The sequence below is a fragment of the Antiquaquibacter soli genome, assembly GCF_030580675.1.
GTDB lineage: Bacteria > Actinomycetota > Actinomycetes > Actinomycetales > Microbacteriaceae > Rhodoglobus > Rhodoglobus soli.
Genome location: NZ_JAUQUB010000004.1, coordinates 1 through 115,343, shown reverse-complemented (window position 1 = coordinate 115,343; position 115,343 = coordinate 1). Strand labels below are relative to the sequence as shown.

98 protein-coding genes, 2 tRNA genes and 1 pseudogene (1 of these 101 running past the window's edge) are annotated in these 115,343 nt (G+C 70.5%); 24 read left to right on the top strand and 77 right to left on the bottom strand.

All coding sequences use genetic code 11. The features are described 5' to 3' along the window. The 3 genes in view from Q5716_RS13810 to Q5716_RS13800 are tightly spaced (at most 41 nt apart) and all read right to left on the bottom strand, a layout consistent with a single transcriptional unit that may run on beyond the window. On the bottom strand, positions 1–224 hold the 5' portion of the coding sequence (locus tag Q5716_RS13810) for a hypothetical protein (protein WP_305003736.1). The gene continues 172 nt to the left of window position 1, outside the view; only the first 224 of its 396 coding nucleotides appear in the window; its start codon is at positions 222–224; its stop codon lies off the left edge, out of view. Further along, complete coding sequence (locus Q5716_RS13805; RefSeq protein WP_305003735.1) at positions 221–1,345, bottom strand: mannitol-1-phosphate 5-dehydrogenase; 1,125 nt, start codon at positions 1,343–1,345, stop codon at positions 221–223. Before Q5716_RS13805 ends, Q5716_RS13810 begins: the two co-directional genes overlap by 4 nt. A 41-nt stretch (positions 1,346–1,386) precedes the next feature. Further along, on the bottom strand, positions 1,387–2,493 hold the full coding sequence (locus tag Q5716_RS13800) for a hypothetical protein (RefSeq protein WP_305003734.1): 1,107 nt from the start codon (positions 2,491–2,493) through the stop codon (positions 1,387–1,389). Between the two features lie 59 nt (positions 2,494–2,552). Between Q5716_RS13800 and Q5716_RS13795 the strand changes: the two genes are divergently transcribed. Next, on the top strand, positions 2,553–3,185 hold the full coding sequence (locus Q5716_RS13795; protein WP_305003733.1) for a hypothetical protein: 633 nt from the start codon (positions 2,553–2,555) through the stop codon (positions 3,183–3,185). A 10-nt stretch (positions 3,186–3,195) separates the two neighbouring features. On the opposite strand, the gene Q5716_RS13790 is transcribed toward Q5716_RS13795, so the two are convergent. The 5 genes from Q5716_RS13790 to Q5716_RS13770 are packed head-to-tail and all read right to left on the bottom strand — an operon-like array spanning position 3,196 to position 9,542. Then, positions 3,196–4,545 (bottom strand): flavin monoamine oxidase family protein, encoded by a 1,350-nt coding sequence (locus Q5716_RS13790; protein ID WP_305003732.1) that lies wholly within the window; start codon positions 4,543–4,545, stop codon positions 3,196–3,198. Continuing rightward, positions 4,535–5,341 (bottom strand): glycerophosphodiester phosphodiesterase, encoded by an 807-nt coding sequence (locus Q5716_RS13785; RefSeq protein ID WP_305003731.1) that lies wholly within the window; start codon positions 5,339–5,341, stop codon positions 4,535–4,537. The genes Q5716_RS13790 and Q5716_RS13785 overlap by 11 nt, the downstream gene beginning before the upstream one ends. Further along, positions 5,338–7,179 (bottom strand): glucosidase family protein, encoded by a 1,842-nt coding sequence (locus Q5716_RS13780; RefSeq protein WP_305003730.1) that lies wholly within the window; start codon positions 7,177–7,179, stop codon positions 5,338–5,340. The genes Q5716_RS13785 and Q5716_RS13780 overlap by 4 nt, the downstream gene beginning before the upstream one ends. A gap of 4 nt (positions 7,180–7,183) precedes the next feature. After that, on the bottom strand, positions 7,184–8,155 hold the full coding sequence (locus Q5716_RS13775; RefSeq protein ID WP_305003729.1) for an amidohydrolase family protein: 972 nt from the start codon (positions 8,153–8,155) through the stop codon (positions 7,184–7,186). Next, positions 8,148–9,542, bottom strand: coding sequence for a hypothetical protein (locus Q5716_RS13770; protein ID WP_305003728.1), 1,395 nt, complete (start codon positions 9,540–9,542; stop codon positions 8,148–8,150). The genes Q5716_RS13775 and Q5716_RS13770 overlap by 8 nt, the downstream gene beginning before the upstream one ends. A gap of 94 nt (positions 9,543–9,636) precedes the next feature. Here Q5716_RS13770 and Q5716_RS13765 point away from each other — a divergent pair, with 94 nt between their 5' ends. Beyond that, positions 9,637–10,974 (top strand): MFS transporter, encoded by a 1,338-nt coding sequence (locus Q5716_RS13765; protein WP_305003727.1) that lies wholly within the window; start codon positions 9,637–9,639, stop codon positions 10,972–10,974. Then, positions 10,971–12,143, top strand: coding sequence for an ROK family transcriptional regulator (locus Q5716_RS13760; protein WP_305003726.1), 1,173 nt, complete (start codon positions 10,971–10,973; stop codon positions 12,141–12,143). Before Q5716_RS13765 ends, Q5716_RS13760 begins: the two co-directional genes overlap by 4 nt. 14 nt (positions 12,144–12,157) lie before the next feature. Here Q5716_RS13760 and Q5716_RS13755 read toward each other — a convergent pair whose 3' ends face one another. The 15 genes from Q5716_RS13755 to mazG all read right to left on the bottom strand — a co-directional run bounded on the left by Q5716_RS13755 (position 12,158) and on the right by mazG (position 29,410). Next, positions 12,158–15,361, bottom strand: coding sequence for a lamin tail domain-containing metallophosphoesterase family protein (locus tag Q5716_RS13755; RefSeq protein ID WP_305003725.1), 3,204 nt, complete (start codon positions 15,359–15,361; stop codon positions 12,158–12,160). A 62-nt stretch (positions 15,362–15,423) separates the two neighbouring features. Further along, positions 15,424–16,824, bottom strand: a complete 1,401-nt coding sequence (locus Q5716_RS13750; protein ID WP_305003724.1) for a GH1 family beta-glucosidase — start codon at positions 16,822–16,824, stop codon at positions 15,424–15,426. Next, the gene (locus Q5716_RS13745) at positions 16,821–18,164 is read right to left on the bottom strand and encodes a D-arabinono-1,4-lactone oxidase (RefSeq protein WP_305003723.1); all 1,344 of its coding nucleotides are present in this window, start codon (positions 18,162–18,164) and stop codon (positions 16,821–16,823) included. Before Q5716_RS13745 ends, Q5716_RS13750 begins: the two co-directional genes overlap by 4 nt. Then, a complete protein-coding gene (locus Q5716_RS13740) occupies positions 18,161–19,387 on the bottom strand; it encodes an amino acid deaminase/aldolase (RefSeq protein ID WP_305003722.1) in 1,227 nt (408 codons plus the stop codon). The genes Q5716_RS13745 and Q5716_RS13740 overlap by 4 nt, the downstream gene beginning before the upstream one ends. Then, positions 19,387–20,667: an MFS transporter gene (locus tag Q5716_RS13735; RefSeq protein WP_305003721.1), complete on the bottom strand. Its 1,281-nt coding sequence runs from the start codon at positions 20,665–20,667 to the stop codon at positions 19,387–19,389. The genes Q5716_RS13740 and Q5716_RS13735 overlap by 1 nt, the downstream gene beginning before the upstream one ends. Further along, the gene (locus tag Q5716_RS13730; RefSeq protein ID WP_305003720.1) at positions 20,664–21,290 is read right to left on the bottom strand and encodes a TetR/AcrR family transcriptional regulator; all 627 of its coding nucleotides are present in this window, start codon (positions 21,288–21,290) and stop codon (positions 20,664–20,666) included. The genes Q5716_RS13735 and Q5716_RS13730 overlap by 4 nt, the downstream gene beginning before the upstream one ends. A gap of 162 nt (positions 21,291–21,452) precedes the next feature. After that, positions 21,453–21,526: transfer RNA gene (locus Q5716_RS13725), tRNA-Leu, on the bottom strand. Positions 21,527–21,574: 48 nt separating this feature from the next. Beyond that, complete coding sequence (locus tag Q5716_RS13720) at positions 21,575–22,897, bottom strand: NAD(P)/FAD-dependent oxidoreductase (RefSeq protein WP_305003719.1); 1,323 nt, start codon at positions 22,895–22,897, stop codon at positions 21,575–21,577. A 38-nt stretch (positions 22,898–22,935) separates the two neighbouring features. Continuing rightward, positions 22,936–24,174: a S8 family peptidase gene (locus Q5716_RS13715; protein WP_305003718.1), complete on the bottom strand. Its 1,239-nt coding sequence runs from the start codon at positions 24,172–24,174 to the stop codon at positions 22,936–22,938. Continuing rightward, entirely contained in the window at positions 24,171–24,686 is a 516-nt protein-coding gene (locus tag Q5716_RS13710; RefSeq protein WP_305003717.1) for a DUF501 domain-containing protein, read from the bottom strand. Before Q5716_RS13710 ends, Q5716_RS13715 begins: the two co-directional genes overlap by 4 nt. Then, the gene (locus tag Q5716_RS13705; RefSeq protein ID WP_305003716.1) at positions 24,683–25,189 is read right to left on the bottom strand and encodes an FtsB family cell division protein; all 507 of its coding nucleotides are present in this window, start codon (positions 25,187–25,189) and stop codon (positions 24,683–24,685) included. Before Q5716_RS13705 ends, Q5716_RS13710 begins: the two co-directional genes overlap by 4 nt. A gap of 116 nt (positions 25,190–25,305) precedes the next feature. Next, a complete protein-coding gene (gene eno, locus Q5716_RS13700; protein WP_305003715.1) occupies positions 25,306–26,586 on the bottom strand; it encodes a phosphopyruvate hydratase in 1,281 nt (426 codons plus the stop codon). A 51-nt stretch (positions 26,587–26,637) separates the two neighbouring features. Then, a complete protein-coding gene (gene hisS / locus Q5716_RS13695; RefSeq protein WP_305003714.1) occupies positions 26,638–27,915 on the bottom strand; it encodes a histidine--tRNA ligase in 1,278 nt (425 codons plus the stop codon). A gap of 29 nt (positions 27,916–27,944) precedes the next feature. Further along, a complete protein-coding gene (locus Q5716_RS13690; RefSeq protein WP_305003713.1) occupies positions 27,945–28,541 on the bottom strand; it encodes a TetR family transcriptional regulator in 597 nt (198 codons plus the stop codon). A 221-nt stretch (positions 28,542–28,762) separates the two neighbouring features. Then, positions 28,763–29,410: a nucleoside triphosphate pyrophosphohydrolase gene (mazG, locus tag Q5716_RS13685; protein ID WP_305003712.1), complete on the bottom strand. Its 648-nt coding sequence runs from the start codon at positions 29,408–29,410 to the stop codon at positions 28,763–28,765. Positions 29,411–29,458: 48 nt separating this feature from the next. Between mazG and Q5716_RS13680 the strand changes: the two genes are divergently transcribed. Beyond that, positions 29,459–30,016, top strand: a complete 558-nt coding sequence (locus tag Q5716_RS13680) for a thermonuclease family protein (protein ID WP_305003711.1) — start codon at positions 29,459–29,461, stop codon at positions 30,014–30,016. Between the two features lie 5 nt (positions 30,017–30,021). Here Q5716_RS13680 and Q5716_RS13675 read toward each other — a convergent pair whose 3' ends face one another. The 7 genes from Q5716_RS13675 to Q5716_RS13645 form a co-directional block, all read right to left on the bottom strand. Then, positions 30,022–30,603, bottom strand: coding sequence for a helix-turn-helix domain-containing protein (locus Q5716_RS13675; RefSeq protein WP_305003710.1), 582 nt, complete (start codon positions 30,601–30,603; stop codon positions 30,022–30,024). Positions 30,604–30,612: 9 nt separating this feature from the next. After that, complete coding sequence (locus Q5716_RS13670) at positions 30,613–31,695, bottom strand: FAD-dependent oxidoreductase (protein WP_305003709.1); 1,083 nt, start codon at positions 31,693–31,695, stop codon at positions 30,613–30,615. After that, on the bottom strand, positions 31,692–33,005 hold the full coding sequence (locus Q5716_RS13665; protein ID WP_305003708.1) for an FMN-binding glutamate synthase family protein: 1,314 nt from the start codon (positions 33,003–33,005) through the stop codon (positions 31,692–31,694). The genes Q5716_RS13670 and Q5716_RS13665 overlap by 4 nt, the downstream gene beginning before the upstream one ends. A 13-nt stretch (positions 33,006–33,018) precedes the next feature. Beyond that, a complete protein-coding gene (locus Q5716_RS13660; RefSeq protein WP_305003707.1) occupies positions 33,019–33,702 on the bottom strand; it encodes a GltB/FmdC/FwdC-like GXGXG domain-containing protein in 684 nt (227 codons plus the stop codon). Continuing rightward, complete coding sequence (locus Q5716_RS13655) at positions 33,690–34,586, bottom strand: class II glutamine amidotransferase domain-containing protein (RefSeq protein WP_305003706.1); 897 nt, start codon at positions 34,584–34,586, stop codon at positions 33,690–33,692. The genes Q5716_RS13660 and Q5716_RS13655 overlap by 13 nt, the downstream gene beginning before the upstream one ends. A 26-nt stretch (positions 34,587–34,612) precedes the next feature. Beyond that, entirely contained in the window at positions 34,613–35,950 is a 1,338-nt protein-coding gene (gene glnT / locus Q5716_RS13650; protein WP_305003705.1) for a type III glutamate--ammonia ligase, read from the bottom strand. A gap of 106 nt (positions 35,951–36,056) precedes the next feature. Continuing rightward, positions 36,057–37,478 (bottom strand): MFS transporter, encoded by a 1,422-nt coding sequence (locus tag Q5716_RS13645; protein ID WP_305003704.1) that lies wholly within the window; start codon positions 37,476–37,478, stop codon positions 36,057–36,059. 56 nt (positions 37,479–37,534) lie between these two features. Here Q5716_RS13645 and Q5716_RS13640 point away from each other — a divergent pair, with 56 nt between their 5' ends. Further along, on the top strand, positions 37,535–38,329 hold the full coding sequence (locus tag Q5716_RS13640; protein WP_305003703.1) for a CPBP family intramembrane glutamic endopeptidase: 795 nt from the start codon (positions 37,535–37,537) through the stop codon (positions 38,327–38,329). Here Q5716_RS13640 and Q5716_RS13635 read toward each other — a convergent pair. Together Q5716_RS13635 and Q5716_RS13630 are read right to left on the bottom strand one after the other, a co-directional pair. Continuing rightward, positions 38,304–40,121: an ABC transporter ATP-binding protein gene (locus tag Q5716_RS13635; protein ID WP_305003702.1), complete on the bottom strand. Its 1,818-nt coding sequence runs from the start codon at positions 40,119–40,121 to the stop codon at positions 38,304–38,306. The genes Q5716_RS13640 and Q5716_RS13635 overlap by 26 nt on opposite strands. Positions 40,122–40,131: 10 nt before the next feature. Beyond that, positions 40,132–40,722: a TetR/AcrR family transcriptional regulator gene (locus Q5716_RS13630; RefSeq protein WP_305003701.1), complete on the bottom strand. Its 591-nt coding sequence runs from the start codon at positions 40,720–40,722 to the stop codon at positions 40,132–40,134. A gap of 78 nt (positions 40,723–40,800) precedes the next feature. On the opposite strand from Q5716_RS13630, the gene Q5716_RS13625 reads away from it, so the two are divergent. Further along, on the top strand, positions 40,801–41,556 hold the full coding sequence (locus Q5716_RS13625; protein WP_305003700.1) for an SDR family NAD(P)-dependent oxidoreductase: 756 nt from the start codon (positions 40,801–40,803) through the stop codon (positions 41,554–41,556). A gap of 16 nt (positions 41,557–41,572) precedes the next feature. On the opposite strand, the pseudogene Q5716_RS13620 reads toward Q5716_RS13625, so the two are convergent. From Q5716_RS13620 to Q5716_RS13600, 5 genes and pseudogenes are all read right to left on the bottom strand, one after another. Then, positions 41,573–44,011 (bottom strand): annotated as a pseudogene (locus Q5716_RS13620) (phosphoketolase family protein); the annotation flags it as partial. A gap of 18 nt (positions 44,012–44,029) precedes the next feature. Continuing rightward, positions 44,030–47,584 (bottom strand): transcription-repair coupling factor, encoded by a 3,555-nt coding sequence (mfd, locus tag Q5716_RS13615; protein ID WP_305003699.1) that lies wholly within the window; start codon positions 47,582–47,584, stop codon positions 44,030–44,032. A 32-nt stretch (positions 47,585–47,616) separates the two neighbouring features. Beyond that, complete coding sequence (pth, locus tag Q5716_RS13610) at positions 47,617–48,198, bottom strand: aminoacyl-tRNA hydrolase (protein ID WP_305003698.1); 582 nt, start codon at positions 48,196–48,198, stop codon at positions 47,617–47,619. Positions 48,199–48,210: 12 nt separating this feature from the next. After that, entirely contained in the window at positions 48,211–48,867 is a 657-nt protein-coding gene (locus Q5716_RS13605) for a 50S ribosomal protein L25/general stress protein Ctc (protein ID WP_305003697.1), read from the bottom strand. 137 nt (positions 48,868–49,004) lie between these two features. After that, a complete protein-coding gene (locus tag Q5716_RS13600; protein ID WP_305003696.1) occupies positions 49,005–49,505 on the bottom strand; it encodes a gluconokinase in 501 nt (166 codons plus the stop codon). A gap of 110 nt (positions 49,506–49,615) precedes the next feature. Between Q5716_RS13600 and gnd the strand changes: the two genes are divergently transcribed. Beyond that, complete coding sequence (gene gnd, locus Q5716_RS13595) at positions 49,616–51,025, top strand: NADP-dependent phosphogluconate dehydrogenase (RefSeq protein ID WP_434056621.1); 1,410 nt, start codon at positions 49,616–49,618, stop codon at positions 51,023–51,025. Here the strand turns inward: gnd and Q5716_RS13590 are convergent. Genes Q5716_RS13590 through Q5716_RS13565 form a run of 6 tightly spaced genes read right to left on the bottom strand, consistent with a single transcriptional unit; the run spans position 51,022 to position 61,774 of the window. Next, entirely contained in the window at positions 51,022–52,260 is a 1,239-nt protein-coding gene (locus Q5716_RS13590) for a low temperature requirement protein A (RefSeq protein ID WP_305003694.1), read from the bottom strand. The genes gnd and Q5716_RS13590 overlap by 4 nt on opposite strands. 40 nt (positions 52,261–52,300) lie before the next feature. Beyond that, positions 52,301–53,245, bottom strand: a complete 945-nt coding sequence (locus Q5716_RS13585; protein WP_305003693.1) for a sugar kinase — start codon at positions 53,243–53,245, stop codon at positions 52,301–52,303. Further along, positions 53,242–53,871 carry a bifunctional 4-hydroxy-2-oxoglutarate aldolase/2-dehydro-3-deoxy-phosphogluconate aldolase gene (gene eda / locus Q5716_RS13580; protein ID WP_305003692.1) on the bottom strand — a complete coding sequence of 210 codons (630 nt, stop codon included), beginning with the start codon at positions 53,869–53,871 and terminating at the stop codon, positions 53,242–53,244. Before eda ends, Q5716_RS13585 begins: the two co-directional genes overlap by 4 nt. 17 nt (positions 53,872–53,888) lie before the next feature. After that, entirely contained in the window at positions 53,889–56,741 is a 2,853-nt protein-coding gene (locus Q5716_RS13575; protein WP_305003691.1) for a glycoside hydrolase family 2 TIM barrel-domain containing protein, read from the bottom strand. Continuing rightward, positions 56,738–59,764, bottom strand: a complete 3,027-nt coding sequence (locus Q5716_RS13570) for an alpha-mannosidase (protein ID WP_305003690.1) — start codon at positions 59,762–59,764, stop codon at positions 56,738–56,740. The genes Q5716_RS13575 and Q5716_RS13570 overlap by 4 nt, the downstream gene beginning before the upstream one ends. 3 nt (positions 59,765–59,767) lie before the next feature. Further along, positions 59,768–61,774 (bottom strand): alpha-galactosidase, encoded by a 2,007-nt coding sequence (locus Q5716_RS13565; protein WP_305003689.1) that lies wholly within the window; start codon positions 61,772–61,774, stop codon positions 59,768–59,770. 129 nt (positions 61,775–61,903) lie between these two features. On the opposite strand from Q5716_RS13565, the gene Q5716_RS13560 reads away from it, so the two are divergent. Together Q5716_RS13560 and Q5716_RS13555 are read left to right on the top strand one after the other, a co-directional pair. Further along, positions 61,904–62,986, top strand: a complete 1,083-nt coding sequence (locus Q5716_RS13560) for a Gfo/Idh/MocA family protein (RefSeq protein ID WP_305003688.1) — start codon at positions 61,904–61,906, stop codon at positions 62,984–62,986. Continuing rightward, positions 62,986–63,714, top strand: coding sequence for a ThuA domain-containing protein (locus tag Q5716_RS13555; RefSeq protein WP_305003687.1), 729 nt, complete (start codon positions 62,986–62,988; stop codon positions 63,712–63,714). Before Q5716_RS13560 ends, Q5716_RS13555 begins: the two co-directional genes overlap by 1 nt. Here Q5716_RS13555 and Q5716_RS13550 read toward each other — a convergent pair. The 6 genes from Q5716_RS13550 to Q5716_RS13525 all read right to left on the bottom strand — a co-directional run bounded on the left by Q5716_RS13550 (position 63,711) and on the right by Q5716_RS13525 (position 69,521). After that, on the bottom strand, positions 63,711–64,259 hold the full coding sequence (locus Q5716_RS13550; protein ID WP_305003686.1) for a hypothetical protein: 549 nt from the start codon (positions 64,257–64,259) through the stop codon (positions 63,711–63,713). The two genes, Q5716_RS13555 and Q5716_RS13550, sit on opposite strands and share 4 nt — an antisense overlap. Before the next feature lie 23 nt (positions 64,260–64,282). Next, entirely contained in the window at positions 64,283–65,503 is a 1,221-nt protein-coding gene (locus tag Q5716_RS13545; protein WP_305003685.1) for a hypothetical protein, read from the bottom strand. Beyond that, positions 65,503–66,342 (bottom strand): carbohydrate ABC transporter permease, encoded by an 840-nt coding sequence (locus Q5716_RS13540; protein WP_305003684.1) that lies wholly within the window; start codon positions 66,340–66,342, stop codon positions 65,503–65,505. The genes Q5716_RS13545 and Q5716_RS13540 overlap by 1 nt, the downstream gene beginning before the upstream one ends. Position 66,343: 1 nt before the next feature. Next, complete coding sequence (locus tag Q5716_RS13535; RefSeq protein ID WP_305003683.1) at positions 66,344–67,288, bottom strand: carbohydrate ABC transporter permease; 945 nt, start codon at positions 67,286–67,288, stop codon at positions 66,344–66,346. Continuing rightward, positions 67,289–68,599 (bottom strand): ABC transporter substrate-binding protein, encoded by a 1,311-nt coding sequence (locus tag Q5716_RS13530; protein WP_305003682.1) that lies wholly within the window; start codon positions 68,597–68,599, stop codon positions 67,289–67,291. A gap of 154 nt (positions 68,600–68,753) precedes the next feature. Then, entirely contained in the window at positions 68,754–69,521 is a 768-nt protein-coding gene (locus Q5716_RS13525) for an SDR family NAD(P)-dependent oxidoreductase (protein ID WP_305003681.1), read from the bottom strand. 214 nt (positions 69,522–69,735) lie between these two features. Here Q5716_RS13525 and Q5716_RS13520 point away from each other — a divergent pair, with 214 nt between their 5' ends. The 5 genes from Q5716_RS13520 to Q5716_RS13500 all read left to right on the top strand — a co-directional run bounded on the left by Q5716_RS13520 (position 69,736) and on the right by Q5716_RS13500 (position 75,294). Continuing rightward, positions 69,736–70,737 (top strand): aldose epimerase family protein, encoded by a 1,002-nt coding sequence (locus tag Q5716_RS13520; RefSeq protein WP_305003680.1) that lies wholly within the window; start codon positions 69,736–69,738, stop codon positions 70,735–70,737. Positions 70,738–70,848: 111 nt separating this feature from the next. Continuing rightward, positions 70,849–72,051, top strand: a complete 1,203-nt coding sequence (locus Q5716_RS13515; RefSeq protein WP_305003679.1) for a mandelate racemase/muconate lactonizing enzyme family protein — start codon at positions 70,849–70,851, stop codon at positions 72,049–72,051. Between the two features lie 19 nt (positions 72,052–72,070). Next, entirely contained in the window at positions 72,071–72,841 is a 771-nt protein-coding gene (locus Q5716_RS13510) for a FadR/GntR family transcriptional regulator (protein ID WP_305003678.1), read from the top strand. A gap of 28 nt (positions 72,842–72,869) precedes the next feature. Further along, entirely contained in the window at positions 72,870–74,897 is a 2,028-nt protein-coding gene (locus Q5716_RS13505; RefSeq protein ID WP_305003677.1) for a glycogen debranching N-terminal domain-containing protein, read from the top strand. A gap of 31 nt (positions 74,898–74,928) precedes the next feature. Beyond that, positions 74,929–75,294: a hypothetical protein gene (locus tag Q5716_RS13500; RefSeq protein WP_434056619.1), complete on the top strand. Its 366-nt coding sequence runs from the start codon at positions 74,929–74,931 to the stop codon at positions 75,292–75,294. Here the strand turns inward: Q5716_RS13500 and Q5716_RS13495 are convergent. Genes Q5716_RS13495 through Q5716_RS13470 form a run of 6 tightly spaced genes read right to left on the bottom strand, consistent with a single transcriptional unit; the run spans position 75,291 to position 80,560 of the window. Continuing rightward, positions 75,291–76,994 (bottom strand): long-chain-fatty-acid--CoA ligase, encoded by a 1,704-nt coding sequence (locus Q5716_RS13495; protein ID WP_305003675.1) that lies wholly within the window; start codon positions 76,992–76,994, stop codon positions 75,291–75,293. The genes Q5716_RS13500 and Q5716_RS13495 overlap by 4 nt on opposite strands. After that, entirely contained in the window at positions 76,995–77,972 is a 978-nt protein-coding gene (locus Q5716_RS13490) for a ribose-phosphate diphosphokinase (RefSeq protein ID WP_305003674.1), read from the bottom strand. It abuts the gene before it with no gap. 53 nt (positions 77,973–78,025) lie between these two features. Further along, positions 78,026–78,421, bottom strand: a complete 396-nt coding sequence (locus Q5716_RS13485; RefSeq protein ID WP_305003673.1) for a PIN domain-containing protein — start codon at positions 78,419–78,421, stop codon at positions 78,026–78,028. Beyond that, positions 78,403–78,672, bottom strand: coding sequence for a type II toxin-antitoxin system Phd/YefM family antitoxin (locus Q5716_RS13480; RefSeq protein ID WP_305003672.1), 270 nt, complete (start codon positions 78,670–78,672; stop codon positions 78,403–78,405). Before Q5716_RS13480 ends, Q5716_RS13485 begins: the two co-directional genes overlap by 19 nt. 36 nt (positions 78,673–78,708) lie before the next feature. Next, the gene (gene glmU, locus Q5716_RS13475) at positions 78,709–80,133 is read right to left on the bottom strand and encodes a bifunctional UDP-N-acetylglucosamine diphosphorylase/glucosamine-1-phosphate N-acetyltransferase GlmU (RefSeq protein WP_305003671.1); all 1,425 of its coding nucleotides are present in this window, start codon (positions 80,131–80,133) and stop codon (positions 78,709–78,711) included. 4 nt (positions 80,134–80,137) lie between these two features. Beyond that, positions 80,138–80,560 (bottom strand): DUF1622 domain-containing protein, encoded by a 423-nt coding sequence (locus Q5716_RS13470; RefSeq protein ID WP_305003670.1) that lies wholly within the window; start codon positions 80,558–80,560, stop codon positions 80,138–80,140. Positions 80,561–80,633: 73 nt separating this feature from the next. Between Q5716_RS13470 and Q5716_RS13465 the strand changes: the two genes are divergently transcribed. Further along, positions 80,634–80,705: transfer RNA gene (locus tag Q5716_RS13465), tRNA-Gln, on the top strand. A 45-nt stretch (positions 80,706–80,750) separates the two neighbouring features. Continuing rightward, complete coding sequence (locus Q5716_RS13460; RefSeq protein WP_305003669.1) at positions 80,751–81,263, top strand: MarR family winged helix-turn-helix transcriptional regulator; 513 nt, start codon at positions 80,751–80,753, stop codon at positions 81,261–81,263. On the opposite strand, the gene Q5716_RS13455 is transcribed toward Q5716_RS13460, so the two are convergent. After that, positions 81,260–81,889 carry a TMEM175 family protein gene (locus tag Q5716_RS13455; RefSeq protein WP_305003668.1) on the bottom strand — a complete coding sequence of 210 codons (630 nt, stop codon included), beginning with the start codon at positions 81,887–81,889 and terminating at the stop codon, positions 81,260–81,262. The genes Q5716_RS13460 and Q5716_RS13455 overlap by 4 nt on opposite strands. Before the next feature lie 17 nt (positions 81,890–81,906). Between Q5716_RS13455 and Q5716_RS13450 the strand changes: the two genes are divergently transcribed. Continuing rightward, entirely contained in the window at positions 81,907–83,154 is a 1,248-nt protein-coding gene (locus tag Q5716_RS13450; RefSeq protein ID WP_305003667.1) for a cytochrome P450, read from the top strand. On the opposite strand, the gene Q5716_RS13445 is transcribed toward Q5716_RS13450, so the two are convergent. The 20 genes from Q5716_RS13445 to rsmI form a co-directional block, all read right to left on the bottom strand. Continuing rightward, positions 83,132–84,211: a 3-deoxy-7-phosphoheptulonate synthase gene (locus Q5716_RS13445; RefSeq protein ID WP_305003666.1), complete on the bottom strand. Its 1,080-nt coding sequence runs from the start codon at positions 84,209–84,211 to the stop codon at positions 83,132–83,134. The two genes, Q5716_RS13450 and Q5716_RS13445, sit on opposite strands and share 23 nt — an antisense overlap. Positions 84,212–84,420: 209 nt before the next feature. Continuing rightward, a complete protein-coding gene (locus tag Q5716_RS13440) occupies positions 84,421–85,335 on the bottom strand; it encodes a cation diffusion facilitator family transporter (protein ID WP_305003665.1) in 915 nt (304 codons plus the stop codon). Next, positions 85,332–86,012, bottom strand: a complete 681-nt coding sequence (locus Q5716_RS13435; RefSeq protein WP_305003664.1) for a cation efflux transmembrane domain-containing protein — start codon at positions 86,010–86,012, stop codon at positions 85,332–85,334. Before Q5716_RS13435 ends, Q5716_RS13440 begins: the two co-directional genes overlap by 4 nt. After that, positions 86,012–86,350, bottom strand: a complete 339-nt coding sequence (cmtR, locus tag Q5716_RS13430) for a Cd(II)/Pb(II)-sensing metalloregulatory transcriptional regulator CmtR (RefSeq protein ID WP_305003663.1) — start codon at positions 86,348–86,350, stop codon at positions 86,012–86,014. Before cmtR ends, Q5716_RS13435 begins: the two co-directional genes overlap by 1 nt. Before the next feature lie 29 nt (positions 86,351–86,379). Continuing rightward, complete coding sequence (locus Q5716_RS13425) at positions 86,380–87,276, bottom strand: NAD-dependent epimerase/dehydratase family protein (protein WP_305003662.1); 897 nt, start codon at positions 87,274–87,276, stop codon at positions 86,380–86,382. Beyond that, positions 87,273–88,793, bottom strand: a complete 1,521-nt coding sequence (locus Q5716_RS13420; protein ID WP_305003661.1) for a class I adenylate-forming enzyme family protein — start codon at positions 88,791–88,793, stop codon at positions 87,273–87,275. Before Q5716_RS13420 ends, Q5716_RS13425 begins: the two co-directional genes overlap by 4 nt. After that, entirely contained in the window at positions 88,790–89,935 is a 1,146-nt protein-coding gene (locus tag Q5716_RS13415; RefSeq protein ID WP_305003660.1) for a cytochrome P450, read from the bottom strand. Before Q5716_RS13415 ends, Q5716_RS13420 begins: the two co-directional genes overlap by 4 nt. A gap of 13 nt (positions 89,936–89,948) precedes the next feature. After that, positions 89,949–90,704 carry a glycosyltransferase family 2 protein gene (locus Q5716_RS13410; RefSeq protein WP_305003659.1) on the bottom strand — a complete coding sequence of 252 codons (756 nt, stop codon included), beginning with the start codon at positions 90,702–90,704 and terminating at the stop codon, positions 89,949–89,951. A 43-nt stretch (positions 90,705–90,747) separates the two neighbouring features. Then, positions 90,748–91,707 carry a hypothetical protein gene (locus Q5716_RS13405; protein ID WP_305003658.1) on the bottom strand — a complete coding sequence of 320 codons (960 nt, stop codon included), beginning with the start codon at positions 91,705–91,707 and terminating at the stop codon, positions 90,748–90,750. A gap of 70 nt (positions 91,708–91,777) precedes the next feature. Next, positions 91,778–92,785 (bottom strand): 3-oxoacyl-ACP synthase III family protein, encoded by a 1,008-nt coding sequence (locus tag Q5716_RS13400; protein WP_305003657.1) that lies wholly within the window; start codon positions 92,783–92,785, stop codon positions 91,778–91,780. Positions 92,786–92,817: 32 nt separating this feature from the next. Beyond that, positions 92,818–94,611, bottom strand: a complete 1,794-nt coding sequence (locus Q5716_RS13395; RefSeq protein ID WP_305003656.1) for an ABC-F family ATP-binding cassette domain-containing protein — start codon at positions 94,609–94,611, stop codon at positions 92,818–92,820. An 11-nt stretch (positions 94,612–94,622) separates the two neighbouring features. Further along, complete coding sequence (locus tag Q5716_RS13390; protein WP_305003655.1) at positions 94,623–95,525, bottom strand: hypothetical protein; 903 nt, start codon at positions 95,523–95,525, stop codon at positions 94,623–94,625. Positions 95,526–95,664: 139 nt separating this feature from the next. Further along, a complete protein-coding gene (locus Q5716_RS13385; protein ID WP_305003654.1) occupies positions 95,665–96,345 on the bottom strand; it encodes a sugar transferase in 681 nt (226 codons plus the stop codon). Between the two features lie 5 nt (positions 96,346–96,350). Beyond that, entirely contained in the window at positions 96,351–97,556 is a 1,206-nt protein-coding gene (locus Q5716_RS13380) for a polysaccharide biosynthesis protein (protein WP_305003653.1), read from the bottom strand. Beyond that, positions 97,553–98,773: a DegT/DnrJ/EryC1/StrS family aminotransferase gene (locus tag Q5716_RS13375; RefSeq protein WP_305003652.1), complete on the bottom strand. Its 1,221-nt coding sequence runs from the start codon at positions 98,771–98,773 to the stop codon at positions 97,553–97,555. Before Q5716_RS13375 ends, Q5716_RS13380 begins: the two co-directional genes overlap by 4 nt. 13 nt (positions 98,774–98,786) lie before the next feature. Beyond that, positions 98,787–99,722 carry a 4-(cytidine 5'-diphospho)-2-C-methyl-D-erythritol kinase gene (locus tag Q5716_RS13370; protein ID WP_305003651.1) on the bottom strand — a complete coding sequence of 312 codons (936 nt, stop codon included), beginning with the start codon at positions 99,720–99,722 and terminating at the stop codon, positions 98,787–98,789. 43 nt (positions 99,723–99,765) lie between these two features. Then, positions 99,766–100,596, bottom strand: a complete 831-nt coding sequence (gene rsmA / locus Q5716_RS13365; protein ID WP_305003650.1) for a 16S rRNA (adenine(1518)-N(6)/adenine(1519)-N(6))-dimethyltransferase RsmA — start codon at positions 100,594–100,596, stop codon at positions 99,766–99,768. Then, a complete protein-coding gene (locus Q5716_RS13360; RefSeq protein ID WP_305003649.1) occupies positions 100,593–101,537 on the bottom strand; it encodes a TatD family hydrolase in 945 nt (314 codons plus the stop codon). Before Q5716_RS13360 ends, rsmA begins: the two co-directional genes overlap by 4 nt. Further along, the gene (gene metG / locus Q5716_RS13355) at positions 101,534–103,093 is read right to left on the bottom strand and encodes a methionine--tRNA ligase (protein ID WP_305003648.1); all 1,560 of its coding nucleotides are present in this window, start codon (positions 103,091–103,093) and stop codon (positions 101,534–101,536) included. The genes Q5716_RS13360 and metG overlap by 4 nt, the downstream gene beginning before the upstream one ends. 277 nt (positions 103,094–103,370) lie before the next feature. Beyond that, entirely contained in the window at positions 103,371–104,186 is an 816-nt protein-coding gene (rsmI, locus tag Q5716_RS13350; RefSeq protein ID WP_305003647.1) for a 16S rRNA (cytidine(1402)-2'-O)-methyltransferase, read from the bottom strand. Positions 104,187–104,249: 63 nt separating this feature from the next. Here rsmI and Q5716_RS13345 point away from each other — a divergent pair, with 63 nt between their 5' ends. The 6 genes from Q5716_RS13345 to Q5716_RS13320 all read left to right on the top strand — a co-directional run bounded on the left by Q5716_RS13345 (position 104,250) and on the right by Q5716_RS13320 (position 113,219). Further along, on the top strand, positions 104,250–105,887 hold the full coding sequence (locus Q5716_RS13345) for a dolichyl-phosphate-mannose--protein mannosyltransferase (protein WP_305003646.1): 1,638 nt from the start codon (positions 104,250–104,252) through the stop codon (positions 105,885–105,887). Between the two features lie 61 nt (positions 105,888–105,948). Continuing rightward, positions 105,949–109,905: an Ig-like domain-containing protein gene (locus tag Q5716_RS13340; RefSeq protein WP_305003645.1), complete on the top strand. Its 3,957-nt coding sequence runs from the start codon at positions 105,949–105,951 to the stop codon at positions 109,903–109,905. Further along, positions 109,902–110,327, top strand: coding sequence for an ester cyclase (locus tag Q5716_RS13335; RefSeq protein ID WP_305003644.1), 426 nt, complete (start codon positions 109,902–109,904; stop codon positions 110,325–110,327). The genes Q5716_RS13340 and Q5716_RS13335 overlap by 4 nt, the downstream gene beginning before the upstream one ends. A 51-nt stretch (positions 110,328–110,378) precedes the next feature. Then, positions 110,379–111,668: an O-acetylhomoserine aminocarboxypropyltransferase/cysteine synthase family protein gene (locus Q5716_RS13330; RefSeq protein ID WP_305003643.1), complete on the top strand. Its 1,290-nt coding sequence runs from the start codon at positions 110,379–110,381 to the stop codon at positions 111,666–111,668. 1 nt (position 111,669) lies between these two features. After that, positions 111,670–112,260, top strand: coding sequence for a CoA-binding protein (locus Q5716_RS13325; RefSeq protein WP_305003642.1), 591 nt, complete (start codon positions 111,670–111,672; stop codon positions 112,258–112,260). Positions 112,261–112,340: 80 nt separating this feature from the next. Further along, entirely contained in the window at positions 112,341–113,219 is an 879-nt protein-coding gene (locus Q5716_RS13320; RefSeq protein ID WP_305003641.1) for a sulfurtransferase, read from the top strand. Here Q5716_RS13320 and Q5716_RS13315 read toward each other — a convergent pair. Continuing rightward, positions 113,200–115,008 carry a thioredoxin domain-containing protein gene (locus Q5716_RS13315; protein WP_305003640.1) on the bottom strand — a complete coding sequence of 603 codons (1,809 nt, stop codon included), beginning with the start codon at positions 115,006–115,008 and terminating at the stop codon, positions 113,200–113,202. The two genes, Q5716_RS13320 and Q5716_RS13315, sit on opposite strands and share 20 nt — an antisense overlap. 69 nt (positions 115,009–115,077) lie before the next feature. Between Q5716_RS13315 and Q5716_RS13310 the strand changes: the two genes are divergently transcribed. Continuing rightward, on the top strand, positions 115,078–115,343 hold a 266-nt coding region (locus Q5716_RS13310), incomplete at its 3' end, for a hypothetical protein (protein WP_305003001.1).

Here is a 115,343-nt window from a genome sequence, read left to right as displayed (position 1 = left end):
AGGCTCGGCAGGCTCGTCGACGACCGAGTGACGGTGATGATCCACCCCACGGTGTAGATCAGGTAGAGCCCCGCGAGGATGCCATAGGTGATCAGGAGCGGACCGGGGATCGAGTCGCCCTCTCGGGGCTCGCGCGCTCTCGGCGGCGGGACAGCGGCGGCATCGCGCTCGTCGCCCGCCCAGCCGAGTGCCTCCTCGTCCGGGTCGGCGGCGTCCGCCGTCACTGCGCGAGCCTCAACTCGATGACCTCGACGACGTGCGGGAAGAGCGGATGCGACGGCTCGAGCCCGGTGATGGTCTCAGCGAGAGCATCCGCGGGCGCCCCTCCCGACAGCAGCGCCTGGAGCTCCACGCTCTCCGCGTCCTCCTCCACGTCGAAGCGCAAGGCGGCGCCGACGGCGTTGAGGAGGTTCCATACCTCGAGCCCGCGCTCGGCGAGTTCGGCGGCAGGGCCGATGAACCTCTCGTGCCGGGAGAGCTTGCGAAGAGGACTCCGACCCACCCGTTCGCACGTGTCGGGGAGGTGGGGGTTCGAGATGCGCTTGAGCGTCTTCTCGATGTACGCCTGCTGTTCGTCGGGGTCGAAGCCGTGCTTGACGACGAGCAGCTCCTTGGTCTCGGCCAGCACGGCGCGGATCTCCGCCTGGAGCTCCGGGGTCGCGAGGGCCTCGCGGATCGAGACCCAGCCGCGGTCGATGCCGTGGTACGCCGCCGCGGCGTGGGCGGTGTTGACGGTGAAGAGCTTGCGCTCGATGAACGGTCCGAGATCGTCGACCCACGTGACACCGTGGATCTCGGGCGTGGCGCCGGCGAACGGGGTGCGGTCGACGACCCACTCGAAGAAGGACTCGATCGTGACATCCAGGCCGCCCGACTGCTCGGGCACAATGCGGTCGATCGCGCAGTTCGCGAAGACTGCGTTGTCGGCGGGGTCGTGCTTGCGCACCTCCGCAGCGAGGATGTCGGTGCCGCCGATGGCGTTCTCGCACGCGATGACGACGAGCGGCTCGGGGCGCGTGCGCGCGGCGAGGCCCTTCGCGATGACCGGCGCGACGAACTGCAGGATGCGCGCTCCGACGGCCGTCGTGACGATCTCGGCGTTCGCGATCTCTGCGATCACGTCGGCCTCGTGGGTCTTCGAGTTGATGGCCCGGTAGCCGTCGACGACGCGGTCCTGAGCACCTTCGCCGACTTCGAGAACCCGGTAGCTCGGCTGCTTCTGCAGGGCTCCGATGAGCTCCTCGCTCACGTCGGCGAAGACGACCTCGTACCCGCTCTCGTGCAGGAACTGCGCGACGAACCCGCGCCCGATGTTGCCAGCTCCGAAGTGCACCGCGGTTCTCATGGGGAAATCCTACGGCGCTCGCCCCGGAGCGGGCCGCGTCGCTAGACGGCCGGGTCGGTCGGAGGAGCCGAGGACTCCGCCGGGGCGACGGTCTCGGTAGCGGGGTTCGTGCGACGACGGCGGATGACGCTGACCGCGATGAGCGCTCCACCGAGCACCACGACGCCGCCGACGATGATCGCCGGGAGGATCAGCGCGTTGCCGTCCGACCCCGTCGCCGCGAGCGCCGGACCGGGTGCCGGGACTCCCAGCCGCTCGAAGACGCCGAGCGTGTAGAGGCCGCTGTCGCCGATCGCCGCGGGCTCGATCGTCCCGTCGAGGAGCTCGCGGATCTCCGACGCGCTCGCGTCGGCCGACTGCTCGAACGAGGTCGGCCCGGAGAACGTCTCGGGGATGAACGGCAGCACGACTCCGAGGTAGATGTACCCACCACTCGACAGGGGGCCCCACGCGGCGTTCTCCCCGTCGGTGATGCAGAGGAACGGGACCTCGTCCACGGTCGTGATGAGGAAGTAGCTGTCCGGCGACTGACCGGTGATCGTATACGTCCACTCGGCACCGTCGACGGTCTGCGTGAAGGTGGTGTCGATGGGGTCGTACGAGGCGACGTATCCGCCGAAGTCGAGCTCGTCGTACTCGCACAGCGACACGACGTCGGCGGGGACCGTCTCCGGGTCCGCCGCCGTGAGGGAAGAGATCTTGGCGATCACCGTGGCGCCGTAGGTCTGCGAGTTCGACTCCTCGTCGAGGATGGTCTGCGGGAGGATCGGCGCGATCGAGTAGGGAGCGTCCTCCGCACCGAAGTAGGCCTGGAGCGCGGCGGCGTCGGTCGTGGTCGTCACGGTGATCGGAGAGTCCTCATAGGCCGCATCGTCAAGAGTGACGAAGTCCTCGGGGAAGTCGACAGCCGGGTTGTCCTCGTCGGGGACGATCGTGAACTCGACCTTGCCCAGGCCGTACTGGGGGATGCAGTTCTCGAACCACATCTCGGCGGGGTCGTTCGACGAGCCGAGCGAGCCGATCTGCTCCTCGATGTTCGCGCAATCGGTCACCGGGGCCGGCTCCGCGTTCGCGGGGGCGGCACCGACGGCGACGGCCGATCCGAGGCCGAGAACGGACGCGCCGAGAGCGGCGATGGTCTTCTTCACGATGGGGTCCCCCAGGGTGGTCGGAGCGCGCGGAGAGCGCTGGGCTCGACAATAGCAGTATGAAGACTGCTCGGAACGCACGGTACGTGCGACGCGGCCGCCTGTCCTCCGGGCTGTGGGACGTCGCCGCCTACGGGGACGACTCGGTGGCCGACGGCACGATCGACGACGGTGGCGCGGAGCCCGACATCGAGGCGGCGTGGAGCGTCACCGAGGCGGATGCCGGACTCGCCCACGTCGCGATCGGCCGGTACCTCCTGCCCGAGCAGCCGGCCCTCTGGTTCGTCTGGGTCGACGAACCATCGGCCTCGCCCGCGGCGACGAACCTCGTCGCGTTCGGTGGCGACCGCTTCCCCGCGGGCACGATCATCTCCCGGTACGCGTTCGCCACCGCTCGCGTCCCCAATGGCGAGCAGGCGGGGGCGGTTCGGTGGTACCCGCGCGACGGTCTCGTGCACCAGATCTTCGTCGCACCCGAGTGGAGGCGACGGTTCGTCGCATCCACCCTCCTGTACACGGCGGACGCCTTCCATCAGGCCAACGGCTGGGCGGGAAAGCTCCACGGCGACGGGCGCCGGACCGCGTTGGGGCAGGTCTTCACCGCGGCGCTGCGCCACCCCAACCGGGCGCGCCAGCTCACCGAGGAGATGCCGCCGATGGACGAGGGCGCGCTGGGCCGGGCGCGCGAGTAGGCGGATCGCGCTACGCCAGTACCGCCTCGGCCGCGGACTCCCCCGAGCGCACGGCGCCCTCCATGTAGCCGTTGAAGACCGGCGAGCACTCCGTGCCCGCCCAGTGGATGCCTCCGACGGGCTCGCGCAGGGCTGGTCCGTAGGAGGTCCAGGTGCCGGGTGTGAAGTGGGCGCCGTAGCATCCCCGACTGAACTCCTCGGCCATCCAGTCGCGCTCGTGGTACTCGACGGCGTCCCTCGCCCGCCCGCCGAAGTAGGGCACCACCGAGTCGATGAACGCCTGCCGCCGCTCCTCCGGCGAGCGCCGGGCGTATTCACGGCCATCCGCGCCCTCCATGAAGCCGAGCAGGATGCCTCGCTCGTAGCCGGGAGGCGAGTTGTCGAAGGTGACCTTCACCGGGCCGCGGTCGGAGCCCGCTTGACCGTTGAGGCCGTCCTCGCGCCAGAAGGGCGACTCGTACACGAGGTACTGCTTGATGACGGACCCCGCCGGCACGCGCTGGGTGAGCTGATCGCGCCAGCTCGGCAGCGCCGGCTCGTACTCGAGTCGACCGGCGAGCGTCGGCGGGAGCGTCACGATGACGCGGTCGGCGTCGAAATCGCGACCGTCGCGCGTGGTGACGGTGACACCCGACCCCGACTGGGCGATGCGGCGCACCGGCGCACCGAGGACGACGCGGTCGCCGAGCGACTCCGCCATCCGCTCGCTCACCAGCACCGATCCCCCGAGCACGCGGTCTTGCTGCGCCCCCTGGTCGACCGCCATGAGGGTCTCGAGGTCGGTGCCGCTCTTGCTGTAGAACGCGGCGTGCAGGAGCGACAGGTCGCCGGGCTCGGCCGACATGACCGCCTCGCACGCGACACGGAAGTACTCGCGTCCGTTCTTCGTCTTGAGAGTGCGGCGGATCCAGGACTCGAAGGTCTGCCCGTCGAGCACCGTCGCGTCGGGGGTGTCCCACGGCCGCTCGAGGGGCACTCGCCGGGAGAGGGCGGCGAAGCGAGCGAGTCCCTGGCCGAGATCGACGAGGGAGAAGGGGTCGAGCCTCGGGACGGCGCCCTTGAGCTCGCCCATGAGCGTGCGGCGCCCGCCGAGGTGGATGACCGTCTTGCCCGTGTTGTAAGTGGGGACCGTCTCGAGGCCGAGCTCCGCGACGAGCCCGTACATCCGGTCGTGCCCCGGGCCGAGCCACTGCCCGCCGAGCTCGATCCACTGCCCGTCGGAGAGCACCCCGCCCTCGGTGCGCCCGCCGACCCGGTCACGCGCCTCCAGGACGGTCACGGATGCCCCTGCCGCCACGAGCGCGCGAGCCGCGGCGAGACCCGCCAGCCCCGCCCCCACGACGATGACGTCACTGCGCATGAGCCCTCCCGAGCTGCTCGAGAACCGCGGCAGGGCGGTTCGTGGTGATCTCGGGAACGCCCAGCTCCACGAGGAAGTCGACGTCGGCGGGGTCGTCCGCGGTCCAGACCCGGACGGTGAGCCCCGCGGCGATCCACGATCGGACGCGGTCGGGCTGCTGCCGGCAGAACTCCAGCTCGGGACCCGCCCCGCCGACGACCGCCCCGTCGAGAAGCTGAAGTCCCGCGGCGAGCGCCCGCTCGAGCTCCGCGGCCGCAGCCTCCCCCGCGGCGCCCGGGGGTAGCTCGGCGGCGACGTCGTCGATCGTGATGACGCCCGTGAGGATCATCACGAGCCGCGGATCGATGCCGAGGGCGGCGACGCTGAGCGGGTTGAAGCTCATGAGGCTCACCGTCACGTCGTCGACGCGCGCCCTGGCACGGTCCCAGCCCGCGGCGTCCAGGACGCCGACGACGGCCGCCTCGAGGGCGGTGCCGACGGGGTTCGGATGCTTCAGCTCGACCGCGAGGACGAGCGGGCGCCGGGCATCCCGGAGCAACTGCAGCAGCTCTCCGAGGGTCACGAGCCCCGGGTCGAGCGCCCGCAGCTGCTCGAGGGTGAGGTCGACCACCGAGCCCGGGACCCCGAGCGTGCGATCGAGGGTGGCGTCGTGGAAGCAGACGACCTCGCCGTCCGCTGTGACCCGCACGTCGCACTCGACCCCGTCCGCGCCCTGCTCGAGTGCCAGCTCGTAGGCCGCGCGGGACTGCTCCGGGGCGTCGGCGCTCGCCCCGCGATGGGCGATCACGAGCGTCACCGGGGACCGCCTTGCGCGCCGCTGCCGAACGGGTCGTTCCAGCGCCGGTGGCCGGTGCGGTTCGCCCACGCCGTCCAGGCGAGGAAGCCCGCGACACTCGCCATCGCCGCCCCCGTCACGACCTGCCCGGTGAGCGGATCCCAGGACTCGCAGCCGAGGCCGTTGTCGAGGGGAGCCGCCACGAACTGCTCGACCGGGTCTCCGAGGTCCGCATTGGCCGTGAGCATCCGGTTGCCGAGGTCGAACGACGAGGGGCTCGCGAAGTGGGGGGCCCCCGCTCCGGGATACGCGCCGCCGAAGTGGTACTCGTAGTCGGTCACGAGCCATCGCTCGGTCGCGGCCCGCGCCGGGGCGTCCACGACTCCGAAGTAGTCGAGGAGCCGCAGGCCGAGGGGCGGCTCCTCGCGCAGCTCGTGCGCGCCGCTCGAGTCGATCGCCCAGGCCCAGCGGCCGTCGGCCGTGATCGCGCGGTCGACGAGGGCGAGCTCGACCGAGAGGGCGCGGTCGAGGAGCCGCGCTGCGGCGGTCGGGCTCTCGTCGAAGGCCGCGAGGATGCGGAAGCCGACCGCGACGGTCGCGTTGTCCGTCGTCACGAACGGGAAGTCGGTGGGATCGTCGGTCGGGAGCAGGAAGGTGCCGTACAGGCCGAGGTCGGCGTCGAACCACTCCGCGAGCTCCGCGCGGTAGTGGTCGAGGAAGGCGGCGATCGCCGGCTCGCGGAGCACCGAGCGGTCACCCGTGGAGTCGGTGTAGCGCCAGATCGCGAGGAGCGGCGCCGTGAGCTCGTCGAGCTCGAAGCCCGGGTAGAGCCGCTGACCCGTGATGTACAGGGCGTGGTGGGCTATGTCGGACCCCGCGGAGGCGATCGACTCGACGAGCACGCGACGCGCCCGGGCGGGGTCGGCGAGCAGGATCGCGGGGAAGGTCCACCAGTACGCGTCACGACTCCAGAAGGCGCCCGAGACGTAGTAGCGCGGGCTGCGCGAGGTGAGCATCACCGCGCGACCGGAGTCGAGGCAGTCCGCCTGGGCGAAGAAGTAGCTGAAGAAGAGGTTCTCGTTGAGGCGCGCGTCGAGCGCGTCGTCGCCCGTGCCGAGGGACCGGGCATCCAGCCAGTCGAGCGTTCCGGCGAGGAGCGCGTCGGCGCCTCGCCGCCGCAAGTGCAGCGCGGTGGCGCCCGAGCCGTCGGGTTCCGTGGCGACACCGATGAAGACCTCCAGCGACAGGGAGTCGCCGGGCTCGAGGGTCCCGGAGCGCTCGGTGAGCCAGCCGTGCGCGGGATGCCCGCCGTGCGCCGCGCCCTCCCCCGCCCGCCACGAGATCGACAGCAGGAGGCGGTCCGCGCCGGCGTACACGGTGCGCGCGCCGGTCCACTCGTCATCGCGCTCGCGCAGCCCCACGGACAGCCGCTTGGCCTTGAAGTGGTGCACCTGCACGGCGCTCCACTCCCCCGTGAACGCGAGCGCCACCTCCTGAGGGGAGCCGGTGGTGTTCGTCCACTCCACCCGCGCGACGACGCCCTGCTCGGCGACCGGCGCGAGGTAGGCGAGGCCGAGTTCGCCGCGCTCGTCCGAGCCGCGCGCCGAGGGGACCCAGTGGCCGAGCCTCCTCCACTCGAGACCGGGCGAGGCCTCGACGCCGTCGACGGTGACGACCGGGCGGATCAGCGCGGAATCGGAGTGCGCCGCGACGAGACCGCGCTGGCCCTCGTGCGCGATGTTGATCGAGCGGCACCAGCCGCGGTCATCGATCTCGGGGAGGGCGACGAGCAGGCTCCCGGTCGGGTGCAGCGACTCCGGCGTCTCGATCGGCGCGAACGTCGTCAGCGATTCGGACATCGCCTCAGCCCTCCCCGTCGCCGTCGAGCGTGCCGTCGAGCCCGAGGAGCCGAGCCGCGTTGCCCGCGAAGACGAGATCGCGATCCGCGTCCGGGATGCCCGCCTCCGCGACCGCCTCGAGCTGGAGCTCGTAGTACTTCCGTGCGAGTCCGCGCGGGAACGACGCCGAGTCCGAGCCGAACAGGATCCGCTCCGGCCCGACGGTGTCGTGGAAGCGGTGGAAGAGGTCGGCGAGGGACAGCGGGTAGGGCATCCAGCGAATCCACTCGTTGTTACCGGACGTGTCGACGTGCACATTGCGGCACGCCCACATGAGCTGCAGGAGCTCGCCGGGGTACGAGCAGCCGAAGTGCGGCACGATGAACGGCACGGTCGGGAACGCCTTCGCCACATCGTGCAGTCGCAGGGGGCTGATGTTCTCGTGCCAGGCGGTACCGCCTCCGCCGTCGTTCGTACCGAAGTGGACGAGCACCGGGATGCCCAGCTCCTCCGCGACCGCCCACACCGGGTACAGCTCCCGGGAGTCGATGGGCCCGGGCAGCGCGGGGGCGATCACCTTGTACCCGCGCAGGCCGCGCTCCGCGACGGCGCGGCGCAGCTCGGCAGCGGCGGCGGGCGAGAACGGGTCGTGGTGGGCGAAGCCGAGCATCCGCGGATGGCCCTCGAGGGCCGTCGCGAGAGTGTCGTTGCTTCCGCCGGTCATGAAGACGACCGCCTCGAGCGACGCCGCATCCACCTCCTCCTGCCAGCGCCGCGCCTGCACGTCGGCGGCGGGCTCGACGTCCTCGGGGAACGGGAACCCGAAGCGCGACCACCACTCCTCCTGGTACCAGCGCCAGTCCGAGCGCACCTTCTGCCACTTCTCGACGCCGTGCTCCGCGACGTAGGTCTGCTCGAGCCAGTTCGGGTACTCGTCGGGCACCGGGAAGTGGCAGTGCACGTCGATGATCGGGAACCCCCACGCCGAGTCACGCACGAGCACCACCGTCCCCGTCGGGCAGGACGAGGTCGGCGTAGATCGCCGTCTCGATCTGCTGCCCCTCGAGCGGATGACCGGACCCCGGCGACAGCGCCCCGGTGAGCTGCACGAGCTCCTCCCGCGGGCCGTCGTCGACCACCCAGTCGGAGATCGCCAGGAACTCGGTCTTGTCACCGGCGTAGACGTCGTACTCGGCGGTGCCGCTCTCGCCGTTGCCCACGAAGCGAGCGGGATCGCCCGAGGCGACCCGGGACGTGATCGACGACTGGCCGTCGAAGAAGAGGTCGACGAGGTTGCCCGTCATCATCGGGGTGACGTTGTAGCGGAACCGCACCGTCGGGTCGGCGACCGCCCGCCACGTCGACCCCATCCACTCGAGCGGCTGCCACGCGCCGCTCTCCACGGGGAAAGCCCAGGGCCCGGGGTTGGCGTCGGCCTGGATCATCACGTCCACGTCGAGGGCGTCCTGAGCGGCCGCGTAGCTCTCCCGCAGGTCGGCGAACGGGTCGAAGCCGTCGGGCCGCTGGCCGAAGGGGTAGCCGTAGGCGAACGCGGGCAGGCTCGTGGCGAAGCCGACGCGGAAGCCGGCGACATCGACCCAGCCGGCGTTGCGCCGGGCATCCTCGCCCTCCGCGGGTCCCTCGGCGAGGCCGAGGAAGTCGAGCTCCATGTCGGTCAAGGGGATCTTCTCGTTGCGCACGACGAGGTTCGACTCGCCTGCCGGGGCGTCGGCGCGCACGGTATCGGGAGACCAGAGGAACGTCGCGTTCGTGACGTGCGGGGTCGTGGCGACGTAGGCGACGCCGTCCGCGACCTCGGGGTCGCCGAAGAGAGCGACCTCCTCGGGGTCGCGCGTCTCTCGGTAGGGCGGCTGATAGTTGCCGGCGACGACCCACACGCCGTAGTCGCGCGCGATGTCGCTGAACGTCTGGGAGAACGCGCGCGCCGCGGTGTCCGTGGCTGCCAGGAGCAGGGCCGATCGAGGGTCGAGCTCTCCGAACAGGCCGATGTACCCCACCAGCTGGCGCTCGTAGGCGGCGGCGAGCATCCCCATCCCGGCGGCGAGCGCGGCGGGCGCCTCGACCGCGGGGGCCGAGGGCAGGGCTCGGAACGCCTCGCCCCGGGCCCCGATCGCGACGGTCGGCAGCCCGACCGCCTCGGGGAACACCACGAGAGCCGGTCGGCCGGGCACGAGGTGCGGCACGACGAGCGAGTCCATGAGCTCGCGCATTGCGGAGCGGTAGGACTCGTAACTGTCGGCGTGGGCGACGTCGAGCCGGTACTGGACGGCGAAGACGCGCAAGTCGCCGGCCGGGTCGTCGTGCCCGCGGACGGGCTGGCGGCCGGTGCGGATGCCCGGGATCGGGCTCGTCGGATCGGTCATTGCTCCGCGCGTCTCCCTCGTGCTACAAAGTTGCTCACAGAGTAGGTCATAAAGTTGCCTACCGGCTAGCGGCCCACCCGACGAAAGGCGCGCCATGGCGACGAAGGCGATCAACTCCCCGCTCACCTACGGCCTGGGCAACCTCGCCATCATGCTGCCGAGCACCGCGTTCTCGCTCTTCTACAGCTTCTACTACATCGACACCCTCGGGCTCGCGGTCGGCCTGTACGCGATCGCCCGCTCCATCTACGTCGTGTGGGATGCGGCCGTCCAGCCGGTGAGCGGGTTCCTCAGCGACAAGACGCGCACGCGATGGGGTCGCCGTACGCCGTGGATCGTGACGGGCATCCCCCTCTACGCCCTCTTCTTCGTCCTGCTCTACAGCGTGCCGGACGCGGTCGAGGGCCTGGGGCTGTTCTTCTGGTTCCTCGCCTTCATGCTGCTCTTCGAGACGGCGATGGCGATCATCTCGGTCAACTACCTCTCGCTCTTCCCCGAGATCTTCACCGACGCCAACCGGCGCACGCGCGTCTCCGTCATCCAGCAGGCGTTCTACATCGTCGCGCTCCTCGTCGGCACCGCCGTGACGCCGCTGCTGTACGACTCGGTCGGCTTCTCCGGGATGGCGATCGCCTACGCGATCGCCTTCGTCGTGCTCATGGTGATCTCCATCGCGTTCACCCGGGAGAACCCGCAGGCCTCCGTCGAGGAGCCGCTGCCCTTGCGGGAGGCGTTCGCGATCACCCTCAAGAACGGCCCGTTCTGGATCTACAACGTGTCGTACACGTTCGCCGCCGCCGTCGTCGGACTCATCTCCTCGACGATCGCCTTCTACGCGAAGTACGTGCTCCTCATCGAGGGCGGCCTGGTGTCCATCACGCTGCTGACCACCTTCGCGCTCGTCATCCCGATGGCGGTCGCCTGGTACTTCGTCGTGCGACGGGTGGGCATCCTGCGCAGCTACAAGGTGTCGATCGCCGTCTTCGCCCTCACCGTGCTGCCGTTGTTCTTCGCTCGCGACTTCATCTCGGGGCTCGTCGCCGGCGCCATCCTCTCGATCGGCATCGCCGGTCACTTCGTGATCCCGCAGCTCGTGCAGTCGCAGATCATCGATGTGGATGCCGCCAAGACCGGCCGCCGTCGCGAGGGGATCTACACCGCCGTCGCCAATTTCATGGCAAGGACGTCGGCGCTGCTCACCGCCCTCGCCTTCGCGATCGTGGGCGGTCTCTTCGGCTACGTGAGCGGCGAGCAGGCGGGGCCCGACCCCGCCGGGACGTTCATCTTCCTCACCTCCGCCGTGCCGCTCGGGTTCCTCGTGATCTCCTTCGTCATCGCGCTCTTCCTGAAGCAGCGGGATGTCACGGTGCCGGGCGCCGACCGCGAGGACGAGCCCGACGCCGAGCTGCCCGTCCAGCCGCTCGTGCCATGACCCTGGAGCCCGCCTCACCGGCCCACGGGGTTCCGCCCGCGGGATCGCCGAGCCTGCTCTGGTCGATCAACGCCCGCGCCGTTCTCGACATCGTCGCGCGGCTGGCCCCCGTCGCTCGCCCGGAGATCCGGCGGGCGTCCGGGCTGTCGAAGACGGCGGTCGCCCAGACCCTCGCGGAGCTCGAGCGCCGCGGCATCGTCGTCGTCGCGGGGCACGACTCCGACCGTCGAGGTCCCGTCGCGACGCTCTACGCCCTCGACGAGCGATACCGGGTGGCCGCAGCCGTGGACGTCGGGCACCACCGTGTGAGGGCGGTGCTCGTGGGGACGACGGGAGAGGTGCTCGCACGGGCGGATGCTCCCGCCGAGCACTCCTCGGCGGCGGCGACCGCGGCCGAGGTCGCGGCGGTGATCGAGCGGTGCTGCGCGACGGCGGGACTCGCCCTCGCCGACCTGGCCGGCGCGGTGGTCGGAGTCGCCGCGACCGTCACCGCGTCGGGCGCCCTGCTGCTCGCCGACGGCCTCGCCGACGAGGGCCGGGGACTGCCCGAGGCGCTCGCCGCCGCGCTCCCGTTCGCCGTGACCCTGGAGAACGACACCAACCTCGCGGCGATCGCCGAGCAGCGCGTCGGCGCGGCGCGGGAGCTCTCCGACTTCGTGCTCCTGAGCGTCGGGGCGAGCGTCGGAGCCGGCATCGTGATCGGCGGCCGGGTCCACCGCGGTACTCGAGGAGCGGCGGGCGAGGTGAACTACCTCCCGGGCCGCGACGACGTCGTCGACGGCACACTGGGCAGCGCGAGCGTCGCCGCGGACGCCGCCGAGGAGGGCCTGCCCTCGACTCTCTCGGCGCGCGACGTGTTCGAGCGGGCGAGGACCGGGGATGCCGCGGCACTCCGCGTCGTGGATCGGACGGCCGCGCGGCTCGCGCGCGTGATCGCGACCCTCGGCCTCGTACTCGATCCGGAAGCGGTCATCCTGGGCGGTGCGATCGGCGGCAACGGGGACCTCCTGACGGGGCCCGTCGCGGATCGGCTCGCCGACGCCTTCCCCCACGCGGGAGTCGCCGTGCTGACCGCGACCGCGGGCGAGGACGCCGTGCTCGACGGGGCGGCATCCCTCGCCGCCCAGCTCGCCCGGTCGGCCGCCTTCGACGCCGCTACCGCGGTCTAGCCGCACCCACGACGTCAGCCGGCGAGCACAGCATCCGTCGCCACGAGCTTCGGATGCTGGAACGCCAGCCACGCCGTGAACTCGTCGTCCTCGGCCGAGTAGCGCCCCTGGAGCCCCGCCCCGACGATGTTCCACGGCCGCGAGTTGGAGATGATCGAGGGCTGCCCGTTGTCCGGCAGGAACTGGTGGTAGTCGAAGTCGGCGCTGTAGGGCTCCGCGAGCCGGACCGATCGAGTGTCGACGGCGACCGCTCCGCCGTCGAGGTCGAACTGGAGCATCCTGAAGAACCCCGTCGCACGCTCGCCCGTATGGGTGCGGAACTCCTGGTAGTCGGCGAGCACCTCGACGACGGTGTGGCCGGGAATGCCTCCCGCGTTCTCGGTGACGATCTGGCCGAGCCCGTGGAAGTGGCCGGAGAGCACCATCACGACGTTGCGGTTCGGGGCGATCACGCGCTCCCAGAGCTCGCCGCCCCGCGACACCCAGCGGGATCCGGTCGACCGCAGCGCCCCGACCTCGAGCGTCTTCGGCTGCACGTGCTCGTGGGTGGCGACGATCACGTTGTGATCGGGGTGCGCGGCGACGACCTGCTCTGCCCACGCGATCTCGCGCTCGCCGTAGGCGTACGGCAGGCTCAGCACGAGGAACCGCGCGCCCGCCTCGTCGAACGTCGAGCAGCTCGCACTGTTGTCGCCCGGCGCGATCGAGCCTCCGTACCAGTCGTTGCTCTCGTAGCGGCTCGGCGGGAAGTACTCGTTGAAGAGGTCGTTGGTCACCCCGCGCTTGTTGTCGTGATTGCCCGGCAGCACGCTCGACGCCACGCCGGCGTCCTCGAGGATGGACTGGATGGCCGATGCCCGCTCGAACTCGGCCCGGGCGCGCGTCTCGTTCTGATCGGGGTCCACCCAGTTCTGGATGAGGTCGCCCGTGTGCACCGCGAACGCGATCTCGCGCGACTCGGCGTTGTCGGCGACCCAGCTCGCGAGCTGCGCGTACACCTCCGGGTAGCTCTCCGTGAGGTACTGGGTATCGGTGATGTGGGTGATCGCGAAGTCGTAGTCGGTCGGGTCCTCGAGCATCCCGTCGCGCTCGGTGGTCACGGTCGGGGTCGAGCGCGGCCCGTCCTGCACGAGCAGCTCGACGCGGCCGTTGACGATGTCGCCGTCGGCGAGCGCCCCGGAGAGGAGCCCCGAGGGGCCTGAGTCGATGAGCCGCCACCCGCCGGGCGACCACACGCTCAATTGGAGCTCGCCTCGGTCGACAGTCGACCCGCTCCAGCCGACGAGGTCCCCGCTCGACAGGGCACTCGCGTCGAGCACGAGGCGCACGTAGGGCAGACCCCAACCCTCGTCGGACACAGGGGCGGGATGCCCCGGGTCGAGCTCCTCCTCCCCCGGAGCCGACCGGTGCGTGAGCGGCGCCGCGGACACCCCGCCCCACGCCTCCACCACGGTCGCCGCGGCCGTCGGCTCATCCCCGGCGACGGCGCGCTCCCGCACCGGCACCGCGAGCGCGGCGGTCTCGACGGTCGCGACGCGAGCGGTGGGGTCGGTCCAGTCGAGGTCGTCGATCACTCCCGGAGTCGCCGGTGCAGCCACGTAGTCATCGGCGTCCGAGCCGGTGAACTGGGCACGGTGGAACGTCTCGCCGAGCATCCGATCGGGGAGGTACACCGTGAGCGCCGCGCCGTTCGTGCACGGGCTGCCCACGACGTTGCTGGAGTCCATCTCGTTGGTGGCGTAGACCCCGACCCGGTCGACGCGGTTGCCGTCAGCATCCTCGATCCAGAGTCCGGTGCCGAGGAAGTTCAGAGACTCGTCGTAGGTGACGTCCGCGATCGAGGCCGCGTCGGTACCCGATCGCGCGGCGAGGAAGACACCGCCCGGCTCGACCCGCGTGCCCTCGGGGACCGTGAACTGCAGCTCGGCGGCCCGCGTTCCATCGGCTTGGCACCGGCGGACCGTCCAGTTGCTCAGATCCACCGGGGTCGTGCCGTAGTTGCCGAGCTCGATGAAATTGCGCTGGACGCTGCCCGCGGGCATCCCCTCGGTCGAGGGATCGGTGGCGAGCTCGCTGATCGCGACCCCCGTCGCGACGGTGGGATGCGCGTCCAGCACGCTCTCGGCGACGACGGCGTTGGAGGTGCCCGGGGTGCGCGGGGCGACGAGGTACTCGCCGTCGGCGGTGCGCTGGTACGACTCCCCCGCGACGCCGTCGAGGATCGCCCGGAGCTTGCCGTCGCCGTCCTGGCACGCCGAGTCGTCGTGGGCGGAGACCGCGACCCGGTCGACGAGAGCGCCCGAGCCGGTGCGGAGGAGCACGCCGAACTCGACGTTGGCGAGGGAGTGGCCGAGCGCGGCATCCCGCTCCCCCGCGAATCTGTCGCCACCGATAACCCAGCGCTCGCCCGCAGCGAGCAGTGTGCCGTCGGGAACGACGAGTTCGAGCGAGCCGGGGTTGGCTCGGCCCGACGCCGTGCACCGGTAGAGCTGCCAGCCGCCCACGTCGACGGCCTCGGTGCCGGTGTTCTCCAGCTCGACGAACTCGTCCTCGGCTCCCGCCGGGCCGAAGGGCGCGACCTCGGAGATCACGACGGGCGACTCGGCGGAGGCGGACGGAGCCGTGCGATTGGGGGCATCGATCGTGGCCGGCGCGACGACGAAGTCGCGCTCGAGGTCGCCCGTGGCGGAGACGCGCTGCCAGCTCTCCCCCGCCGCGAAGTCGAGCCGGTTCGGCAGGTTGCGCCCGACGGTGCACTCCGACTCGGTCATCCACGGCTCGTTCGGGTACACGCCGACGGCGTCCGCGAGTCGGTCGTCGGGGTCCTCGAGGTAGAGACCGAAGCCGGTGAGGGCGAAAGCCTCCGTGATGTGCAGGCGGCCGGGCATCCCGACCCGGCTGACGGTGACGATCTCACCCGGCTGCAGCACGATGCCCGCGAGGTCGCCCTCCGTCCGACCGACATTGCTCCGCAGCCCTTGCGCGCTGCAGCGGAACACCTGCCAGCCCGTCAGGTCGACCGGCTCATCGCCCCAGTTGCGCAGCTCGAAGAACGAGTCGGAGTCGGACCGCGGTCCGCCGTTCGCGAGCTCGTTGATGAGGATGCGGGGGGCGCCCTCGGCGGGATCCTCCGCCGCGTGGGCGGTGACCGGGATGCCCACCGCGAGCAGCGCGGACAGGGTTGCAGTGGCGACGAGGGCGCGGGAGAGCCGGATCACGGCGCCAGGCTCCCGCCACCGGGTGAACGGACGGCATCACCCGGGTGGGTGTCGCGTGAACATCAGCCGCGGGCGGCGATGACCTTCCGGAGCCAGTGGTACGACGCCTTCGGGGTGCGCTCGAGCGAGTCGAAGTCGACGTGCACGAGGCCGAAGCGCTCGGTGAATCCCGCCGCCCACTCCCAGTTGTCCATGAGGGTCCAGACGAAGTAGCCGCGCAGATCCACGCCCTCCACGGAGAGCGCGGCGGCGATGTGGTCGCCGAGGAACTCGATCCGAGCGGAGTCGTCGACCGAGCCATCCGGGCCGACCCGGTCGGGGAAGCTCGCCCCGCCCTCGGTGATGTAGACCGGCGGCAGAGCGTCGCCGTACCGGGCGACGTAGTCGCGCAACGACTCCGCGAGGAACTGCGGCGCGATCGGCCAGCCGAAGCCGGTCTTCGGGTACTCCGGCCACTCGGCGAGGTGGAAGGGCAGCTCCTTCATCGCCTCCGCGTCGCCGTCGGGCGTTGCAGCATCGGTCGGCGCTCCGGCCGCGATCCGCGTCGGCATGTAGTAGTTGAGTCCGTAGAAGTCGATCGGCTGGTGGATGATCGCCAGATCCGCCGGATCGGTCTCCGTGAGGGCGCGGAACTCCTTGCGCGCGAGGAACGGCACCTTCGGATAGCGCCCCAGCAGCACCGGGTCGGCATAGATGCGGTTGTGCACGAGATCGAAGACCTTCGTGTACTGGCTCGTGACGAAGCCGCGCCGCGCGGGCACCACGGGAGAGTGCACGTTGGTCACGCCGATTTCGCCGGCGACGGATGCTGCGCGCAACGCCTGCACGGCGAGGCCGTGCCCGAGCAACTGGTGGTGCACCGCCGTGAGCGCCCCGAAGAGGAGCTGCTCACCGGGCGCGTGGATGCCGAGCGCGTACCCGTTGAGCGTCACGGTCGTCGGCTCGTTGAGGGTGATCCACTTGTCGACACGGTCGCCGAGCGCGGCGGCGGCGAGGGCCGTGAAGTCGGCGAACCGGGATGCGGTGTCCCGCGTCATCCAGCCGCCTGCGGCCTGAAGCGGCTCGGGCATGTCCCAGTGGAAGAGGGTCGCGACGGGCCGGATGCCCTGCTCGAGGAGTTCGTCGACGAGCCGGTCGTAGAAGGCGAGCCCCTCGGCGCTCGCCGGCCCCGCCCCGTCGGGCTGCACCCGGGGCCAGCCGATCGAGAATCGGTAGGCGTCGACGCCGAGGTCGCGCATGAGCTGCACGTCCTCGCGATAACGGTGGAAGTGGTCGGTCGTGACCTCGGGAGTGGTGCCGTCGACGATGCGGCCCGGCTGCGCCGCGAAGGCGTCCCACGTCGACGGGCCGCGACCACCGGCGGTCACCGCGCCCTCGATCTGAGTGGCCGCCGTCGCGACCCCGAGGGCGAAGCCGTCGGGCAGCAGGGCGGCGAGCCTCTTCGGTTCGGCCGCCCAGCTCATGCGCCGAGCACGCGGTCGAGGTAGGGGTTGGCGAAGACGCGGTCCGGATCGAGCCGGTCGCGCAGCGCCACGAAGTCGCCGAAGCGGGGATACGTCGGCGCGAGGTCCTCGGCGGCGCGCGTGTGCATCTTGCCCCAGTGCGGGCGGCCGTCGTACTCGCGGAAGATCGCCTCGATGGCCGTGAAGTACTCGGTCGGGTCCTCCCGGAAGTAGCGGTGCACCGCGATGTAGCCGGTCGCCCGGCCGCTCGCCGTCGAGAGCCACAGGTCGTCGGGAGCCGACGCGCGCACCTCGATCGGGAAGGAGATGCGCCACCCCTTCTCGTCGATGAGCCGCCGGATTCGCTCCACCGCCTCGGGAATGACCTCGACCGGGAGCGCGTACTCCATCTCCCGGAAGCGCACCGTGCGGCTCGTCGTGAACACCTCGGTCGAGACATCCGTGAACCGCCGGTCGCCGGTGAGCCTGACCGAGAGGCGGTTGAGCGGCGGGATGACGGGCGGGATGGCCCTGCCGAGGTTGAGGGTCGCGCGGTAGACGCCGTTAGCCATGAAGTCATCATCGAACCAGCGCTGGAATCCGCCCAGGGGGTTGCGCTCGGCGTCGATCGGCAGTCTCGTGTTCGTCTTCGTGAGGACCGTGTCGGTGTGCGGCCAGACGTAGAACTCGAAGTGGTCGCTCTCGGCGATCCTCTCGCTCCACTCCGCGAGAACGGTGCCGATGGGCTCCGGCTTCTCCACGGCGCTCAGCACGAACGCGGGCACGCACTCCACCGTCACATCGACGAGCACGCCGAGCGCGCCGAGACCGAGCACGGCCGCCGGGAGGAGCTCCGGGTTCTGCTCCGCGCTCACCGTGAGGATCTCCCCGCTAGCCGTGACCAGGGTCACTCCGCGCAGCTGCGTAGCCAGTCCGCCGAAGGCCGCCCCCGTGCCGTGGGTGCCCGTCGAGGTCGCCCCGGCGATCGTCTGCCGGTCGATGTCGCCCATGTTGGTGAGCGCGAGACCGTGCGGCTCGAGAAGAGACGGCAACTGGTAGAGGTTGGTGCCGGCTCCGAGGGTGACGAGGGTGCCATCGACGTTCAGCACGCCGTCGATCGCCGAGATGTCGAGCTGGACCCCGTCGGTCGCGCCGATCGCGGTGAAGCTGTGGCCCGCACCGATCGGCTTGACCGTGAGCCCCTCGTCACGGGCGAACGCGATCGTCTCCGCGACCTCCTCCACGTCGTGCGCGCGCGCGACGACACGGGGGCGGGAGGACTCGGAGCGGCCCCAGTTGCGCCAGCGGCCGCCGGGCTCGAGAACTCCGGCACGGACCAGCGGAGAACGGATGTCGGTCACAGGAACGCCTTTCCCTCGCCCCGGTAGGTCGGGAGCGATTCCACGATACTGTCGCCGTCGACGACGGCGAACTCGGTGAGGTGCTCGCTGAGCTCCCCCGCCTTCGTGTGCCGCAGCCACACCCGGTCGCCGACCCTGAGATCTTCCGCGGCAAGGCCCCGCAGCGGCGACTGCACCTCTCCCGCGCCCTCGCGCGGCTCGTAGCGCAGCCCCTGCGGCCACGCGAGCTGGGGCAGTCGGTCGGGAGCGGCCGGGCCGGAGGCGATCCATCCGCCGCCGAGGAGCGTCGCGATCTCCGGGCTGGGCTTGCGCACCACCGAGAGGGCGAAGGCTGCCGCCGGCGCTGGCCGGAAGTGGCTGTAGCCGTCGAACAGGTGCGGGCCGAAGAGGCCGCTTCCCGCAGCGATCTCGGTCACCGAGGGGTCCGCCGACGTCCGCTCGAGGGAACCGGTGCCGCCTCCGTTGACGAACTGCAGGTCGGCGATCTCCCGCACCGCGGCGACCGCGCGACCGCGGCGCTCGGCGAGCTCGGCCGCCGAACTGCGCTGGATCCAGTCGACGATGCGACCGCGAAGCGGCTTCCCCGGCGGCCGGTTGGTGAGCCCCGCGATCTGGGCCTCGTACGCCATGATGCCGACGAGCTCGAACCCGGGGCGGCCGACGATCTCGAGGGCGAGGGCCCGGGCGGCGTCCGCGGTGTGCACTGGCGACCGGAAGACGCCGATGTGGCCGAGGATCGGCGAATCCCACGAGGCATCGAGCTCGAGGCAGACGCGGATGCTCTCCCGCTGACCCGCGAGCAGAACCGAGTCGATCACGTCGAGTTGCGCGACCGAGTCCACCATCACCGTCACCCTGCGGGCGAGTTCGGGCGTCGTCGCGAGAATCCTGATCGCCTCGCGGTCGACGCTCGGGTAGCCGACGACCACATCGTCGATCGTCTCGGCGAGCCACAGCGCCTCCGGCAGGGTGTACGCGAGAACGCCCGCATAGCCGGGCAGTGCGAGCACCTGCTCGATGACGCCGCGCACGCGGATCGATTTGCTCGCCACCCGGATCGTCGTGCCGTTCGCGCGGTCGAGCATGTCGTGGGCGTTGTGCGCGAGCGCGACGCGGTTGAGCGCACCGATCGGGGTGTCGAGGGATGCCGTGGCGGCGGTCATCCCGCCCCAATAGCTGCTCGGCTCGAGCCAGGGCTGCGACGTCGGTCGGGTGAGGTCCATCAGCGCACGCTCCGGATCGGGAGGACCGCGATCGCACCGAGGAGGGCGGCGACCGCGGAGAGGATGAAGAGGCCCTGGAAGCCCACCAGGAGGGCGACGACGAACGCGCCGAGGAGCGGCGCAACCGCTTGGGGAACGGCCGTGGCGATGTTCATGATGCCGAGGTCCTTGCCGCGGGTGTGCGGGTCGGGAAGCACCTGGGTCGCGAGGGCTTGGTCGACGGAGAGGAACGTGCCGTAGCCGAGGCCGAGGAGACCCGCGGCGATCATCGCGATCGTGACATCCGGGGCGAACGCGAGCAGCAGCGCGGCGACGCCCTGCAGCGCCGCCGCCACGAAGACGAACGGCTTGCGCCTGCCCAGGCGGTCGGAGAGCTTTCCGAACACGAGGGAGGCGATGATGACGAACACCATGTAGATGACGCTGAGGACGATGAGCATGTCCTCCGCATCGGCGAGCTCGAGCCCGTACATGAGGAACTGGAGCAGCAGCGCGGTGCCGAACGCGTTGCCGAAGTTCACGAGCACGCGGGAGAGCAGCGTCCAGCCGAAGTCCGGGTAGGAGCGCGGGCTGATCCAGAAGCCCTCGATGAGCGCGCGGAAGGTCAGTCGCGGTGCGCGGTCGAGCGGGGCGTCCGGCACCCAGAGAACGAACGGGAGGACAAGGAGCACGAGCAGCACCGCGACGAGGGTGTAGCCCAGGAACTGGCCGAGCGCGAGGGCGGTGACGAGCACGAGACCGAGAATGGTGCCGATCGCCTGCGGAGCCGAGATCCACCCGGAGACGAACCCGCGCTGACCGACGGGGACCTGGTCGGAGATGACCGCGGTGAGGGCCGCCGTGAGGATGCAGTAGCCGATGAGCGCGAGCGACCAGAACACCCCGATGCCGACGATGTCCGACTGCAGGCCGAGGAGCACGAGCGAGCCGGCGAAGACGAGCGTGCCCGCGAGGATCCACGGGCGCCGTCGCCCGAAGCGACCCGTCGTGCGGTCGGAGAGCGCCCCCGTGAGCGGGTAGGCGATGAGGGCGAACGCTCCCGCGATGCCGGAGACGAGCCCGAACGCGACGACGTTGTCGACCCAGTTTGTCGCGTGCAGCTGGGCCTCGACCTGAAGGGGCAGCAGCAGTTGGACGGGCGTGAGCTGGGCCATCCAGATCCCGAGCCATGCGGTCGCGAACAGCGCGATCCAGCCGCCCGTGACGGTCTTCGTGGGCTCGGCGAACGGCGCGGGCGCCTCGGCGTGGTGGTGCGTCTCGGCGTGGTGGGGTGCGGTCACTGCGCTGCCTCTCGTACGGCGATCGGGACGGCCAGGGTGGCGATGCTGTCGGCGGCGAAGTCGAGCGTGCGTCGGGCCGCGGCCTCGTCGCGGTCGGCGAGGTAGGCGAGCGTGACGCCGTCGGTCGTCGTGACGATCAGCCGCGCGACCTCGTGCACGGGTCGGCTCCACGTGACGCCCGCGGCGGCCGCTCCCCCGACGAGGATCTCGGTCACGGCGCCGCGGTAGCTGTCGTACTGCTCCTTGGCGAGGTGCTCGAGCCCGGGCGTGCGCATCGTGTACTGCAGGAGCTCCTGCATCACCTGCTCGTGGCCGGGGTCGGCGATGACGTAGTCGAGGAACGCGTTGAACCCCGCGGAGAGGAGCTCGCGGATGCCCGCTCCCGGCTGCAGCACGGCGAACACCGATGCCGACTCCTGCCCGACCACGTGGGCGATGAGCTCGCGCATCATCTCGTCGTGCGACCGGAACGCGTAGTGGAAGCTCGCGAGCGACATCCCGGCCTCGGCGACGATCGCCCGGGTCGTCGCCCCGGCGACACCGCGCTCGGCGATGACCCGCAGGGCGGCGCGCACGAGCAGCTCACGGCGCTCGGAGGCGGGGATTCGAGGGGATGCGGTCACAGTGGGTCAACTGTCCCAGACGAGTGACCCGCACGCAAGACACTCGCTCAGGTTTTACGCGCGCGAAACAGTCAGCCCCCAACGCAGAACGCCGAGTGTTCCGATATGGCCGCTTCAGACCTGCTCGAAGCGGCACAATCGGAACACTCGGCGAAGAATCGGTGCCCCGGCTGGGGGTCGAACCCAGACTGTGACGATTTTAAGTCGCCTGCCTCTGCCAATTGGGCTACCGGGGCGAGCGGATGCTCGGAGCATCCGGCCCCAGCGTACCGACCGGCTCGGCGCTACGCCTTGGGGCGCGAGGCGAACTCCTCGAACGCCGCGCGCGGAGCGATGCGGGTCGAGAGCTGAACCGTGTCGCGGCGCAGCAGGAAGTTCATGATCCAGTTGCCGAAGACGCGGATCTTGCGCTCCCACATCGGGATCGCCAGGCCGTGGTAGCCGCGGTGCATGATCCAGGCGACGAAGCCCTTGATGGCGATCTTGCGCCACTGGTAGACGCCGTTGTAGAGGCCGAGACCGGCAACCGCGCCGAGGCTCTTGTGGAAGTACTCCTTGGGGTCCTCCCCGCGGAGCGAAGCCGTGATGTTCTTCGCGAGGAGCTTGGCCTGGCGGACGGCGTGCTGCGCGTTCGGCACGCAGAATCCGCCGACGCCGGCGCCGGTGAGGTCGGGCACGGCGGCGACGTCGCCAGCGGTCCACGCATCCGCCACCGGGCCCTCGTCGTTCACGATCTGGAGCGCCGCGTTCGCGCGGAGGCGGCCGCGCTCCTCGATCGGGAGGTCGGTGTTGCGGATCATCGGGTTGGCCATGACGCCGGCCGTCCAGACGATCGTGTCGGCCTCGAAGGACTCGCCCGTCGACAGCTCGATCCTGCCGTCGACCGCCGAGCTGAGCTGCGTGTCGAGGTGGATGGTCGCGCCACGCTGGTCGAGGGACTTGATGACCCACTTGCTCGTCTCGAGCGACACCTCGGGCATGATGCGGCCCATCGCCTCGATGAGGTGGAAGTGCGTCTCCTCGAACGAGATGGTCGGGAACTGCCGCACGAGCGACGAGGCGAGCGAGCGCATCTCGGCGAACGCCTCGATGCCGGCGAAGCCGCCACCGACGACGACGAACGTCAGGAGACGCTTCTTCTCCTCACTGCCCTCGGGCAGGTTGGCAGCGAGCTCGAAGTTCTTGATGATGCGGTCGCGGACCGCGATCGCCTCCTCGATGTTCTTGAGGCCGATCGCGTTGTCGGCGACACCCGGGATCGGGAACGTGCGCGAGACGGCGCCCGCCGTCATGACGACGATGTCGTAGGTCTCCTGCCACGGCTCGCCGAGCTCGGGCGTGATCGTCGCGGTCTTCTCCGCGTGGTTGACGTACGTCACTCGCGCGTTGATGACGCGCGTGCGCTTGAGGTGACGGCGGTGCGAGACGACAGCGTGGCGCGGCTCGATCGAGCCCGCGGCGACCTCCGGGAGGAACGGCTGGTAGGTCAGGTACGGCAGCGGGTCCACCATCGTCACCTGGGCCTCGTTGCGGCCGAGCCACTTCTCAAGCTTCTTGGCAGTGTAGAAACCGGCGTAGCCGCCGCCGACGATCAGGATTTTGGGCACGGGTGGGATGCTCTCTCTGGTGGAAGGTCGCTAAAACTCTACTCCGACTTTCGGGCCCTCTTTGTCCGTCTGATACCAAGCGCGACGGCCGCGCCGGCGATCGCGAGGAACACGGCGAAGACCAGGAGGGGGATGCCCGCCACCCGCAACTCGTTCACCGTCGGCAGGAGCGTGCCGAGCGGGCTCGACGGTGCGAGGGCGATGGGCTCCGGCACCGTGTACGGCACTCCGCTCGGCAGCGGTGCGGGGGTCGAGTCCGCCCGGCGGTAGAGCGTGATCCACTCGGACAGCTCCCCCATGGGGTTGGCGCCGACCGTCGGCACCGACGCGGTGACGGCCGCCGCGGCATCCACGAGTCCGAAGCCGTAGATGGGGTCGGCTCCTGCCGCGCCCGCATCGCGCGCCGTGGAGACAACTCGGTTGATGACGTTCGCGGCGTCGAGGCCCGGGTGCGCGGCCATCACGAGCGCGACGATGCCCGAGACGATCGGCGCCGCGCCGCTCGTGCCGTTCCAGCGGACGTGCCCTCCGCCGGGCACGACGCCGACGAGGTTCTCGCTCGGCGCGGCGACGGCGATGGTGATGCCCTGGGATGACGCGTCGAAGCTCGCCTCCCCCGCAGCATCCACCCCGGCGACCGTGAGCACGCCCGGCATCGTCGCGGGGGCGCCGACCTGCGTCGTGCCGCTGCCGCGGTTGCCCGCCGCCGCGACGACCACGACGTCGTGCTCCGCCGCGTACAGGAACGCATCGTCCCAGCTCTCAGGCCAGTCGATCGTGTTGCGGGTGAGCGACATGTTGATGATGTCGGCGCCGTTGTCCACCGACCACTTGACCGCGGCGGCGATCTGGTCGTCCGAGCTCATCGTGCCCTCGCCGAAGCCGATCGAGACGGACAGGATGTTCGCTGCCGGCGCCGAGCCGATGACGCCGTTGTCTCCCCCGGTGCCCCGGCCCGCCGCGAGCGAGGCGACCATCGTGCCGTGGTCGGAGCCGGTCGACCCCACCGGCGTCTGGCCGTTGGAGGACCCGAGGCCCGAGAAGTCGGCTCCGCCGGTAACGGCGCCGCGCAGCTCCGGCACTGAGCCGTCGACGCCCGTGTCGATGACGGCGATCGTGATTCCCGCGCCCTGGGTCGTCGCCCACGCCGCGCGGATGCCGTACTCGTCGAGCCAGTACTCGCCGTCGCGGACGGCGTCGGCGGATGCCGGGGCGGCACCGAGGGCGACGGATGCCACGAGCCCGAGCACCACGGCCGCAGCGACGCGGCGCGTCATCCCGCCACCTCCACAGTGACGGCGCACTGGCAGACCTCGGGGCTCCACCCGCACTCGGCGAGCGCCACGTCCCCGATCGGGTTGACTCCGGGTCCGGCGGCGAGGGCGTGGCCGACGAGGGCGTGCAGGCACTTCACGCGGTCGGGCATCCCGCCCGCGGAGATCCCGTCGATCTCGGGCACGTCGCCGAACTGCCCGCGATCGGCCAGGTACTGCTCGTGCGCGGACCGGTAGAGCTCCGCGGTGGCACCCTCGAGGAGCGCGGCGAGCTCGGGCATCCTGCCCTCCGCCTCGAGCGTCGAGACGGCCGCCGTCGCGGCGGGGTGGGTGAGGTAGTAGAACGTCGGGAAGGGGGTGCCGTCGGTCAAGCGCGGCTTCGTCGAGACGACGGTCGGCCGTCCGCACGCGCAGCGGGCTGCGATGCCGACGACGTCGCGGGCCGGTCGCCCCAGCTGGCGCGACACCTCGGCGATGTCGTCCTCGGAGGGCGGGTCGAACGGGGGCCGGGTCATGGCACGGTCTCCAGGTCCTGGGCCGGAGCTGTCGTCAGCCCGGCGGTGTAGATCGATGAGAGCAGCGTCGCGAGCCAGTCCGTCTTCGTGGTCTGGATCTGGTCGCTGATGGGCAGGCCGTTCTCGGTGCCCTGCTGGGCTCCCGTGTCGCCCACGACGAGGTAGCTGATGTCGCCGGGCAGCACGTAGTTGAGCCGCTCGCGGGCCTGTGCCTCGATGTACGCGGGGTCCTTCCACCGGTCGACCTCCTCGGTGAGCTCGCCCACCGACGACTCGGCCTCGGCGACGGTCTGCTCCAGCTGGGCGATCTGCGCGCGCTGCTCGAGCAGGATGCGCAGGTTCGGCGCGAGCACGATGACGGCGAGGATGACGAGCGCGAGCATGAGGAGCGTGAAGCCCGAGAAGCGGAGGTTGCGGAGCCATCCCTCGGGCGCCGTCTCCTCGCGAGGCAGCGTGACCGGCACCCGCCGGGTGCCGTCCTTCTGCCGAGTCTGTCGCGCCACCCTCCCAGGGTAGGCGGTGAGGCTGCGAGGATGCCTCGCGACGCGGCCTGTCCCGTCACTGGCCCGGGCACGCCGATGGCCCCCGCCACGGGGCGAGGGCCATCGGGCGGGCGCGACTACTTGCCGAAGCGCGGGAACGCGGAGCGGCCGGCGTACACCGCGGCGTCGCCGAGCTCCTCCTCGATGCGCAGCAGCTGGTTGTACTTCGCGACGCGGTCGGAACGCGCCGGGGCACCGGTCTTGATCTGTCCCGCGTCGGTCGCGACGGCGAGGTCGGCGATCGTGGTGTCTTCGGTCTCGCCCGAGCGGTGCGAGATGATCGCCGTGTAGCCGTGGCGCTGCGCGAGCGAGACGGCGTCGAGGGTCTCGGTGAGCGTGCCGATCTGGTTGACCTTGACGAGGATCGAGTTCGCGACCCCGAGGTCGAGGCCCTTCTGCAGGCGGGTCGGGTTGGTGACGAACAGGTCGTCGCCGACGATCTGCACCGTGGAGCCGACGCGCTTCGTGAGCTCGACGTAGGCGTCCCAGTCGTCCTCGGCGAGCGGGTCCTCGATCGTCGCGAGCGGGTAGTCCGCGACGAGACCGGCCCAGAAGTCGGTGAGCTGGTCGGCGGAGAGCTGCTGCTTCTCGAACGAGTACACGCCGTTCTCGAAGAACTCGGTGGCCGCGACATCCAGGCCGAGGGCGAAGTCCGTGCCGGGCACGAAGCCGGCCGTCTCGATCGCCTTCACGATGAAGTCGAGAGCGGCACGGGCACCGGGCAGGTCGGGGGCGAAGCCGCCCTCGTCTCCGAGGCCGGTGTTCTGGCCGGCCTTCTTGAGCTCGCCCTTGAGGGCGTGGTAGACCTCGGCACCCCAGCGCAGGCCCTCGGCGAACGTGTCGGCGCCGATCGGCAGGACCATGAACTCCTGGATGTCGAGCGCGGTGTCGGCGTGCGCGCCGCCGTTGATGATGTTCATGAGCGGGACGGGCAGCGTGTGCGCGTTCGGGCCGCCGAGGTAGCGGAAGAGCGGGAGGTCGGCCGAGTCCGCCGCAGCCTTGGCCACGGCGAGCGACACGCCGAGGATCGCGTTGGCGCCGAGCTTCTTCTTGTTGTCGGTGCCATCGAGCTCGATGAGCTCGGCGTCGATGAGGCGCTGGTCGGCGGCGTCGAAGCCCTCGATGGCCGGGCCGAGCACGTCGAGGACCGACTCGACGGCCTTCTGAACGCCCTTGCCGAGGTAGCGGTCCTTGTCCCCATCGCGAAGCTCGTAGGCCTCGAAGGCGCCAGTGGACGCGCCAGAGGGGACGGCGGCGCGGGAGACCACGCCGTCCTCAAGCAGGACCTCGACCTCGACGGTCGGGTTGCCCCGGGAATCAAGAATCTCGCGAGCGCCTACAGCCTCGATCAATGCCACGGGAGAACTCCTCAGAAAAGTGTGGTGGTGGTTGCGGGTACGAGCCTACTGCTAGCGCAGCGGCTTGAATTCGAGCGAGTCGGCCGTCGACTCGGGCGTGACGGTGGCCACGCGCGAGAAGCCGGAGGCCGCGAGGTGGGCGAACAGCGGGCCGAGGTTGCGGGGCTTGCGCTCCACCCGCACCCGCAGGCCGCGGGCGACGAGGTCGCCCTGGAGCCGGGCGAGCGAGGCGAGCGGCACCGTCCCGTCGTGCAGCAGGGCCACAGCATCCGCGCCGTCGGCGTCCGGCAGGTCGACGAGGTCGACCAGTCGCTCGAAGCCGAGCGAGAAGCCTGCGGCCGGGACATCCGTGCCGAGGAAGCGGCCGATCATGCCGTCGTAGCGGCCCCCTCCCCCGATCGAGTAGCCGAGCTCCGGGTGGGCGACCTCGAAGATCGTGCCCGTGTAGTACCCCATGCCGCGCACGAGCCACGGGTCGAACACGACGACCTGCCCGCCCGCGACCTCGTTGACGGCCTCGCCGATCGCGGCGAGTTCGGCGACCGCGACCGGGTCTGCTCCCTCCGGAAGGGCCTTGCGGATCGCCGCCTCGCCGAACGGGAGGTACTCCATCGTCGTCGGCCTGCGGAAGAACGACTCGAGCGCATCGGCGGCGGCGGAGTCGAACCCGCGCTCGCGCAGCTCGGCGAGCACGCCATCCTGACCGAGCTTGTCGAGCTTGTCGATCGTGATGAGGGCCGAGTCGTGCTCTGCCGCGGGGAAGCCGAGGACGGTCAGCGCGCTCGCCAGCAGCCGACGGTCGTTGACCCGGATGCTCGCCCCCGAGATGCCGAGGGCGGCGAGCGTCGCGGCGGTCGCCGTGATGAGCTCGACCTCCGCCGACGGCCCCGCTTCGCCGATGATGTCGATGTCGCACTGCACGAACTGGCGGTAGCGGCCCTTCTGCGGTCGCTCGGCTCGCCACACCGGAGCGATCTGGATGGCGCGGAACACCGTCGGCAGCTCGGCGCGGTGCGACGCGTAGAAGCGGGCGAGCGGAACGGTGAGGTCGAATCGCAGACCCAGGTCGGCGAGGTCGAGCGGCTCTCCCGCCGCGCGCAGGTCGTCCACGGTGAGCCCGCGCTTCATGACCGCGAACGCGAGCTTCTCGTTGTCGCCGCCGAGGCCGGAGTGCAGCCGCGACGAGTCCTCGACGACGGGCGTCTCGATCTCGTCGAAGCCGTGGGCGCGGTAGCTCGAGCGGATCACCGACAGCACGCGCTCCCGACGGGCCTTGTCCGCAGGGAGGAAGTCGCGCATGCCGCGCGGAGGGTTCACGACAGAGGCCATGCCTCGATTGTCTCAGGTCGCCGGGGCGCTCACGCTCGCTCGCTCAGGAGCGCCGCGACGCGCTCACGATGCTGCTCGGCCGCCCGATGGAGCGACGCCGTTGCCGACTCGGCGTCCCCGTTGAGCACGAGGTCGTACTGGATGCCGTGGAAGGTGTTGACGATCAGGCGCGTCTCCGCGTCCGCATCCTCCGGCGCGAGTCCGAGCTCCTCGAGCGCTCGGCGACCGATCGACATCCACCGCTCGTACAGCGCGCGCGTGGTCGAGAGCCCGTCGGGGTGCACGGCCTCGAGCATCCCGGCCTCGAACTCGAGTCGCTGCAGCTGCCGGTTGCGGGGCTGCACCGCCCACTCCCACGAGAGCACGAGCCCCTCGATGTAGTCGTCGAGGCTCGACTCCGGGGTGAGGCGGGCCTGGATCACGGTCGTGCGCGCGGAGATCGCCTCGACGATGTCGCGGACGAGTTCGGCGCGGGAGCCGAAGTGGTAAACGAGCACGTACGTGGAGACGCCGAGCGCCTTCGCGAGGGTGCGGAACGACAGCTCCGACAGCGGCTTGTCGAGGAGGTAGTCGAGCGTCTGCTCGAGCAGTGCGGGCTTCCGTGCCGGGTCAGGGGTCCTGGCCATGCCATAACCATAACGACTGTTTTGCGGTATCGCTGCCATCGTTGTACTCTGGTCCCGGCGTTCCGTCGACGACGGTCCGGCGCGCCCTGAGAAGTTCGGGGGGACTTCGCCTCCGACAGGGCCGGTGGCTCGGGTAAATCCACCGGTCCGAGGGGCAAGCCGCGTGCTTCGGCCGCGGGTGCCCCGGTGCCCTCTCCATTCGGGTTGGAGAGGGCACCGCTCTACCCGGCGGTCTCGGCCGCCCGGATCTCCGACTGGAGCTCGCGCAGCGCCGATCGCAAGGCGCGCTCCGAGTCGAGCCCGTTGGCCTTCGCGGATGCCACGATCGCGAGCAGGAGCGGGCCGAGCTCGTCCTCCGTCTGCACATTCACGGCGCCGGGCTGCGTGGCATCCAGCAGCCCCACCTTGTGCGCCCGGCCGAGGAGCTTGTCGGCGAGGGCGAGCGCGGGCATCCCCTGCGGGACTCCGTCGAGAACGCTCGTGCGGCCGGGCTTCTCGGCGCGCTTGAGCACGTCCCAGTTCTCCATCACCGCGTCCGGGGTGTCGGCGACGGCGTCGCCGAAGACGTGCGGGTGGCGGCCGATCATCTTCGCCGTCATGTGCGCGGCGACGTCCTCGAGCGTGAAGCGCCCCTCCTCCGCCGCGATGTCGGAGTGGAAGATGACCTGGTACAGCACGTCGCCGAGCTCCTCGACCATCTCGTCGCAGTCGCCCGACTCGATCGCATCGACGAGCTCGTACGTCTCCTCGATGAGGTACTGCACGAGCGACTCGTGGGTCTGCTCGCGATCCCACGCGCAGCCTCCGGGAGCGCGCAGCCTCTCGAGCACGGCGATGAGTTCCTCGAGCTTCGGATGCGTCGACTCCATGCGCCCAGTCTGGCAGCCTCCGGCACGGGCATCCGTCAGACTGGGATCGTGCGCCGAGTGCTGACCGTCCTGCTCCTGATCGGATGCATCGCGCTGCTCGGCTGGGCCGTGCTCACCGGCTGGAACCCCGTGCCGCAGGCCACCGGGTCCGCCGGGTCGGTCGAGGCGGGCGAGTCGACGCGTGCGCCGGATGCCGGCGCCTCGGGCATCCCCGCGGGCGCGACACCCGCCGTCGTGAGGTACGTCCACGACGGTGACACCCTATTTCTTGAGGATGGGCGCAAGGTGCGACTGCTCGGCATCAACACCCCGGAGATCGGGGAGGTTGCGGAGTGCTGGGGCGATCAGGCCACGAGCGAGTTGCGCGGCCTCCTCCCCGAGGGCTCGACCGTCTGGGTGCTCGAGGACGTCGAGCCGCTCGACCAGTACGGTCGGTCGTTGCTGTTCGTGTTCCTGCCCGACGGCACGAACGTGAACGTCGAGATGGTGCGAGTGGGGGCCGCCGAGATCGAGCAGTACTCCCCCAACTGGCTGTACACCGACGAGCTGCATGACGCCGAAGACGCGGCGTACGCCGACCGGGTCGGGCTCTGGGGGCAGTGCTAGAAGAACTAGCCGTAGACGTGGTTCTGGGCGATCGCGAGGAAGCGGATCGGCACCTCGACGAGCTCCTGCGGGCCGTGCGGCCCCTCGCCGTCGATGAGCAGCGAATCACCGGGGCGCAGCGTGTACGTATAGGCGCCGTGCCCGTAGACCATCTCGCCCTCGAGCATGTACAGGAACTCGGTGCCCGGATGCTGGAACAGGGGGAACACGGCCGACCGCTCCGTGAGCGTCACGAGCGTTGGCTCGAGGGCACCCTCCACCCCGCGCAAGGCGCCGAGCAGCTGGTACTCGTGGCCGAGGCGCGTGCCGCTGCGCACCGTGATGCCGCCGGCGCCCGCGGGCGTGAAGACCGCCTCCCGGTCGGTGTCGGCGCCGCGGAACAGGGCGGTGACGGGAACCCCGAGACCCTTGGCGAGCCGCTGCAGAGTCGTGAGGCTCGAGGAGGTCGCGGCCGCCTCGATCCGCGAGATCATCGCCTTCGAGAGCTCCGTGCGCTGGGCGAGCTCCGCCGCCGACATCCCCGCCGCCACGCGGTATTGCTTCACGCGCTCGGCGATGATCTCCTCGAGTGCCCGCTCCTCCGCCACACTCCGACCCTAGTGCGAGGCGAGGAGGAAGGGCTCGGGAGCGCGGGCACCGCGCGCGACATCGGCGATGATCGACCCCGTGAGCGGGGCGAACTTCGCCCCGTGACCCGAGCAGGGCGAGGCGATCACGAGTCCGTCGACGGAGTCGATGATGAAGTTCTCGCTCGGCGTCGACGTGTAGAGGCACGTCTGGGCGGCGAGGGGCTGGGGCTCGACGGCGGGCAGGAACTCGGTGACGTAGCGGATGATGCGGTCGCGAGCCGCGGCATCCACCACTCCGTCCCTGCCGCTCGCGGTCGTGCGCGACCCGCCGTCGTGCTCGGCGATCTTGAACGCGGCCGGCAGGTCGCGAGCGGCGGGGAGCGAGTACACCGAGAGGTCGCCCTTGTGGACGAAGATCGGCCAGTCGTCGAGCTCCGCGGGGCGCTCGAAGAAGAACGCGTTCTGCTGGGAGACGGTGAGAGCCGGGAGTTGCGGGAGAGGCAGGTCTGCGGCGAGCTCCGGGAGCCACGCTCCGACCGCAAGGACCACGACGTCGGCGACGAGCTGCCGGTCGCCGAGGTCGACGACCCACTCCGGGCCGCGCTTCGCGACGCCGGCGACGGGCTCTCCCGTGATGACCTCGGCTCCGGCGTCGGCGGCGAGGCCCACCATCGAGTGCACGGCGAGGTCGGCATCCAGGACCCCGGCCCCGGCGTGCCACACGGCATCGGTGTCGAAGGCGATGTGCGGGAAGCGCTCGCGGGCCGCATCGCGGCTCAGCCGCTCGTGCTCGAGGCCGAGCGCCGAGAGCGACGCGGCGATGCCGTCGAGGTCGCGGTGGGCACCGAAGTCGAGTCCGCCGGTCTGCCGCACGAGCGCGACGCCCGCCGCGTCCTCGAGCTCGCGCCACCGCTCGAGCGCCCGCACCGTGAGCTCCGCGTGGAAGGCGTCGGGATACGCGTGCCGGAAGATTCGGGCACTCCCGTGCGAGCTCCCGCCGCCGTGCGCCGGCGTGAACGCCTCCACGAGGACGACGTCGTCTCCCCCGGCGGCGAGCCGCCACGCCGCCGCAGCGCCCGCGAGTCCGGCACCCGCGACGACCGCCCTCACAGCTCGGTTCCGGGGATCCAGTTCGTGCCCGCGAGGGGCACGCGCGCCATCGCCGCCGACTCGAGCGTGAGGGCGACGAGGTCCTCCGGCTCGAGGTTGCGCACGTGCGACTTGCCGCACGCGCGCGCGATCGTCTGCGCCTCGAGCGTGAGCACGCGCAAGTAGTTGGCGATGCGCCGTCCGCCCTCGATCGGATCGAGGCGCGCCATGAGCTCGGGGTCCTGCGTGGAGATGCCCGCGGGGTCGCGGCCGTCCTGGAAGTCGTCGTAGAAACCCGGGGCCGAGCCGATCTTCTCGTACTCGTCGGCGAACTGCGGCGAGTTGTCTCCGAGAGCGATGAGCGCTGCGGTTCCGATCGACACCGCATCGGCTCCGAGCGCGAGCGCCTTGGCCACGTCGGCGCCGGTGCGGATGCCTCCCGAGACGATGAGCTGCACCTGGCGATGCACTCCGAGCTCCTGCAGCGCCTCGACCGCCATCGGGATGGCGGCGAGGATCGGAATTCCGACGTGCTCGATGAACACCTCCTGGGTCGCCGCCGTGCCGCCCTGCATGCCGTCGAGCACGACGACGTCGGCCCCCGCCTTCACGGCGAGCGACGTGTCATAGTACGGGCGGGATGCTCCGATCTTGACGAAGATCGGCTTCTCCCAGTCGGTGATCTCGCGCAGCTCCGCGATCTTGATCGTGAGGTCGTCGGGACCGGTCCAGTCCGGATGGCGCGACGGCGAGCGCTGGTCGATGCCGACGGGGAGAGTGCGCATGCCCGCCACTCGCTCGGTGATCTTCTGGCCGAGCAGCATCCCGCCGCCGCCGGGCTTGGCGCCCTGTCCGAGCACGACCTCGATCGCGTCCGCCTTGCGCAGGTCGTCGGGGTTCATGCCGTACCGGCTCGGAAGGTACTGGTAGACGAGATGCCGGGAGTGGCCGCGCTCCTCCGGTGTCATGCCGCCGTCACCGGTGGTCGTCGACGTGCCCGCCTCGGATGCCCCGCGCCCGAGCGCCTCCTTCGCGTTGGCCGACAGCGCGCCGAAGCTCATGCCCGCGATCGTCACCGGGATGTCGAGGTGCAAGGGCTTCGACGCGTGGCGGTCGCCGAGCACGACGTCGGTGCCGCACGCCTCGCGGTAGCCCTCGAGGGGGTAGCGCGACATGCTCGCCCCGAGGAAGAGCAGGTCGTCGAAGTGCGGCAGTGGCCGCTTCGCCCCCCATCCCCGGATGTGATAGACGCCCGTCTCGGCCGCCTGCTGGATGCGTCTGATCGTCGCCCGGTCGAACGTCGCGGATTCGCGGAGTGCGCTGGTGTCCATGAAGCGGTGCCCTTTAGTAGGTGTTGTGGGAGTGGAAGTGGTAGAGCGTGCGCGCGGACCCGTACCGGCGGAAGTCCGCGGGGTCGTCGCTGCGGCCGGCTGCGGCAAGCAGGTCGCCGAGCTCAGCGAGGTGCTCGTCGCGCATGGGCTTCTCGATGCAGTCGGCCCCGAGAGAGGCGACCGTGCCCTTGACGTAGATGCGGGCCTCGTAGATGGAGTCGCCGAGCGCCTCGCCCGCGTCGCCGCACACGACGAGCCGGCCGGCCTGCGCCATGAACGCCGACATGTGGCCGATGTCGCCGCCCACGACGATGTCGACGCCCTTCATGGCGATGCCGCAGCGGGCTCCCGTCGAACCGTCGACGACGATCAGGCCGCCGTGACCGGTCGCGCCCGTCGACTGCGAGGTGCTGCCCGTGACGTGCACGGTTCCCGACATGATGTTCTCGGCGAGGCCCGTGCCGGCGTTGCCGACGATCTCGAGCCACCCCTTCTGGTGCATCCCCGCGGCGAAGTAGCCGACGTGGCCCTCCACCGTCACGCGGATGTCCTCGTGGATTCCGACGGCGACGTTGTGGGCCCCGCGCGGGTTCTCGACGCGCCAGCGGCTCCCCGGCTCCGCCTCGTGCAGCGCCTTGTTGAGCTCGCGCACGGGCGTCGAGGCGAGATCGACCACGGTCTCCTCTAGAACGTCCACGAGTACACCTCCCCCGGCTCGGGCTCGAAGATGCGGGCATCCTCGATGCCCGGAAGGCCCGCGAGGGCGCGGTACTCGCTCGCCATAGCGACCCACTGGTCCGTCTCGGCGATGATCGCCGGCTTGCACGCGATCGGGTCGCGCAGCACCGCGAGGCCGTCGGCGGTCGTCACGACGAGCGTGTAGAAGCCGTCGAACACGGCCTTGAGGTTCTCGAGCGCCTCGGGCAGGGTGTCCCCCGCCTGCAGGCGCGTCGCGAGGTAGCGCGCGGCCACCTCGGAGTCGTTGTCGCTGTCGAACTCGACCCCCTGCGCCTTCAGGGTGCGCCGGATGCTCGCGTGGTTGGAGAACGACCCGTTGTGCACGAGGCAGAGGTCGTCGGCGACGGTGAACGGGTGCGAGCCGGACGCCGTGACGGCCGACTCCGTCGCCATCCGGGTGTGCGAGACGCCTTGCGTGCCGCTCACCGACTCGAGACCGAACTGCTCGGCGAGCCCGACCGGGTCGCCGATGCCCTTGAGCGTAGCGACGGAGTCGCCGCGGCCGATCTGGCGGGCGCCCGGGGCGGCGATGCGGAGAGCGGCGGAGAGCTCGTCGGTGGATGCTGCGGCGCTCGCGAGCGTCGTGTCCCCGAGCGTGGTTACCGTCGCGGGCACCCCCAGCAGGTCGGTGAGCGCCGCGGCGATATCGCCGTCGGGACGGCCCGCATCGAGGAGGCTCACGGTCGCCACCCCCTCGGGGTTGAGCCGGGCATCCCCGTACACGGAGATCCCGGCAGAGTCGGGGCCGCGCTCGACGATCTCGCACAGCATGCCGTGCATGAGGGTGCCGAGCTGCGAGCGCAGGGCGGGGTCCTTCAGTTGAAGGGCAGCGATGCCGCACATGGGTCGTGTCTTCTTTCTCGTGGTTCTCAGAACGCGGTCAGGTAGCGGTCGATCTCCCAGGGGGTGACCGTGTTGTGCCAGGTGAGGAACTCCTCCTCCTTGACGTCGGCGTAGTAAGCGGTGACGGCCGGGCCGAATGCTTCAGCGAGCAGCTCGCTCGTGCGCAGCGCCTCGACGGCGTGCAGGAGGGTCGGCGGAAGCGGGGTTGCGGCGTCGCCGGGGATGCCCGGTCCGTTGGGCGCCCCCGGATTCGCGCCGCGCGAGATGCCGTGCAGCCCCGCGGTGAGGGCCGCCGCGATCGCGAGGTACGGGTTGGCGGATCCGTCGCCGCCGCGGAGCTCGATGCGGTTGCCGTCGGGCACCCGGATGAAGTGCGTCCGGTCGTTGCCGCCGAAGTCGGCGACGCGCGGCGACCACGTCGCCCCGCTCGTGGTCGTGCGGGCTCCCGAGCGCTTGTAGGAGTTCACCGAGGGCGCGATGAAGGCCTGCAGCGCGGGCGCGTGGTCGAGGATGCCCGCGATGAAGCTGTACGCCGTGGAGCTCAGGCCGAGGCCGTGCGCGTCGCCCTCGGCCGGGAAGAGTGAGTCGCCCGATTCGCTCCAGAGCGACAGGTGCAGGTGCATCCCGTTGCCCGAGCGGTTGGAGAAGGGCTTGGGCATGAAGGTCGCCGTCATGCCCTGCGCCTCGGCCACCATCGAGATGATGTAGCGCAGGGTGATGACGCGGTCCGCCGTGGTGAGGGCGTCGGCGAAGGTGAAGTTCTGCTCGAACTGGCCGTTGCCGTCCTCGTGGTCGTTGGCGTAGTTGCCCCAGCCGAGGTCGTTCATCGCCTTGCTCGTCGTCGCGAGGTGCTCGAACATGCGGGTCACCCCGCGGGCGTCGTAGCAGGGCTGCCCCGAGGAGTCGCGAGTGTCGGCCGTGTGGATGCTGCCGTCGGCGTCGCGGGCGAGCAGGAAGTACTCGATCTCCGCTCCCACCATGGCGGTCATCCCCTTGCCCCGGAGCGTCTCGAGGACGTTCTTGAGGATCACGCGCGGCGCGAACGGCCACGGCTCGCCGTTCACGTACGGGTCGCACTGCACCATCGCGAGGCCCGGCTTGATGAAGTCGAGGTTCGCGTAGCTGTCGGGGTCGGGGATGACGCAGATGTCGGGGTCCTGGGGCCGCTGCCCGATGGCACCCGCGGCGAAGCCGGCGAAGCCGAGGGCTCCCGCCTCGAGCTCGTCGAGCGCCTCGATGGGCACGAGCTTCGCGCAGGGCTTGCCGTTCATGTCGACAAAGGTCGCCAGGATGAAGCGGACGCCATCGGCCGCTGCCTTCTGTGCCAGCGGGGTGGTCGCTGGGATGGTGATGACGTCAGTCACGACGGGCTCCTCTACCGTGTCGTGTTGCATGGAAGTGAACTGAATTGCTTGTCAGTACACTAACCCGGTCACGTCACGGTGGAGGCCACCGCATGTAAAAGGTTTGTTACGCCTCCGCCGGCTCCGCCGTCGGAGCCGGCTGCACCGGCGTCTTCGGCATGGCGAGGACCGCGACGAACGTCGCGGCCATCACGATGAGCACACCCAGGAAGACCGCCGCGGACCCCGCGACGATCGCCTCCGGCGCAGGCTCGACCGCGTCGCCGAACACCGAGTTCGCGATCGCACCGAACACTGCCACCCCGACCGCCGAGCCGATCGACCGCGCGAACAGGTTGGTGCCGGTCACCACGCCGCGCTCGTTCCACTCCACCGACGACTGCGCGGCGATGAGCGTGGCCGTCGCGAGGAGTCCCATCCCGAGACCGATGACGAAGGAGGCGATCGTGACCACCGCGACCGACGGCGACGTCGCGAAACCCGCGAGGAGCGCGGTGCCGACGAGCGAGACCGCCGAGCCGATGAGCGCGGTCGTGCGGAACCCCAGCCGCAGGTAGAAGCGGCCGGAGAACGACGCCGACAGCGGCCAGCCCAAAGTGAGAGCGGCGAGCGCTGCACCCGCGACGAGCGGCACCACCCCCAACGAGCCCTCGAGGTAGGTCGGCACATACGAGGTGAGGCCGATCAGGAGTGCGCCGACCCCGAGGCCCGCGAGGGTCGTCGTCAGCAGGAGCGGTCGCGTGAACACCCACAGCGGCAGGATCGGCTCGGATGCCCGCCGCTCGACGAGCACGAAGGCGACGAGCAGCGCGCCGCCCACCGCGAACGAGGCGACCGACTGCCACGAGTCCCACGCCCACGCCTGGCCGCCCTCGAGCACGGCCAGGATGAGGAGCGTCATCGACGCCGCGAGGAGTGCGGCGCCGGCGAAGTCGATGCGGTGCGAGTGGCGCTCCACCTTCTCGTGGAAGTGGCGCACGAGCATCCAGCCCGCCACCAGGCACAGCGGGATGTTGACAAAGAAGACCCACCGCCACGCGTCGAACTGGGCGAAGAGGCCGCCGAGGGTCGGACCGACCACGGAGGAGACCGCCCACACGCTCGCGACGTAGCCCTGCACGCGGGCGCGCTCGGCGACCGAGTAGATGTCGCCGAGGATGGTGATGGACATCGGTTGGACGGCGCCCGCCCCCAGCCCCTGCAGCACGCGGAACGCGATGAGGGCCGGCATGCTCCACGCGACCCCGCACAGGATCGACCCCAGCAGGAAGAGGCCGATTCCGATGAGGATGATCGGCTTGCGGCCGAACAGATCGGAGAGCTTCGCGTAGATCGGCACGGTGACCGCTTGAGCGAGCAGGTAGACCGAGAACAGCCACGGGAACTGCGCGAAGCCACCGAGCTCGCCGACGATCGTCGGTACCGCCGTCGCGAGCACCGTGGCGTCGATCGCGACGAGACCCGTCGTCACCATGAGGGATGCGAGGACTGGCCCCCGCTCGGACCGGAAACCGACGTCGCTGCTCATATCGAGGAGTAATCCTTGCACGGGGTGCAGATATTCCGTCGTGCAACGATGGAGGGATGCTCGACCCGTCGTGGCCCTGGACCCCGCTCGTCGCGTGGGTGCTCCTCGCGGCGCTGCTCGCCCTGCTCGTCGTGCGCACCGCGCTCAAGGACCGTCGGGAGTACCGCCGCTTCACCCGCTACCGCACTACCCTCAAGCGCCAGGCGATGATGCGCAAGTGGCTCCTCGACTCGCTGTGGTCGATCGGCGGCGTTGCAGTTGTCGTCCTGGTCGTCGCCGGCCGGTTCGTCGCCCCGCTCCTCGCCGAGCTGCAATCGTGGCTGCCCATCGATCCGGGCCTCGTGTGGGGCATCATCTCGGGCGGGGCCGTGGCCCTCGCGGTGCTGACGATTGTCGGCATCCACTCCGCCCGCCACTCGCCGGACGACGTCGCGACGATCGGCGACATCGCGGCGATGCTCCCGCGCAACCGGCAGGAGCTGCGGCTGGGCTGGCTGCTCTCGATCAACGCCGGCGTGTCCGAGGAGCTGCTGTTCCGACTCGCGCTGCCGGCACTCGTCTTTGCGGCGACCGGGAGCGCGGCAGTCGCCGTGATCGTGCCGCTGCTGCTCTTCGGCGCCCTCCACGTGTACCAGGGGGTGGCCGGCGTCGTCGGCACCACGGTCGTCGGCGGGGTGCTCGCCGCGTCCTACATCGCGACCGGCTCCATCGTCGTCCCGATCCTGCTGCACGCCCTGTTCGATCTGCGCTCGCTCGTGCTCATCCCCACCGCCGTGTACGGTGCCCACCGCATCGACGGACGGGAGCACAAGTTCATCGCGCGGCCTAGAGCTGCGACTCGAACATCGTGAAGAACTCGCCCCTCTTCGCGATGAGCTCGTCGGCCGTGCCGCGCTCCACCACGCGACCGTCCTTGAGCATGTAGATCACGTCGGCGCGCTCGATCGTCGTGAGGCGGTGGCTGATGATGATGAGCGTCTGCTCGGTGTCGGCGAAGAGGTGGTTGAAGATTCGCGACTCGGCGAGCGCGTCGATCGCCGAGGTCGGCTCGTCGAGGATGATCACGGGCGCCTGGCGGTAGAAGTTGCGGGCGAGCGCCATGCGCTGCCACTGCCCGCCCGAGAGGTCGACGCCGTTCGTGCCGTCGGGGTGGGCCATCCACGGCGACACGTAGCTGTCCTCCCCCTTCGGGAGCTTCGAGATGAACTCCGCCGCCTCGGCTTTGGCGAGCGCGGCGTCGAACGCCTCCCGGTCGAAGGGTTTGGCGATCTTGCCGTAGTACACGTTGTCGCGCGCGGTCGCGAAGCTGTAGCTCAGGTAGTCCTGCTGGAGAACGGCGAGCTGCTTGTGCCAGGAGTCGAGGGAGAACTCCCCGAGGGGCGTGCCGTCGAGCGCGATCGAGCCCTCCGTCGGCGAGTACAGCCCGCTCAACAGCTTGATGAGGGTCGACTTTCCCGCCCCGTTCTCGCCGACGATGGCCACCCGCTGCCCCCGATCGATGCTGAGCGAGACATCCCGCAGCACGTCGCGCTCCGAGGAGGGGTAGCGGAAGCTCACCGAATCGACGACGATCCGCGCGGGCGGCCCCTCGAGCTCCCGGTCGCCGCCCTGACGCACGTCGAGCGCCATGAACTCCTGGTAGTCGAAGAGGTTCGCGAGCTGCTCGTCGAGCGAGCTCACCTCCGTGACGAAGCTGTTCATCGCGGCGAGCGCGCGCTGCACGATCTGCTGCACGTACAGGAACTGGCCGATCGGCTGGAGGTGGGCGATGATCTGCACCGTCACCCACAGCAGCGAGCCGACCTGGGCGGCGAGCTCGAGCGCATCCGCGGCGAGCCGCTTGAGGATGAACCGGCGCTCGAACACGATGCGCTCCCGCTCGTCGGCGTCGCGCAGATCCTGCCGGAGGTTCAGCAGGTAGCGCACCATCCCGTACAGCCGGAGCTCCGCGATGTGCTCGGGCTGGAACAGTTGCCGCTCGATCGTCCCCTTCGCGCGGCGCACGTCGACGGTGGCGTTCCAGTGCCGCACCTGCGCCCGCGAGAGCGAGAACTGGAGGTACACACCCGGGATGATCGCGACGACGAGGATGAGCGCGAGCCACCAGCCGACGAGGAGCAGCGCGACAACGCTCGCGACGAGCGTGATAACCTGCGACGCCATGCGCGAGAGCGTCGTGAACGCCTGCGAGTAGAACAGCGAGAACCGCTGCGCCCGGTCGTACATGTCGATGGTGTCCTTGTCGTCGTAGCGCCAGAACTCCAGCGACAGGAACCGCTCGTACATGATGTCGCTCACCTTGGCCTCGAGCTTGTAGCGCATGAGGCGCTGCACGTACTGCTGCAGGCTGTTCCAGCCCATCGTGAGCAGACCGAGCACACCCGTGACGATGACGTACGCGATGGCACGAGCCCCCGCATCCGGGTCGCCGGCGAACGCGTCGCCGAGCGCCGTCGTCGTCAGCGCAGCGAAGTAGGTGGTGACGATGGGCAGGACGGCCGTGATGACCGCGCCCGCCGCTTGCAGGATGATCGTGCCGGGCGTCGTCTCCCACGTGAGCTTCGCGATGTCCCGCGCCGCGACGAGGTACTGCTTCGGCCCGAAGTTGGACTGCTGGATGCGGCGGTTGCGACCTGGAGGCATGCCTCCAGTTCTACCCCCTGCCGCCGTCGGCATCGGCCATGTGCCACCAGCCCGGCACGAGGTGCGCGACCGCCTCCAGGAATGCCTCGGGATGCGCCGGCTCGCGCAGCCACACGGCGATCGCGCCGACCGTGCCGTCCGCGACGTACCGGATGGAGGCCTCGGCGACCACCTCGGGGGCGAGCCCGGCGACCGGGGGCGGCTGCAGGAGACCGCGGTCGAGCAGGAGCCGCGACGAGCCCTGGAAGTGCTCGCTGAGGAAGTCGTGGAGGCCGCCGCCGGAATCGAGCCCCCGCCGGTAGACGTCCGCGTGGCGGAGGACGTGCTCGAGGACGGCCCGAGTGACATCGCGGAGGGCGGCGGGCAGCGCCGCGGGGTCGACGCCCTCGAGGTAGCGCTCGCGTGCGGCATCCAGCTCCACAGCGAGCGCGGAGCGCAGGAGCGCGAGGGGCGAGCCCGCGTGCTCGTAGAACGTGGAGCGATGGATGCCCGCCCGCTCGGCGATGGCGGTGACGCTCAGGTCGTCGGCGCGAGTCGCGTCGGCGAGCTCGAGCACGGCGGCGTGGAGCCGCTCGCGGCTGCGGCGCTGTCGTGCATCCATGATGTCCTCCTCGCACGAGCGTAATGTGGATGACGATCAAACCGACAACTGTCGGTTAACTGAGGAGAGGAAGAAGCCATGGCCAGCTACGACGTCCAGGATCGGTCCGCGATCGTCACCGGAGGGGGGTCGGGGATCGGTCGCGCCGTCGCGCTCGAGCTCGCCCGGAGCGGGGCATCCGTGCTCGTCACCGACCTGAAGCAGGAGAGCGCCGACGCCGTCGTCGCCGAGATCCGGGAGGCAGGCGGAGTCGCCGAGGCCTTCGTCGCCGACTCCTCGGACCCGGCATCGTCGGAGGCGGCCGTCGCCGCCGCGAACGCGCTCGCGCCCCTCAAGATCGCCGTCAACAACGCCGGCATCGGTGGTGCGGCGTCCACGATCGGCGACTACCCGCTCGACAGCTGGCAGAAGGTGATCGAGGTCAACCTCAACGCCGTCTTCTACGGGCTCAAGGCGCAGCTGCCCGCGATGGTCGCGAACGGCGGCGGGTCGATCATCACCATGGCCTCCGTGCTCGGCTCCGTGGGCTTCCCGATGTCATCTGCGTATGTCACCGCGAAGCACGGACTGCTCGGCCTCACCAAGAACGCAGCCCTCGAGTACGGCGCGCAGAAGGTGCGCGTCAACGCGGTCGGCCCCGGCTTCATCCACACCCCGCTCGTCGACTCGAACCTCGACGCCGGCGCGCAGGAGTTCCTCGCCGGCAAGCACGCGCTCGGCCGCCTCGGCACGCCGGAGGAAGTCGCCGCCCTCGTCGCGTTCCTCGCCTCCGACGCCGCGTCGTTCATCACCGGGAGCTACCACCTCGTCGATGGCGGGTACGCGGCGCAGTAACCGCAGCGGCCAGTGGTCAGGCGTTGTCCCCGCCGGTGTCGCGGGCGTCGGCACCGGCGCCCGCACCCGCCCACGACCACTGCGCCACCTCGGGGATGTCCTCCCCGAACTCGCGGGTGTACGCCTTGGCGCGCAGCCGGGCATCCTGCATCTCCTGACGCAGGGCGCCCTCGCGCTCGGCGAGACCGGGCACGCGATCGATGACGTCGATGACCAGCTTGTAGCGGTCGAGGTCGTTGAGCATGACCATATCGAAGGGCGTGGTCGTGGTCCCCTCCTCCTTGTACCCGCGAACGTGGAGGTTCGCGTGGCCGGCGCGCTTGTAGGCGAGCCGGTGGATGAGCCACGGGTAGCCGTGGTACGCGAAGACGACCGGCTTGTCGCGGGTGAACACGGCGTCGTAGGCCGCGTCGGAGAGCCCGTGCGGATGCTCGCCCTCGCTCTGCAGCCGCATGAGGTCCACGACGTTCACGACGCGCAGCCGAAGCCCCGGAACCCGGTCGCGGAGGATGGAGGCCGCCGCGAGCACCTCGACGGTCGGCACGTCTCCCGCGCACGCGAGCACGGCATCCGGCTCCTCGCCTGCCACCTCGGTGCCGGCCCACTCGAGCAGCCCGAGCCCGCGGGTGCAGTGCTCGATCGCGCGCTCCATGCTGAGCCAGTTCGGTGCCGGCTGCTTGCCGGCGACGACGACGTTGATGTAATCGACCGAGCGCAGGCAGTGGTCGTAGGTGGACAGGAGCGTGTTCGCGTCGAACGGGAGGTAGACCCGCACGACGTCGGCCTTCTTGTTGACGACGTGGTCGATGAACCCCGGGTCCTGGTGTGAGAAGCCGTTGTGGTCCTGCCGCCACACGTGCGAGCTCAGCAGGTAGTTGAGGGAGGAGATCGACCGGCGCCACGGCACCTCGCTCGACGCCTTCAGCCACTTCGCGTGCTGGTTGACCATGGAGTCGACGATGTGGATGAATGCCTCGTAGGAGTTGAGCAGGCCGTGCCGCCCGGTGAGCAGGTAGCCCTCGAGCCATCCCTGGCACTGGTGCTCGCTCAGCATCTCCACGACGCGGCCCGCGCGGGCGAGGTGGTTGTCCTCGTCGATGGGCTCGTAGTCGGCGTCCCACTGCTTGGCTGTCGCCTCGAACACCGCCTGCAGCCGGTTGGATGCGGTCTCATCCGGCCCGAAGATGCGGAAGGCGTCGGGGTTGGCGCGGATGACATCCCGCAACCACTCCCCCAGCACCGTCGTCGCACTGCTCGTCGAGCCGCCCGGCTCCGGCACCTCCACCGCGTAGTCGCGGAAGTCGGGCAGCGCCAGCTCGCGCCGCAGCAGCCCGCCGTTCGCGATCGGGTTGGCGCTCATCCTCCGATCGCCGTCCGGCGCGATCGCGGTCGCCGCGGGAACGAGAGCGCCCGACTCGTCGAAGAGCTCCTCCGGCCGGTAGGAGCGCAACCACCCCTCGAGGAGCCGCGTGTGCTCCTCGGTGTCGCGGGCGTTCGCGAGCGGCACCTGGTGGGACCTCCAGTTGCCCTCGGCAGGGTGTCCGTCGATCACCGGCGGGCACGTCCACCCCTTGGGCGTGCGCAGGATGATCATCGGCCACGCTGGCCTGCCCTCGAGCGAGCCGTCGGCGGCGCTGCGCTTGATCGCCGCGATGTGGTCGAGGGCCGCGTCGAGGCTCTCGGCGAAGCGCTCGTGCACGAGCATCGGATCCTCGCCGTCGAAGCCGCCCGAGACGAGGTACGGCGTGTAGCCGTAGCCGCGCATGAGCTCGAGGAGCTCCTCCTCGGGGATTCGCGCGAGCACCGTCGGGTTGGCGATCTTGAACCCGTTGAGGTGGAGGATGGGCAGCACGACGCCATCGCGCACCGGGTCGAGGAACTTGTTGCCGTGCCACGCCGTCGCGAGCGGGCCGGTCTCCGCCTCGCCGTCGCCGACCACCGCCGCGACCGTGAGGCCCGGGTTGTCGAACGCGGCGCCGTAGGCGTGCGACAGCGAGTATCCGAGCTCGCCGCCCTCGTTGATCGACCCGGGAGTCTCCGGCGCCGCGTGGCTCGGGATGCCGCCGGGGAACGAGAACTGCCGGAACAACCGGCGCACCCCCTCCTCGGAGCGGTCGATCGACGAGTACAGCTCGGAGTAGGTGCCGTCGAGGTAGGCGTTCGCGACCATCCCCGGCCCGCCGTGGCCCGGACCGCACACGTAGATCGTGTCGAGGTCGCGCTCGCGGATGACGCGGTTGAGGTGCGCGTAGATGAAGTTCAGGCCGGGCGTCGTGCCCCAGTGCCCGAGCAGACGCGGCTTGATGTGCTCCGGCCGCAGCGGTTCGCGCAGCAGCGGGTTGTCGAGCAGGTAGATCTGGCCCACCGACAGGTAGTTGGCGGCGCGCCACCACGTGTTGATCGAGTCGAGGGAGTCGGCATCCATCGCCCCAGCCTCGCAGCGACCCCGCGCCCGAGGCTAGGGGCTTTCGGCCTAGGCGGGTGCTGTGCTTCCCTCCGCCTCCGGCGAGGGCACCGGGGCGATGGCGACGAGGAAGCTGCGGGTCCACTCGATGAGAGCCGCGTCATCCAGGTCCTGCGGCAGCGGGGCGAGCACCGCGCGCCCGGCTGCGAGGTAGCGCGCTCCCGGGTACATGCGCTGCAGGCGCACCTGGATGGAGTCGGCGAGCTCGAGCGGCGCGACGCGCAGCTTGTCGCCCATGACGACGACCTCTCCGAGACCCGCCTTCTGGGCCAGTCGCCGCAGCCGCGAGACGGCGACGAGGTTGTCGACCTGCGTGGGAGGGGCGCCGTAGCGGTCGGCGAGCTCCTCGACGACGCGGTCGAGGGCGTCATCGCCGGCCGTGGGTGCCGACGCAGTCGAGAGCTTCTGGTAGGCCTCGAGCCGCAAGCGCTCCGACTCGATGTAGTCCTCGGGGATGTGGGCGTCGACGGGCAGCTCGAGCCGCAGCTCCGTCTGCCCCTCGGCGACGTCGCCTCGGAAGACCGAGACCGCCTCGCCGATCATCCGGAGGTAGAGGTCGAATCCGACTCCCGCGATGTGACCGGACTGCTCGCCGCCGAGGAGGTTGCCCGCCCCGCGGATCTCGAGGTCCTTGAGGGCGATCTGCATGCCCGCGCCGAGCTCGTTGTTGGCGGCGATCGTGTTGAGCCGCTCGTGGGCGGTCTCGCTGAGCGGCTTGAGCTCGTCGTAGAGGAAGTAGGCGTACGCGCGCTCGCGACCGCGGCCGACGCGACCGCGCAACTGGTGCAGCTGCGAGAGGCCGTACTTGTCGGCGCGGTCGATGATGAGGGTGTTCGCGTTGGCGATGTCGAGGCCGGTCTCGATGATCGTCGTCGCGACGAGCACGTCGAACTTGCGCTCCCAGAAGTCGACCATGACCTGCTCGAGCGCGCTCTCCGACATCTGACCGTGGGCGACCGCGACGCGCGCCTCGGGCACGAGCTCGGCGATCTGCGACGCGACCCGGTTGATCGAGCTCACCCGGTTGTGCACGTAGAAGACCTGCCCCTCGCGCAGCAGCTCGCGGCGGATCGCGGCGGCCACCTGCTTCTCCGAGTACGGGCCCACGAACGACAGGATCGGGTGACGGTCCTCCGGCGGCGTCGCGAGGGTCGACATCTCCCGGATGCCCGTGACCGCCATCTCGAGCGTGCGCGGGATCGGCGTCGCCGTCATGGCGAGGATGTCGACGTTCGTCTTGAGCTTCTTGAGGGCGTCCTTGTGCTCGACTCCGAAGCGCTGCTCCTCGTCGATGATGACGAGACCCAGGTCTTTGAAGCGGATGTTCGGGCTCAGCAACCGGTGGGTGCCGATCACGACGTCGACCGTGCCGTCGGCGAGCCCCTCGATGGTCTCCTTCGCCTCCTTGTCGGTCTGGAAGCGCGAGAGAGCGCGCAAGTGCACGGGGAAGCCGGCGAATCGCTCGGCGAACGTCTCGAGGTGCTGCCGCACGAGGAGGGTGGTGGGCACGATCATGGCCACCTGCTTGCCATCCTGAACCGCCTTGAACGCGGCGCGCACGGCGACCTCGGTCTTGCCGTAGCCGACGTCGCCGGAGAGCAGCCGGTCCATCGGAATGGGCCGCTCCATGTCGGCCTTGACCTCGTCGATCGTCTGCAGCTGGTCGGGCGTCTCCGCGAACGGGAAGGCCTCCTCGAGCTCGCGCTGCCAGGGGGTGTCCGGCCCGAAGGCGTGTCCCTTGCTCGCCATCCGGGCGCTGTAGAGCTTGACGAGCTCGACCGCGATATCCCGAACCGCCTTGCGCGCCTTGCCCTTCGCGGCGGCCCAGTCGCTGCCGCCCATCTTGGACAGGGCCGGGGCCTCGCCGCCGACGTACCGCGAGAGCAGGTCGAGCTGGTCGGTGGGCACGAAGAGCTTGTCCCCCGGGTAGCCGCGCTTGTTGGGCGCGTACTCGAGAACGAGGAACTCGCGCTGCGTCTTGATCGCATTGCGGCCTCCCGTCGACACTTCGCGCTGGACGAGCTCCAGGAACTTGCCGATGCCGTGGGTCTGGTGCACGACGAAGTCGCCCGCCTTGAGCTGGAGCGGATCGACGACGTTGCGGCGGCGGCTCGCGAGCTTCTTGACCTGGCGCGAGTCGTAGCCCGCGGCCCGGCCGAAGAACTCCGCTTCGCTGAGCACCGCGAGCCTCGACTCCGCGAGCTCGAAGCCTGAGTCGATCGCCGCCTGCAGCAGGTAGGCGACACCGGGCTCCGGGTCGGCCGGGAACTCCTCGACCGCTCGCCCCGAGAGCTCCTTCTCGGCGAGGAGATCGGATGCCCGCTCCACGAGGCCCTGACCGGCGGCGGCGACGACGACGCTCCACCCGTCGCGCAGCAGCTCCGCCACGTGGTCGAGCGCCCCGTCGATCTGGCCCGCGAAGCTCGGGACGGTCGCGGCATCGAGGCGCACGTAGCCGTCCTCCGGCTCGGCTCCGGAGTCGAACGGGCTGAGCGTCCACCACGGGCGGTCCCCCGCCGACTCGCGCAGGCTCGTGAGAGTCACGAACTCGCCCGCCTCCAGATCGATCGGCGCCTCGGCGCCCGCGGTCGCGGCGTTCCACGCGGCGGCGAGGAACTCGCGGTTGGTCTCGACGAGGTTTGCGGCGCGCCCGGAGACCCGCTCCGGCGAGATCACGGCGATCGCGGCATCCGGCGGAAGGTAGGAGGTGATCGGCACGAGCCGGTCCACGAGCGCCGGCGCGAGCGACTCCATGCCGTCGACGGGGATGCCCTCCCCGATCTTCGCGAGCATCGTGGACAGACTCGGGAACTCGTGCTGCATCTCCCGGGCCCTCTGGCGCACGGACTCGCTCAGCAGCAGCTCGCGACTCGGGCCGAGTTCGGCCCGCTCGATCACGGTCGGCAGCGACCGCTGGTCGGCAACGGAGAAGGCGCGCAACTGCTCGAGCTCGTCCCCGAAGAACTCCAGTCTCAGCGGGTGCTCGTCGGTCGGGGCGAACACGTCGAGGATTCCGCCGCGCACCGCGAACTCGCCGCGCCGCGTGACCATGTCGACTCGCGCGTACGCGAGGTCGACGAGCCGCGACGACAGCTCGGGCAGGTCGTACCCGCGACCGCCCGCCACGAGATCGATCGGCTCGATGCTCGTGAGGTTGTCCGCGAGGGGCTGCAGGGCGGCGCGCACCGACGCGACGAGCACGAAGTGACCGGATGGCTCGGCTCGCCAGTCGCGGAGGGCGCGCAGCGCGCGCATCCGCTTGCCGACCGTCTCCGCGCTCGGGCTCAGGCGCTCGTGCGGGAGCGTCTCCCACGCGGGGAACTCGACGATCTGCGCGGTCGGGGCGTAAGCGGCGAGGGACTGGCGGAGCGACTCGGATTCGCGCCCGGTGGCGGTCACGACGAGGAGCGAGCGGGGTGCGTCATCCGGGCCGAGGAGGGCGGCGAGCAGCGGCGCGCGGAGCCCGTCGACGAGCGAGAAGTCGGCGCTGCGGGAGGCGAAGGAGAGGGCGCTCTCGACCGTGCGGGCGCGCGAAAGCCCCGTGATAATTCCTGCGAGAGTCACCGAACGAGTCTAGTTGCCCCGTCCGACAGCACTCAGGTCGCGGTGTGGAACTTGAGTTGCGCGGCCGTCAGTCCGTCGGTGCTGATGAGCTCGACGGCGTCCGCGGCATCGGCGAGGAGGTTGGGGAGCACCGTGCGCTCGTCGGCCGAGAAGTCGCGCAGCACGAAGTCGGCGGCGGGCTGGCGGCCCGGGGGCCGGCCGATGCCCACCCGGACGCGGGTGAACTCGTTCGTGCCGATCGCGGCGATCGTGTCGCGGACGCCGTTGTGGCCGCCGTGCCCGCCCCCGAACTTCAGGCGCACGGTGTCGAAGGGGATGTCGAGCTCGTCGTGGATGACGATGAGTCGTGACGGGTCGATCTTGTAGAAGCGCAGCAGCGCGGCGATCGGCGCCCCCGACACGTTCATGTAGGTGTGGGGCTTGGCGAGAACGAGGCGCGGCGCACCGGGAGCGGTGCGGCCCTCCGCGACCGCGGCGTTCGCCTTGTGGTTCTTGAAGGGTGCCGACATGCGGTCGGCGAGCTCGGCCAGCACCATCTGGCCGACGTTATGGCGATTGCCGGCGTAGCCGGGCCCGGGGTTGCCGAGCCCGGCTACGAGCCAGAGATCGTCCACGAGGGGTGGATGCTACTCCGCGTCGCCCTCGGCGGCAGCCTCCTCGGCGGCCTCCTCGGCGTCGCCCTCGGCAGCCTCCGCGGCGTCCGCCTCGGCCTCGGTCTCGTCGCCGAGGTCCTGCGCGACCTCGCCGGTGATGCCGACGATGAGAGTCTCGGGGTCGCTCACGAGTGACGCGCCCTTCGGCAGCGTCACATCGGCGGCGGTGACGTGGGTGCCCTCGCCGAGTCCCTCGATCGAGACGACGACGTTCTCGGGGATGTGGGTGGCCTCGACCTCGAGGGAGATCGTGGTGGCGTCCTGGTTGACGCTCGTGCCGGGGGCCGACTCGCCCTCGAGGTGCACGGGGACGTCGACGGTGACCTTCTCACCCTTGCGCACGACGATGAGGTCGATGTGCTCGATGATCTGGCGCACCGGGTCCTTCTGCACGTCCTTGACGAGCGCGAGCTGCTCCTTGCCCGCGATGTCGAGCTCGAGCACCTGGTTCGCCTTGCGCAGGAGGAGCGAGACCTCGTGGCCCGGGAGGGTCACGTGCTGCGGCTCCGTGCCGTGGCCGTAGATGACCGCGGGGATCTTGCCGATCGCGCGGATCTTGCGAGCCGCGCCCTTGCCGAACTGGGTGCGGGCTTCCGCCACCAGGTGGTTACTGATTTCCTTCTCAGCCATGCTGGATCGTCTCCTTGGGCTCTCGCCCTGATCGGTGTCTGTTGTTCAACTCGAACGCACTCGTGCGTGAGGAAAAGCCCGCCGGACTCGCCCACCGCGTCGATTACGGAACCGGATGCCGGTTCCCTCGCCGAAGTTCAGTGACCCAGAGTACCAGCGATTTGCTCGGCGAGCTCCCGCGGTGTCGCCGAGACGTCCACGGTGATCGAGCGCTCGTCGGCTCCGGGCGGCTCGAGGGTGTCGAGCTGCGAGTCGAGGAGGGTCGAGGGCATGAAGTGGCCCTCGCGCGCCGACATCCGCTCGACGAGCAGCTCGCGGGAGCCGTGGAGGTACACGAACACGGTCTCCGGGGCGCGGTCGCGGATGAGGTCGCGGTACGCGCGCTTGAGCGAGGAGCACGCCATGACGAGACCGGTGTCACGGGCTGCGGCGAGGGCATCCCCGACCAGAACCAGCCACGGCCCGCGGTCCTCGTCGTCGAGCGGGTGCCCGGCGCGCATCTTCTCGACATTGGCCGACGGGTGCAGGTCGTCCGCGTCGGCGAACGGGATGCCCAGCCGGTCGGCCACGAGCGCCCCGACGGTCGACTTCCCGGACCCGCTGACGCCCATGACGACCACGAGCGGGGCGGGAGACATCCCTCCACGGTACTAGCCTGTACAGGGGTTTCGAGTCGGCGGAACGCGCCGCACCCGCAAGGAGAGCACACGTGGCACAGGCAAACATCGGCGTCGTCGGACTCGCGGTGATGGGTAGCAACCTCGCCCGCAACCTCGCCAGCCGCGAGGGCAACACGGTCGCCGTGTACAACCGCACGTGGGCCCGCACGGAGACGCTCATCGACGAGCACCCGGAGGCGGGCTTCATCCCCGCGAAGACCATCCAGGAGTTCGCCGACTCGCTCGCCAAGCCGCGCACCGCGATCATCATGGTCCAGGCCGGCAAGGGAACGGATGCCGTCATCGACGAGCTCGTGGCCGTGTTCGAGCCGGGCGACATCATCGTCGACGGCGGCAACGCCCTGTTCACCGACACCATCCGCCGCGAGGCCGCGGTGCGCGAGACGGGCATCAACTTCGTCGGCGCCGGGATCTCCGGCGGCGAGGAAGGCGCCCTCAACGGCCCGTCGATCATGCCGGGCGGATCGGCCGAGGCGTGGCAGACGCTCGGGCCGATCCTCAAGTCGATCGCCGCCGTCGCCGAGGGCGAGCCGTGCGTCACCCACGTCGGCACGGACGGCGCCGGCCACTTCGTGAAGATGATCCACAACGGCATCGAGTACGCCGACATGCAGCTGATCGCCGAGGCCTACGACCTCATCCGCCGCGGCACCGGCAAGAGCCCCGCCGAGATCGCCGACATCTTCGCCGAGTGGAACAAGGGTGAGCTCGAGAGCTACCTCATCGAGATCACCGCCGAGGTGCTCAAGCAGGTCGACGCGGAGACGGGCAAGCCGCTCGTCGACGTCATCCTCGACCAGGCGGGCAGCAAGGGCACCGGCGTGTGGACGGTGCAGACCTCGCTCGACCTGGGCATCCCGGTCTCTGGAATCGCCGAGGCCGTGTTCGCGCGGTCGCTCTCGTCGAAGCCGGCGCAGCGCGCCGCAGCATCCAGCCTCCCCGGCCCGTCGGAGGACGCGTTCAAGCCAGCCGACCCGGAGGCCTTCATCGAGGGCGTCCGCCTCGCGCTCTACGCGTCGAAGGTCATCGCCTACTCGCAGGGCTTCGACGCGATCGTCGCCGGTGCCGAGCAGTACGGCTGGGACATCAAGAAGGGGGACATCGCGAAGATCTGGCGCGGGGGCTGCATCATCCGAGCCCGCTTCCTCAACCGCATCACGGAGGCGTACGCCGAGAACCCTGGCCTCGTCGCCCTCGTGACGGCTCCCTTCTTCGTGGACGTCATGGCGAAGGCTCAGACCGCGTGGCGGAACGTGGTCGCGGATGCCGCGCACGCCGGCATCCCCGCCCCCGCGTTCAGCTCCTCGCTCGCCTACTACGACGGCCTGCGCGCCGACCGACTGCCCGCCGCTCTCGTCCAGGGCCAGCGCGACTTCTTCGGCGCGCACACCTACAAGCGCGTCGACAAGGAGGGCACCTTCCACACCCTGTGGTCGGGCGACCGCTCGGAGATCGAGTCCGAGGGCTCCTCGCACTAGCTCAGCGCGCGCTCCAGAGCCCTCGCCTGGTGGCGGTAGCCGACCGTCTCGAACCCGACTACCGTCACCGCCGGCGCGAGCGTCAGCACGACCAGGCACACTCCGATCGACGCGCCGATCAGGGCGAGCACCACGGCGAGCGCGAGCACCACGAGCGTCCCGACGAAGAGCAGCAGGTGGAACGGGTCGTTCTGGCGGAACAGGTAGGCGTAGATGAGCAGCGCCGCGACGGTGAACACCGCGACCGGGATGGCGATCGCGAGCACCGCTCCCACGACGCCGATCTGCGACTCTCCCTCGATCACGTAGGCGACGACGTGGAGGCCCGCACCGACGGCGGCGATCGCGGCGAACACGACGATGTGGCCGTATCCCCACCCGAACGACCGGTTGCGGTGCCGAGCCAGGAGCGGGCCCGAGGGCAGCAGGAAGTAGACCCACCACAGCCCGAGGGCGATTCCCACTCCCGCCACGACGACGAGGATCGCCTCACTGCTCCAGTCCTGGCGCTCCACGAGCGCCGACACCGACGTCACCGTTCCGAGGATGACCTCTCCCAGCGCGATGATCGTCAGGAGCCCGTAGCGCTCGGCGATGTGGTGAGGATGCCACGGAGTACCGCTGCCCTTGCGCTCGGCGAGCACGGGCCCGGCGAACTCGACCCCGAAGAGCACGAGCGAGACCGTGAGCGCCAACGCCGTGGGCAGGTCGAGGATCGCGACCACGACCCAACCGGCTTGCGCGAGGCTGACGAACAGGGCGTAGGAGAGCGCCGTGCTGCGGTGCGCCGGGTCCTGTTTCGCCGCACGCAGCCACTGCGCCACGAGCGCGACGCGCATGACCACGTACCCCGCGACGACCACCCGGTTGTCGACGTGGGCCCCCTCCTCGAGGGAGTGGAACAGGTCGGGTAGCCCCAGAGCGAGCACGATGACGCCGATCATCTGCACCATCGTGGTGACCCGGTAGAACCAGTCGTCGGTGTCGAAAGCCGACGCGAACCAGGTGAAGTTGATCCACGCCCAGCAGATCGCGAACATCGCGAACGAGAATCCCAGGAGCCCCGCGCCGACGTGCTCGACCGCGATGAGGTGGGCCAACTGGTCGGCGGCGATACCGAACGCGACGACGAAGGTCAGGTCGAAGAGCAGCTCGAGGGGCGTCGCGGCGCGGTGCTTCGCCAAGGGGTCCCGGCCGGTCATGCGCAGGAGGCGGGATTCTCGCGGGGAGGTCATAGCAGCCATCGTGGCATCCCCACCCGGGTGCGCGCGCGGATCAGCGGGCGACCGGCTCGCCGCCGTCGAGGAGGGCGAGCTCGGCTCGGCGGGGGTAGCCCTCCCAGTCGCCCGGGCTCAGGCACGCGAACGCGCCGGTACGGACGGCGGTCGCGAGGCGGTCGGCAACAGGGAGGCCGGCGAGGAGCTCGGCGAGGTATCCGGCGACGAAGGCATCCCCGGCGCCGACGGTGTCGACGGGCTCGATGCGCACGGCGGGCTGGGCGTGCTCGACGCCGTCGACGAGGGCGAGGCAGCCGTCCGCACCGAGCTTGATGACGACCTGGCTCGGCCCGAGAGCGGCGATCGCCCGGGCGAGGGACGCCGGCGTCGAGCCCTCGGCGAGCAGGCGGGCCTCGTCCTCGCCCGCGAAGACGATATCGGCGCGGGCGGCGAGCCCGCGGTACACGGCACCGAAGTCGCGGTCGCGCCACAGCGAGGAACGGTGATTGACGTCGAAGGAGACCGGGATGCCCGCCGCCACGGCCTCGTCCACGGCGGCGTCGACCGCGGCCGCCGCCGAGTCGCTCAGGGCCGGTGTGATGCCCGAGACATGGAGCAGGCCCGCCTCCCGGATGCCGGCGGCGGCGAGGTCGACCGGCGAGAGCCGGCTCCCGGCGCTGCCGGCCCGGTAGTACATGACGCGCGTCGAGGCGGGGGTGCGGCTCTCCTTCACCATGAGGCCGGTGGGGGCCGCGGGGTCGACGACGGCCCGGGCATCCACCCCCTCGGCGCGGAGCTCGCGGAGGATGCGCTCCCCGAGCGGATCGGAGCCGACGCGGCCGACCCACGTCGTCGGGGTGCCGAGCCGGGTGAGGGCGATGGCCACGTTGCTCTCGGCACCGCCGACGCCGAGACGCAGCTCCGACTCGGTCGCGAGCGAGCCCACGTGGGCCGCGCGGACGAGGGCCATCGTCTCGCCCAGGGTGACGACGCGCGCGCTCACGCCTCGGCTCCGGCCAGGAGCGCGACGGCCTCGGCGCTCAGTCGGGCGATCTCGTCGAAGTCGCCCCGGGCGATCAGGTCGCGCTGCACCATCCAGCTGCCGCTGATGGCGAAGACGGACGGATGCCCGAGGTAGTCGCGCGCGTTGGCGGGGCTCACCCCGCCGCTCGGCATGAAGCCGACCCCGGGGAACGGGCCGGAGAGTGCCCTGATCATGTCGAGTCCGCCGAGCCGGTCGGCCGGGAACAGCTTGACGTCGCGGAGACCGGTCTTCAGAGCCCGCTGCAGCTCGGTCGGCGTCGCGATACCCGGAAGCACGGTGAGTCCGAGCTCCAGGGAGCGCTGCACGACCTCGTCATCGAATCCGGGGCTCACGACGAAGGCGGCTCCCGCATCGGCGACCTCCTCGACCTGGCGCACGGTGAGCACGGTTCCCGCCCCGATGACGGACGACGAGCCGGCTACCGACCGGATCGCGTCGAGACCGGCGGGCGTTCGCAGGGTCAGCTCGACCGTGTCGATGCCTCCCGCCGCGAGCGCCGCGACGAGGTCGGGAGCGACTCCCGCGTCGTCGAGGACCACGACGGGCACGATCGAACCGGACAGAGTCTCGCGCGCGGAGGGCATCTCCTTAGTCTGCCCGACTACGCGTCGGTCGACGAAAAGCGCACCGTCGCGTCGATCCGATGCGCGGTGAGCCGGTAGTCGGTGAGCACACCCGGCCCGCACGCGGCGGTCCCGACCCCGTACTGGGCGAGGTCGAGCACGACGTGCGTGCGGCCGTCGGGCTGCAGCTCGTCGGAGTGGGTCGCGGATGCGACGGCCTCCGTCGACCAGGGCCGGGCGGTCACCGCGAACTCGCCCTCGGCGGTGAGTCGCCGCGCTCCGTCGGTGAAGGCGACCTCGCGCACTGCCCGCCGGGACCCCGACTCCTGCGGCCGCACGTGCGGCACCGGGAGGTCGGCGACGGCGGCCGCGTGCCAGCCGAGGCGAGTGCCCTGGCCCGTGTCGGGGTATCCCTGTCCGGGGCCCAGGCCGAACCAGCGCATGCCGGCGAACGCTGCGGGGAGCGTGAACGAGATCCCGACCCGCGCCCACTCCTGCTCCGTGTCGACGAGAGGCTGGACCCTGACATCCAGCAGCACGCCGCCGTCGACCGGGCGCCAGCGGCAGGTGAGCTCGACGAGCTCGTCGCGGCCGGCACCGCCGACGCGAGTCACGACGCTCGAGCCGTCGATCGAGACGAGCCGGCTCGCGAGCTGGTCGAGGCCGATGGCCCGCCACCGCTCCTCGAGCGGCCGGCCGTCGGCTTCGCCCCACGCGACGCCGAAGTCGTTGTCGATGGGGGCGCGCCAGAGCTCGAGGCGCCAGTCCGCGACCGGGATGCCCGCGATCGAGGTCGGGGCGCCCGTGCGCGGGTCGAGGGTGACGGCGGGGATCGCCTCGAGAGCCTCAGCGGACGTCGAGGCCCCAGGGAGCGACGGTGCCGCGACGAGCGACTCCTGGCCCCACGCGACCTCGTGTCCCGCGGGCGCCCACTCCGCATCGGACGCGAGCCGCGCGCTCACCGTGAGCACGCTGCCCGGCACGGCGGGAGCCGGGAGGGAGACGGTGGCCGATCCGCGCGGCGGGATCGCCGGGACATCCACGCTTCCCCGCGAGAGCACGCCGTCGGCGCGCTCGATGACCCAGTCGAAGACGAGGTGGGAGGTGTCGATCACGTCGTAGCGGCTCCGGACGGTGAGGGATGCCCCCGCCACGGTGAGGACGACGGGAGCGAACACCGCCTTGAGGTCCTCGAGCTGGGGCCGCGGCTCCCGGTCGGCGGACACGAGCCCGTCGATCACGAAGTTGCCGTCGTGCACTCGCTCGCCGAAGTCGCCGCCGTAGCGCATCCGGCCGCCGGCGTCGCGGATGCCGTGCTCGAGCCACTCCCAGACGAAGCCGCCCGCGATCCGCTCCGAGCTCTCGAAGAGCTCGTCGTACTCGCTGAGGCCACCGGGGCCGTTGCCCATCGCGTGGGCGTACTCGCACTGCATGAACGGCATCGCCCGGCGCCGGGCATCCAGCTCCGGGTCGTCGAGGGCGGGCTCGTCGCGCGTCGCGATCGCCGCGACCTCCGCGTGCGACGCGTACATGCGCGACCAGATGTCGACGTACTCGCAGTCGTAGTCGCCCTCGTAGTGCACGGGGCGGCTGGGGTCGCGGTCGTGGATCCACTCCGTCATGGCCCGCAGGTTCTGGCCCGTGCCCGCCTCGTTGCCGAGCGACCACAGGATGATCGAGGGGTGGTTCTTGTCGCGCTCGACCATGCGGGCTGCGCGGTCGAGGTAGGCCTCGCGCCACAGCGGCTCGTCGGAGGGGTTGCGCCGCCAGCCGACGTCGCCGAAGCCGTGCGTCTCGATGTCGCACTCGTCCACGACGTAGAAACCGAGGCGGTCTGCTGCGTCGAGGAGGGCGGGGTGCGGCGGGTAGTGGGAGGTCCGGATCGCGTTGACGTTGTGCTGCTTCATGAGCGCGAGCTCGGCATCCATCACCTCGCGGGGCACGGCGCGCCCGAGTTCCGGGTGATGCTCGTGCCGGTTGACGCCGCGCAGCGTGATGGCGACGCCGTTGACACGAAGCACGCCGCCGTCGACGCTCACCGAGCGGAATCCGACCCGCAGCACGACCCGCTCCGAGTCGGTCGAGACGATCGCCTCGTAGAGCCGGGGCGACTCGGCCGACCACGGCTCGGCGGGCACGTCGAACCGTTCCCCGCTGGAGCCCCGGATGCCCAGCTCCGGCACCTCGACGGTCGCGGGCACGGGCGTCTCCACGAGCAGCGAGCCGACGCCGTCGGCCCACGACACGCGCGCGAAGACGTCGTCGAGACCGCCCGCGGGACGGGTGCGCAGGGTCACCTCCCGGATGATGCCGGGCGCCCACCACTCGTCCTGGTCCTCGAGGTAGCTCGCGGCGGAGAACTGGGCGACGCGCACGTCGAGGCGGTTGACCCCCTCCTGGAGCGCCGCGCTCGCGTCGAACGACGTGGGGAGCCGGCTGCCGCGCGTCGTGCCCAGTTCGACGCCGTTGAGCCAGACCGTCGCGGCACCCTCGACGCCCTCGAACCTCAGCACGGCGCGCTCGGGCACCTCGTCGAGCTCGAACACGGTCGCATAGTCGCCGACCGGGTTCGCGTCGGGCGGGAAGGGCGGGTCGAGCGGGAACGGGTAACGCACGTTCGTGTAGACCGGAGAGCCGTGCGGGCCCCCGGCCGCAGCATCGAGCGCGGGCATCACCCACGAGGCGGGCACGGGCATCCGACCCCATCCGGAGGTGTCCGGGCCGGGCATGTCCGCTGGTGCGTCGGCGACGGTCGGCGCCCAGCGGAACGACCACGTCCCGCTCAGGTCGAGCACGGGCGCGTCGGACTCCAGGGCGGCGACCGGCGGCAGTGCGCCGCGGCCGGGACGAGGATCGGCGAGGTCGTCGCGGAAGGTCGTGGAGCCGGTCATCGCGCCGCACCCCGAGCGACGCCCCGGAAGCGGAGGGTCACGAACTGGAACGGTCGCAGCGTCAACTCCGCCGCTCCCGGGAGCTCCTCGAGCTCGCGCTCGAGAAGGTCGGTGAGCACGACGGAATCGAACCCCGCATCGAGCGTGATCGTCGCGGTCTCGCGCTCGCCCAGGGACTCGTACACGCGAACGACGACGTCGCCCGAGCGGTCCTCCGCGAGCTTGACGGTCTCGATGACGACTCCCGGCGCGCTGCTCGACACGAGCGGGGCGACGGGCGATCCGACGACGGTGCGCAGGGCGATGTTGCGGTCGTAGCCGGCGGCCACGGCCTCGGCGATCCCCGCGTCCGGAGCGATCGAGTAGCGCACCGAGTGCGGCCCCTGATCCGTCTCCGGGTCGGGGAACAGCGGCGCGCGGAGCACCGAGAAGCGCGCCGTCGTCGTCGTTCCGCCGTCGTCTCGCGTCACGCGGTCGACGTCGTAGCCGTACGTCGAGTCGTTCGCGATCGCGACGCCGAAGCCCGGCTCACCCAGGTGGAGCCACTTGTGCTGAACAGCCTCGAAGCGAGCAGCCTCCCACGAGGTGTTCGTATGCGTCGAACGGAATACGTGCCCGAACTGCGTCTCCGCCGCCGTGCGATCGGCGCGCAGGTCGAGGGGCATCGCGAGCTTGAGGATCTTCTCGCGGTCGCGCCAGTCGACATCGAGCTCGAGGTCGACGACCGCCGCGCCGGGCCGCAGGATGACGCGCTGCACGATCGTCGAGGGCCCCGTCGAGAACCTCGCGACGACGGCCACGGAGCCGTCGTCACCGGACTCGAGGGCGACCGACTCGGGCTCCGACAGCTCGCGGACGGTGCGCTTGTAGTGGGCGTCGAGATCCCACGCGTCCCACAGGTTCGGCAGGTCGCGGTGCAGGCGCAGTGCGCCGAGTCGGGCTCCCGGCGGCACGACCTCGCGCCCGGAGGGGCCGCGCAACGACGTGATCGCGCCGTCCGTGACGACGACGGTGAGGATGCCGTTGCGGAGGGTGGCGACGTGGTCCCCGTCGAGAGCCTCGGCGGACGGGGTGGCCTCGGCGGACGGGGTGGCCGCTGCCGTCCCGATCGCGAGCGCCCCGACTCCCGCGCGCGGCAGGGGCGAGGAGTTGACGAGCAGGGACTCGCTGCCACCCGCGGTGAGGGCGGCGAGGGCATCCGCGATCACCGACTCGAGCCGCTCGGCCACCTCGGCGTGCCGCCGTTCCGCCTCGCGGTGCACCCACGCGATCGACGACCCGGGCAGGATGTCGTGGAACTGGAGCAGCAGCACCGTGTGCCAGCACTCCTCGAGGAGGTCGTAGGGGTACTCGAACCCGGTGCGGATCGCCGCCGAGGTCGCCCACAGCTCCGCCTCGCGCAGGAGCTGCTCGCTGCGCCGGTTGCCCTGCTTCGTGCGCAGCTGCGAGGTGTACACGCCGCGGTGCAGCTCGAGGTACATCTCCCCCGACCACACGGGCGCGTCGGGGTACTCGGCGTGCGCGCGCTCGAAGAAGGCGCTCGGCCGGTCGATCGAGACGGTCGGCGAGCCCTCGAGTGAGGCCAGGCGCCTCGCGGCCGCGATCATCTCGCGAGTCGGTCCGCCGCCGCCGTCGCCCCAGCCGAACGGGATGAGCGAGACCGTCGCCCTGCCCTTCTCGGAGAACTGGCGCTCGGCCCGGTGCACCTCCATCGCGCTCAGGTCGGAGATGTAGGTGTCCGCGGGCGGGAAGTGAGTGAAGACGCGGGTGCCGTCGATGCCCTCCCACCAGAACGTGTGGTGGGGCATCCGGTTCACCTGGTTCCAGGAGATCTTCTGGGTGAGGAACCAGCGCTCGCCCGCCGCCGACACGATCTGCGGGAGCGCGGCCGAGTAGCCGAAGGAGTCGGGCAGCCACGCCTCCTCGCACTCGACGCCGAACTCCTCGAGGAAGAACCGCTTGCCGGCGACGAACTGCCGCGCCATCGCCTCCGAGCCCGGCATGTTCGTGTCGGACTCCACCCACATGCCGCCAACGGGCACGAACTGCCCCGCGGCGACCTTCTCCTTGATGCGCTCGAAGACCTCGGGGTAGTAGTCCTTCATCCACCGGTACTGCTGCGCCGAGGAGCACGCGAATACGAAGTCGGGATGCTCGTCCATGAGCGCCATGACGTTCGTGAACGTACGGGCGCACTTGCGCACCGTCTCGCGCAGCGGCCACAGCCAGGCCGAGTCGATGTGGGCGTGGCCGGTCGCCACGAGGTGGTGGGCGCTGGATGACGCGGGCCGGGCGAGCACGTCGGAGATCTCGCCGCGCGCCGCCTCCGCCGTCCCCGCGATGTCATCGGGGTCGAGGGCGTCGAGCATGCGCTCGAGCGCGCGGAGGATCTCGTGGCGGCGCGGGGAATCGACCGACAGCTCACCCATGAGGCCGCGCAGCGTCCACACGTCCTGCAGGAGCTCCCACACGGTCACGTCGAGGAGGGCGACCTCGAGCTGCTTGAGCTGATAGAGCTCCTCGGGGCCGACCGTCGCGAGGTCGCCGAGCGGGGTGGGCTGGAAGGTGTACTCCCCCGCCACGTCCGGGTTCGCGGCGGCCTCCACGATCACGTCGATGTGCTCGCCGGGCGAGGCGGGCAGCCAGGAGTTGAGCGGGTTGATCGCCTTGATGGGGGTGCCGTCGGGCCGGTAGGCGAGGCCCTCGGCCTGGAAGCCCGCGCGCGAGCGGTTGTAGCCGAAGTCGATGAGGATCTCCGGGCGGGTGCCGGCGACTGCCGCCCACTCCGCGGGCACCTCACCGGTGATCCGCAGCCACACCGTGCTCCACGCGGTGCCCCAGCTCCAGCCGAGCGGGACGGGGTCGAAGGCCTGCGCGATGGCCTCGGCGAAGGGCACGGGCTCGCCGGGGACCCGCCACGCCGTCGCGGCGAGGGGGCGGGCATCCCGGTACAGGGCGGGGGCGAGGTGATCGTCGACGAAGCGCTTGAGGCGCGCTTCGACGAGGACGCGGTCGTCGTGCATGGGTTACTGAACCTCCACGAGCAGCAGCCACGAGGTGACCGTGCCGTTCTTGTCGTCGAGTGGGATGCCGTCGGGGCCGAGGGCGAGCTCGGCGCCCGAGGCGAGGTCGGTGACGCGGTACTCCCGCGCGGGGTCGAGGTCAGGGCGCACAGCCACGGGCGCGGCGCCCCCGGGGAGCACGAACTGGGCGATCACCTGCCGGTCGCCGCTCGAGAGCTGGAAGGCCGGCGCTCGCTCGCCGAGGCCGCCCCGGCGGGGCTGGTCGGTGAGGCGGTGCAGCGCCCCCTCGCGCACGAGGTCGGCGATGGTGCCCGTGTACAGCGCGACGTGCGCACGGAGCACCTCGAAGTGCGACTCGCGCAGCGCGGGCAGTCGGAGCGAGACGCCGAAGCGGTGCAGCATCGCCGCGCGCAGGGTCGTCGCGAACTGCTCGTCGGTGAGCGCGGCGAAGTCGAGCTGGGAGGCGGGGTGGTCGCCGCGCCACTGCGACCACGACCAGTGGAGGATCGAGACCGGCGGCAGCAGCAGGCTCGCCCCCCACAGCACCTGGAGGGCGTGCTCGGTGTAGTCGGGGTCGGAGAGGAAGAAGCAGTGCACGTGCCGGGCGAGGCCGAGATCGATGCGGAGTCCGCCGGAGGAGCACGCCTCGAGCACGACCTCCGGGTGGCGGGCGCGGAACTCGTCGAGCACGGCGTAGAGCCCCTCGTAGTGGCGCAGGAGGCCGTCGCCGGCACCGTGGCCGTGGTCGGTGCGCGAGCATCCCGCGTCGGGGTCGACGTTGAAGTCGAGCTTGACCCACTCCGCTCCCGTCTCGGTGACGACTCGGCTCATGCTCTCGAGCACGAACTCCCGGGCGGCGGGCGAGCCGAGGCAGACGTAGCCGAGGAAGGCGGGGTCCTCGGGGTCGAGGGACTGCGAGCCGACGCCGTACGAGGGATCGTGGCGACGGCCGTCGACCGCGAGGGCCATGAGCTCGGGATGCTCGCGCCGCAGCCGCGCCTTGGAACCGACCGCCTCGGCCTCCTCCCAGATGCCGGGTCGAGCGCCCGCCGCGCGGATGGAGTCGCCGAGCGCGCCGAGCCCGCTCGGGAAGCGCGCCGTGTTCACGAGGTCCCAGTCGCCGCGGTAGTCGCCCCAGTAGGTGTCGGGGTCGGCGGGCCCGAACCAGCCCGCGTCGACGGTGACGACGCGGATGCCGAGGTCGGTCGCGATCATCGCGTTGTCGGCGATGACGCCCTCGGTGACCTCGACGTCCTCGTACGGCCACCAGTGGTTCCACTCGACGTCGAGGCGCTCGGAGGCGACGGATCGCGGGATGATCGCGCCGGCCGCCGTCGTGAGCGCGCGGGCCGCGGCATCCCGCGTGCTGCCCACCGCGAGCACGACGCGGGGCGCCGACACGGTCTCACCGGGGGCGAGCTCGACGACGAGCTGCCAGGTCGAGACGCCGGCGGAGACGCGGGTGCCCTCGTCGAGGTCGATGTGCCAGTTGCCGCTCCAGGCCGGGCTCACGACGACGCCGGCGCCAGCGCGCTCGAGGCCGAACCAGGGGCTCATGCCGTGCGACGAGCGCCCCGACCGCGTGCCGAGGCGGTGGTGGTAGTCGGTCGTGCCGGTGACGGGACGCCATTCGTCGCCCCACGCCGAGTCGAACGCGAGGGTGCTCCAGCGCCCGCCGTCGAGGTGCGCGGCGAGCGGGTCCATCCGGGTGATCGCCAGCGTCGACGCTCCCGCGTTGGTGAGCTCGAGACCGAATTCCCAGACGCCCTCGCCGAGGGGGGTGGCGCTCCAGCGCGCGTCGAGTCCGGTGCCCTCGAGGCGACCGGTGACGACGGTGCCGGCGGCGGAGTCGTGGATGCTCGGATCGACGAGCCGCTCGACCCGGTGCCGATCGATCTCGACGTGAAGGAGCCGGGACGGCGCGATGAGCCGATCGGCTCCGACGTCGAGGCTCAGGGTGCCGGAATCGTCCGCGCTCACGTGCAGCACGGCGGGCGTCTTCGATGACATGCGATCTCCCAGGGTCGCAATAATCATACCTAAGCGGACCAGACTCCGTCGAGCCGGGTCTATTGCGGGGCGCAGCGAGAGGTTTAGTAGTATTTTTCCTGAGCGCTGCCGCAACCGAAGGAGCTTCCCATGTCCGACGCTACACCGCTGAAAGTCGGGGTGGTAGGCCTCGGCTACGCCGGCACCACCCACGCCGAGTCCTATCTCGGCATCCCCGGGGTGGAGGTCGTCGCCCTCGCCGGGAAGGAACCGGAGCGGCTCGCCTTCCTCGGCGAGAGCCTCGGCATCCCCAAGCTCTACAGCGACTGGGAGGACCTCGTCGCGCTCCCCGAGCTCGACATCGTGAGCGTCGCGACGCCGAACGCGCTCCACGCCCCCATCTCGATCGCCGCCCTCGAAGCGGGCAAGCACGTCTTCTGCGAGAAGCCGCTCGCCATCCACGCGGACGAGGCACGGCGGATGGGTCAGATCGCCCGCGCCAACAACCGAGTGCTCGAGGTGGCGTTCAATCACCGCCGCCGTGCCGACGTGCAGTACCTCAAGCGCTACCTCGACGACCCGGGCATCGGCGAGATCTACCACGTGCGCGCGACGTGGAAGCGCCGGGCGGGCATCCCCGGCCTCATGTCGTGGTTCACGAGCAAGTCGCTCGCCGGCGGCGGGGCGCTCATCGACCTCGGACCCCACGTGCTCGACATCGTGCTCTTCCTCCTGGGCGAGCCGCGCGTCACGACGGCGAGCGCCGCCGCGCACGGCGCACTCGGCCGCGCAGGCTACGGCGCGATGGACAAGGGCGCGCAGTTCGCCGGCGGCCACACCTCCTTCGAGGTCGAGGACCTCGCGAGCGCCCTCCTACGCACGGACCGCGGTCAGTCGATCCAGTACGAGATCAGCTGGGCCGGCCACACCGCCGACGACGAGGACATCTCGATCGAGCTCCTCGGCGTCGAGGGCGGGGCGCGCATCCTCGTGAAGCGCTATGCGACCGACGGCACTCTCACGATCTACCGCGACATCAACGGCGAGCAGGCGGACATCACCCCCGCCGTCCACGTCGTCGACAAGGGGCATCCGACGGTCATCGCCGAGTTCGTCGACATCGTGCGCTCGGGCGACTGGGCCGACCACCACGGCGACACCGCCGTGCATCGCACCGAGATCATCGACGCGTGCTACGAATCGGCCCGGCAGGGCAAGGAGGTCGTGCTCTGATGCGCATCACCATCTACAACGAGGGCGTCCACGAGCAGCAGGAGGGGTCGACGACCCAGCGCCTGTACCCGGAGGGGATGCACGGCGCCATCGCCGCGGGACTGCGCACCCACCTCCCCGAGGCGAGCATCCGGTTCGCGCACCTCGACCTTCCCTCACACGGGCTCACCGACGACGTGCTCGCCGAGACCGACGTGCTGCTCTGGTGGGGCCACGAGGCGCACGACCGGGTCGACGACGCCGTCGTGTCATCCGTGATCCGGCGCGTGCACGAGGGGATGGGCTTCCTGCCCCTGCACTCGGCGCACTACTCGAAGCCGTTTACGCGGCTCATGGGCACGACGTGCTCGTTGCGCTGGCGGGGCGGCAACGACCGCGAGCTCGTGTGGACGGTCAGCCCGACGCACCCGATCGCCGCGGGGGTGCCGCACCCGATCATCATCGAGGGCCAGGAGATGTACGGGGAGCACTTCGACATCCCCGAGCCCGACGACCTGATCTTCATCTCCTCGTTCACGGGCGGTGAGGTGTTCCGCTCGGGAGCCACGTTCACGAGGGGGCTCGGCAAGATCTTCTACTTCTCCCCCGGCGACCAGGAGTACCCGGTCTACCACCACCCGGACATCCACCGCGTGCTGGCCAACGGTGTGCGCTGGGCGATGCCGACCCTGCCGCCGACGACCCTCGACGCGCCGATGGCACCGCTCGGCTGGTTCGAGAAGGGCTAGGGGCGCCCGGGCGACACGGGGCCGTTCAGCACGACCACGACCTCGCGCGTGCGCGCCTCGGTGACCGGCACAGCGCCCCACAGCGCGCCCACGACATCGAACGGGATGGGGGCATCCGCCGCCTCCACGAGGACGCCCCACGGCGCGTCAGGATTGCGCGGATGCTGCACCGCCGTCGCTCTCCCTTCCGGTAGCACCCCCGCGGACCCCGTCGCATCGAGCCACACCTCGACCTCCCCGTCGAACGCTCCGAGCGCAACCGTCGCGGGAGGGTCCGCCACCGGCCCGACGATGCGTTCGAGGACCTCCCGGTCGATGCGCACGTCGGCGACCCAGTTCAGTCCGTCGCGGGTCATGGCCTCGCGGCGGGCATCCGCGCCCGCCAATCGCGATCGCGCCTGCAGCACGACGCCCACCACGGCGACGAGCGTCACGAGCGCAATGACCACGAGCGCGCCGAGGTGCAACGACGAGGGATCGGTCGCGAGCCGGATCGCGGCGACGACGGTCAGCCCGATTCCGATGTACACGGCAGTGCGGCTCATGCGCCGAGCCTAGCCAGTGGTCGCTACCGCTCGAACTCGACCACGAAATCGCTGCCGTACCAGTCGCCCCCGGCGAAGTCGAGATCCTTCACGAAGAGTCGGGCGCGGCGGCCCAGTCGCAGTGACGTGCGCCGGGCATCCACGTCCTCGGTCGTGTTGAGCGGCTGCAGCGACGGGTACCAGAGCGTGCGCCCTTCCCGCTGGAGCAGCAGCTCGGGGATGGACCAGTCCTGCGCGTTGTCGCCCTCGCCGAGGTCGCGGTGCGGGTTGAACGAGATGAAGACGCTGTCGCCCTTCCAGTACCCGGCGTCGACGCGGCCGAGCAGCATGACCCAGCACTCGAGGTACTCGTTCCAGGATACCGACGGCCCCCAGTAGTACTTCTCGTCGCCGGCGGACACGGCGCCGCCGCCCTGCTCGACGGGGATCTGCAGCGACCGGATGGGCTGCCCCACGCCATCCGGCGGTCCGATGAACGCGACGCCGTCCCAGCGCCGGGCGCGCCCCACCGGGTCGTCGAGATCGGCGAGCGGGATGCGCGCGACGCTGATGCACTGGCCCTCGGCCTCGATGGCCGGGTCGTGGTGCTCCGCGCTCCACGGTGCCGGATAGGCGTACTCGCCGAAGAACACGTAGAGGTGCTCCCCGCTCGCGACCGCCGAGGGGTCGCCGACACCGCCGGGGAACGTGTTGTTGCGGTTGTGCGGGAGCCGGATCATCCGGTCGTCGCGGTCCTCGAGGATGACCCCGCGGTCGCTCCAGCTCTCCCCGCCGTCGACCGACTTCATGATGCCGATGCGCGGCACCGCCTGGATGGAGCTGTCGCCCTGCAGCCCGGGCGGCCAGCCCTCGTCCCGGTAGCCCTCCCCCGTCGCCTCGTCGAACGGCAGCGTCGAGGGGTAGTTCTCGTTGTGGTAGAGCGCGAAGAGCGTGCGGCCGCTGGCATCCCGCTCGTCCTGGTAGACCGTCTCGAACCACACGGCGCCGTGCAGGCCCGGGGTTCCGGGAGCGGCGTTGGCGGGCATCCGGGGTCGGGTGAAGCCCTCGTGCGGCGTCAGGAACGCCTCATCCGGATCGGCGCCGTCGGCGAACATCAGCTCATCGGCGGGCCCCCACACCGGGTCCTCCCCGTACTTGCCCGGGAAGATCCGGAAGCGGTCGCCCACCCACGCCGTGGCCATGTTGCAGTCGACGAAGGAGCCGAACGCGAACCTCTCGGTGGGGACGAGGCGGAACCCCGGCACTAGCGGCTGACCCCGACCGCGAGCCCGCGCATGATGTACTGCGAGGCGACCGCGAGCAGGAGCAGGGGCACGGATGCGGTGAGCAGCAGTCCCGCGGAGACCAGGGGCTGCTCGTTCAGGAACTTGTCGCCGATCTGCGCGAGGGCGGGGGTCAGCAGTCGCTTCGAGTTGTCCGGCAGGAGGATGACCGCGAACAGCAGCTCGTTCCACTTGCCGAGGAACTGGAGCACCGCGAGGGTCGCGATTCCCGCCACGCCCATCGGCGACACCACCGACCACAACGTCCGGAAGAAGCCGGCGCCGTCGAGCTTGGCGGCCTCGAGGACTTCGTTGGGGATGCTGCGGAAGGTCACCGACAGGAAGAACACCGAGAACGGCAGTCCCGTGGCCACGTAGACCAGGATGAGCCCGGAGAAGTCGCCGACGAGTCGGAACTGCGACAGCATCAGATAGATCGGCAGGATGAGCACCTGGCTGGGGATGAGCATCACCGAGACGAACGACGCGGTGATGAACTTCGAGCCCGGCACCGGGTACTTCGCGAGCGCGTAGCCGGCGAGGGTCGCGAGCACGAGCTCGATCGCGACGGCCGTCACGACGACGAACAGGCTGTTCATGAAGCCCTGGCCGGCGCCGTAGCGCGTCCACAGCGCGATGAAGTTGTCGAACGTCCACTCGCCGGGGAGGCCGAGCGGGTTCTCGAGGTAGTCGAGCTTGGGTCGCAGCGACGAGGTGATCAGGAAGAAGAACGGATAGATCACCGAGGCGGCGAGCAGCAGGAGCGCGATGAAGATCGGCCAGCGCGCCTTCTTGTTGAGGGTTGCACTCGTCGTGGTCATGTCAGTCCTCCTCCGAGACTCGGAAGACCTTGTTCTGCAGCACCGTCAGGAGCCCGATGAACAGGAAGAGCAGCACGGCCAGTGCCGCGCCCGGTCCCTTGTTGCCGGTGTCGAACGCCTTGAGGAACACGAGGTAGTCCACCGTCGTGGTGTCGTAGCCGGGCCCGCCGGCGGTCATCACGTAGATGAAGCCGAAGAGCGACGTGAACGTGTAGAGCACGTTGATGATGAAGACGAAGCCGAGCACGCGACGGATGTTGGGCAGCGTGATGTACCACAACCGCTTCCACCAGCCGGCGCCGTCGAGCGCGGCCGCCTCGAACACCGCGGGGTCGATCGAGGTGAGGCCGGAGAGCAGCAGGAGCGACTGGTAGCCGAAGCCCGACCAGACGAGGGCGGTGATGATGACGGCGATCGCGAGGTTGCCGGTCGTGAAGAACTGGATGCGCTCGCCGCCGAGAGCGGCGACGATCTCGTTGACCACGCCGTAGTACCCGAAGATCTGCTTGAACATGATGCCGATGACGACGGCGGAGAGCACGTTCGGCAGGAAGTAGATGAAGCGGAAGAACTTCCACCCGCGCACGCGCTCGAAGAGCAGCACCGAGACGATGATCGAGACGAAGATCACCAGCGGCACGGAGATGAGGAACTTGAGGTTCGTCAGGAAGACGCCGTGCACGAGCGGATCGGTGAGGATGCGGACGTAGTTGTCGAGGCCGACCCACTTGAAGGAGCGGCCGTTCGAGTTGTTGAACGAGATGAAGAGCGCGAAGAGCACCGGGTAGATCATGAAGCCCAGCACGACCACGAGGGCCGGGAGGACCGCGGCGAGGCCGATGATCCTGCCTCGCCGGTTGAGCGCGCCGGGCTTGCGGGGCCCGCCGGCCGCGGGAGCCGCTTCAGCGGCCCCCGCGACCAGGGGTGTGGAACTGACCGAGGTCATTTAGCGCTCCGCGTCGAGTGCTGCCTGCAGCTGCGAGACGGCCTCTTCCGGGGTCATCGTGCCGAGGAACACCGAGGCGTTCACGCGGTAGAAGAGGTCGATGACCGACTGCGGCATCACGTTGTCGAACGGGTAGATGAGGTCGCCGACCTCCTTGAGCTGCTCGGCCTGGGCCTGCAGCAGGGGGTTCTGGATGACCGAGGCATCCGCCGACTTGCTGTTCGAGGGCTCCACCTGCGTCATCTCGACGTAGAGGTCCTGCAGCTCCGGCTGGGCGAGGTAGCGCAGGAAGTCCTTCGCCTCCTCCTGGTGCTCCGAGTAGTTCGTGATCGAGAGCGCCTGCACCGGTCCGCCGGCCGCGACCGAGGGGTACTCGGCCCCGTCGAGGACGGGGATGAAGAACGAGCTCACGTCCTCGCCGAAGGCGTCGTTCATGTTCACGTCCTCCCACATGCCGACGATGTAGTAGGCGCCCTTCTCCTGCAGGAAGCCGGAGGTGGAGTCGCCGTTCGAGACCTCGCCCGCATCCGGGTTGGTGAGTCCGCTCGCATAGAGGTCGGCCCACGCCTGGTAGGCCTTGATCATGCCCTCGGAGTCGATCGACTCGTCACCGCGGTACTGCGCGGTGAAGCCGTCCGGGCCGAGCTCTCCGCCGCCGAGCGCGCCGATGACCCACGCACCGACGTAGCCCTCGAGGTTCGCGACCCAGAACGGGTTGAGGCCGCCCGACTTCTCCTTGTACTCCTCGCCCATGGCGATCATGTCCTCCCACGTCTCGGGGACGTAGTTGGGGTCCATGCCCGCGGCCTCGACGAGCTTGTGGTTGACGAAGACCACGAAGTAGGTGCCGGAGCCGTACGGGAGGCCGTAGAGGGCGCCGTTCGGGTCGTAGTCGGCGCGGACCGTGTTCCACCCGGTCAGGTCGTCGAACGTCTCCTGGTCGAAGGTGTCGCTGAGGTCGAGGAAGAAGTCGGAGAACGACAGCGTCGGGCCGCCCGTGTACTGCACGCGGATGTCGGGGCCGTTGCCCGCGATCGACGCGGCCTCGAACTGCGCGGCGTTGCTGCTGATGTCGCCGCTCTGCTGGACGATCTTGATCGAGATGTCGGGGTTCTCGTCCATGTACATGCCGGCGGCCTTGTCGAGGAACGAGTTGTCCGCGGCCGAGCCGTCCTCGTTGAGCTTGCCGAGCAGTCCGGTGTCCCAGATCACGAGCTCGACGGGGCCACCCTCATCGGCAGGGGCACAGGCCACGAGGCCGGTGACAAGACCCATCGCCGCGACTGCGGCGATGACGCTTCTCTTCTTCATTGCTGTGTCCTTTCAATCGAAAGTTCCGACCGCGCGGTGCGGTGCGGGGTGGAACGCCCGGCACGGGCATCCGCCATTGGATGACTCGGCCGTGCGCAGTCCCGGCGCCCCAGGGTGAGGGCGCCGAAGTCGGGGTGAGCGGTCGCGGCTGCCATCAGAAGGTCGCCGTCAATCCGCCGTCGACCACGAGGACGTGGCCGGTGATGTACCCGTTGTCCGGGGAGAGCAGGAAGGATGCCGCTGCCGCGACCTCCTCGGGAGTGCCCGGCCGACCGAGCGGCAGCTTGCCGTGCTCGACGTAGACCGACCGGAAGCCCGCGGTGTCGTGCTCGTTCGTGCCGTCCTCGAGCACCGCCATGGGGGTGTCGATGAAGCCGGGGGCGATCGAGTTGACGAGGATGCCGTCACCCGCGAGCTCGACCGCGAGAGCCTTGGTGGCGGCGACGAGACCCGCCTTCGACACCGCGTAGGCGCTCGAGCCCGCCTCGGCGAACTGGCTGTGGATCGACGACACCGTCACCGCGCGGGGCGCCTCCGCGGCGCGCAGCCGGGGGACGAGGGCGACGAGGAGCGCGACCGACGAGGTGAGGTTGACCTCGAGCACGCGGCGGTAGTCGTCGATCGAGAAGGCGTCGACGGGAGTCGCCCGGTAGATCCCCGCGCACAGGGCGACGCGGTCGAGGCCGTCGAGGTCGGCGGAGCCGACGAGGCGCGCCACGGCGTCGCGGTCGGTGACATCCAGGACGACGGCCGCGGCCGAACCGCCCGCCCGCTCGATGGCGCTGATCGTCTCGTCGAGGCCGACCGCGTTCGCATCGGCGCACACGACTCGGGCGCCGTCGGCGGCCAGTCGTGCCGCGACGGCTCTCCCGATCCCGCTCGCCGCCCCCGTGACGAGGGCGGTGCTGGTCGTGTCGGCCATCTGATGATCCATCTATTCGAACGTCATTGGTCTTACTTAATCCTAACCACGAGCCCCAAAAGCTGGCTAGTGTGTCGGGAATATCAGCGAATATGGGATTCACTGACGGGTTCTTGTCCCGTAATGTAGCACCCAACTTCGCTTTAGATAATACCTTTACACCACAGACGCAGATTTGGCACAGTCGCCGAGAGCAGGACGGGAGGGGTCGACGATGGCGCACATCACTCTCGCGGGAGCAGCCGCCACCGCGATCGTGTCGCCCGTCGCGGGCATGCTCCTCGACGCGGCCTTCCTCCTCGACGGAGTCCCTCACCGGCCATTCGCCCGCGCCCCCTGGCTCGGCGAGGCCGGTCTCGACGACCACCCGGGCCACCTTCGCGAGCTCGGCGGGGAGTTCGTCGCCGTGCCCTTCGGATCGGTCGGAGCGCCGGCCGAGATCTCGCCCGACTGGTCCGCGGTGGTGCCCGCCGACGCACCCGACCGCCCCCACGGACCGTCGGCCGACGACGAGTGGGAGGTGCTCGACCGCTCAGCGTCGAGTGTCACCCTCGGCCTCGAGTACGGGCCGTCGGAGGGGATCGAGCGGCTCGAGCGCACCGTCTCCGTGCGACCGGATGCCCCGGCGCTGGACTTCTCGCTCACCCTCCGCTCCCGCCGCCCCGTGGACACCGCGGTGGGCCTGCATCCCATATTCCGCCTGCCTTCCGAGCCCGGCGAGCTCTCGATCGACGCCGACTTCGAGCAGGGCTTCAGCTACCCAGGACCGGTCTGGCCGGGAGTCGGCCCCACCCGCCCCGGCCAGACCTTCTCGCGCCTCGACGCCGTCCCGGCGCGGGCGGGCGGCACGGTCGACCTCTCCCGGCTGCCCCTTCCGGGCACGACGGAGGACGTCGTCCTCCTGGCCGGTGCGCGCGGGCCCGTCGAGGCGCGCTTCGCAGACTCGGGAACGCGCGTCGTGCTCGACTGGGACCGCTCGATCGTGCCCCACGTGATGCTGTGGATATCCGACCGCGCCCTCGAGGAGGAGCCGTGGCGGGCTCGCTACCGCGGCCTCGGCGTCGAGCCGATCGCGGCGGCCTTCGACTTCCCCGACGAAGTCTCCACGGCGCCCAATCCGTTGTCGTCGGCGGGGTTCCGCACGAGCGTCCGGGTCGCCCCCGAATCGCCGGTGACGATCCGCTATTCGGTTGAGGTATCTTCCGTTGTCCAATAGGTATGATGTAAATTCGCTGAGCACCCAGAACCAGGGGTGCTTTGCGGGAGAAGAGTCAGGCTTAAATATGATCAATGTCGACATGACGGCCAGGATCCCGGAGTTGCGCGCATGAAGATCGACAGCGTCGAGTTCTTCTACGCCGCCATGCCCGAGGTCACCCTCGCCGCCGACGGCAGCCAGGACGCGCTCCTCGTACGCGTCACTGCCGGCGGCTACGTGGGTTGGGGCGAGTGCGAGGCATCCCCCCTCGTCTCGATCGCCGCGTTCGTCACGCCGCGATCGCACGGCGTCTGCCAGCCCGTCGCCGACTCGGTGCTCGGCGAGACGCTCGACTCCCCTGCCGACATCGCACGCATCGCCGCCCTCGTCGAGCGCAACAGCATGGACCTCCTTCAAGCGGCCCACACGTTCTCCGGCATCGAGATCGCGATGTGGGACCTGCTCGGCCACCGCTTCGATGAGCCTGTCTGGAAGCTGCTCGGCTACGAGCGCTCCGCCCCGAAGGTGCCCTACGCCTCGATGCTGTTCGGCGCGTCGCCGGCCGAGACCCTCGAGCACGTGAAGGCGGCCACCATCGCCGGGTTCCGCGCCGTGAAGGTCGGCTGGGGCGGATTCGGCGAGTCCACCCCCGAGCGGGATGCCGATCACCTGGTCGCCGCGCGCGAGGCCCTCGGCGACGACGGCCTGCTCCTCGTCGACGCCGGACAGATCTTCGTCACCGACCTCGACGCCGCCGCCGCGCGCATCCCCGCCCTAGCGGCCGCGCGCGCGACGTGGCTCGAGGAGCCCTTCCTCCCGGACGCCTACCGCGTTCACGACCAGCTCGCCGCGCGCAGCCAGGGAGTCGGCATCGCCGGCGGCGAGGGCGCGCACACCGTGCACATGGCCACCAACCTCATCGACTACGGCGGCGTCAGCTTCGTGCAGATCGACACCGGCCGCATCGGGGGAATCGGCCACGCCAAGGCCGTCGCCGACTACGCCGCCGCGAAGGGCGTCACGTACGTGAACCACACGTTCACGACGCACCTCGCGCTCTCCGCGTCGCTCCAGCCCTACGCCGGGCTCGCCGACCACCGCATCTGCGAGTACCCCGTCGAGCCGAGCGCGCTCGCCCGCGACATCACCCGGTCGGCCCTCGAGCTCGACTCCAACGGCGAGATCAGTGCGCCGGATGCCCCGGGCCTCGGTCTCGAGGTCGCGCTCGAGCGACTCGGCCCGTACCTGCGCACCGTCGACATCTCCGTCGACGGGACGACCCTGTACGCTAGTGGGAATTCCGCCGGGCGCACCGCGACCGTCGACGCCTGATCCCGGGTGAAGGAGCTTCGTGGCCGACTTCGCAGCTGACCTGGACTCCGGGTCCGGCTACAGCATGCGCGGCCTCCAGGGCCGGGTGATCGAGGCGCTCGGGGCCGACATCGTCGGTGGCCGCTACCTGCCCGGCGACCTCTTGCCGAAAGAGGCGGAGCTCACCGAGCAGTACGGCGTGAGCCGCACCTCGGTGCGCGAGGCGATGAAGGTGCTCGCCGCCAAGGGGCTCGTCGAGATCCGGCAGAAGATCGGGACGCGCGTGCGCGACCCGCACCTGTGGAGCGTCTTCGACAGCGACATCCTGCGCTGGTACGCCATGCAGGGCCGCGGCGACGAGATCATGCGCGACCTCATCGAGCTGCGGCAGATCCTCGAGCCCGCGGCCGCACGGCTCGCCGCTGGCCGCTCGAGCATGACCGACCTGCGGCGCATCGAGCTCGCGCATTTGAGCATGGTGCAGAACGCCCACGACAACAACCGGTATGCGCAGAGCGACGTCGAGTTCCACATGGCCGTCTACGGCGCCTCGCACAACGCCCTCTTGCAGCGCTTCGGCCAGCTCGTCGCCGACTTCATGCAGCTCACCTTCAACGTCCAGCAGCGCGTGCGAGCCCACGACGACGCTGACGTGGACTTCACCGACGACGCCTCGTCGCACGGCGATGTCTACAACGCCATCAACCGCGGGGACGCCGCGGCGGCGGCCACCACCATGCTCGACGTCGTCCTCGACGGCAAGAGCGCGCTCATCGAGGCGCTCGCGCACCTCGACCGCACCGCCGACTGACCTCCCCCGTCTTCCGAGGAGACCTTCCGTGTCCGAGACACTCCAGCCGTTCCTGCACGACCAGGTGGTCGTGCTCGCCGCCCCCGCGCAGGCGTGGTTCGCCGTCGATGGCACGATGGGGGGTGCGAGCATCCAGGGGCTCTACGTCTCCGACGTGCGCGTCGTCAGCCGCCTCGAGTACTCGGTCGGGGATGCCCGCGCCGAGCACATCGGCACCTCCCGGCTCGATGCCGCCACCGCGCGCGTCGACCAGCTGCACCGCTCCCTCGACGGCCCCGGCGCCGACCCCGACGTGCGCTCCACCCTCACCCGCCGCGCCCGCATCGACGGGCTCGCCGACGAGTTCGTGCTCACCTCCCGCCTCGGCGTTCCCGTCGAGACGACCGTGCGCGTGCGCCTCGCCGTCGACGCCTCCGCCCTCGACGCCGTCAAGGCCGGCGTCGAGCTGCCTGACGCCCCGAGCCCCGCGGTCGTCGCCGACGGCGCGAGCTGGACGGACGGCGACATCACCGCCACGCTCAGCGCCCCTGGCGCGCACGTGCAGATCGAGGGGGACGGGGTCGTGCTCGAGTGGAGCCTGACCGTTCCGCCCCGCGGGAGCGCGGCAGTGCGCTGGTCGGTGCGCGCCGAGGATGCCCGAGCCGTAGTATCCGGCGTCGACGAAGCACCCGAGTGGAGCGGCGTGCGCGTCACGGCGTCGGATGGTCGGTTCGAGCGGTGGCTCGGGGCATCCCTCGACGACCTCGCGGCGCTGCGCCTGACGACGACGCACGCGCCCGGCGAGCAGTTCCTCGCCGCGGGCGCGCCCTGGTTCTTCACCCTGTTCGGCCGCGACTCGATCTGGGCCGCGCGGATGCTCCTGCCCCTCGGCACCTCGATCGCGGCGAGCACCCTCCGCGTCCTCGCCGCGCTGCAGGGCAGCTCGTCGAACCCGGACACCGCCGAGCAGCCCGGCAAGATCATGCACGAGCTGCGCCGTGGCTCGCTCGAGATCCCCGGGGAGGGAATCGTGCTGCCGCCGCTCTACTACGGCACCGTCGACGCCACACCCCTGTGGGTGTGCCTGCTGCACGACGCGTGGCGGTGGGGGATGCCCGACGCCGAGGTCGAGGCCCTGCTGCCGAATCTCGAGGCCGCCCTCGGCTGGATGCGCGACTTCGGCGACGCGGACGGCGACGGGCTCCTCGAGTACATCGACGAGTCGGGCCGCGGCCTCGCGAACCAGGGGTGGAAGGACTCCGGCGACTCCGTGCAGTTCGCGGACGGCACCCTCGCGACCGGGCCGATCGCCCTCGTCGAGGTGCAGGCGTACGCCTACGAGGCCGCGCTCGGCGGTGCCACGCTGCTCGAGCGCTTCGGCCGCCCCGGAGCCGACGAGTGGCGGGCGTGGGCTGCGGCGCTGCGCGACGTCTTCCACGAGAAGTTCTGGCTCGAGGACGCCGACGGCGCCTACCTCGCGATCGCGCTCGACGCGCACAAGCGCCCCGTCGACTCGATGACGAGCAACGCCGGCCACGTCCTCGGCACGGGACTGCTCTCCCCCGCCCAAGCCGCCGTCGTCGCGCGGCGCCTCGTGACGAGCGACATGTCCTCGGGCTTCGGCCTGCGCACGATGTCGACGACCGCGGCGGGCTACTGGCCGCTGAGCTACCACGGCGGCACCGTCTGGGCGCACGACACGGCGATCGCCGTGGCCGGCCTCACGCGCGAGGGCCGCACCGACGAGGCAGACGTGCTCATCTCGGGCCTCCTCGCGGCCGCCGAGGGCTTCGACTCGAGGATGCCCGAGCTGCACTCGGGCGACGGCGACGTGTCATCCCCGCTCCCCTACCCGGCCGCGTGCCGACCGCAGGCGTGGTCGGCGGCCGCGTCCGTCGTCGTGCTGTCGAGCGTGCTCGGGCTGGATGCCGCGGACGGCGAGCTGCTCGTCTCACCGCGCCCCACCGTCGGCGCGTTCGAGGTCGCGGGGCTGCGGGCGGCCGGCGCCGCGGTCTCGGTGAACGTCGATCACGCCGGCGACGTGGTCGCCGCATCCGGCCCGGTCGCCGTCGGGTAGACCCCCAGCGACCGGTGGCAGAATGGCGACCGTGGACGACGACGAGGAACCCGAGCTCGCCGGGTACCAGCCGCACGAGCGGCCGCTGCGCGGACCGCGGCTCCGGCTCATGATGCGCGTCGTCGTCGTGCTCGGGCTCGTGGCGCTCGTGCTGCCGGGCATCCTCATCACCGCGAGCACGGCGAACCGCACCGCGAACCGCACGTGCTCGATCTACACGGACTATCTCGCCCCCGAGGCGATCGGGTTCTCGAGCCGGTTCGAGCTCGTGAGCCCGTCGGGAATCGGCTGGAACTGCTACGCGCGCCTCTTCGGCGGCGAGGAGGTACTCGTCGCAGCGCTCGGGCTCATCCCGGGCGGGGCACGCATCCCGAGCTTTCCGACGGAGGACAGCTAGGCGCTCGACCCCAGGAGCGAGTCGCGCACCTTCTTGCGCAGCACCTTGCCGATGAGCGACTTGGGCAGCTCGTCGACGACGACCACGCGACGCGGCACCTTGTAGGGCGTGAGGCTCTCGCGCGCGAGGTTCCGGATGCCCTCCTCGTCGAGCTCGGCGCCCGGCTCGAGCACGACCGCCGCGACCACGTCCTCCCCCGAGTGCTCGCTCGGCAGCCCGACGACGGCGACGTCGGCGACGGACGGATGCCGCCGCACGACCTCCTCCACCTCGCTCGGTGCGACGTTGAAGCCGCCCGTGATGATGAGCTCCTTGATGCGGTCGACGATCGTCACGAAGCCGTCGGCATCCATGGTCACGATGTCGCCGGTGCGGTACCAGGATGCTCCGCCGTCCGTCGCATCCACGAACACGGCCTCGGTCTCCTCGCGCTTCTTCCAGTAGCCGCTGAAGACCTGGGGGCCGCGCACGACGAGCTCGCCCTCCTCGCCGACCGCTCGATCCTCGGTGGGCTTCTCCGGGTCGACGACGCGGATCTCGGTGCCGGGCAGCGGCAGGCCGACGGTTCCGGCCCGGCGCGTGGGAGCGACCGGGTTCGCCATGAGCACGGGACTCGTCTCGGAGAGCCCGTAGCCCTCGACGAGGTAGCCGCCGGTCCGCGCCTCCCAGGGCTCCACGACCGCGGCGGAGAGCGGCATCGCGCCCGAGATGGCGATCTTGATGCCCTTCAGGGAGACGCCCTTCTCATCGGCCGCCTTCGTCAGTCGCTCGTAGATCGGGGGCACCGCGGGGAGGAACGTCGGGGGCCGCTTCTTGATCACCGGTAGCACGAGGTCCGGGTCGAAGCGCGGGAAGAGCACGAGCCTCGAGCCCATGCTCATCGCGAAGGTGAGGCACAGCGTGAGTCCGTAGGCGTGGAACATCGGCAGGACGGCGTACACGACGGCCTTGCCGCGCTCGATCCCCGGGACCCACGCGCGCGCCTGGGCGGCGTTGACGAGGAGGTTGGCGTGCGACAGCGTCGCGCCCTTGGGGTGACCGGTGGTCCCCGACGTGTACTGGATGAGCGCCACATCCTGCGATTCGGGCCGGATGATCCGCGCATCGATCGGGGCGGACTTCAGCAGTTCCTCCCACTCGATCGTGCCGCTCACCTTCGTCGTGAGCGCCGCGCGCGACTCGCGCGCTCGCGCGATCGGCAGCCGCAGGAGGGCGCGAGTGGTGAACGGCATCGCGCGGGTGATGTCGACGGAGATGATCGTCTCGACCGCGACATCCGAGGGGAAGTCCTGGAGGGTGGCGACGACCTTGTCCCAGGTGATCACGAAGCGCGCGCCGTGGTCCTCGAACTGGTGCCGCAGCTCCCGCGGCGTGTAGAGCGGGTTGTGCTCGACGACGATCGCTCCGAGGCGCAGGATGGCGTAGAACGCGACGATGTGCTGCGGGCAGTTCGGGAGGACGAGGGCGACCGGGTCGCCCTTCTGCACACCGAGCAGGCGCAGGCCCTCGGCCGCCCGGTCGATCTGATCGAGCATGTCGGCGTACGTCGTCTCCCGCCCGAAGAACTCGAGTGCGACATTCGGGCCGAACTCCTTCGCGGATGCGGCGACGAGGTCGTAGAGGGAGCCCGAGGGCACCTCGATGTCGGCCGGAACCCCCTCGGCGTAGGACGAGACCCAGGGGCGGTCGGCGTACGACATCTAGGCCGCCCCGTCGAACATGCTCGTCACGGACCCGTCGTCGAAGACCTCGTGGATGGCGCGGGCGATGAGCGGTGCGATCGGCAGCACCGTGAGGCGCTCCCACCGCTTCTCCTCGGGGACCGGCAGGGTGTCGGTGACGACCACGGAGTCGATGAAGTCGCTCTGCAGCAGGTCCGTCGCCGGGTCGGAGAACACCGCGTGCGTCGCCGCGACGACGACGCCCGTCGCGCCGTTGGCCTTGAGCGCCTCGGCCGCCTTGACGATCGTGCGACCGGTGTCGATGAGGTCGTCCACGATGAGGCACACGCGCCCCTCGACCTCGCCAACGATCTCGTGCACGGAGACCTGGTTCGGAACGAGCGGGTCGCGGCGCTTGTGGATGATCGCGAGCGGCGCGCCGAGCTTGTCGCTCCAGATGTCGGCGACGCGCACCCGGCCCATGTCCGGGCTCACGACCGTCAGAGTGGAGGGCTCGAGCTGCTTCTGAAAGTGCTCGAGCAGCACCGGCATGGCGAAGAGGTGGTCGACGGGCCCGTCGAAGAAGCCCTGGATCTGGGCCGCGTGCAGGTCGACGCTCATGATGCGGTCGGCGCCGGCGGCCTTGTACAGGTCCGCGACGAGCCGGGCGCTGATCGGCTCGCGACCGCGGCCCTTCTTGTCCTGGCGGGCGTACGGGTAGAACGGGGAGACGACGGTGATGCGTTTGGCGGATGCCCGCTTGAGGGCATCCACCATGATCAGCTGCTCCATGAGCCACTCGTTGATGGGGCTCGTGTGCGACTGGATGACGAAGGCGTCGCACCCGCGAACCGACTCGTCGTACCGGGCGTAGATCTCGCCGTTGGCGAAGGTACGGGCATCCGTGTGCACCAGGTCGGCGCCGAGCTCCGCGGCGATGTCCACTGCGAGCTGCGGGTGAGCCCGCCCTGAGACGATCACCAGCCTCTTCTCACCGGTGATCTTGATCTCGGACACTGCTCCCGCTTCCTGCCGTACGACGCCGTACCAGTGATTCTATCGAGTCGGGGTCACACGTTTCCGTCGAGGATCTCGACGAGGTCGCTGACGAGGTCGAAGTCGCGCACGTTACGGGTGAGGAGCGGAACTCCCAGCGTGAGCGCCTGTGCGGCAATCAGAATGTCCTTGGTCCGGGCATGCGCGGGGCGCCTGGGGGCGACGCGAGCGGCGAGCACCCCGTAGTTCTCCGCATCCGGTTCCTCGAACGGAATCCACTCGAATATCGAGCGATACGTTGCGACGGCTCGGGTGCGCTGAGCGCGAATCGCCGCTGTGGGAGCCTTCTGCACGCCGAACTGGAGCTCGGCCAAACATATGGTGCTCGAACCGAGAATTGCGCCGGGCCAGTGCGACGGTGGGGCGAGGAGGACAGAGGTGTCGAGAAGGATCACCGACGTCGCTCCCACGGATCCTCGATCGGGTCGTCGTTACGGGACTCGTACCATTCCTCGTACCACCCGGTCGTGTCCGGCGGAATGCTCGCCAGAGCAGCGCTCAGCTCCTCCGCGCTGACCCAGCGTTTCCGACGGGGTGCGAGCGGTGTGATCAACGCGGCGGGCCGCCCCTGCACGGTCACGGTGATCGTCTCGCCGGCCTCGGCGCGCGCGATCACCTCGCTGGGGTTCTGCTTCAGTTCACGAAGTCCGACGCTGCTCATCTGTCGAGCATACGCCGGATGTAGCACATGGGCTACTCAGTCGCCGGATGCCTCGTCCGCCGCCTTCGCGGAGTCGGTGCCCGCGCGGTTCTCCTGCACCCAGTTCTCCCGGTTGCGCTGGGGGGCGACGGTGATGGCGAGGGCGCCGGGCGGGACATCCTTGCGCACCACGGTGCCCGCCCCCGTCTTCGCGCCGTCGCCGACCGTGACCGGGGCGACGAACACGGTGTGCGAACCGGAGTGCACGTGCGAGCCGATGACCGTCTTGTGCTTCTCGACGTCGTCGTAGTTGGCCGTGATCGCGCCGGCGCCGATGTTGGTGTGGTCGCCGATCGTCGTGTCGCCGATGTAGGAGAGGTGCGGCACCTTGCTGCTCGCGCCGATCGTCGAGTTCTTCGTCTCCACGAAGGTACCGATCTTGCCCCCCGCGCCAAGGTAGGTGCCCGGGCGCAGGTACGCCCACGGGCCGACGGTCGCGTTCTCCCCGATGACGGCGAGCGTGGCATCCGTGCGCCGAACCGTCGCGCCGGGGCCGACCTCCGTGTCGACGAGCGTCGTGTCGGGGCCGATGATGGCGCCCTCGCCCACGATCGTGGCGCCCTTGAGCTGGGTGTCGGGCAGCAGCTCGACGTCGGGCGAGAGGGTGACGTCGGCGTCGATCCACGTCGACGCCGGGTCCTGCACGGTGACGCCCTCGAGCTGCCACTTGCGCACGATGAGCTGGTTGAGTCGGCGCGCGGCCTCCGCGAGCTGCACGCGGTCGTTGACGCCGGCGACGCGCCAGCCGTCGGCGACGGGCATCGCGGCGACCTGCTCGCCGGCCCGGCGCAGCAGCCCGATGACGTCGGTGAGGTACTTCTCGCCCTGAGCGTTCTGCGTGGAGACGAGCGGCAGCTGCGAGCGCAGGGCTGTCAGCCGGAACACGTAGGTGCCCGAATTGACCTCCGTCACCGCGAGCTCCTCGGGGCTCGCGTCCTTCTGCTCCACGATGCGGTCGAGCGAGTCGTCGTCGGCCCGGATAACTCGGCCGTACCCCGTGGCGTCCTCCATGATCGCCGAGAGCAGGGTCGCGGATGCCGCGGCAGCGCGGTGCGACTCGATGAGCGCGGCGAGGGTCTCGGCATCCAGGAGGGGCACGTCGCCGGAGACCACGACGACATCGCCGTCGAAATCGGCGGGAAGCGCCTCGATCGCGACCTCGACGGCGCGACCCGTGCCGGGCACGTCGTCCTGGTCGACGATGATCGCGCCGGGCATGATCTCCGAGACCGTCGCGACGACGGCCTCCCGCTCGTGCCGCACGACGGCGACGATGTGCGCGGGCGACAGCTCGGCGGCGGTCGCGAGCACGTGGCCGATGAGGCTGCGGCCCGCGAGCGAGTGGAGCACCTTGGGGCGCGAGGACTTCATCCGCGTCCCCTGCCCTGCGGCGAGCACGACGACGGCGAGGTTCTGGGTCATGCGACTATTCTGCCGCGTCGGACTCCGGCGCCGCTGTCGAGCCCGTTCCGCGGCCGCGAGCACGCCCCGCGATCTGGGCCGCGGCGGGCAGCAGCGCACGCTTCCACGGGGCGACCCCCTCGATCTCGATCTGCAGCGAGAAGCTCAGCACGGTGCGGATGAGCACGATGATCGCGAGCACGAGCGCGTCGGTGAGCGACGGCGTGGATGTCACGGTCCGCACGAGGTCCGCGGCGACGAGGATCTCGACCCCGAGCAGGATCGCGAGCCCGATGGAGTCGCGCAACGTCGTGAACGCGGCGCGCCCGTCGCGAGTGCGCACGAGGCTGCGAATGCCGAGGATCGCCGCCACGAGGATGCCGAGCACCATCGCCCCCACCCCGGCCACCTCGAACGCGAGGGCCACTGCCTCGAAGAACGACTGCATGGGCCCATTCTGCTCGCCTGGAGCCAGTCGGTGCACGCCCTCTGGCAGACTGGAGGGCGCGCGAATCGCGCGGTCCGCCTTGGTGTAATGGCAGCACGACAGCCTTTGGAGCTGTGAGGTCTAGGTTCGAATCCTGGAGGCGGAGCGGGTCAGCCCCGCGAAACTAGCTCGATGACGAGATAATTGTGGGATGCCCGCCAGCGACGAAGTCGACCGCATCGTCGAAGCGTGGTCGCGCGAGCGCGCCGACCTCGACTTCTCGCCGTTGCAGGTGCTGAGCCGCGTCGGCCGGCTGGCGCGACACCTCGAGCGGGCCCGGAAGACGGCGTTCGCGGCATCCGACCTGGAGCTCTGGGAGTTCGACGTGCTCTCCGCGCTCCGCCGGGCGGGAGCGCCCTACCAGCTCTCCCCCAAGGCGCTCCTGCAGCAGACCCTCGTCTCGAGCGGCACGATGACGAACCGCATCGACCGACTCGTGGAGCGGGGGCTCGTGGAACGGCGCACGGACCCCAACGACGGCCGGGGCATCCTCGTCGTCATGACTCCCGGCGGGCGGGAGCGCGTGGACGCCGCGATCAGCACGCTGCTCGCCGCCGAGTCCGAGCTTCTCGAGCGGCTCAGCGCTGCCGACCAGGAGCGCCTCAGCGCGCTGCTGCGCAAGCTGAGCCTCGACTTCGACGAGCCCGCCGACCCGCAGTCCTAGTATCGCTTCGAGAGCTGCCCCGCGACGAAGTTCACCGGGAACAGCGCGAACCACGACCACATCGCCGCCTGCCCGTCCCACAGCAGCGCGATCGGGATGGACGCCCAGAACACGATCGGGGTCGTGAGCTGGTTGAGGCGCACCCACCGGAAGAGCCCCTCGTCCACCTCGGTGCCGACGAAGCCCTTGCGGTAGGCGTACTGCCACGAGGCCCACTGGAGCATGCTCAGCAACCCGACGACGAAGGCGTAGAGCACGACGGCCGGCGCCTCCCCGCTGTACGAGCTCAGGAGGCTCGTCGGGAAGGGCAGTAGCGCCACGAAGAACAGCAGCACGAGGTTGAGCAGCAGCAGCCGTCCGTCGTGGTTCTTGATCACGCGGTAGCGGCGGTAATGGCCGACCCAGTTGATCGCGATGATCGTGAACGACAGCGCGTACGCGACGAAGCCGGGAATGCTGTCGAGAAGCACCTCCCCCGAGGTGCCGCTGTGGTCCTCGGGCACCTGGAGGTCGATGACGAGCAGGGTCATCGCGATCGCGAAGACGGCGTCGCTGAAGAACACCATGCGCTCGGTGTTGCTGCCGTCGTCGAAGATGCGGCGATATCGTGAGCGGACGTCGTCCATGCCGTTAGATTAGCGGCGTGCCGGTAGCAGAGGACCTCATCGCCCCCACTCGCGAGCGAGTGCTCAACCCCGTGCTCGACGGCTTCGGCCTCAGCGCCCGCGCCCACGAGCACCGGCTGCTGAGCGCGGCGCGCCCCGCCCTGCCCTACCTGAACTGGCTCGGGATGCTCGCCCGCCCGCTCCTCAAGGTGCCGGGCCTCGGCTGGATCACCGCCGACCCGCTCACCGCCCGCGCGGTGCTCACCGACCCGGACCACTTCACCCTCCTCAGCGAGGGCGGGGTCGGCCACTTGTGGGCGCAGATCCTCGGGGACTGGGTGTACGACCTGTTCGACGGCCCCGGCCACCACGACCTGCGCACTCGCAGCCGCGAGCTCTTCACCGAGAAGACGAGCGTCGCGTTCGTCTCCCACGCGTGGGACGGTCGGCTGGATGCCGGGCGCGCGCAGTTCGAGGCGGGCGAGGAGCTCGACCTCGCCGACCTGTCGCGCGTGCTCGTCGGGCAGATGGTCGTCTCGCTCCTGGGTCTGCCGGTGGACCGCTCGCGAGGGGATGCCGCGTACCGCGAGATCTTCGAGACCGGCGAGGAACTCGCATCCATCGCCCTCGGCACGACCGCGGACACGGTGCTGCCGCCCGAGAAGATCGCGATCGCCCGCGAGGTCGTCGAGCGGCTCACGGGGCACATCGACGCCGCGTTCGAGTCGGCGTCAGGCGACACGATCATCGGCCGCTGCCGCGACCTCGGCCTCTCGGTCACCGAGACGAAGGGGCTCTCGACGCTCCTCATGGTCGCGGGCACGGAGACGGCGGCCTCCGCGATGGCGCGGATGGCCGCCCTGCTCTACGACACGGGCGAGCAGCACCGTCTCATCGAGAACTCGGCATGGCGCGAGAACGCGGTGCGCGAGGCGCTGCGCGTCACCTCGCCCGCTCCGCTCATCGGGCGCTCCGTGCTCGCCGACCTCACGATCGGAAAGCACACCCTGAAGGCCGGCGAGCGCATCATGGTGCTCACCTGGACCGCCAACAACCTCGCCGGCGAGTACCGCGTCGACCGGCCCTACATCCCCCAGAACCGCCAGCTGTGGTTCGGGGCGGGGCGGCACCTGTGCCTCGGCGGACCGCTCGCCCGCGCCGAGCTCGACGCCGTGCTGACCCTGCTCATCGGGGATGGCCGCCCGTTCGAGATCGTATCGCGAGAGTACGGCAAGCGAGTGCTCATCCCCGCCTACCGGTCGCTCATCGTGCGGAAGCAGCGCTAGGCACGCGACGGCGGGAGCGGGATGCCGCGGCCAGCTCCCTCAGCAGGTCGGCCGTGTCATCCCAGCCGAGGCACGCATCCGTCACCGACTGGCCGTAGACGAGGCGCTCGCGGGACTCGTCGGTCAGCTCCTGGCGGCCCGGCTCGAGGAAGCTCTCGAGCATCACCCCGGCGAGGGCGGGGGCATCCGCGAGCCGCTGCGCGATCTCGCGGGCGACCACCGCCTGGCGCACGTGGTCCTTGTTGCTGTTGGCGTGGCTCGCGTCGACGACGATGCGGGTGGGGATGCCCGCCCGCTCGCCCTTCGCGGCCGCGTCGGCCACGTGCTCGGGCGAGTAGTTCGGTCCGCTCTTACCACCGCGGAGCACGAGGTGGGTGGCCGGGTTGCCCGTCGTGGCGACGACGGCCGCCGCTCCCGAGTCGTCCGCCCCGAAGAAGACCTGGCCGCGTCGGGCGACGAGGCAGCCGTCGATCGCCGACTGGAGGTCGCCGTCCATGCCGTTCTTGAACCCGACCGGCATCGAGAGGCCTGACGCGAGCTGCCGGTGGACCTGGCTCTCGGTCGTGCGCGCGCCGATCGCGCCCCACGAGACGGCGTCGGCGATGTACTGCGGGCTCACCGGCTCGAGGAACTCGCACGCGATCGGCAGCCCCTCATCGAGGACGTCCGTCAGCAGACGGCGCGCCGTGCGCAAGCCGCGGACGACGTCGTGCGACCCGTCGAGACCGGGGTCGTTGATGAGCCCCTTCCAGCCGCCGTTCGAGCGCGGCTTCTCGAAGTACACGCGCATGACGACGAGGAGGTCGTCGGAGAGCTCGGCGGCGAGCGGGGCGAGGCGGCGGGCGTAGTCGAGCGCGGCGACCGGGTCGTGCACCGAGCACGGCCCGACGACGACGAGCAGGCGATCGTCCTCACCGGAGAGGATGTGCTCCACCTCGGCGCGCGAGCGGTTCACGAGCTCCTCGTTGGCCTCGCTCAGCGGCAGCTCGTCGCGCAGCGCCGCGGGCGAGGGAAGTGTCGTGAACGAGGTCACTCGCTGATTGCGGGTGGTGGTCATGGGGCGATCCGTTTCCCGGCGGGCGACCCCTGGCCAACCGCCGTCTTAATGACGAAAGGCAGACCGTCGTGGTCTGCCTGTTGGCTCTGGAGTGCTGTGCGTCAGCGTGCGAAGACGGCCCCTCCAGAGCCAACCTCATACGCATACCAGCGGAATTCCATGAGCCGACCGTAGCGGGGTCCGCTCGGGCTCGTCAAATCAGTCCGCACTCAATCGTGGGTCGGATGCTCGTGCTCGCCGTGCGCCGCCCGCTCGAGCTGGAACGTGGAGTGCTCGATCTGCACGGGGAAGTGCTGGGCGACGCACGCCTGGAGCTGGTCGAGCATCCGCGGCGCGTGGCCGTCGTAGAAGCACTCGTCGTCGACGACGACGTGGGCGGTGAGCACCGGCAGGCCCGTCGCGATCTGCGTCGCGTGCAGGTCGTGGACCGATTGCACGTGCGGCACGTCGAGGAGGTGCTCGCGCACGGCCCCGAGGTCGAGCCCCTTCGGGGTGGCCTCGAGCAGCACGTTGGCGGTGTCCCGCAGCAGGATGATCGCGCGCGGCACGATGAGGACCCCGATGAGCACGGCGGCAATCGCATCCGCCGCCTGGAATCCGGTGAGCCAGATGACGACCGCCGCGACGATGACGGCAACGGACCCGAGCGCGTCATTGAGCACCTCGAGGAACGCGGCGCGGAGGGTGAAGCTCGACGCCCGATCGGACGCGAGCACCGCTATGGAGGCGATGTTGGCGACGAGCCCGATGACGCCGAACACGATGAGCTCGGGCGCGGCGATCTCCGGCGGCTCCCAGAAGCGGCGCACCGCCTCGATGACGACGAACACCCCCACAGCCAGCAGCACCGCGGCTTGGGCGGTCGCTCCGAGCACCTCGGCGCGCTGCCAGCCCCACGTGCGGCGCTCGGTGGCCGGACGGCGGGCGAGGGTCGCGGCGGTGAGCGCGATCACGAGACCGCCGGCGTCGGTGAGCATGTGCGCCGCATCCACGAGCAGGGCGAGCGACCCGGTGATGACCGCGCCGACGATCTCGGCGACGAAGACGCTCGCGGTGATGGCGAGCGCGATCGCGATGCGGCCGCGGCCCGTCGAGGCCGCTCCGTGATCGTGGTCGTGGCTCACGCGCGCGCCCCCTCGTTGTGATCGTCGTCGTGCTCGTGGTCGCCCTCGAGGATCATCCCGACCGAGGTCGCGCATGAGTCTCCTCTCCACGCCTCGATGCCCTCGCGCACGGCGAACACGACGATCACGAGCGCGGCGACGGAGTCGGCCCACCACCAGCCGAGCAGGGTGTTGAGGGCAAGGCCGACGAGCACGGCCACCGAGAGCGCCGCGCAGATCAGAGTCTGGCGCGAGTCCGCGACGGCGGTCGCCGAGCCGAGCTCGCGGCCGGTGCGGTACTCCGCGAGGGACAGCAGCGGCATGACGGCGACGCTCACCGCCGTGAGGACGAGACCGACTGCGCTGTGCTCGGCACGCGTCACTCCGGCGAGGGCGAGCACAGCGCTCACGGCCACGTAGGCGGCGAGCAGGAAGAACGACACCGCGATGACGCGCAGGGTCGGCCTCTCCCAGCGCTCCGGTTCTCGGCGGGTGAACTGCCAGGCGACGGCGGCGGCGCTCAGCACCTCGACGACCGAGTCGAGGCCGAACCCGATGAGGGCGGCGGATGACGCGGTCGCCCCCGCGGAGATCGCGACGACCGCCTCGATGGCGTTGTACGCGATGGTGCCGGCGACGATGAGTCGGATCCGCCGCCGCAGCGCCTCGCGGCGGGAGTCGGCGAGCACCGCGATCATCAGCAGCACTCCTCCGCGACCGCGGGCTCGTGAGTGGAGGCGTTCTCGTCGATCTCGAGGACGACCGAGACGAGCTCGCGCAGCGCGTGCGCGAGGAGCGGGTCGGAGATCTCGTAGCGGCTCTGGCGCCCCTCGGGCTCGGCGACGACGATGCCGCAGTCCCGCAGGCACGCGAGGTGGTTGGAGACGTTCTGCCGGGTGAGGCCGAACTCATCGGCGAGGCCCGCCGGGTAGGCCGGTCCGTCGAGGAGCCGCAGCAGGATGTGCGACCGGGTGGGGTCCGCCATCGCCTTGCCGAGTCGGCGCATGACGTCGAGGCGAGAGGCGACCGTGAGCATGCTCCGATAGTACAGCGCTGGCTGTACTGTTACCAGTCCTCCGCCCCGGCGAGCGAGGTGGGTCCCGGGCGGTACCCGAGCGCCTGCCTCGCCTTCGTGAGGTCGAGGGTGCGCTCGAGCCCGAGCTGGCTCACCGCGTAGCGGGTGAGGCGCGGTCGCCGCCGGGCGATCCGCGCGGAGCGCTCGAGAACTCCGGCCACGGCGAACGCCGCGCCGTACGGGATGCTCGCGATCGAGACATCCCCCCGCCCGCGACGCACGAGGAACTCCTGCAGAACCGCCGACAGCAGCACTTCGGTGTCGTCCCCGACGTTGTACACGCCCGCGGGCCCGGTGAGGGCGAGCTCGACGGCGAGCACGAGATTGTCGATGTGGGTGAGCGTGTGCCGCACGCGCGCTCCTTCGGGGAGCACGAGGCGCCTCCCCCGGATCCCGTCGAGCACCCGCGGGAGCAGCGTCGTGTCGCCCGGCCCGTAGACAGCGTGCGGGCGCAGGATGACGGCGTCCGGCGGCAGTTCGAGCTCGGCGGCGGCCTTCGACTCGGAGTAGGCGCTCAGGTACCGGGTCGGGAGCGGCGCATCCTCCGTCACGCGCACGTTCGGCGCGAAGGCGTCGTAGACGCTCGAGGTCGAGACGTGCACGATGCGGGCGTCGGGAAAGCTCGCGACCACATTGCGCGTGCCGATGCGATTGGCGAGCATGGCGTCGCCGGGGCTCGCCCAGTCGTCGGCGAGGGCGGCGCTGTGGACGACCGCGTCGACGGGTGCGCCGTGCGGGCCGTGCGCGATGTCCCACTGCTCGTAGCGGCCGCCCGACCAGCCCTCCGGGCGGCGGCCGAAGCCGATGACGTCGTGGCCGCGCGCGACGAGCGCCGTCGCGACCGCTCCCCCGACGAACCCGCTGGCGCCCGTCACTGCGACCCTCACGAGAGCCTCCTCGCGAGCTCGGCGCGGTCCAGCTTCGCGCTGCGTCCCTGGGTGGGGAGCTCGTCGACCTCGACGATGCGGTCGGGCAGCACGGCCGCGTCGATGAGGCCGGGCAGGGCGTCCCGCACCGACTCGACCGTCGTGCCGTCGAGCACGAGGGCGAGCACGAGTTCGTCGTCGCCGATCGCGTCGGGGATGCCCGCGAGCGCCGCCGCGCGGACGCCCGGCAGCCCCGCGATCACCGGCTCATAGAGCCCGGGGTACACGTTGGTCGTGCCGCGGATGAACATGTCCTTCGCGCGACCCGCGAGTACGAGGCGATCGCCGTCGAGGCTCGCGAGGTCGCCGGTGCGCAGCTCTCCGTGCGGTGGCCGGCCGAGGTACTGCGCGAGCCCCGCCCCTGACACCACGAGCTCCCCGTCGGCGATCCGCGCCGCGACCGAGGGCACGACTCGGCCCACGAAGTCGCCCTCGCCGGCGAACGCGAGCTTCTCGTCCCCGTCCGCGACCGCGACGGGCAGGATCTCGGTCATGCCGTAGACCGCGCGCACGGCCGTGCGCGGGAAGCGCTCGCGCACCCGCTCGAGGAGCGGGCGGAGCACGGGTGCGCCGCCGAGCACGAGCGCGCGCAACTCGGGGGTGCGGTCGGGGTGGGAGTCGAGCATCCGCAGCAGCGCGTCGAGCGCGGCGGGAACCGCGAACAGCACGTCGGCTCGCGGCAGGAGATCGAGGTACTTCTCGGGAGTCGCTCCGGGGTCGAGCCCGGGCGGCGGGAGCTCCCAGTGCGCCCCCGCGATGAGGGCCGGGATGCCCACCATGAGCTGATCGGTGAGCACCCGCTCCCCCGGCACGAAGCCGACCGCGGTCGCGAAGTCGTCGAGGCCGGTGCCGAGCGACTCGCGCGAGTGGACGACGGCCTTGGGGGCATCGGTGGTGCCGCTCGTGAAGATGATCAACGCACTGGAACTGGCGGCAGAGGCCATTTCTGGCCTCTGCCGCGACGCCAGCGCCGACGCCCGTCCCGGGCGTCGGTCGACGAGTGACCTCAACGACACCGACGACCGCGGCACCCCCGGCAGCCACCTCCCGGAGTACACGTGCCGGGCATCCGGCACGACCGCGGCGTAGTCGGGGAGCTCGATGCCGCGGCGGCGCGCGATCCTCCGCAGGGGACCCGAGGATGCCGCGTACAGCAGCGACTCCGCCGCGACCCACCGCGGCGCCGCGAGCGCCGACCGCGCCCGGAACATCGCCTCGCCGGCACCCGGGTCCGCGAATACGACGGTGCCGCCCGCATGGATGATCGCGAGGGCGAGGGTCACCGCCTCGACACCCGGGCGGATCGAGAACAGCACCCGGTCGCCGGGCTCGAGCCCGAGCGTCCGAAGGGAGGACGACACGCCGAGCACCCGGTCGCGGAGCTCCCCGTAGCGGAGTGTCTTCCTCCGGAACGTCATCGCGGGGGCGTCCGGCGTGCGCTCGCACGCGGCGAGCACGGCCTGGAGGAGGTCGGTCACCGCGCCACCACCAACCGCTCGTACGAGGGGATGAGCACCCCGCGCGCCGGAGCCCGGTCGACCACGGCGGCCCCTCCCGCGTCGAGCACCGCGTCGAGGGTCGCGCGCACCTGGGCCATCGCGAGCGGCGCACCGAGGCAGTAGTGGCTGCCCGCGCCGAACCACAGCTGCTTGAGCGACGCCGCCGGGTTGGCCTCGGGATCGAAACCGCCGAGCGCGCGGTTCGCCGCGAACGTCGCGAGGATGACGCGCTCCCCCGCCCGCACCCGGACTCCGCCGATCGACGCGTCCGCCGTCGCACTGCGCAGCATCACCGGCGACGGGGTGGTGACGCGCAGCCCCTCGGCGATGGCGGGCTCCACCCCGGCCCGGTCGGCCGCGAGCCGGGGCATCCAACCCGAATCCGACAGGAGGGCGATGAGCCGCGGCACGTAGGAGACGAGGGTCTCGGTGCCGGTGAGCACGAAGGCCCCGACGGCGCCCATCGCCTCGCGCTCGCCGAGGTCGAGGGCGCGCATCCGTCCCGGCACCGTCGACTCGTCACCCGCACGGTAGGCGTCCCGGGCGTGGGCCGTCAGCTCCGCGAGCACCGCCCGGGCCTCTGCAGCCTGGCGAGCGGTCAGTCGGGGGCGCGACAGCCGCACGACCCGCGTGATCGACGACACCCGGCGGAACAGCGAGTCGTCGACCGCCTCCGCCCGCAGGCCCACGAGCTGGCTGATCATCGCACTCGCGTTGCGCTTCGCCTCCGCTACGACGTCGACGCGCTCCCCCGCGCTCAGTCGGCGGGTGAGCGCCGCCATAGACGTGGCGAGGGATGCCTCGACGAGAGCGCCCACGTAGGCGGGGCTGAACAGCGGCGCGAGCCGGCGGCGCAGCGCGAGATGGTCGGCGCCCTCCATGTTGAGCAGCACGGAAGGGCCGAGCACGGGCGTCCACAGGTCGCTCGGGGCGCCGGGTCCGTTCTTCGTGAAGTGCTCGGAATCCATGAGCACGTCGCGCAGGAGTGCGGCGTCGCGCACGAGCACGCCGAGGCCGGGGACTCGCTGAACCGGGCGCGACGACGCCAGCAGTGCGGGGAACGCGATCGGATGCGCGGCCCGCATGACGCGGTCCTCCCAGCGCTGCGCGAGGTCGGTCACCGCTCGCCCGCCCTCACCGGATGTCCACGTGATCCGGCCGGTACGCGTGGTCCTTGTACCAGAGCAGCGTGTTCTTGAGCCCCCACGCGTTCACCCGGCGCGACGACCCGAACACGACGACGTCGCCGCGGCGCGCATAGCGGTTCGTGATGCGGCGCACCGCGTTGACGAGCGCACGGTCCTCGTGAAGGTCCTCGATCGCCGTGCGCGGGAACCCGCCCGCCGCCTCGTAGAGCTCCGCGGTGATCCCGACGTTGCAGCCGGCGGCCATCATGTACGGGCCGAGGTACGCGGGGTCGCGGTTGCCGGGCCGGATGCGACCGAACGCCTCCGCGAGATGCACCGCTGCGCGCAGGAGCGTTCGGGTCGCCCACGACAGCCCCTCGTCGCGACGGGGCACGAGCTCGCCGCCGACGAGTCGCAGCCCGCCCGTCGTGAGGGAGCGCCGCACGGCTTCGGTCCAGTCCTCGCGCGGCAGGCAGTCGGCGTCGGTGCGGGCGAGGAGCGTCGCTCCCGCCGCGATCGCGGCGCGCATGCCCGAGTCCGCGGCCGCGCCCGTTCCCTTCTGCGCCTCCTCGATCACGCGCCACCGGTCGAGGCCGTGGTCGCGGGCGAAGTCCAGGATGATGCGGGCCGAGTCATCCGTCGACCCGTTGTCGACGAACACCGCATCGAAGTCCGCGTCGCGCTGGGCGGCGAGCGCCTCCAGTGTCGGCAGGATGCCCGCCGCCTCGTTGAAGACGGGGACCACCACCGCGAGCCGCTGCACGACAGCCACCCTAGCGGGGCGACGGCAGCGGGATCAGGTGGCGCTAGGCGAGTGCGCGGCGGCGGGCGATGAGAAGCGCTCCACCGAGGGCGAGGAGGAGTGCGGCACCACCGGCGACCGGGGCGACCTCGAGGCCGGTAGCCGCAAGCTGCTCCGGGTAGGGTCCGGTTCCCGTAACCGTGATCGCCTTGCTCTCGACCGCGGGGGTTCCGACCTCGACGGCATCCACGGCGACGTCGACCGGGCCGCTAGTCCGCGAGACGCCATCGTTGTACGTGAACCACAGCACGCCGTCGGCGTCGAAGTCGCCCTCCGAGTAGTAGCCGCCACCAAGGGAGGCCGCCACCGCCGGGTACTGAACGAGCTCGCCGATCGTCAGCGTGTCGAAGTCGAAAGCGACCGTGCCGGGGAGGCCGTCGTCCAGGTCGGCGAGGAGGTAGGTGACGCCGTCGACGGGATTCGTGGCGATGCCCTCGAAGTAGAGGTCTTCGTCGAGGGAGTCGAGATCGACGATGGGCGTGACGACTCCGGTCACCGGGTCGACCGAGGTGAGGTACATGCTGACGGAGCCCTCGACGTCGAGGCGGGCGTAGGCGAGCAGCGTGCCGTCGGCGCGAGCGTCGAGAGCGTAGAACTCGGCGACGAGGGTCGCCCCACCTGCGCCGGAGGCCACCACACTGCTGAGGACCGCGCCCGTCGCGATGTCCCAGGTCGCAACGAAGGGCAGCTCCTCGTCGTAGTCGGCGCCGATGGCGTAGCCGACGCCGTCGACCACCTCGACCGAGGTGTAGTAGATGTCGTCGACCGGCGCGCCCAGGTTCGTGGCGGCGGCGTCGGTCTTGCTCAGCTGCACGAGGTTGTTCCCGGCGGTGCGATCGGTGGCCGACCAGAGGCCGCCGGTCTCGGTGACCGCGATCGCGGGAGCCGCGGCCCCGGCGAAGGCGAGGCTCGCCACGACGGCGGTGGCGAGAGCGAATCGAGCAGTGGTTCGGCGTGCGGACATGCGTCGGACCCTTCGGTGCAGGCGGATTCACACCAAACTAGCAGACTTCCTCACGTCGGCTGAGTCGCCGCTACAGCCGCACCACCATGAGCCCGAGCGAGATACCGCCGGCGAGGCCGATGAGGAGCACGAGGCTTCCGGGACCGACCATCCCGCGCTCCCGCGCGATCGACAGCTGCAGCGGGAGCGTCACCGAGGCGAGGTTGCCGTGGTCGGCGATCGTGATGACCGACTTGTCGTCGGCGACGCCGAGCCGCTCGAAGATGGGCGGCAGGTAGGGCAGCGCGACCTGGTGGATGGCGACGAGGTCGAAGTCGCTCCACGTCAGGCCGTTGCGCTCGAGCAGCGCCAGCACCGGCTCCGGGCCGAGCTCCAGGAACGCCTTCTGCAGTCCCGCACCGTCCATGTCGAAGTAGGCGTGCTCGATGCTGCGCGGGTTCATCGACCCGCCGGTCGGGAGCGTGCCGATCTCCCAGTGCTTCGAGACCGCCACGAAGCTGGAGTCCAGGATGCCCGTCGCCGGGTCATCCGTCGCCTCGAGGATCACGGCCGCACCCCCGTCGCTCATCGTGTAGCCGGGGAAGGAGCGGATGAACTGCGCGTGATCCTTCAGGCTCCAGCGCACGCCGTGCGAGGGCTGCTCGCCGCTCGCGATGAGCACGCGGCGGTACTGCCCGCCCGCGATGAGCGCCTCGGCGACCTGCATGGCGTTAATGACCGAGTTGCACGCGTTCTTGACGTCCATCACCGGGCAGGTGAAACCGAGTTTCGCGGCGACGATGTGGCTCGTCGCCGGCTCGATGAGGTCCTGGCTCGCGCTCGCGAAGATCAGCAGATCCGGCTCGCCCGGCGACTCGGCGAGCGCCGCGCGGGATGCCGCGACCGCGAGGTCCGACGTGTGCCAGCCCTCCGGCCGCACGTGCACTCGCTCGACGCCCGTCATCCGACGCACCAGCCCCGTCGCGAGCTTCAGGCGCGGGTTGCCCGCGCGAAGGTCGCGCTCGGTCTGCTCGGTGGTGCGGACCGTCTCCGGGAGGTGGATGCCGATACCGGCGATTCGAGCGGAGGCGGCGTGCACGACAGCGAGCCTAGTGGCCGAGCGCCGCGCGCTCAGCCGAGCCGCTCCGAGACCTCGAGCCAGCGGTCCTCCGCCGCCGAGACCTCCGTCTCGAGGGCGCGGAGCTCCTCCGCGAGCGCGGAGATTCCCGCATAGTCGGACTGGTCGTGCTCCGCCATGCGTGTGTGGATGGCCTCGCGCTGAGTGGCGAGCTTCTCCAGCCGTCGCGACAAGGACTGCTCCTCCTTCTGCAGGGCGCGCAACTCGGCGCCACCCAGGGACGGGGGCGCCGAAGTGCCCTCCGCGGGCGCAGCTGCCGCTGCGCGCGCGGGAGATGACCCGAGCCCGTTGGCGCGAAGCTCGAGGTACTGGTCGACGCCTCGCGGGAGGTGGCGGAGCATGCCGCCGATTACCGCGTACTGCTGGTCGGTGACGCGCTCGATGAGGTAGCGGTCGTGGCTGACGACGAGGAGGGTGCCGGGAAAGCCGTCGAGCAGATCCTCGATCGCGGCGAGCATGTCGGTGTCGAGGTCGTTCGTCGGCTCGTCGAGGATGAGCACGTTCGGCTCGTCGAGCAGGATGAGCAGGAGCTGCAGCCTGCGCTTCTGCCCGCCCGAGAGATCCTTGACCGGCGTGCTCAGCTGCGCGCTCGTGAAGCCGAGCCGCTCGAGCAGCTGGCCCGGGGTGAGCTCCTTGCCGCCCGTGACATACGTTCGGCGCAGTCGCCCGATGACGTCGCTCACGCGGTCGTCCCACACGTCGCGGAGCTCGTCGAGCTGCTGCGTCAGCACCGCCACGTTGATGGTCTTGCCGCGCTTGACCCGGCCGGTCGTCGGCTGCAGAGTGCCGGCGACGAGGGCGAGCAGCGTCGACTTGCCGGCGCCGTTGACCCCTAGGATGCCCGTGCGCTCGCCGGGGGCGATACGCCAGGTGACATCCCGCAGCACGTGCCTCTCGCCGAACGACACCGACACGTTCTCGAGGTCGACGACGTCCTTGCCGAGCCGCTGCATCGCCATGCTCGCGAGGCTGACGGAGTCGCGGGCGGGCGGCTCGTTCTCGATGAGCTGGTTCGCCGCGTCGATGCGGAACTTCGGCTTGCTCGTGCGCGCCGGCGCTCCGCGGCGCAACCACGCGAGCTCCTTGCGCATGAGGTTCTGCCGCTTCGCCTCGGATGCCGCGGCCATCCGGTCGCGCTCCACCCGCTGCAGCACGTACGCCGCGTACCCGCCCTCGAAGGGCTCCACCACGCGGTCGTGCACCTCCCACGTCGCCGTGCACACCTCGTCGAGAAACCACCGGTCGTGCGTCACCACGACGAAGGCGCCTTGGCCCGCGGGCCACCGCTTCTTGACGTGCTCGGCGAGCCACGAGATGCCCTCCACGTCGAGGTGGTTGGTGGGCTCGTCGAGGAACACGATGTCCCAGTCGCCGATGAGCACGGCGGCGAGAGCGACCCGGCGGCGCTGGCCGCCCGAGAGGTCGTCGACGCGAGCGTCGAGGTCGAGGTCGCCGAGGAGTCCCGCCATGACGTCGCGCGTGCGGGCATCCCCCGCCCAGTCGTGCTCGGCACGATCGCCGACGACGACCTCCCGCACGGTGCGGCCCGTCGCGAGGTCGTCGGACTGGTCGAGCATCCCGAGCCGCACCCCGCCGCGGCGGGTCACGCGGCCGGAGTCCGGTTCGAGGCGGCCGGCGAGCATCCTCAGGAGCGTCGTCTTGCCGTCGCCGTTGCGCCCGACGATGCCGACGCGGTCGCCCTCGTCGAGCCCGATCGTCACACCGTCGAACACGGTCTTGGTCGGAAACTCGAGGTGCAGCGCCTCAGCGCCCAGCAGGTGTGCCACGGGCTTCGAGTCTACGCGGGGGCGCGCCCGCTCCCGCGCCCGCGCAGCGCCACGCGTATCCGCTCCGTGACCGAGCGGGAGTTCCGCAGCTGGCGTTTCGTCACCTGGATGAACTCCCACCCCGCCGCGCGAAATCGCTCAGCCCGCGCGATGTCCTCCTCGAATACGTCCTCCGCCCGATGACCCCCGCCCTGGTATTCGATCGCGATGCGTTCACGGACGTAAGCGAGATCAGGAGTGCCGACCCAATAGCCCTCGTGATGGACGGTGTGGCCGATCACGGGCTCGGGCAGCCCCGAGGCGACGATCATCAGTCGCAATTCGGTTTCCTTCGGCGAGTCCGTTCCTGCGCGGACGAGCTCGAGGGCCGCCGCCGCTCTCCGAACGCCTCTCGCACCGCGGGCCTCGGTGAGCAAGGAGGTGATGCTGCTCATCGTGGAGAGAGGGCGCTTGCGTCGGACGAGGCTATCGCCCGCAACGACGAGTTCGTCACGTGTCAGCGTGGTGGCCAACTGCAGCCACACTCGCTCGGGCACAACCACCGGCAGGCCGTCGACGTAGCGGACATCCATCTCCTGCAGGCGGTGGGTGGTCACCCCGGCGCGTCGAGGCTGCCCTGAACTGACCGCCACGTGCACACCGGCGTATTGCTCGACCCGCCGGGGGACCGCCATGCCGTAGAGCACCGCTGCCGTTCCGTGGGAGAACGCGAAGCCGCTGGTCGCGACGCTCACATAAGCGCGACACATCCTCCGTGTGTGTGCGGCATCCCTCTCCCACGGCACCGTGGGCTCGTCGACGTATCGACCGCGAGTGCCGTGGAGCGGTGCATCCAGGCGACGAAGCGCGCGGTCGGAGAGCCCTGCCGAACGCGCGTCCCGGACGGAGAACACCTCGCCCAACTCGTCGACCACCCGCCCACGCTGTCACACCCCCTCGAGGCGGAGGCAAACTCTCCACACCGAGCGTCGAGTGTGACGAAAACGTACGGAATGGGGCACCAAAGCGTACGTTTTCGTCACACTCGGCGACCGACGCTGAGTGACGGCGGGCTCAGTCGCGGGTGTGCAGCCACTCCGGGCGCGGCGGGAGGTCGGGGAAGGCGCGGTATGCGACCGTCGACTGCGGGAAGAACACGACCCACGCCGTGAGGAACACGAGTCGAAGATCGGTCCAGAGCGACTTGCGGCGGATGTACCACATCTCGAGCTCGCCCTTGTAGGGGGCGATGTGATCCTCGTAGAACGCCCGCGGGTCGATGCCGGGCTGGGAGAGCAGCAGCTCCTCGTCGCGGAACACGATCGAGCCGATTCCCGTCACGCCCGGGGGCACCGAGTAAATGGCGTCGCGCACGTGCTCCGGGTAGATGTCGAAGTCGACCTGCATCTGGGGGCGCGGTCCGACGAAGCTCATCTCGCCGGTGAGGACGTTGATGAGCTGAGGCAGCTCGTTGATCTTCGTGGCCCGCAGCACCCGCCCCACCGAGGTGACTCGCGGGTCGCCGCGCACCGTGAGCGAGCCTGTGCCCATGTTGGGGCTGTTCTTGAGCATCGTCGCGAACTTCCAGATGCCGAACGGCTGGTTGCGGTACCCGATGCGCGACTGGCGGTAGAACACCTCGCCCTCGCCCGTAAACCGCAGCGCGATCACGATGATCAACAGGGGGACGAAGAGCACGGCGAGCGCGAGGAAGGCCACGACGAAGTCGCAGATGCGTTTGACGATCCGGTACATCCCGCTCACATCTTCTGGTCGAGGCTCTTGCCGGTCTCGACGTGCTGGAAGGTGGGCACGAGGCGCACGAGCTCGGAGACGATGGCGTCCTTGGGCAGGTCGTCGCGCGAGAACAGGGTGCGGAGCTCGTCGCGAAGCGACCGGATGCCCGCCACGTCGTAACTCGCGCGACCGTGCACGACCCCGAGCGCGGCGAAGCGCTCGAGGTCGACGTCCTCGTCGGCGGTGTGGAACTCCTCGAAGGACTTCTCTCCCGAGGTGTCCGACTCGAAGTAGTACACCGGCCACGTGGTGTCCGTCGGGGGCGTCGTGCGCGCCTCCTCCTCGGTCGAGCAGTGGACCGGGGTGTAGCCGAGTTCGGCGAGCAGGGCATCCGCGATGCTCGAGAACGTCAGCATCGCCGGCTCCTCGAGCCTCGGGAAGAGGATGTCGCCGGGGGCGCCCAGGATGCACGCGAGCAGGCACAGCTGGCCCGACTCCGCCGGGGAGACGAAGTAGCGCCGAACGTCGGAGGGCGCCGACAGCGGCTGGCCCTTCGCGATGCGCTCGAGGAAGCCGGCGGGGAGGCTCCCGTTCGAGAAGGCGACGTTCGCGAACCGCGCCGTCGTCGCCGGCAGCACCGACGAGTAGGCGAGCACGGCCTCCTCCATGAGCTTCTTCGACGCGCCCATGACGTTGGCGGGGTTCGCCGCCTTGTCCGTCGAGACGCAGAAGAAGTGCTTCGGCGGGAACTCGGCGAGCAGGTCGAGGAGGCGCGCGGTCGACAGCACGTTGTTCTCGACCATCGCCTCGATCGAGTAGCGGTCCTTCTCGCTGCGCACGTGCTTGTGGGCGGCGAAGTGGGCGACGATGTCGAAGGGGCCGGAGGCGCGCAGCATCCGCTCGAAGACGGCGTCGCCGAACGAGATCGGGTAGGTGAGGTACTGGTCGGGCACGAACTGGCCGGGCGTCGATCGCAAGTCCCGAGTGAGCTCGGTGAGCCCGTTCTCGCTCAGGTCCACCACGACGAGTCGCGCCGGTCGGAACGGCAGCAGGGCGCGAATGAACGACGAGCCGATCGTCCCGGCCCCGCCGATGACGAGCACGGATGCTCCCTCGATCGCCGCGCGCAGCTCGGCGTCGTGCGCAGCGAGGTCCGCGGCGAACATGCTCTCCGATCGGCCGGTCACGTGCCGGGCGAGGAACCCGTCGAGGTCGAACCGCGTGCTCATGCGCTTGCCTCCGGAGCGGTCGCCTCGACCGCGGCCCGCACAGCGGCGACGACCTCGTCGACCTGGGCGTCGGTCAGGCCGTTGTACAGCGGCAGCGTGATCTCGTTCGAGTAGAGGCGGTACGTCTGCGGGTAGTCGGCGATGTCGTAACCGCGGTTCCGGAACAGCGTGAGCATCGCCATCGGGATGTAGTGCACGTTGACGCCGATGCCGGCCTCCGAGATGTGCTGGATGATCGCATCCCGCCGCTGCTCGTCGGCTCCGTCGACTCGCAGCATCGCGAGGTGGCAGCTGGACTCCCGGTCGCCGTCGACGATCGGCCGCAGGTGCGCCCACGAGTCGTGCGCGAACCCGGCGAGGTAGCGCTCGTAGATCCGCTTGCGATCCGGCAGGAGCTGCCCCGGGTACTTGCGCATCTGCGCGAGGCCGATCGCCGCGTTGATGTCCGGCAGGTTGACCTTGAGACCCTGGTCCACGATGTCGTAGCGCCAGGCGCCCGTCTGGTTCTTCTCGAACGCCGACTTGTTCTGCCCGTTGAGCGCGAACGCCTTGAGGAAGGTGTACTCCGCCTCGTTGTCGAACGGGTCCGGGAGCGCCAGGGCGATGGCGCCGCCCTCGCCCGTGGTGACGTTCTTCACGGAGTGGAGCGAGAAGACCGTCGCATCCGCCCACTGGCCGATGGGCCGATCGCGGTAGACCGCGCCGATGGAGTGCGCGGCATCGGCGACGACGAGGATGCGACCGAGCTGCTGCTGCCGCGGGGTGGCCGCCTCGAAGAGGCTGCGGGCATCCTCGACGACCTCGCGAATGCGCGCGTAGTCGGCAGGCCACCCCCCGATGTCGACCGGCAGCACCGCCTTGGTGCGCGGGGTGATCGCGGCGGCGAGCTTCTCCGGGTCGATCGTGAAGTCGTCGAGCACATCGACCATGACGACGGTCGCACCGATGTTCATCGCGCACAGGGCGGTCGCGCTGTACGTGTACGCGGGGACGATGACCTCGTCGCCGGGTCCGATGCCGAACCAGCGCAGCATGAGCATCGCGCCGGAGGTCCACGAGTTGACGCACAGCACGGGGGTTCCGGTGAGCGCGCCGATCTCGGCTTCGAGGAGCCGCACCTTCGGCCCCGTCGTCAACCAGCCCGTATTGGTCAGCGCGTCGTTGACCTCCGCGATGACGTCGTCATCGATGAGCGGCAGCGAGAACGGGATGGGCACCAGTTAAACCTAGTCAGTCGGTGACGATCCGGGCGCCGTGGACGGGCCCGGTGGCGCGCACGACGGTCAGCTGCGCGGCGCTCAAGGCGATCTGCAGCTCGAGCGCCGAATCGATGTCCGCGGCGAGGAACGCGACCGTCGGCCCCGACCCCGACACGATGCCCGCGAGCGCGCCGTTGCGCTCGCCCAGCTCGAGCACGTCGGCGAGCGACGGTTCGAGGTGGATGGCCGGCGCCTGCAGGTCGTTGTAGAGGCACTCCGCCAGCATGTGCGGGTCTCCCGCTCGCAGCGCCTGCAGCACGTTCGCGTCGACCGACGGCGCGACCGGGGCGGGCGAGATGTCCTGGATGTGCCGCGCCCGGTGCTCGTCGAGCTCGCGGTAGACCGCCGGCGTCGACAGGCCGAAGTCGGCGAGCGCGAGCACCCAGTGGAACTGGCCCTTCGCGAGTGCTGGGCTCAGCTGGTCGCCGCGGCCCGTACCGATCGCGGTTCCGCCGGTGAAGGCGAACGGCACGTCGGCGCCGAGCTCGGCCGCGAGATCGAGCATGTCCTCCCGAGGGAAGGCGGTACCCCAGAGCGCGTCGCACGCCAGGAGGGTCGCCGCGGCATCCGCGGACCCGCCGCCCATGCCGCCGGTGACGGGCACGTGCTTGTCGATCTCGAGTCGGACTCCCCCGCGGTAGCCGGTGCGGGCGGCGAGCAGCCGCGCCGCGCGGATCGCGATGTTCGAGCCGTCCGTGGGCACTCGCGAGAGCTCGACAGTACCCGTGACACTGACCGAGAAGTCGTCGGCGGGGTAGGCGCGCACGTCTTCGTAGAGCGACACGGCCTGGTAGGCGATGGCGACGTCGTGGTAGCCGTCGTCCTCGAGCGCCCCGACCTGCAGGAAGACGTTGATCTTGCCCGGCGCCCTCGTGTGGATCATCGTCGGGGCGGCCTCGGCGGTCATGAGACCACCCTAGGCGAGCGAGGCTGATGCTGTCCCCAGCCGATCACGGCAGCGCGCGAACGACCCTCAGGTAGTCCTCGACGGTGAGCTCCTCGCCGCGGGCCGTCGGCGGGATGCCCGCTGCCTCGAGCCGAGCGGTCGCGGTTGCCGCATCACCGAGCACCCCCGCGAGCGACTGGCGCAGCATCTTGCGGCGCTGCCCGAAAGCTGCGTCCACGAGCGCGAACGTCGCGACGCGCTCCTCCTCGGTGCCCGGCTCGGGCCCGCGCTCGAACCGGACGAGAATGGAGTCGACGTTGGGCACCGGCCAGAACACCTGCCGGCTCACCTTGCCCGCGGTCGAGAACGACCCGTACCACGCCGACTTCACGCTCGGCGCCCCGTACACCTTCGAGCCGGGGCCGGCGGCGACGCGCTCCCCCACTTCGGCCTGCACCATGACGACGCCGCGCGAAATCGTCGGGAACGACTCCATGAAGTGCAGCAGCACCGGCACCGACACGTTGTACGGCAGGTTCGCGACGAAGACGGTCGGGTCGTGGGGCAGTTCGGTGACACGAAGGGCGTCCTCACGGATGACGGTGAGCCGGGCATCCGGGACCAGCTGCGACACGGTCACCGGCAGCTGGCGCGCGAGCCTCTCGTCGATCTCGACGGCGACGACGGATGCCCCCGCCTCGAGCAGCGCGAGGGTGAGCGACCCCAGTCCGGGGCCGACCTCCACAACGGTCTCGCCCGGCGCGACGTCGGCGACGCGCACGATGCGCCGGACCGTGTTCGCGTCGATGACGAAGTTCTGACCGAGCTTCTTCGTCGGCTGAAGGTCGAGCAGGGCGGCCAGATCGCGGATCTCGGCCGGACCCAGGAGGGTCACTCGGGCCGGTCCAGCGACTCGACGATCTCGGGGAGGTCTTCGTCCCACTGACCGTATACCTCTTCGGTCGTCGACGAGATCTGGGCGGCGAGCATCGTGACGTCCGTCTCGAGGTGGGCGGCCATGGCCCGCAGCGTCGTGGGGATGAGGTACGGCGAGTTCGGCCGACCACGGTACGGGTGCGGCGTCAGGAACGGGGCATCCGTCTCCACGAGGATGCGATCGCGCGGGATCGCCTCGAGTGCCTCGCGCAAGTAGGCGGCGTTCTTGAAGGTCACCGTTCCCGCGAACGACAGGTACCAGCCCTGGTCGGCGCAGAATCGCGCCATCTCCGCGTCGCCGGAGAAGCAGTGGAACACCGTCTTCTCGGGAGCGCCCACCCGGATGAGCGTCTCCATCACGGCCTGGTGGGCGTCGCGGTCGTGGATCTGCAGGGCGATGCCGTGGCTCTTGGCGATCGCGATGTGCGCCTCGAACGACCGCAGCTGAGCGTCGCGCCCGTCCTCGCCGGTGCGGAAGAAGTCGAGGCCGGTCTCGCCGATCGCACGCACGCGGGGCTGCGCGGCTAGGGCGTCGATCTCGGCGAGCGCGGCATCCAGTGTTCCGGATGCCGCATAGCCGGGCACCTCGTTAGGGTGCAGCGCGACCGCCGCGAGCACGCGCGGCTCGCGCTCGGCGACCTGGGCGGACCACCTCGAGGTCTCGAGGTCGCCTCCGACCTGCACGACGCCCTTCACCCCGACGCTGGATGCCCGATCGAGGTGCTCGCGGTAGTCGAGTTCGCTGCCCGGCGTGCCGTCCGAGATCTCGAGGTGCGTGTGGTTGTCGTACACGCTGACGGAGAGCGCCTCGGGCAGCGGCGGGTAGTCGAGGTCACGAGAGGGGTCGGGCTCCCGCTGGCGCACATGCAACTCGGTCGGTTGCTGCGCCCACTCGCTCATCCTGCGTCCTCTGCCGTTTCGATCCGGGGGAACAGGGATGACTCGAGAGCCGTCACCGTTCCATTCCCGCTCCACGAGTATGCCTCGTGGATGGGGTGGGCATCCACCTCCCCCTCGCCGCCGACCGCGGGCCAGAGCCGAGCGGTCGCCTGCGGGAGCACGGGCGAGAGCAGGATTGCGAGGGTGCCGAGTCCGTGCACGGCGGTCGCGAGCACGGCCTCGAGCCGGTCGCGCTGCGCGGGGTCCTTGGCGAGCGCCCAGGGCTCCTGCTCGGTGATGTAGAGGTTCAGGGCATCCACGAGCTTCCACGTCTCGGCGATCGACTCGCCGAGTGCGAAGCGGTCGATCGCGGCGTTCGCGGCGGCCGTCGCGCTCCGCTCGAGCTCCGCGATCGGAGCATCCACGGCAGCGTCGGGCACCGCTCCGTCGAAGTACTTGATCACCATCGCGATGACGCGGGAGGCCAGGTTGCCGAAGCCATTGGCGAGCTCCGCCTGGTAGCGGGCGCTGAGGTCCTCCCACGAGAACGAGCCGTCCTGGCCGAACGTGATCGCGGACAGGAAGTAGTAGCGGAACGCATCCGAGCCGAACGTGTCGGTGATCTGCGCCGGCGCGATGCCGGTGAGCTTCGACTTCGACATCTTCTCGCCGCCGACGAGGAGCCAGCCATGGCCGAACACGGCCGTCGGCACCTCGAGGTCGGCCGCCATGAGCATGGCCGGCCAGATCACGGCGTGGAAGCGCGCGATGTCCTTGCCGACGATGTGCACCGCCGGCCAGCGCCGCTCGAGCTGCTCGTCGTCGGCGCCGTAGCCGACCGCGGTGACGTAGTTGAGAAGCGCGTCGAACCACACGTACACGACGTGGGACTCGTCCCACGGGACCTTGATGCCCCAGTCGAAGCTCGACCGGGAGATCGACAGATCGGCGAGGCCCTGCTTGACGAACTGGACGATCTCGTTACGCACGCTCGCCGGCTGGACGAAGTCGGGCCGGGTCTCGTAGAGGTCGAGCAGCCGGTCCTCGAACGCGCTCATGCGGAAGAAGTAGTTCTTCTCCTTGAGGATCTCGACCGGGCGACCGTGAATCTTGCAGACGAGCGCGCCGAGGAACTCCCCTTCGCCGGGCTGCAGGTCGTCGGGCTGCTTGTACTCCTCGCAACCGACGCAGTAGTAGCCCTCGTACTCGCCCGAGTAGATGTGGCCGTCGTCGTAGAGCCGCTGCAGGAAGGTCGCCACGGCCTTCTCGTGCCGCGGCTCGGTGGTGCGGATGAAGTCGTCGTTGCGGATGTCGATCGTCTCGAGGAGCGGCTTCCAGGCGCTCTCGACGAGCTGGTCGGCCCACGCCTGCGGAGTGGTGTCGTTCGCGACGGCGGTGCGCAGGATCTTCTGCCCGTGCTCGTCGGTGCCGGTGAGCAACCACGTGTCGTCCCCGCGCTGGCGGTGGAACCGGGCGAGCACGTCGGCAGCGACCTCGGTGTACGCGTGGCCGATGTGCGGCACATCGTTGACGTAGAAGATCGGCGTCGTGATGTAGAAGGAGTCACCGGCGGGCATGACGTCAAGTCTACGGATGCGCGCGACACCGTTACGCGGACGTGCTCGCATCGCGCCCGATTTCGACGCCTTCACCGAGGACGATGATGGAGAGTGGTACGGGCAGTGAGACTCCTGCTCAACACGCACGTCATTCTGTGGTGGCTCTCGGCTGACGTTCGATTGGACTCCGCGGCCCGCCGGGCGATCGCGAGCGGCGCCAATGATGTATTCGTCTCGGCAGTGAGTCTCACCGTCGTCACGCGCGATTCACGCATCGCCGCGTACGACGTCCCGGTCATTCCCGCCTAGCGCGGAGCGCCGCCTCGTACAGCTCGCGCTTGGGCAGCCCCGTGGCCGCGGCGACGTCGGCAGCGGCATCCTTGAGGCGCACGCCCGACTCGACGAGCGACTGCACCTCCGCGAGCGCGGTCGGCAGGTCGGATGCCCGTGCCGGCGCCCCCTCGACGACGAGGCAGATCTCTCCCCGGGTGCCCTCCGCGAACCGCTCCGCGAGCTCGGCCGCCGTGCCGCGCGCGACCTCTTCGTGGAGCTTGGTGAGCTCGCGGCACACGGCGACGCGGCGGTCGGGCCCGAACTCGGCAGCCACGTCGGCGAGGGCATCCGCGATCCGGTGCGGCGACTCGAAGAAGACGAGGGTGCGGGGCTCCGCCGCGAGCGACCGCAGGTGCGCCGCCCGGCCCTTTCTCGGCAGGAAGCCCTCGAAGACGAAGCGGTCGGTGGGCAACCCGCTCACGGCGAGGGCGGTCAGTACGGCGCTCGGCCCGGGGAGCGCGGTCACCGTCACGCCGGCGGCCGCGGCCGCGGCGACGAGCGGGAAACCGGGGTCGCTGATGGCGGGCATTCCCGCATCGGTGAGCACGAGCACGTCGCCGTCGCGCGCGAGCTCCACGAGCTCGGCCGCCTTCTCCGTCTCGTTGTGCTCGTGGAGCGCGATGAGCCGGGGGCGGTTCTCGACGCCGAGCGCGCGCATGAGGTGGATGGTCGTGCGGGTGTCCTCGCTCGCGATCACCTCGGCGTTGGCGAGGGCCTCGATGAGCCGGCGCGACGCGTCGCCGAGGTTGCCGATGGGCGTGGCGGCGAGGATGATCACGCCCCATTCTCCCATCGGGCCTCCCATCGGCCCGCGCCTCAGACGCCGAAGTACCATGGGCGGGTGAGCGACCGCCCCGACTTCGACGAGCTTCTCGAAGCCGACGCCGAAGCCGTGGAGCGCGACGCGGAGCGGTTCGAGGGACCCACGGGCTCCTGGCTCGACGACCGCTGGGAGCGACTGTCGCTGCGGGCGCAGAGCGTCCTGCGCTGGCTCGCTCCGGCACTCGTCGTCGTCGTGGCGGCGGTCACCCGGTTGTGGAACCTGGGGCACCCGGCATCCCTCGTCTTCGACGAGACGTTCTATGTGAAGGATGCCTGGACGCTCGTGAACCTCGGCTACGAGGCCCAGTGGCCCGCCGAGGCCGACGTGCGCTTCAACGCCGGCGACACGGGATTCTTCCTGACCGACCCGTCGTTCGTGGTGCACCCTCCGCTCGGCAAGTGGATCATCGGCTCGGGGATGCTCGCGCTCGGCCCGGACGACCCGGTGGGCTGGCGCATCACGACGGCGCTCGTGGGAGTCCTCGCCGTCGTGCTGCTCATGGTCGTCGCGAAGCTCCTGTTCGGCTCGCAACTGCTCGCCACCCTCGCCGGGTTCCTGATGGCGATCGAGGGCAACGCGATCGTGATGAGCCGCGTCGCGCTGCTCGACAACTCGGTGATGTTCCTCGCCCTCCTCGGAGTGCTGTTCGTGCTGCTCGATCGGCGCTGGAGCAGAGTGCGACTCGCCGCGTGGATCCGGGCTCGGGAGGAGGCCGGGCGACCGACCGACTGGGGGCCGGCGCTGTGGTGGCGGCCGTGGCTCATCGCCGCGGGCATCGCGTTCGGGGCGACGGCCGCGGTCAAGTGGAGCGGGCTGTACTTCCTCGCCGCGTTCGCGGTGTACACGCTCGTGGTGGACGCCCTCGCGCGGCGACGGTCGGGCATCCAGTTCTGGGCGTCGGGGACGGTGTTCAAGCAAGGGCCGACCACGTTCCTGCTCATGGTGCCGATCGCGCTCGTCGTCTACCTCGCCAGCTGGAGCGGGTGGTTCCTCTCCGACAACGGGTACGACCGGCACTGGGCGGAGGGCGACGGGAACGCGTGGGGCGGAGCCCTGTCGTGGGTTCCGCTGAGCATCCAGAGTCTGTGGCACTTCGAGTCGAGCGTGTACGCGTACCACCTCGGCGAGAACCGGCCGCACGGCTACCAGGCCAACCCGCTCACATGGCTGTTCCTGATCCGTCCGACGAGCATGTTCTACGAGGGCGCGGCAGCGGGCGAGAACGGGTGCACGGCCGACCTCTGCGGGTCATCCATCACGGGGCTCGCCAATCCGCTCATCTGGTGGGCGGCGACGGCGGCGGTCTTCTATCTCGTGTACCGGCTCGTCCGCTTCCGCGAGTGGCGCGTGGGGTTCATCCTCATGGGGCTCGCGGCGGGCTACCTGCCGTGGCTGCTCTACCTGAACCGCACCGTGTTCCAGTTCTATACGATCGCGTTCGAGCCGTACCTGATCCTCGCGCTCGTCTTCGTTCTCGGCCTCATTCTGGGACGACCGGATGATCCGCGCGACCGTCGATCGAGCGGAGTCGGTGTCGTACTCGTGTTCCTGGCCCTCGCGACGGCGGCGAGCGCATTCTTCTGGCCGCTGTGGACCGGCATCCAGATCCCGTACGACTACCTCCGAGCCCACTGGTGGCTCGTTACGTGGCGGTAATACGCCGCGGATATACTGGCCCGCACCCCTGGCTCCCCCCTCCCCCGCAACGAGGCGCCGCATGTCCCCGATCCGCCGTACCGCCGCCGCTACCGCCGCGCTCGCCCTCATCGGCGCGACCATCGCTCTCGGCGCGCTGCCCGCCGCCGCCTACGCCCCCCTGAGCGTCTCGATCGATCCCCTCGGATTCTCGGTGCAGACCGACTCCGGGCCGGTCTCGATCAGCGGAGTCACCGATCACTCGGGCGGGGGCGACCAGACGATCGACGTGTCCGTGTCGTTCAACGGCGGTACCGCGCAGCCCTACTGCTCCGGGTCCTTGACGATCTACGACCCCATCGACCCGGCGGTGCCGTGGTCGTGCTCGAGCTACGCCATGTCCGGCCTTCAGTACGGGACTGCGCAGTTCACAGCCGTCAGCTACGAGAACGCCACGCCCGCTGAAGTGAGCCCGGTGAGCTCGCCGGTGGACCTCGTGGTGGGCAGCACCGACCCCGCCGTGATCACGTCGCCGGCTCCCGGAGCATCCACCCTCGACTCGACCCCGACGTTCACGGGGACCGGACCGCACATGGGGTCGGTCACGGTCTCGGCGAATGGGGCCGACCTCTGCTCGTCGCCGGTCGACGCGAACGGCGACTGGTCGTGCACGTCGACTCCGCTTGCGAGCTACGTCGAGGATCCCTATGCGACGTCGATCACCTACCCGGTCGTCGCGACGGGCGCGGAGGCGGATGGCTCGCCGCAGGCTCCATCGGCCCCCCAGGATCTCACGATCCTGATGCCGCAGACCCCCACGACCGACCAGACCTTCGCACCCTGGTACACGAGCGGGGCGACCCCCCAGGTTCAGGGCTCGATGGGGCAGTACACGACGAGCGTGACCGTGTGGCGGTCGACCGACGGCAGTTCGTGGTGGTGGTACTGCAACGCCCCGACCGCGGAGCTCGCCACCGTCTGGTACTGCGACGCCTCTACCGATTCGGTCGCGGACGAGCTCGACTACGGCGTCAACTACCTCGCCGCCTCGACGACGAACGAGCAGGGCCAACTGTCCATGCTCGGAACGCCGATCGAGATCTACCGGCTCCAGGAGCCCACGATCACCAGCCCCGCCGCGGACGACTTCTACACGAACGACACCACCCCGACCTTCTCGGGAACGGTCGACCCGCTCGCGACGAACGTCGACGTACTCGATGGGGAGGACCCGTACTGCTCGGACCCCACCCCGTCGGGCGGAGCCTGGTCGTGCACGCCGGACTCGCCGCTGCTCGACGGCACGTACTCCTACTTCGTCTTCAACGACCCACTGCCGGGCGGGTTCTCGGAGACGCGGACGATCACGATCGACACCGCCGCGCCCACCGACCCGGGGGTGTTCACGTCGGGGACGACGACCGACAACACGCCCACCATCACCGGCAGCGCCGAGGAGGGCGCGCTCGTGACCGTCTACATCGACGGCGATCCGGTGGCGTGCGAGAGCGCGCCGGTCGGCGATGCGGGCGGCAACTGGTCGTGCGACCTGATCGCGCCGCTTGCGCTGGGCCCGCACACGGTGAGCGCGGTGCAGGCCGACCGCGCCGGCAACGTCTCGAACGCCGGCGTTCCCCCGGCCTTCACGACGCTCACGGTGGAGGCGCCGCCCGTCCCGCCCGCGACGGACATCATCAGCCCGGTAGACGGGTGGGAGAGCTACCAGCCGACGATGTTCGTGGAGGGCCAGTTCGAGAACGTCGACTCCGGCCAGTACATCGTGCGGGTCACCGCGACGTGGCCGGGCGGGTCCGACCAGTGCGAGGACTCCATCGCCTACTTCGAGTCCGACTGGGCCTGCACCCTCGGGATCGGCCCCGGGGGGCCCGTGTCGATCACCGCGGTGCTGTTCGACGACGACGGCGTGCTCGACAACCCCGGCCCGACGAGCGCGGCATCCACCGGCACTCGCCTCGTGCTGGCGAAACCGACGATGTCGTACGACATGGGTCCGGCATCCATCGGCATCGCGGGCACCGCGGAGCCCGGGTTCGACATCGGAGTGTCGGTCTACACGGTCGGCAACCCGAGCGGCTCGTACACCTACTCCCTCCTGAGCTCGTGCGGCACCGGTGGTGGCGGAGAAGGGGGCGAGGGCGGCGGCGAGGGCGCAGAAGGCACCGCGGTCCCGGCGATCCAGTCGACCGGATGCTCCCTCACGGGTCTCGCGCCGGGCATCTACAACGTCTACGCGAACCAGCAGAGCGAGAGCGGGAGCAGTCCCTACCAGAACGACTACATCCTCATCCCGTCGACCCCGACAATCACCGCCGCGGGCGGCGAGGAGTCGGTGACGTTCCGCGGATCGGGTACGCCCGGCTACACCATCGAGGCCCGCTCCGCCGAGGGAGTGACGTACTGCCTCGCCACCGTCGGCTCGGACGGCTCGTGGTCGTGCTCGACCGCCCTGGCCGCGGGCAGCTACGGAGCGGTCGCCGTGCAGCGCGCGCAGGGCTTCGTCGCCCAGACCGGCAACGAGGCAGACATCCCCGACCTGTCCCTGTCGGGCTTCTCCGCCCTGACGGGTCCCGTCGCCTTCGCCGTCACGGCGGAGACCATCGTCACCCCGCCCACGGTCTTCCTGCCCTGGACCTTCATCTTCACCACGGGCGGCACCGAGTTCCAGCCCGGCGACTCGACGACGCTCAGCGGATCGGGCCTGCCGCCCACCGCCGCGGTCGACGCGGAGTTCCATTCCACCCCCGTCGACATCGGCTCGACCGTCGTCGACGCCGCCGGCAACTTCCTGCTCGGTGTCACGATCCCCGAGGACGCGGAGCCCGGCGAGCACGAGATCGTCGTCACCGTCACCCCGGCGGCCGGCACGGGCATCCCCTCGACCAGTCGCGTGCCGGTGACCGTCCTCGAGCCGCCGCGCACCCGGGCGGAGCCGCCGCTCAGCACCAAGAGCGACGCGCTGCCCCTGACGGGAGGCGCCGGCGTCGACCGCAACGACCCCGCGGCACCCACGTCGCTCACGACCGTGCTCGAGCCCGCTCAGGCCGTGCTCACCAACCCGGTCGCGCTCGGGGGCGCCGCCCTCGCCGGGCTCGTACTGCTCCTGCTCGTCGGTCTTCCCGCTGAACTGCTCAACTCGACGATCTCCGAGAACTACGAGCGCATCACCCGCGGGCTCCCGCGTGTGCGTGCGCCCTGGTGGGAGCGCTTCGGGGCGTGGTTCCAGTCACGTCACGTCTTCGGCGCTCTCGCGCTCACCGTTCTCGCTGCCCTCATCTTCGGCTTCGCCGACCCCGGGTTCGGCGCCGACCTCGCGTCCTTCCGCCTGGTGCTCGCGTGCGCGCTCGCGCTGTTCGTCGTCGGGTACCTCGCGAGCATCATCTCCGGCACGATCATCCGTCGCCGGTGGGGCCTCGACTGGGTCGTGGAGCTCAAGCCCCTCGGCATCCTGATCGCCGTGGTCGGCGTGTTCCTGTCGCGGCTGATCGACTTCAGCCCCGGGTTCCTCCTCGGACTCGTCATCGGCATCACGGTGCTCGACACGACGAGCGCGGCGCAGCGGGCCAAGGTCGCGCTCGTGCAGGCCGGTGTGGTGTTCACCCTGGCGATGCTCGGCTGGACGGCGTACAGCATCCTGTCGGCCACTACCGCCCCCGACTCGTTCGGGTCGGCGCTCGCCTTCGAGACCACCGCGGCGATCACCGCGGAGGGCCTTACGGCCCTGGTGGTCGGGATGCTCCCCTTCAAGTTCCTCGACGGCTCCGAGATCGCGGAGCACTCCCGCTGGCTCTGGGCTGCCGTGTACGCCTTCATCGCCGCCGCGTGGATCCTGGTGGTGCTACCGACCTCGTGGTCCGAGCAGACCGGACCGGTCTGGGTCACGGTCGCCGTCCTCGGCGCCTTCACCGTCCTCGCCCTGGCGGTGTACTTCTTCTTCCGACTCACCGGCAAGGAGGAGACGAAGGAAGACAATCCGCACACCGAGGTCGACGAGTCGCAGCTCGAAGACGTGCAGCTGTGACCGCGTCAGACTCACGGCCGCTCGTCGTCGCGGACTCCCCCGAAGCCCGACGCGGTGCGGAGGTCGTCGTCGATTTCTTCGACCGCGTGCTGTCGGCTCGGCGCGACCCAGCCGCCGCGGGCGAGTTCATCGCGGAGGACTTCGTCGACCACGACCCCGCCGGGGACGACGCCGGTCCGACCGGCGTCATCGCCAAGCTCGGGGGGCTCTGGACCGCGCTGCCCGACGGCGCGTACCGCCTCGAGAGCGTCGTCGCCGCGGCAGACCTCGTCGTCACCCGCTCCGTGCTGGAAGCGCGCGGGGTGACGGTCGCCTTCGCCGACTTCTACCGGGTGCGGGAGGGGCGCATCGCCGAGCACTGGCACGTCGTGGATGCCGGCGAACTCGCGCGGCAGCTCGCCGCCCGGGCCGGGGACGCGTAACCGCGCGCAACACCGGGAAATACCGCGTCACCGGTTCGGTAGCCTGATCGCATGGCAGATAGAGAGTACGGCTTCCGTACCCGCGCGATCCACGCAGGCAACATTCCCGACGAAGTCACCGGCGCGCGCGCCCTGCCCATCTACCAATCGAGTGCGTTCGTCTTCGACGACACGGCGGATGCTGCGGCCCGCTTCGCCCTCCAGAAGTACGGCAACATCTACTCCCGGCTCGCGAACCCGACGGTCGCGAGCTTCGAGGAGCGGGTGGCATCCCTCGAGAATGCGCTCGGCGCCGTGGCCACCTCGAGCGGTCTCGGGGCGCAGTTCATCACGTTCGCCTCGCTCGCGGGGGCCGGCGACCACATCGTCGCCTCCGCGAACCTCTACGGCGGCTCGATCACCCAGCTCGACATCACGCTGCGGCGATTCGGGGTCGAGACCACGTTCATCCGTTCGTCCGACCCCGCCGAGTACGCTGCGGCGATCACCGACAAGACGAAGGCCGTCTACGCGGAGACCATCGCCAATCCGTCCGGCGAGATCGCCGACATCGAGGGACTGGCCGATGTGGCGCACGCCCACGAGGTGCCGCTCATCATCGACTCGACGGTCGCAACGCCCTACCTCAACCGCCCGATCGAGTGGGGCGCCGACATCGTCGTGCACTCGGCGACCAAGTTCCTCGGCGGAGCAGGCACCACGCTCGGCGGCGTCGTCGTCGAGTCGGGGCGATTCCACTGGGCGAACCACCGCTTCCCGCTCTTCGACCAGCCGGTGCCGTCGTACGGCGGGCTCAACTGGCACGGCAACTTCGGCGAGTACGCGTTCCTCACCCGGCTCCGCGCCGAGCAGCTGCGCGACATCGGGCCCGTGCTCGCCCCGCACTCCGCGTGGCTGCTCGCCCAGGGCGTCGAGACCCTTCCGTTCCGCATGCAGGCGCACGTCGACAACGCGCGCATCGTCGCCGAGTGGCTCAAGGCCGACCCGCGCATCGAGTTCGTCAATTGGGCAGGTCTGCCCGACCACCCGCACTTCGAGCGCGCGGCCAAGTACCTCCCGAAGGGCCCGGGCTCGGTGTTCTCGTTCGGAGTGAAGGGCGGCCGCGCGGCCGGCCAGAAGTTCATCGAGTCGGTGAACCTCGCGAGCCACCTCGCCAACATCGGGGATGCGAAGACCCTCGTCATCCACCCCGCCTCGACCACGCACGCGCAGCTCTCGGAGCAGCAACTGATCGACGCGGGCGTCCTGCCGGGCGTCGTGCGCATCAGCGTGGGAATAGAGGACCCCGAGGACATCGTTGATGACCTCGACCAGGCACTCGCCGCCGCGACCAAGGAGTGACATGAGCATCGCAACCGACACCGCGACGGAAGAGACCGTCACCACGCAGCTCGCCAACGGCCTCACGTGCGACATCCCCGCGAGCTCGCCGCTCGCGAAGCTCCTCAAGTCGCAGCGCACCTGGGTCGGCCCGACTGCGAAGGAGCGGCTCGCCATCCTCCGCAAGGCGAAGTCCATCGCGATCGTCGGAGCATCGCCGAACCCGGCGCGCTCGAGCTACTTCGTGGGCACGTACCTGCTGCAGTCGAGCGACTACGACGTGTACTTCGTCAATCCGAACGCCGACGAGATCCTCGGGCACAAGGCGTACCCCGACCTCAAGTCGCTTCCCGTGGTGCCCGACATCGTCGACGTGTTCCGCAAGGGCAGCGACATCCCGAGCGTCATCGACGACGTGCTCGAGGTGGGCGCCAAGACGGTCTGGGTGCAGCTCGGCATCTGGAACCAGGACGCGGCGATCTACGGCGAGTCGAAGGGTCTCACCGTCGTGATGGACCGCTGCATCAAGGTCGAGCACGCCCGCTTCCACGGCGGACTGCACCTCCTCGGCTTCGACACCGGGGTCATCACGGCGCGCAAGACCGTCCGCTGACGTAACACTGCGCGTAACACGGTTACGCGGTGTTGCGGTCGGCGTTGGCGAGCGGGATGCCGCGGCCTACCGTGGTGGCCATGAGCGCACCCCACCTCGATTCCCCCCTCGTGTCCACGCAGTGGCTCGCCGACCACCTCGGCACCGAGGGCCTCGTCGTACTCGACGCCACGGTGCTGCTGTACACGCAGCCGAACGGGCGCCCCGGATACCTCGGCGGCCACGAGAGCTACATCGTGAACGGCCACGTGCCGGGAGCGGTGTTCGCGGACGTGATCGAGGAGCTGTCGGATCCCGAGGAGCGCTACCCGTTCACCCGGCCCGACGCCGAACGATTCGCCACGGCGGTCGGCGCCCTCGGGGTCGACAACGACACCACCGTCGTCGTCTACGACGCGGTGGTCGGCCAGTGGGCGTCGAGGGTGTGGTGGCTCTTCCGCGCATTCGGCTACGACCGGGTCGCGGTTCTCGACGGCGGTCTCGACAAGTGGGTCGCCGAGAACCGGCCCGTCGACATCGGCCACGTCGAAGCGACCCCCCGGGTCTTCACGGCGGCACCACGCCCTGAGCTCTGGGCGTCGAAAGCCGAGGTGGCGGCGATCGTGGCGGGCGAGGCGCCGGGTGCGCTGGTGTGCGGCATCCCGGCGAAGGAGTTCACGGGAGAGGCGGGCACTCGAGCGCGCAAGGGCCACATCCCCGGGAGTGTGAGCGCGCCGGCCGGCCAGCTCGTCGACCGCGAAACGAACGCGATCGCGCCGACCGAACGGCTCACCGCGCTCTTCGCACCGGTGCTCCGCGAGGAGCGAGTCGTGACGTACTGCAACGGCGGCATCGCGGCGGCCTCCGATGCACTCGCCCTGACCCTGCTCGGTCACCGCAACGTCGCCATCTATGACGAATCGCTCAACGAGTGGGCGGCTGACGCCGACGCGCCGCTCGTCACGACAGCAGCCGCATGAGCTCCCCCGGCTCCGTCACGGGCAGCCGGCACACGAAGTCCTCGCACACGTAGGCGGTCGATCGACCGCCCTGCTCGACGCGGCCGTCGAAGAGCTCGAAGCCCGCGGCAGACCACGACGCAGCCTGCTCGGGGCTCACGATCGCCACGAGACCCGGTGCCCTTGCTGCCGCCTCGGCGAGCTCGCCGTGCCCCACGACCACGAGCTGACGCGCTGGCGCGGCGAGGCGCGAGATCACGCCGAGCGCGGCGCCGAGCGAGACGGGATGCGTCGTCGCGGCGTGCGCGACGCGCTGGACGGCGCGGGATGCGGCATCCCGGTACCGTCGCTCGGCGGTGAGCTGGTACAGCACGAGCGCCGCATCCGCCATCGCACTGCGGCCGGAGGGGTGGGCGCCGTCGCTGTCGTCGGCCTCGACGACGATTCCCTGCGCGGCGAGCACGGGGTCGCCGCCGCCGGGAACGCCGAACGGGTCGCCCGCCTCCAGGCTCGCGTCGACGAGGTCTCGCCCGGCCTCGGCGTAGCGCACCTCCCCCGTGGTGGTGGCGAGTTCGAGGAGGCCGCGGGCGAGCATCCCGTAGTCCTCGAGGGTGACGGGCGCGCTCGAGGCGACACCGTCGATGGACGAGTGGATGATCGGGCCCGCGAGAAGCACGTCCGCGGCTTCGGCCGCCGCCTGCACCCACTCGGGCCGGCCGAGGAGCCGACCCGCGAGGGCGAGCGCCTCGATCGCGAGCCCGTTCCAGCCGGTGAGCACCTTGCCGTCGATCGGCGGAGGGTCGAGGCGGGACCGGCTTGCGGCGTCGAGCGAGTAGTAGAAGCCCTCGACGCGCTGGCCGTCGACGGTGGACTCGCTGTCCTGGGCACTCGCGAAGGTACCCGCTGGGGTGCGCAGCGTGTCGAGGAGGAAGGAGGCGATGCCGTCCGCGACGTCGGCGAACCGCGTTCCCGGGGGCTCTCGAAGGGACCCCGACGTCGCCGCCCCCACCGCGTACGCCGCGAGCAACTGCGCGTTGTCGTAGAGCATCCGCTCGTAGTGGGGCTCGCTCCAATCCCGCCGCGTCGAGTAGCGGAAGAACCCGCCGTCGACCGGGTCGCGCAGCGGGGACGCCGCCATGGCGTCGAGCAGGCGCATCCCGAGCGGCTCGCCGCGGTCGACGAGGAAGCGCACGACGGGCGCGACCGGGAACTTCGGAGCCGTGCCGAAGCCGCCGAACTCGGGGTCCTCCTGCGCTTCGAGCGCCGCGACGACGGGTGAGAGGTCGGTCGGCAGTTCGCCCGTCGCCGCGCGCGGCTGGGTCAGCGCGGCGACGATCGCGTCCCCGTTGGACTCGACCTCCGCGCGCCGGTCGCGCCACGCATTCAGCACCGCCTCGACCACCTGCCGGAATGACGGGATGCCTTGCACGGGCTCGGGCGGCCAATAGGTGCCGGCGAAGAAGGCGCGACCCTCGGGGGTGACGAAGACGTTGAGCGGCCAGCCGAGGTTGGGGGTGAAGGCACCCGCTGCGGCGAGGTAGGTGGCGTCGACCTCGGAGTGCTCCTCGCGATCGACCTTGATCGCGACGAGGTTCTCGTTGAGGTAGGCGGCCACCTCCGAGTCGCTGAAGCTCTCGCGAGCCATGACGTGGCACCAGTGGCACGTCGAGTAGCCGATCGAGACCAGCACGGGTACATCGCGCCGACGGGCCTCGGCGAACGGCTCGGGCCCCCACGCCCACCAGTCGACAGGATTGTCGGCGTGCGAGCGCAGGTAGGGGCTCGCGGCTGCGGCGAGGCGGTTGGGCATGGGTCCAGGCTACCCCGCGCGTTGTCCACAAGTATCGAATCTGTGTTCGATGGATGATAGACTGGAGGCATGCAGACACCGGGCGTTCAGACCTCCACGAGTGTGGTCGTGCTGCCCGACGTGTCCGGTTTGGGTGCGGTGTCCGATGAGGCGCTGCTGCAGTTGCAGCGCGAGTCCGGTGCGGCCCGGCGCCGGGTGGATGCGGTGGTCGCGGCGATCTCGGGTGAGCTCGCCCGACGGTCGGCTCGGGAGCTCGGGCAGGGCGGCCTCGCCGCCCGCACCGGCGCGCGGACACCGGAGAAGGCGGTGCAGCAGCTCACGGGGGTGAGCCTGAC

Coding starts and splice junctions, on each gene's coding strand:
- Q5716_RS13805 (WP_305003735.1), bottom strand. CDS start 1,345: ATGAGAACCGCGGTGCACTTCGGAGCTGGCAACATCGGGCGCGGGTTC.
- Q5716_RS13795 (WP_305003733.1), top strand. CDS start 2,553: ATGAAGACTGCTCGGAACGCACGGTACGTGCGACGCGGCCGCCTGTCC.
- Q5716_RS13790 (WP_305003732.1), bottom strand. CDS start 4,545: ATGCGCAGTGACGTCATCGTCGTGGGGGCGGGGCTGGCGGGTCTCGCC.
- Q5716_RS13780 (WP_305003730.1), bottom strand. CDS start 7,179: ATGTCCGAATCGCTGACGACGTTCGCGCCGATCGAGACGCCGGAGTCG.
- Q5716_RS13770 (WP_305003728.1), bottom strand. CDS start 9,542: ATGACCGATCCGACGAGCCCGATCCCGGGCATCCGCACCGGCCGCCAG.
- Q5716_RS13765 (WP_305003727.1), top strand. CDS start 9,637: ATGGCGACGAAGGCGATCAACTCCCCGCTCACCTACGGCCTGGGCAAC.
- Q5716_RS13760 (WP_305003726.1), top strand. CDS start 10,971: ATGACCCTGGAGCCCGCCTCACCGGCCCACGGGGTTCCGCCCGCGGGA.
- Q5716_RS13750 (WP_305003724.1), bottom strand. CDS start 16,824: ATGAGCTGGGCGGCCGAACCGAAGAGGCTCGCCGCCCTGCTGCCCGAC.
- Q5716_RS13740 (WP_305003722.1), bottom strand. CDS start 19,387: ATGGACCTCACCCGACCGACGTCGCAGCCCTGGCTCGAGCCGAGCAGC.
- Q5716_RS13715 (WP_305003718.1), bottom strand. CDS start 24,174: ATGACGCGCCGCGTCGCTGCGGCCGTGGTGCTCGGGCTCGTGGCATCC.
- Q5716_RS13710 (WP_305003717.1), bottom strand. CDS start 24,686: ATGACCCGGCCCCCGTTCGACCCGCCCTCCGAGGACGACATCGCCGAG.
- hisS (WP_305003714.1), bottom strand. CDS start 27,915: ATGGCCTCTGTCGTGAACCCTCCGCGCGGCATGCGCGACTTCCTCCCT.
- Q5716_RS13690 (WP_305003713.1), bottom strand. CDS start 28,541: ATGGCCAGGACCCCTGACCCGGCACGGAAGCCCGCACTGCTCGAGCAG.
- mazG (WP_305003712.1), bottom strand. CDS start 29,410: ATGGAGTCGACGCATCCGAAGCTCGAGGAACTCATCGCCGTGCTCGAG.
- Q5716_RS13665 (WP_305003708.1), bottom strand. CDS start 33,005: ATGGACACCAGCGCACTCCGCGAATCCGCGACGTTCGACCGGGCGACG.
- Q5716_RS13655 (WP_305003706.1), bottom strand. CDS start 34,586: ATGTGCGGCATCGCTGCCCTTCAACTGAAGGACCCCGCCCTGCGCTCG.
- Q5716_RS13645 (WP_305003704.1), bottom strand. CDS start 37,478: ATGAGCAGCGACGTCGGTTTCCGGTCCGAGCGGGGGCCAGTCCTCGCA.
- Q5716_RS13640 (WP_305003703.1), top strand. CDS start 37,535: ATGCTCGACCCGTCGTGGCCCTGGACCCCGCTCGTCGCGTGGGTGCTC.
- Q5716_RS13635 (WP_305003702.1), bottom strand. CDS start 40,121: ATGCCTCCAGGTCGCAACCGCCGCATCCAGCAGTCCAACTTCGGGCCG.
- Q5716_RS13630 (WP_305003701.1), bottom strand. CDS start 40,722: ATGGATGCACGACAGCGCCGCAGCCGCGAGCGGCTCCACGCCGCCGTG.
- Q5716_RS13625 (WP_305003700.1), top strand. CDS start 40,801: ATGGCCAGCTACGACGTCCAGGATCGGTCCGCGATCGTCACCGGAGGG.
- Q5716_RS13605 (WP_305003697.1), bottom strand. CDS start 48,867: ATGGCTGAGAAGGAAATCAGTAACCACCTGGTGGCGGAAGCCCGCACC.
- Q5716_RS13600 (WP_305003696.1), bottom strand. CDS start 49,505: ATGTCTCCCGCCCCGCTCGTGGTCGTCATGGGCGTCAGCGGGTCCGGG.
- gnd (WP_434056621.1), top strand. CDS start 49,616: ATGGGTAGCAACCTCGCCCGCAACCTCGCCAGCCGCGAGGGCAACACG.
- Q5716_RS13590 (WP_305003694.1), bottom strand. CDS start 52,260: ATGACCTCCCCGCGAGAATCCCGCCTCCTGCGCATGACCGGCCGGGAC.
- eda (WP_305003692.1), bottom strand. CDS start 53,871: ATGCCCTCCGCGCGCGAGACTCTGTCCGGTTCGATCGTGCCCGTCGTG.
- Q5716_RS13575 (WP_305003691.1), bottom strand. CDS start 56,741: ATGACCGGCTCCACGACCTTCCGCGACGACCTCGCCGATCCTCGTCCC.
- Q5716_RS13570 (WP_305003690.1), bottom strand. CDS start 59,764: ATGCACGACGACCGCGTCCTCGTCGAAGCGCGCCTCAAGCGCTTCGTC.
- Q5716_RS13565 (WP_305003689.1), bottom strand. CDS start 61,774: ATGTCATCGAAGACGCCCGCCGTGCTGCACGTGAGCGCGGACGATTCC.
- Q5716_RS13560 (WP_305003688.1), top strand. CDS start 61,904: ATGTCCGACGCTACACCGCTGAAAGTCGGGGTGGTAGGCCTCGGCTAC.
- Q5716_RS13555 (WP_305003687.1), top strand. CDS start 62,986: ATGCGCATCACCATCTACAACGAGGGCGTCCACGAGCAGCAGGAGGGG.
- Q5716_RS13550 (WP_305003686.1), bottom strand. CDS start 64,259: ATGAGCCGCACTGCCGTGTACATCGGAATCGGGCTGACCGTCGTCGCC.
- Q5716_RS13540 (WP_305003684.1), bottom strand. CDS start 66,342: ATGACCACGACGAGTGCAACCCTCAACAAGAAGGCGCGCTGGCCGATC.
- Q5716_RS13535 (WP_305003683.1), bottom strand. CDS start 67,288: ATGACCTCGGTCAGTTCCACACCCCTGGTCGCGGGGGCCGCTGAAGCG.
- Q5716_RS13530 (WP_305003682.1), bottom strand. CDS start 68,599: ATGAAGAAGAGAAGCGTCATCGCCGCAGTCGCGGCGATGGGTCTTGTC.
- Q5716_RS13525 (WP_305003681.1), bottom strand. CDS start 69,521: ATGGCCGACACGACCAGCACCGCCCTCGTCACGGGGGCGGCGAGCGGG.
- Q5716_RS13520 (WP_305003680.1), top strand. CDS start 69,736: ATGGCGCACATCACTCTCGCGGGAGCAGCCGCCACCGCGATCGTGTCG.
- Q5716_RS13515 (WP_305003679.1), top strand. CDS start 70,849: ATGAAGATCGACAGCGTCGAGTTCTTCTACGCCGCCATGCCCGAGGTC.
- Q5716_RS13495 (WP_305003675.1), bottom strand. CDS start 76,994: ATGTCGTACGCCGACCGCCCCTGGGTCTCGTCCTACGCCGAGGGGGTT.
- Q5716_RS13480 (WP_305003672.1), bottom strand. CDS start 78,672: ATGAGCAGCGTCGGACTTCGTGAACTGAAGCAGAACCCCAGCGAGGTG.
- glmU (WP_305003671.1), bottom strand. CDS start 80,133: ATGACCCAGAACCTCGCCGTCGTCGTGCTCGCCGCAGGGCAGGGGACG.
- Q5716_RS13470 (WP_305003670.1), bottom strand. CDS start 80,560: ATGCAGTCGTTCTTCGAGGCAGTGGCCCTCGCGTTCGAGGTGGCCGGG.
- Q5716_RS13460 (WP_305003669.1), top strand. CDS start 80,751: ATGCCCGCCAGCGACGAAGTCGACCGCATCGTCGAAGCGTGGTCGCGC.
- Q5716_RS13455 (WP_305003668.1), bottom strand. CDS start 81,889: ATGGACGACGTCCGCTCACGATATCGCCGCATCTTCGACGACGGCAGC.
- Q5716_RS13445 (WP_305003666.1), bottom strand. CDS start 84,211: ATGACCACCACCCGCAATCAGCGAGTGACCTCGTTCACGACACTTCCC.
- Q5716_RS13435 (WP_305003664.1), bottom strand. CDS start 86,012: ATGATCGCGGTGCTCGCCGACTCCCGCCGCGAGGCGCTGCGGCGGCGG.
- cmtR (WP_305003663.1), bottom strand. CDS start 86,350: ATGCTCACGGTCGCCTCTCGCCTCGACGTCATGCGCCGACTCGGCAAG.
- Q5716_RS13405 (WP_305003658.1), bottom strand. CDS start 91,707: ATGTCCGCACGCCGAACCACTGCTCGATTCGCTCTCGCCACCGCCGTC.
- Q5716_RS13385 (WP_305003654.1), bottom strand. CDS start 96,345: ATGTACCGGATCGTCAAACGCATCTGCGACTTCGTCGTGGCCTTCCTC.
- Q5716_RS13380 (WP_305003653.1), bottom strand. CDS start 97,556: ATGAGCACGCGGTTCGACCTCGACGGGTTCCTCGCCCGGCACGTGACC.
- Q5716_RS13370 (WP_305003651.1), bottom strand. CDS start 99,722: ATGACCGCCGAGGCCGCCCCGACGATGATCCACACGAGGGCGCCGGGC.
- Q5716_RS13360 (WP_305003649.1), bottom strand. CDS start 101,537: ATGAGCGAGTGGGCGCAGCAACCGACCGAGTTGCATGTGCGCCAGCGG.
- metG (WP_305003648.1), bottom strand. CDS start 103,093: ATGCCCGCCGGTGACTCCTTCTACATCACGACGCCGATCTTCTACGTC.
- Q5716_RS13340 (WP_305003645.1), top strand. CDS start 105,949: ATGTCCCCGATCCGCCGTACCGCCGCCGCTACCGCCGCGCTCGCCCTC.
- Q5716_RS13330 (WP_305003643.1), top strand. CDS start 110,379: ATGGCAGATAGAGAGTACGGCTTCCGTACCCGCGCGATCCACGCAGGC.
- Q5716_RS13325 (WP_305003642.1), top strand. CDS start 111,670: ATGAGCATCGCAACCGACACCGCGACGGAAGAGACCGTCACCACGCAG.
- Q5716_RS13320 (WP_305003641.1), top strand. CDS start 112,341: ATGAGCGCACCCCACCTCGATTCCCCCCTCGTGTCCACGCAGTGGCTC.
- Q5716_RS13315 (WP_305003640.1), bottom strand. CDS start 115,008: ATGCCCAACCGCCTCGCCGCAGCCGCGAGCCCCTACCTGCGCTCGCAC.